This is a genomic window from Pseudoalteromonas sp. SG45-2 (genome assembly GCF_014164115.1).
Lineage (GTDB): Bacteria > Pseudomonadota > Gammaproteobacteria > Enterobacterales > Alteromonadaceae > Pseudoalteromonas > Pseudoalteromonas distincta.
Window position 1 is genome coordinate 1 of the sequence record NZ_JACJEO010000009.1, and the last position, 115,343, is coordinate 115,343.

The following is a 115,343-nucleotide window of genomic DNA, read 5'->3' on the forward strand; positions in this document are numbered from 1 at the left end:
GAATCGAGCGGTTTATTAAAATAATGACTGAGTTTTAGTAAATGTTCACAGTAGCTTTTACATGTACTTTGTGAATAACCAAGATAGGCTATTTCAGTTTTGACTTGTTCAATGAGTGTATTCATGACTTACCTCCAAATATGGGATAACCCCAAGGTAAGTGTGGCTCAAATGGTCAGAATAGGATCTCCGCGTAGCGGCTTAGTTCAACAATTTAATAGTGCGCTCGTCGCGCATATTTCTACCGACACCACGCTCATTTATCTACTTTATATAGTTTTAGCAAATTACCTAAGGTATTACTATCACTAAGTTTTCTAAAGTTTTTAGGTGAAGTTAATAATCCAATTTGCGCGCAGCGCGCATTTTCATGAATATATGCGCAAAAAGCAGTTTGACCAATCAATTAACTACTATATTTAGCCAATCTCAATAACTGGTTTTCGCTCATAACCGCCTTAGAACATTTGCATTGCGACATTTATCTTGGCCGCTAACACCGCTCTATTAATATGAGGTACAACAATAAACCGCTATCCATACAGTAATAAACCAAAAAAGATAAAGTATAGAATTTTAGTTGGGAATCTCTGTTTAATTAGTTTAAGCCTAAAAACAAAATTCTGTCCCCTATGAAAAGAACCCAAATAAGGAACGGAAGCACCATCGCTACAAGCACTGCCACATATGGCTCTTCATTCCAGATGTGTGATAAAACATTCCAAAGTTGGATGAGAAAGAACAAAAAGATCCTCTTTGATCAAACTACTCAATAATTGTACTAAATAATGCAATTAGTCATAAATCTGTAACTTTGATCCGCGATAATCTCTATCCGATAAATGAATAGACTCAAGAAGATTAAGTAAGATGAGTACACCCTTAGTGCAACTAACATTTGCACTGCAATCATTTGATGATTCTATGTCTGCGGCGATGAGCCACGCTATGGAATATGAAAAGCTATCGCTAAAAGCCAATGCTGCGCATAACATTACGCTGCAGTGTGTGTTGCCTGATGGCGCAAATGAGAGCGATGTTATTTCACTAAGTGCAACGCAGCCCAGTGCGCGTGGGGCGCAGTATTTTACTGAAAAAACGCTGAGCAATGCAGACCTTGAATCTGGTACTGTAAATCTTACTTTAAGTAACATTACACAAAGCCAGTGTTTTGTAGTGCAAATGATGCTGCACGGAAAAAACACGACCTTAAAAGAAAGCCAGCAACTCGATGTGTACATTAAAGCATTTGAGCAAGGCTATATTCCTGAGCAAATAAAAACTGAACATACCAAGTCACAGGGCGTTCGTAGCTACTTTGCAAGTATGGGCTCTACGTTTTTATCGCTGTTTTAATGCAAACTGCACTTAAATTACGCGACACTACTTATAAGTTGTTAGGGCGTGTTGAACTTTGGTGGGTGAATTTACAGCAGTATGTTTGGTTTTTAGGCAAGGCAGAGCCTATGTAGTGTGGTTACTCCCCATAAATAGGCGATAACGCAGCATAAATACCAAACATGCACTGCCCTTTGGGTCCTTTCTAGGGACGATTAACTCTTTGTTGCCTACATGGATGTAGGTAAGGGGCGTGAGCAGGACGCGGAAGCTTTGCTCGGTTTTTACTTAGCCCACTAGGTTACAAACCTCGCGCCGCGATTAAATCGCCTCTAGATTGAACAAATTTCAATCCACAAAGACCAACACGCCCTAGTCTGCAAAACTTACTTTACCCATAGTAACTCCCGCAATACCTTGTGCGGTGTTACTTAGGTGTTGCTGCTCTCCGGCTAGGCATTCGTTTGCTAAAATAGCAAATAACACAGCCTCTTTTGCATCAGGGTTAATACCTAAATCGTCGGTATTTTTAAAAGCCTTAATACGTGGGCAAAGCGTTGTAAGTTGCGCCATTAGTAATGGGTTATGAATACCCCCACCACTTGCATACACCACACAATTTTGTGCGCGCTCTGCACACTCGTTTAATGCATTTGCTATAGCGGTTGCTGTAAAGGTATTTAAGGTGGCCATTACATCTTCATGGCTTAAGTGCTGTGTATTTGTAAGCTGCTGTGCGGTGTTTAAATACGCTAAGTTAAATACCTCAGGCCCTGTGGTTTTAGGCATTGGGAGTTTAAAAAATGCGTTATTACACAATGCATTTAATAATGGTGTATTTACCTTGCCTGCTTTAGCTATTTTTGCGCCATCGTCATAATGCATATCTTTAAAATGTTGCTGTACGTAGGCATCCATAATGGTATTACCGGGGCCAATGTCGGAGCTAAACACACGGTTTGCATCACCATTTTTGGGTAAAAACGTTAAGTTAGCTATGCCGCCCATATTTAGCAAAATCCGACTCTCCACAGCGCTCGAAAAATACAAATAATCGCCATACACAGCAAGCGGTGCGCCCTCGCCTCCTGCGGCTATGTGTTTTTGCCTAAAATCACCAATGGTAGTAATACCCGTAGTAACGGCTATTTGGTCGCTATCGCCAATTTGTAAGGTGCCATTAGTAAAGCTTTTGTGATTATGCTGCGACTGCGGGCAGTGGTAAATGGTTTGCCCGTGACTTGCTATTACATCAATACTTGCCGGGTCTATTTGCCAAGTATGTAAGCACTGGTTAACCATATCGCCGTGGAGTTTACCTACCCACGGGTGCAGTAAAGTTACAAGCTCTAAATCGCACTCTCGTTTGGCAAATACCTGCTTTATTTTAGTTTTATAATCGTCGTTGTAGTCAACGGTGGTAAAATTTAAAACCTCAATGTGAGTATTTAAGCCCGCGCCCGTTATTTTACACAGTGCAACATCAAGCCCATCCAACGAGGTGCCGCTCATTAAACCAATAATTAAACGGCTTGGTTTTAGGGCGCTGTTATAAAGCGCTTTAATGTGAGGGTGCATAATGGCATCTAAAATAGGTGTAATATTTTGCTTATATTAGAGGACTTTAAAACAAAGTAATAGCCGTAAAGCGTTTAATTTAGGTTCTGATTGATTAACTCTTAAATGATTGTTAAGTTAGTGTGCATACTAAAAATTTATGAAAAAATATGATCACCCTCAGAGAGTTTAAAGCCCAAGACGCGCCTTTTATTATTAACACCTTAAATGATGAACAGGTAACGCGTTATTTATCGTCAAAAATTCCGTTTCCGTATACGCAAGCCGATGCAAACTGGTGGATAAGCCAAGGCTCAAAAAACGGCATTATTAAGGCCATTGTTGTAAATGGGCAATTTGCGGGCTGTATTGGTATAACTCCCGGCGAATTTGAATACAAACGCAGTGGCGAAATTGGTTATTGGCTTAATAAAGCCTATTGGGGGCAAGGTATTATTACTCGCGCTATTGAACTTATATGCAATGAAGCGTTTGCAAGCTCACACTTAAACAGAATTTTTGGTGCCGTGTTTGCTGGTAATACCGGCTCTATGAAAGCACTTACTAAGAGCGGCTTTGAGCAAGAGGCTGTGCTTAAACAGGCCATTTATAAAAACGGGGTACTTTACAACAATCATATATTTAGTAAGCTCAAAGCAGACTAATTACTCTAATTAAATCTGCGCAAAGGTTGAATTATCAACCACCCGCCCAAAACTCCTTTATTAAGGTACGCATTGTACATATTCATACTGCTTAGCCGCGCATTATTGTTTAGCTGAACACGATTTTTAAAACGTAAACATTCGGTAAGTAGTTTATTTATATTAATAGGAGATCTTATATGTCTACGACTAGTCGCCAACTTACTCTTGAATCACGCCCTAATGGCGCTCCAAAAGATGAAAACTTTAAATTAAAAACGGTAGAGCTTCCTGCATTAAAAGACGGCGAAGTTTTACTACGTACTATTTACCTATCGCTAGACCCGTACATGCGAGGTCGTATGAGCGATGCTAAGTCGTATGCTGACCCTGTTAATATTGGCGATGTAATGGTTGGCGCAACAGTGTGCCAAGTAGAAGAGTCTAAAAACGATAAGTTTAACGAAGGCGAATGGGTACTTGCCTACACAGGTTGGCAAGACTACGCCATTACCGACGGCGAAGGCTTAATGCAGTTAGGTAAAGAGCCTGCAAACCCTTCATACGCATTAGGTATTATGGGTATGCCTGGCTTTACTGCTTACATGGGTTTACTTGATATTGGCCAGCCTAAAGAAGGCGAAACCGTAGTTGTTGCAGCAGCAACAGGCCCTGTAGGCGCAACGGTTGGTCAAATAGCTAAAATTAAAGGCTGTAAAGTAGTGGGTGTTGCTGGTGGTAGCGAAAAATGTGCACACGCCGTTGAAAAACTAGGGTTTGATGCCTGTATTGATCACAAAGCTGATGACTTTGCAGAGCAGTTAGAAAAAGCCTGTGATAAAGGCATTGATGTTTACTACGAAAATGTGGGCGGTAAAGTATTCGACGCCGTACTACCATTATTAAATACCGCAGCGCGCGTACCATTGTGTGGTTTAGTATCGCAATATAACGCAACTAGCTTGCCAGAAGGCCCAGACCGTTTAGGTATGCTAATGGGTCAATTGCTTACTAAGCGTATTAAAATGCAAGGCTTTATCATTTTTGATGATTACGGCGACCGTTACGACGAGTTTGCACAAGACATGCAAAAATGGCTACAAGACGGAAAAATTCAATACCGTGAGCACATGGTAGAAGGCATCGAAAATACAGTAGACGCGTTCAACGATATGATATGCGGTAAAAACTTTGGTAAAACTGTGGTTAAAATTAATAACCCACTTTAATTTTATACGGCTTGTAAGGCAAAGCCCTTACAAGCCAAAAAAGGACTGACATGATTAAACTACACCATTTAAATAAATCCCGTTCTAAACGTATAATTTGGCTTTTAGAAGAACTAGATGTTGACTACGAAATTGTGGCTTATCAGCGTAATAAAGACACATTCCTAGCACCTGACGAATTAAAGCATATTCATCAACTTGGTAAGTCACCGGTAATTGAAGATGGCGGTTTAATTATTGCTGAATCAGGCGCTATTACCGACTACCTTATTACTAAATACGGCAACGGTAAATTTGCACCAAAAGTAGATACCGCTGAATATGTTGACTACCAGCAATGGCTGCACTTTGCAGAAAGCTCAGCAATTTTACCGCTTTTACTTAAAATGTTTGTACTAAAAGACGGCGCTAAAACGCAGTTTTTAGAAGGCTATGCCGACGCTGAAACAGCTAAAGTAATTAGCTACTTTAACGACCGCCTAGAAGGTAAACGTTATTTAGTGGGCGATACCCTAACGGGCGCTGACTTTATGATGTCGTTTATTGTTGAAATAGTTAAAAACTCAGGTCAATTAGCGCACTTTAAAAACCTTGTTAAATACGACGAGCAATTACAAAGCCATGAGAAGTTTCATACAGCTAATGAGCTAGAAGCAAAGTACGACTAAACCTTTATATAATATTTTATATAACACTAGGGGCATTTAGCCCCTTTTTTAATGCCTGTAAAATATGACCCGCCAAAGTTACGCTTGTAAACTAAATTAACAATCACCTACCTTATTGCTAATAAAACTTTAATTAATAAGGCATAATGCTGCTATTGTTTAATTATTTTCACTAATAATACAAGCTGCTCTTGCGCGTATTGACTCACACTTGGGATCAACCATGACCATAAACATGCGTTTAACGACCGGCTTTGGCGTAATTTTATCAATGATGATTATTTTAACCATTATTGGAATTTCGCGCGTTAGCCTTATTAATAATAATATTACCCACATGACCGACGTAAATTCGGTAAAGCAACGTTACGCAATTAACTTTAGAGGCAGCGTACACGACAGAGCAATAGCCGTGCGCGACGTAGTGCTAATTACCGAGCAAAGCAGTTTAAGTACCGTGTTAAATAACATACAAGAGCTAAACGCATTTTACCAAACGTCAAGCCGCGCTATGGCTAAGCTAATGGGTGATATGAATAGTGAAGAGCGCGCTTTAATTAATAAAATAAATCAAATAGAGCAGCGCACTCAGCCTTTCATTCAAGGTGTAATAAACGCTAAAAATGCAGGAAACCTAAACGAAGCTGAACGCATTTTATTAACCGATGCGCGCCCTGCGTTTACCCAGTGGCTAAGTGTTATAAACCAATTTATAAACCTGCAAGAGCAAGCAAATCAAACCACCACTATTGATACTCTCGATATTGCCAGTTCATTTGAAATTTGGATGATTTCGCTCACCGCGCTTGCAATTTTAATAGGTGCAAGCGTAGCGTATGTTATTAGCCAACTGATCAGAAAGTCAGTAGGTGGCGAACCACAAGAAGCCGCCGAAGTAATTGCCCTTATTGCCCAAGGCGATTTAAGAGGTGATGTACAGTCGTGTTGCCCAAATAGCATGATGGCTTCTGTAGGGGTTATGCAATCTAAATTAAAAGCCATTGTAGATAGCATTATTAACTCATCTGAAGAGCTTTCTACTCACTCTGCAAGCGTAGCGTCTGGCTCGCAGCAAGCACTTAGTGCCGCTGACGCACAAGTAACCTATACAAACTCGGCAGTAAGCAGCCTAGAAGAAATGAGCCGCAGTATTAATGCAGTTGCAGGCTCTGTTAAACAAACCGAAGATAACTCAAAAGTAACTGCACAACTATCGCAGCAAGGTAGTATTGCAGTGCAAAAAGTAGCGGCCGAAATTGAGCAAATTTCTGTAACCGTAAAAGCCACAGTTACCCAAGTAAACGTGCTGCAAGAACATGTAAAACACATTGGCGATATTTTAAGTGTGATTCGCAGTATTTCTGATCAAACAAACTTGCTTGCACTAAATGCGGCAATAGAAGCTGCAAGAGCAGGCGAAACAGGCCGAGGTTTTGCTGTTGTTGCTGACGAGGTAAGGCAACTTGCCCAGCGTACTGGTGATGCAACAGGCGATATTGAAAAGATGATTTTGCAAGTACAAGAAAACACGCAAGCGTCGGTAACAGCTATGGAAACCACAGTACCACAAGTAGAAAATGGCCTAACGCTTACCCATGAGGCAAACGAGTTACTGCATCAAATACAGCAACAAGCTAACGACTCATTAAGTAACGTGCTTGAAATTGTTGAATCAACATCAAACCAAGTAGCCACCGTGGCGCAAATTAGTACCGGCGTAGAAGAAATTGCCAGTATGTCTAAAGAAACCAGCATGTCGCTTAACAGTAACGCACAAGAAGCCGTTGCATTAGCTGACCTTTCAAACACGCTTAAAAAGTATATTAGCTATTTTAAAGTTTAATTTTTTATAGTAAGTAAACAACAAAGGGGCTTTTAAGCCCCTTTGTTGTTTATGTGCTTTAATAATAGCGGACTATATACCCGCTAAATCGCGCTCGGTAATACACTCGTCTGAGGCCATTTCAAACTCGCGGCAAACTAATGGGCGGTTTTCGTAAATAGAGCACATAAGCGTATTGCGGTCGAGTGCTTGGCACCAACCGTCGTCAGCGCGTTTCATTACTTCGCTGCCCCATTTATCGTATTCAATGTAGTTAAAAGGCACGCCGGTGTCGGTTACTATGCGCACTTCTAATTGGCAACAACAGGCTTGGCAGTTAGCACACGTAACAGGCTCTGGGGTAGTAGAAATATTTTCAACAGGAATAACAATATGAGGCATAGTGGCTTACTTTTTTGAATAAGCCACTAGGATACAGTAACTAATTTAACGCGCTAGTAGTTTTGCTTTTATATCGCTGTAACGCATTTGCTCGCACAGTGCAAAACCACTCAATTGGCGCACTTTATTACGCGCAAATAATGGCACACTCATCCCCGCTAAAAAGCGGCATTGGGTTTCAATACCCACATTATGATTACCTTTGTCTGCCATATGGGCTAAAAACTCATCTACCTTTTGATAAATAAGTTGCTCGTCAATATATGCAGGCTCTATAGAGTATTCAAGCTTAACCGCATGGCCTCTGCATACACTACAATGCCCACATTGCTGTGGTGCATTTTGATCGTCAAAATAGCGCGCTAAGTTATAGCTTAAACAACTTTGTAGCTCAAAAAAGCGTACCAGTGCAGCAATACGTTTAATTTCGGCTTGTTCTTTATCACTAAAGTAGTCATGTAGTTGTTGGGCAAGTTCTGGGTTATTTATAACCTCGCTATGCACTTTGTATACTTGGGTAATACGTTTGGTTTCGAGCGTTATTAGGTTTTTTTCGGCTAGGTAATCAAGGGCTGCCACTACGCGTTTTCGATCAACCTGCGCGGCTTGCGTAAGGGAGTCAAAATTTAGCGTGCCCCATATTTTTTTAAAATCGGTATGGCTAAATATTTGTGTTAAAAATGCTTGGCGTTGCTCGTCAAACTGGCTTAGTAGCTCGTTTTTATCGACCAAAAATTTATATTTAAAATCAGCGTAGTAGGCATATTGCGGCGTTATAGCGCCTTGCATTTCAAGCTGTACAAGTAAGGTTTTAAGTGCCAGTTGTCTAATATTACTTTCGCTTGATAAGCTGTATTCTTGCATTTCCCATTGCTGGTGGCTTTGGCGAATATCGTTAATTACGTATTCAATACCGCTAAGCTCAGGGGTGTCGCCATATACAAAGTTTTCAACCGTATTTAGCCCATCTAAATTGGCAAGGGTGTAGCAGTTTGATGGATTGCCATCGCGCCCTGCTCGGCCAATTTCTTGGCTGTAGTTTTCAATCGATTTTGGTAAATCGTAATGTATAACAAAACGAATATCTGACTTATCAACCCCCATACCAAAGGCTATGGTTGCCACCACTACGTTAATTTTACCCGCCATAAAGTCATCTTGAATTTGCCAGCGTAGCGTATCTTCAAGCCCCGCATGATACGCCACCGCGTGCACACCTTGTGCACTTAGCACATTAGCAACTTGCTCGGCGCTTTGCTGTAGCGTTACATACACAATACCAGGGCCATTTTGCGCGCGCACAATGTTGGTAAGCTCGGTGTTTTTATCGGCGGTTTTAACGCTCAGCACGCTTAAATCTAAATTGGCGCGATAAAAGCCCGTTTGCACAATACACTCAGGCGATATAGCAAATCGCTCTGCCATATCGCGTTTAACTTTTTTAGTCGCCGTTGCCGTAAGCAGCAATACTAAAGGAATATTAAGCTCTTCGCGGTAACGCGGTAGTTTAAGGTAGTCGGGTCTAAAGTTATGGCCCCATTCAGATATACAGTGCGCTTCGTCTACCACTAACATCGAAAGCGCCACTTGGCTTATAAACTCTCTAAAACGCTCGTTTTTAAAGCGCTCAACCGACACCATTAGTACTTTAATTTTACCACTTCGCACATCATTCATTACGGTGCTGCTTTGCATTTGATCTTGGCTCGAATCAAGGCTTGCCGCGTAAATACCTTTGCTATTTAAAAAGCTAATTTGATCTTTCATCAATGCTAGTAAAGGCGAAACAACTAACGTTAAATTTGGTAAATGCAACGCAGTTAATTGATAGCACAACGATTTACCCGAACCGGTCGGAAATATAGCCAACGACGATTGACCATTTAAAAGCTGCTCTATAGTTTGTTGTTGCCCTGTTCTAAATTGGCTAAAACCAAAGTGCTGCTCAAGTGATTGAATTAATGGCGTGGTCATAAATGTCCTTTTGATGGCTAAACAATAGTCATGCTTATAAAATTGCGGTGTAGATAAAATATTTGCATGTATACCCAAACCATCTCAAGATGAGAGTTTCAGTTGGAGTTAAAAGCGATTTAGGCAAGGCATTGATTGCAAATAATAGTGGTTCTATTGTTAAAATCAATAACGCAGTATAAATCGCTTTTAAACCAACCCATTGGGCGTTTCACAGGCACTTACTCTCATCGTTGTTACTTCTTAAAAGGGGGCTGCCATTCTTGCAAAGTAACGCCTTGATATTAAGCCCCTGTGAAACGCTGAATTCTGCATATTGAGACGGTTTGGGTATAAGTATACAACAAATAACATTATTTATTGCTGACATCACCTTTATTTAAGCGCAAACTAAAGCACTATAAAATGAGTAGTAACTACTTGTTGCCAAAATAATTTATTGATACCCAAGTCATCTTAAAAAACTAATAAAAAATACAGATCACTTGGGTATATTATTTTTAAGGGCAACGTTATGAATATTACTACACCTAAAATCGTCGTTATTGGCGGTGGTGCTGGCGGATTAGAACTCGCAACGCAATTAGGCCATAAATTAGGAAAGAAAAAACAAGCTGAAATTCTACTAATAGACAAAAACCGTACCCACATATGGAAGCCGTTACTGCACGAAGTAGCGACAGGCTCTATTGACCCCGATTTAGATGGCGTTGTGTATTCAGCCCATGCTGCAAAACACCACTATAACTTTCAACTTGGTACTTTTTGCAATATAGATCAAAGCAATAAAACAGTTACCCTTGCACCACTTTTAGACGAGCTAGGCCACACAATTTTACCCGAGCGCACCGTGCGCTACGACCACCTCGTAATTGCCATAGGCAGCGTAAGTAACGACTTTAATACCCCAGGTATAAAAGATCACTGCTACTTTTTAGACTCAAACCAACAAGCAGAGCGCTTTCAGCATTCATTACTCGACAGCTTTACACGCCTTCACCAAGACGACAACCAACAGCAATCACTTAATATTGCCATTGTAGGCGGCGGTGCTACCGGTGTTGAGCTCTCAGCTGAGCTTTATCATGTGTCTGAACTATTAAAGCTTTATGGCTTAACAAATATGTCGTCTAAGCGTTTGCATATACATTTAATAGAGGCCGGACCACGTATTTTACCAGCATTACCAGAGCGTATTGCCGTAAGTGCAAAACGTGAGCTATTAAAACTTGGCGTAAACGTGCGCGAGCAAACACAAGTAAAAGAAGGCACCGCACAAGGCTTTATCACCAAAGATGAAGAACACATTGATGCCGATATTATGGTGTGGGCAGCAGGCGTAAAAGCACCTGATTTTATAAAAGACTTAGGTATTTTTGAGCTGACGCGCAGCAACCAAATTCAAGTAAACGAGTTTTTACAAAGCACCGTAGACGAAAGCATTTTTGTATTAGGCGATTGCTGCGCATTTACCCAAGCCGACGGCAAGCAAGTACCACCACGCGCACAATCGGCGCATCAAATGGCGTTATGCGTCGAAAAAAACCTCATCGCAACGCTAAAACAGCAACCTCTACGCGGCTTTAAATACAGCGACCATGGCTCGTTGGTTAACTTATCGAGTTACAGCACCGTGGGTAACTTAATGGGTAACCTAACCAGCAATACCTTTTTTATTGAAGGTAAAATTGCCCGCTTTATGTATATATCTTTATACCGTATGCACCAACGCGCCATACACGGTAGCGCAAAAACCTTTGCATTATGGATAAGCGAAAAAGTGCTGCGTGTAGTGCGCCCTAAAATGAAGTTGCACTAATAAATTAAGTACGCTCACAAAACCACAAAAAAGCTTTAAGAGTTAATAAGTATTATCTCTTAAAGCTTTTTTTGCACTTTGCGTACCTAAAGTAGTACGATGTGAGAATATTTTAATAACATCAAAGGATTGGCGGTTATGAAAAAGCTACTTCTCGGACTTATAATTATAGCGGCTTTGGCAGTATATCTATTTAAAACCCAGCCTAACACAGCCGATGTAGAGCAGCCCAACGTGGCTGCACCAAATGCCACTGAGCCTAACTTAGTTAATAAAAAGCAGCCTGCAGAAGGCACCCCGCTTCGAATAGTCACAGATCTAAAAAAAGATATTCGCCTTTGCAGAGATCAATCACAGCAACAACATATAAAAATAAATAATTTAAACCAATCGCTTGTTTCATTTTTTGTGAGTGAGCTTAAAAAAGGGACGTCGGTCCCTACGATTTTAAAGTATGCAAACCTATCAGAAATCAATAAGCGTCAATACATTGCCTTTTTAAGAGATGCCATAGTTACTGAGCAAAAACAGCAGCTTAATATTACTAGCTCTTTAAACGAATTAGCTAATTGGCAAGGCATTGAGGCAATTAAAGGCTTCACCAATGATAAAGTAAAAGAAATGATTCAACAGCTTGGAGATAATAAGCATAGCCCTCCAGGACTTACTCTGAGTGTACCCCTTGATGAAAATGTACAAAAAGAAACACTTTATGCTTTATTAAACAACTCAGATACATTTACCACTTATTCTAAAACGTTTATTAAACTTGAAGGCAGTGAGGTTATTTCCCCGGCTACATTGTTTGTGCTTAATGCAAATAAATTTACGCCAAAAGAGTTTGAGCAGGCAATTTCATCTAACCAATTTACAGTAAATGAAGTAGCTACTGCGATTAAAAACAACATTCCTAATGAGTATATTTTTGCGCTGATGAAGCAGGTGCCGGCACTGGATGCTATGCCGCTGTACGAAGAAAATTCTGTTTTATATAACATGGCTGATATTGCCGTAAGCCAGTTTAATTTACCGCTTGTAAAAGCACTGCAGCAACTAGGCGTAACACCAACCAATCAGCCAGGCTTATTTACGGGTTTAGACGTTGCAATAGTAAGCCTGCCTAAAAGTGGTAACTTAACGCCAGCCCCTTTAGATGCAAAGCATACTCAAATGTTAAACTACCTTACAGAGCAGGGCTATAAAGCTCATAGCGGCAATGCTAATGACGACCTAAATGGCAAAGGCGTTTCTTTTGTAAGTGATTTTATTTACCAGCAAGGCGCCTATATTAATGAGCAGGAAAACCCTGAGCAATATGCTTACTTTAACCCTATTGGTAAAATAGACAACGCCACATTGCCCCAAGTGAGTGAGCCCGATAATTCTGATGTTGCACGTTTTTTAGTAGATTTGAAGCAACAAAAGAAAGATCTAGATAATAAAAGACAAAACTGTGAACTATTACAGCAGCAGTTAAGCGCTACTGAACAATTACACTCTACTATGCGAGCATATAATACGGTGCTAGAGGTAAAAAAAGAGCAAGGTAATAACTTCGAATATGTTTTACAAGAACAAGACCCCGTATTAGTTAATTACTGGTGGAGTATACTAAGCAATCAGCTTTCAAACGATAGAAGTCATAGCGCGTTCAGCCAATATTTGTCTAAAAAAGATTACCAAAAAGCTTATGAGTACAGCCTTAGTACACCATTAACTCAAACAGAAACCGATACACTTTTTACATTCCTACTATTAGAGCCTCATGACTTTATAACGATCTGGCAAAGCCGAGTTGAACCTAAGCCACCGAGTGATTTAGCAAGATTAAGTCGTTTTCCGCTTGAGCAATGGCAAAAGCTTAAACAAGCTGGTTTTGATTTTTCGATTACCGATACGTATGGGCGCGACGTTTATGTACAAGCCGCATCGTCTTCTGTCGAGGCAGTCCAATTTCTAATTGATAATAAAATACCCGCTGATTCAGAAAAATTAGGCGTAGATATACTCGACTTAGCGCTAGAACAAAGCTACACCAAAGGGGAGTTAAGCCCAATGATTCCTTTAGCCTTACAGCTTGTTGAAAAAATTGAACCGAATCACCTTTCTCGCGCAGCACGATTAAAAACGTTTTATCCTGAGGTTTACGAGCAATTAATTAAGTTAAACCCCGCATTAAAACCCGCAGAGGGCACGCAGCTAAATCACTATACTTTTAATAGCCTATAACCCGCACTTTTAATACGCCAACAAATTAGTTGGCGTATTTGTTACTAACCTAAATATTGTCTTTAATATTTAACATTGTCTGTGTAGAGTATTTAAAACAACTAAGGAAATTGGGTTATGACGGGTAAAACGCTAATTTTTAATTTTGACGGCACAGGAAACGAGCCCCGTGATGCAGAGCAATTTAGCTCAGAGCATTTTAAAGAAGACTCTAATATTACCAACATTCTAAAATTGCATTTACTGCTTGGCGGTAAATTAGAAGACTCCCCCATTACTCCTTTTGCTAACCAACTCAGTTTTTATTATCAAGGTATTGGCACTAAAGGCAGCCGCCTTAAACGCATTTTAAACCAAACCCTTGCACCTCGTGGTGACGACGTAGCCAGTATTTTAAATCAAGCATTAAGCGACTTTAAAGCTCACTACCTAATAGGCGATGCCATACTGCTAACGGGTTTTAGCCGAGGCGGTGCACTTGCTAGGCGTTTTGCTAAAATCCTAGAGCCTTTAATTGCTGATAATGTTTACGTATGTGTGTTTGATACTGTCGCCTCTATTGGCTTATCAAAAGTAAGTAAAGCCACACGTGGCGCAGAGCACGTTATTTTTGAAAACCACACCATTGCCAACAACATTACTCACGCGCTGCACTGCGTAGCCCTTGATGAAAAACGCCGCGCCTTTGAACCCACACTCATGAACCATCAAAGCAATATCACTGAATTATGGTTTGCAGGTGCGCATTCAGACATTGGCGGCGGTTACTACCGCGATGGCCTAGCCGATATTTGCTTGCGCTACGCACTTGAGTGGTTAATAGAGCAACCGCTTAATATTTCGTTACTCACTAGCCACGATATAGATTACGAAAGCCTACTTCCCGATAGCAACTTAGTAGCACAAGATGACGTAACCGTAACGCCCGATCCGCTCGCATTAAGTCATCAACAAAATTACTTTTGGTTTAACCCATTTTTTAAATTAGTAGATAGGCAGTGCTATGTATTAATTGATGACGAAGCCAGCAATCTTAAGCCTTTAGTGCACTACAGCGTAGCCGAACGCATTAATAAGCTAACCAGTTATCGCCCAGAATCGCTTAAAAAACTGCATTACAAAATTAGCTATAACGACAACACCACACTTAGCTTTATTGGTTTAAGCCAACATATAGAACTGGCTAATCAAAACATGAATGTGCTGAGCATTAACCAAAGCCAAGATGTAATGGTATTTGCCTCAGAGCAATACAACGCAACCGGCCTTATGCTAGAGCAAGGCGCTACGTACCGCTTTACCCCATACCCAAATCAATATTGGTTTGACGATGGCATAAAGTGCACGCCATTAGGCTGGAACCGCGATAACGTACAACTTGGCGTAAAAGAAATCCCCATGGCTGTGCTTGAACCATTTAGACGATTTCCTCGTGCACAATGGTTTTCACTTATTGGTGCTATAAATAAAAACGACGACCACCTTTTTGAAATAGCCAACGGCGCCGATATTAAAATGGATAAATCTGGCGAGTTTTGCCCATTTGCAAACGACTTAAGCCGCTTTTACGGCGCTAATGCCGGAAAAATAAAAGTAAAAGTAACGCGGTTGGAATAAGAGGAAACCGAGGCTTTTAAATTGTAGGTGCGATTTTACATCGCACTTAGCTCTTTAGTAACGGCTCATAACTCCCAATCAACACTGCAAAGCCCGCCTAAACACCTGTAGGCGCAAAGCTTGCTCGCGCGAAAAGCGAAGCTTTTAAATTAAATAAAACAAATATCAGTTTTAATGTTCACTATAAAACTGACAGGTTATTATTACTGTTTTTATCAATGGTTACTTTTCGTGGCAAATGAAGTTATACAAAAAATAATTGAGTATTTACATCAAAACACCGACATTGATGTAGTTTGGCTATATGGCTCCCACGCAAAAGGGACAGCCCAGCCCCATAGTGACATTGACTTAGCCATAGCATTTAAAAACTTTGATCTGGAATCGTTCGATAAGCGCCTTAGGCCAAAAGAGCTTGAGCTTGAAATAAGTAATGCACTTAATCTTAACGAACAACTTATTTCGATTGTTGATATAAATATTATTCCAAGTTATTTAGCTTTCAACGTTATTGAATATGGAAAAATAATTATAAGCAATAATAGTGTTAGAGCGATGAAAGAGCAGCAGCGTATATATAGCCAGTTCGAATTTGAAACCATAGCGAGTAAACATGACTGATACCGGAATTACACTTTATTTAAGTGAAGTAACACGCCATGTTGACGAATATATGCAAGAACTCGACGAACTCAGTCAAATCGATTCACTTAATAGTAGAGACTACCGAGCTGCAGAGCGATTACTACAGTTAATGACCGCGGTGTGTATTGGTTTATCAAAGCATTGGCTAAAGCAGCACAAAAGTAGTACCAGTAGCAACGCCTATCAAACATTTAGCGAACTTACTCATTTAGGCTTTTTGAGCGAGGCAGAACTACTGTCATGGCGTAAAATTATAGGCTTACGAAATGCTCTTGTTCACGATTACTTAAATATTGATCAAAGTATCGTAAAAACAATCATTAAAAAGCAACACTACATAACTATGCACGCATTTAGTATTAAAGCGATTACAGAGCTAAACAAAGATTCATAGATAAAACCTCACCTACAATAATTAAACCACTGCACTGAACAAAACCGTAGGTGCGATTTTACATCGCGCTTTGGCTTTATAAAAACACCATGCGAGGTATAAAACCTCACCTACAACAATTCAAACACCTATTCACCTCACACAATGAGGCGAATAATATGTGTAATTGCCTCATTAGGCAATTTTGTAACGTGTACTACGCCCACCTGCGGCGGTTTTTGTTAAAAATCCAAGCGTTTGCAAGTCCGATAAATGGCGTGTTGCGGTTGCACGGCTAACCTTAGCTACCTTTTGATACTGACTCGCGCTAATACCCTGTTCAAATTGGCCATCAAGTAACTTATTAAGCACTTTTACTTGCTGCTCACCTAGCTTTGTTTGATCTTTACTTGCCCAGTAATTGGTTTTAAAAATTGTTTGCTCAATATTATTAAGCGTATGGTGTATCGCATTATTAAGCGTACATAAAAACCACTTAATCCACTTTGTAATACAAAGATCTCCACGTTGAGTGGCTTCAAGCACCTCGTAGTAGCTTTTTCTGTCTTCTAAAATAGCCACCGACATAGCGTAAAACCGAATTGACTCAGCATGTTCTTGCGCTAATGCCAGGTCGGTTATAAGGCGTGTAATACGCCCATTACCATCCTCAAGTGGATGTATTGTTACAAACCATAAGTGTGCGATAGCTGCCCGAATAAAAGGATCTATTTGAGGTTCGTTTTGCGTTTTGTTAAACCAGTTAAAAAATAGCGAAAGCTCTTTATTTACTCGCTCTTTAGGAGGCGCCGTAAAATGTAATACCGGTTTATCTAAGCGCCCCGACACCACTTGCATTGGCTCGTCACCACGCAATTGCCCGCCCTCAATTTTAGTAAATAAGCTTTGCTCACCTGCAAACAATAAGCGATGCCAATTAAGCACTCGCTCTAAATTAAGCGGTGAGTCTGTGTTATTTATTGCATCAAGCATAATCTCTGCGAGATTATCGCTTTGCACTGTTGTTGGGTAAGGTTGCTCATTAATATTGAGCTTTTTAGCAAGAGAAGAGCGAACCGAAAATGCATTAAGCTTTTCACCCTCAATCGCACTGGAGTGAATAATATTTGCAAGTAAGGTATCAAGGGCTTGCTGCTTTTGTTGAGCACTTTGCACGCCCATACGCCCTACTAATAAACCTTGATTATATGAAAGATCCCTTAGTAAAGGAGCAAGCGCTGCAGCATCCCACGTAAAGTTTGGCCAGTTTTGCTGTTGCCATATCCACATAGTCTTTACTCCTAAAGGTAATTAGCTTCAGTCTATGTTATTTATTTGCCTCATGCAATGAGGCGAATAGAAGAATTAATTGCCTCATTACTTTTAAGCGTTGAACGGAACAATAATTCATTTTTCAATGGTAAAAACAATCCATTTATAAGCGAGGTATAAAACCTCACCTACATTAATGTAAACACCACTCTTAACAAAAGCGTAGGTGCGATTTTATATCGCGCTTTGGCTTTTAAATAAGGCCAAGCTAAACACCTGTAGGCGCTCAGCTTGCTCGCGCGAAAAGCGAAGCTTTTAAATTGTAGGTGGGAGTTTCTCTCGCGTTTTTTGAACTTAAGCAGTATTGTTATTCGGTACTTCAATGATATTCTAAGCAAATACATGATTGAAAGGACGCCTCATGATTCTAAAAGATAAAACCCTCATCAACAGCAACTCATCTAAAATACAAGCAGGTCAAAAGCAAGAGCTCGACGTTGCCTTTTATTTACGCCGCGCCTTTAAAGATCATAGTCAGGTATTTGTGTTTAACGATGTAAAATTTAAACACAATGGCGAAACCGCACAAATAGACCACCTAATAGCATACACCTATGGCTTTATTCTTATCGAATCTAAAAGCATTACAGGCGAAGTAACGATTAATGAACATCAAGAATGGAGTCGCAGTTATCGCGGCAACTGGCAAGGTATGCCATCGCCAATAAAACAGGTTGAATTACAACTAGAGCTATTAAAAAGCCTAATGCGCGACAATGCACCAAAGCTACTCACTAAATTATTTGGCAAGCTGCAACAGGGTTTTGGTGGCAGAGAGTGGCATAGTATTTGTGCCATATCGAGCAACGCCATTATCAACCGGAAAAACACACCAAAAGCAATTGAAGACCGATTAGTTAAATCAGAATTTATAACTGATAAATTACTCGAAATAATGAAGCTTCCTGCGTCTAAACCTAATCCGCTTCATCTTTTTACAACGAACGTTCGACCGTGGTTCAGTGAAGAAACACTGGATAGAATTTGCCAGTTTATTTTAGAGCAAAATATATCACCTATCTTACAAGAGCCTTCATATGTATCTGCAAAGATAAGCGAATCAGAATCTGTTTACGATGATACTTTAATAGCGACCAAGCAAACCATTACTGAACAAGTAAAACCTAAAACTGATCTAATCAAAGAGATAACATTAGCTTGTAAGCAATGTAATAGTTCGAGTAATTTACAGCCTCTTTCCGGACGTTATGGTTACTTTGTGAAATGCGGCAATTGCAGTGTAAACACACCAATGAAATCACCATGCCCTGAGTGCTCAAGCATCAATACTAAAACAAGCAAACGTAAAGAAAATTACTCTTTAGTATGCAAAGATTGTGAGATAAGTACGCCTATTAAGCTTTAGCACTTGTAGGTGTGATTTTACATCGCGCTTTCTCTTTAGTAACTGGCTCATTACCTCAATCAACGCTACAAAACCCACCTAAACACCTGTAGGCGCTCAGCCTGCTCGCGCGAAAAGCGAAGCTTTTAAAATAATTTACTTAATATCGCATTGGCGATGGCAACCAAGGGGCGGTTTTCTTCAAATAAGCTCTGCTGCTAATAATTCATCCCTGAAGTCGGGTTTCTGTCAGCATCCATGCTTCCACTTCCTCAAGCTGCAAAGCTACGCTTTGGTCATTCGTCACCCACGGCGCCCCTCAATTTCACTTATCTTTAAACACTAAATTAATATGAACGTAAACGCGATGAACGCACAACTTTCACATCCCTGTACGCTGCCCAGTTCGGGTATCCCTACCCTCTCGTTCAAAACTAGGTTTTTCACCCATTTGCAAGCATCGCTTTCCTCGCATTGCCTAAAGGGATTTAGGTACTTGGAATATGTCGGGAACAAAATTCCGCCATGCTAGGTAATTACTCATTAATTATGTGTTTGCAGGTGAAGTTGCAGGGGAAAACGTCCTGGCAGCGGCCTTAAAGTTTGCTGTAGGCGCTCAGCTTGCTCGCGCGAAAAGCGAAGCTTTTAAACTTTTACCTTATTTAAAATATATGCGCTTTTAAAGGCTTTTTTAACCTCTGAGAATATTCACGATTAAGATTAGGAAATTGCTTATACATCATCGTTTTTAATTGCTTTTCAGATAGCTTATTACAGAGGGATTCTTGCTCAGCAAGCATTATATTCTTAAGTAACGATCGCCCTGCTTGCGTATCCATTAAAAAGTAAATTGTAGCCCAACTGCTTGCATACAACTTACTGATATCACCTTTTTTCCACGAGTCATCCAAACCCACTAACGAATCAATTAAAAATACACTTTTAGTAATATTGTTATTTTTCGTCCATGAACTATTCGGCTCAACAATAGCTGTTTGCATATTATTTTGAGTAAGCTCAAAGTATTCAGCAAATCCCTCATTAAACCATCTCGGGGTATAGCCTAAGACTGCTTTATTAATGGCGTGCACTGCCTCATGTACGGCAGTTCGCATTGCACTGCGTGCATTATCATAATGAATAAAAGCAGAATTACTCGCGTGAAAATACATACCCGCAGTGTTTGTCGGGTCAGCACTGCGTTGCTTAATTGCGGCCTCATAAGCGCGGCGCGTAGGCAATACCGTTAAATTAAGCTTTACCTTTTTAAGTGCATGCACGCCAATAATCTGTCCATATACTTTAAATACAGTATTAAGTTTTATGCGTAACTCTTGGTTAAATGACGAAGGTAAATTAGGCGTATTTAAAGTGAGGTCAAAGTAATCTAACGGTTCAATAAAACCAGTATCGTAAGTTGCTACTGCAAAGTCCGGTTTTTTATCACTAAAATGCGGCACACCGTCACTGTCTGTCCACGTAAATATATCGCCACTTCGTTTATATTTAACCTTACCCAACGACACATCCACGCAGCGCGTATTGTTAGCTTGCGATAAATGATTATCGGCAGATACTGATACATTTTGTAAAGTTGCCGTGCTTACATTTTTGAGCTGTTTAGTTGCTAACGCTTCAGTAGTTACCTGCGACGATAAACTATTATAAATTCGTTTAACCTCGCCTATAGGATCGTGATAATTAAATACCCGCCCAGTAAAATGATTAGCAATGAGCGCCGATGCAATTAGCAGCACAAAAAATACAAACACCACACGTAATTTTGTTTTGAACATATTTATGGGCGCCCTTGCCACTGTGCTTCAAATAACTCTTTTTGCTTACCCCGATACTCGCTACACCATACAAAGTCGGCCGACTCCATCCCTTTTTTACGGCAACGTTTCGGCAATTTATAAAATTTTGACCAAGCATCAAGCTTAGCGGCATCTTTATAGCTATCGCTATGCAAAGACATGTTTGATACTTTTTGATTGAGTAACCAATTGCTATTAGGCGTACGAGTTGGGGTAGAAGAAGTAGCCTGATAAGCGCTACCACTCTTTTTAGGCTTACTGCAGTGATTAGCAAGTAAGGTAAATAGCGTTTTATCGCGTGCAGTTAAACGCTCACCTTCCTTATTACTATAGCCACTTCTAAATTGAGAGCGAATAGCTTCGCGCTGCTTTTTAATGCTATCGCATTGGGCTTGTGTGTAAACCTCACCAGCTTGAGGAAAAGTTGTAAATACGCTAATAAATACCAGTAAAATCCATTTAATCATTATTCATTCCCTGAATTAAAGCTTTAAAATAGTGTACCTATAAATGTGAAAAAACACATCAACATTACTAATCCAAAAAGCAAAAATTAAAGCTGTGGGTAGGAGTTCACCTTGTGTCTTGGCTTTTAAAAAGCACCCGCGAGGTATAAAACCTCACCTACAGTAATTAAACCACCACATTCAACAAAACCGTAGGTGCGATTTTACATCGCGCTTTCTCTTTAGTAACTAGCTCATTACCCCAATCAACAAGCAAAGCTCACCTAAACATCTGTAGGCGCTCAGCTTGCTCGCGCGAAAAGCGAAGCTTTTAAAATAATTTACTTATATCGCGTTGGCGATGGCAACCAAGGGGCGGATACCGCCGACCGCCCCTTGGAACCCCACGGCACCCCTCAATTTCACTTATCCTTAAACAAATAATTAATATGAACGTAAACGCGATGAACGCACATCCATGTGCAAGCATCGCTTTCCTCGAATCCATGCGAGGTAATTACTCATTAATTATGTGTTTGCAGGTGAAGTTGAAGGGGATAATTTCTTAGCATCATCATTTGATTACTCTCTCGGCTAATACTTAACTCACACGTTTGTACTTAATTACTAGTAACTTAGTCGATTAATACTTGTAGCTGTACCGCATTTAAGTAAACTAACCACTCGCAAACAGGGAGTGGTTTTAATGCAGCAAATTGGTATTTACGAGCAGTTAATTACGCAAGTAATTAAGCAAAACTTAAATCGTGATCAATTTTATGTGGGCGAGCGCCAGCTTGAAACGGCCGAAGCCGCAACATGGCTTTCACGCTTTTTAAGTAAACTTGTAACGCATGCAATCGATGCCATTCCCAACTCGAACGAGCGCCTACAAGAACAAATTAGCCTAGCTAACAGCCTTGTACTTTGGCTTAAAGATCATATTCGCGATGACGAGCTAATTAACGAAAACCTTATCGACAGCCAAGGCCGAATACTTACCGCGCTGTTTAATACCCAAAACCCTATTGCGGCCAACCTTAAAGATTACTCAAGCGATATATTCCCACTTACAGGCCTTACGCAAAGCGAATTATTTAGCGGTGCTAATGCAGGTATATCACTCGAAACCGAGCTAAAGCGCGAGATTAAATCGTCCGACACTATTTACTGGCTGGTCTCATTTATAAAATGGACGGGGCTGCGCATTTTTAAAAATGAACTTGAAGCGTTTACTAAAAGCGGTAATAAACTCAAAGTTATTACTACTTCGTACATGGGCGCAACGGATGCTAAAGCCGTTGAGTTTTTAGCAAACCTACCAAATACCGAAGTAAAGCTAAGTTATAACAATCAGCAAGAACGTCTACACGCTAAGTCATATTTATTTATGCGCAATACGGGTTTTCATACAGGCTATATTGGCTCGTCTAACTTATCGCATTCGGCGCTTACCAGCGGCCTAGAATGGAACTTAAAAATTACCGCACAGGAAATCCCGCACATAATAGCTAAAACCAAAAGTACGTTTGAAACCTACTGGGAATCAAAAGACTTCGAGCTATTTACAGGCGCTGTTGAGTGTAAGGAAAGGCTCATTAATTCACTTAACGAGCAACGCGGTGTTGGGCAATCAAGCAGTCAGTTTTATTTTGATATAACACCAAAAACGCATCAGCTCGCTATTTTAGAAAAGCTAAGTGCTGAGCGCAGCGTACATAATCGTTTTAAAAACTTGGTAGTTGCCGCAACCGGCACAGGTAAAACCATCATATCGGCGTTCGACTTTAAAACTGTTTACGATAAAAACCCAAACGCACACTTTTTGTTTGTCGCCCACCGTGAAGAAATATTAAAGCAAGCGCAAAGCGCTTACCGTGGCGTGCTTAAAAATAACGACTTTGGCGAGCTGTGGGTAGGTAACTACAAGCCACAACGCTACAACCAATTATTTGCGTCAATACAAACATTAAACAGCCAAATTGAATCGCTCAATTTAACCCACGATTACTATGACTACATAGTAATAGACGAAGTACATCACGTAAGCGCTGCCAGTTATCGCACTATTTTAAGTTACTTTACACCCACAATATTACTTGGCTTAACCGCTACACCAGAGCGACAAGATGGCGCAAATATACTCGATGACTTTTGCGGGGTAATAGCCGCTGAAATTCGCTTACCAGAGGCTATAAATCAACGCCATTTATGCCCATTTCAATACTTTGGACTAGATGACGATACCGACCTAAGCCAAATAACATGGCGAGGCGGCCGTTACGATATAAGCGAACTAAGTAACCTTTATACAGGTGAAAACAGCCGCGCTAACAAAATTATATCGAGCCTTGCTGATATCGTAACCAATGTTCACGCTATTAAAGCACTCGCGTTTTGTGTAAGCCAAAAACACGCTGAATTCATGGCCTCTAAATTTAACTTAGCAGGCATAAACGCCGATGTACTCACCAGCAAAAACACTAATGAGCGCGCGACCAAACAGCAAGCACTACGCCAAGGCGAAATACAAATACTTTGCGTGGTTGATATTTTTAACGAAGGGGTCGATATCCCAGAGGTCGATACCTTACTATTTTTACGCCCAACTGAAAGCCTAACGCTGTTTTTACAGCAACTCGGCCGTGGTTTGCGCCTACCCGACAACAGCCAAAAGCAATGCTGTACCGTGCTCGACTTTGTAGGTAATGCTCGCCCAGAATACGACTTTGCCAGTAAATTCCGCGCGCTTATTGGTAAAAGCAACCAACCAATAAAAACTGAGATTGAAAACAACTTCCCACATTTACCATTGGGTTGTCGTATTGAACTGCAAGAGCACACGCAGCAAACAATATTAAAAAATATTCAGCAAGCCATAAACACAAAGCGCCGTTTACAACAGCTGATAAATAGCTACTCGCAACATACCAATGACGCGCTAACGCTCAGTAATTTTTTACGCATAAACCCACAAGTCATGCTTGAAGATATTTACAAACCTAAAGCCGGTAGACTCGGCGGCTGGCATTGGTTAAAAGGCGATGAAATACTCGCAGAGCAAACCGACATTTACACCGCATATTACCACGCTATCAACACCCAATTACTCGGCTGCGACTCGCTCAGTTATCTATGCTTTTTACGTGATTTATGTAATAACGATTTTAGCTTTACGCCAACAGCGCAAAACCAACAGTACGCGCTTATGGCGCATTACAACTTTTGGGATAGTACAGGCACAAGTTTAGGATTCAAATCACTCGAACAAAGCTTACAAGCACTTAAACACAAAGAGCTACAGCACGAGCTTACACAAGTAATTACGCTATTAATAAACCGCATTCACCAGCAAGAAAGCGATTTAGCGTGCTTACCTAATCATGCAATAAAATTACACAGCCGCTACACCCGCCAACAAATACTCGCCGCGTTTGGGGCACACTCGTTTGATAAAAAATCGACCGCCCGCGAAGGCGTTTTAGAATTTAAAAACCAAAACCTAGAGCTGTTATTTGTAACACTTAATAAGTGCGAAAAAACCTACTCGCCCACCACGCTTTATCACGACTACGCAATCAGCCCTACTTTGTTTCATTGGCAAACACAAAACAGCGCCCGCCCAGAACACGGCCGCGGCCTAAGTTATATTCAGCATCAAAAAACAGGCAAAACTATCCTGTTATTTGTACGCGAACAAGGCAAAGATCAAAACGGCCGAACTATGGGATTTGTAAACTACGGCGAAGTAAAATACCAAAGCCACAACGGCAGCCAGCCAATGAATATAACGTGGAAGTTAACCAACCCCATGCCAAGTGAAATGTGGCATGAAGCTGGGAAGTTAGCGGTTGGGTGATAAACATGCAAGAGTAACTACTTTCCTAAAATAGACCATAAGGAAAACAGGGGCTTATTAACCGTTAGATGGCAAGCCATTAATAGTATTAGTCACACTCTACCAAATGATAACCTTGGATTATTATTTTTATAAGTAGTAATCTGATTCGAATTTTGTAAAAACTCTTTTATAAATTGGCATGCCCAATTCATCTTTTTCATCTGTTTTTTCAATACCATTAAAAAAGCTTGGAGCAAAAACACCATGTTCTCCTGTCCACATTTTTTCCAAATAATGAATCCACTGTGGAGTATCGTTACCGTTAACTTCAATACGAGATTTAGAATTTAGATAAGTTGATATTTTTTTCTTTGGTAGCCATGTATTTAAATATTCAGAGATAAATATTTTATCTCCAACACTTTTAGACTTAGCTAATGACACAATATTTGCATCAAATGTAGATGATTCGTTCAAATATAGATCTGAGGCGTTACAACAAGAGCTTCCACAAGAGTGAATCAGGAGATCATTATCACCGAAACCAAACGTCATACCCATCCTCTTAGCTTCTTTACCCATAGAAATTAAATGGCCACTACGGTAGCTTAAAGGCAAGATATATTCTCGCCCTAATTTATTTGCTCCTAGTTCCCTGTAAGTTTTTATAGGATCTCCATTCAACAATTTAACTAAAGAAGCTCCAAATTTTTTATTTGCATCAATAGGTACTTTTAAATATTCTGCCGATATGTGCTTTACGCCAACTTTCATTGCTTCGTTTAACATAAAAATAGCGTGTTTTTCATGAAAAGGGATTATTGGTTGAAATCTAAGTGAAACGGGTATGTCTATTCTTGATAGTTTATCCGCAGAGGTTAATATTTTATTATATTCTGGACAACCTTTGTCAATTTTCGCTCTTTGATCTTCAGAAATAACAGTAGTAGAAAATCTAACATAAATATTCGATTTTTTTACTATATCTAAATATTTTGGAGTAGATATCAAATCACTTTTTGTAGATACAATTACAGGATAATTATATTCACTTAAAATTTGTAGATATTTATATGTTATCTCTTTTTTCTTTTCTATCAAAGAGAAAGGATCTGACATCCCTCCTAATTGTATAGGAATCCTTCTAGAAATAAATTCGTCTAAAGCAGAAGATATTATTCCAGAGTGCACTCTTTTCATCCTATCAGCTAACGCTTTAGGACTTCCTATTTGTAAGGAGGCGTTTCTTCCATGGCCTTGTCTAGTACTAGCAAAACAATATGAGCATGAATACTGGCAGTTATTATATGGATCTAACCTTAAAGGGGTCGCACAAAACGGTAGTTGACTCGTTAAACCCGCATAATACTTATAACTAGAACTCAATGAAATTCCCTTATATAGTCCTAATTTAATAGGTAACTAGCACCCTTAATTAAATGCTGGACTAATGCAAGTAAAAATAAAGCTAAGCTAATTAATAATAATACAAAAATACACCAACGTGATTTTATATTGCTTTCAGTGTATCGAGCGAACACTTCATAAAATACGCCTCTTTGGATTAGCTCATTTTCACTGGCGTCTTTTTCAGTAAAAGGTACCCCAAATTCATATGGTGCGCCCTTATGTAAAAAATAAAACACTGTCTGCTCATGTAATTTCTGAGGCTCTTCCAACTCATTACTGCTAGCACAACGATCTAGTTTTTTTATAAATTTTTTTTCTAGCATTACTTTTACAAATTTTCCCTGCTGTGAACGAGTAATTTTACCCCACATCCTTTGAGTCTCCCAAGCTAACCATCTTGGGTCATGTGATCGAGCATAATAATCATTATAGGAATTATATTTTGTTATAAATGATGGGCATCTCACATAATACCAAAGTAAGGCCACCACAAATGAGACACTTGATAGCCATAAGAGCTGCCAATGAAAAGGTAAGCTTAGATTGATAACTACATTTTGATTACCTATAAAAATCGTAACTTTATCTGGGATATCTAATGCCATATTTGCAAAAATAGGGACGATGCTAAACCACATTACCAAATACCTAAAAAAAGCAACTTGAAAAAAAACTTTATAATTTTCCCAGCGCCAATTCTCATCAAAATATCGTTTAATCACTTTCAATTTCTCTAGTTAATAATTGGTATTATCTATTTAAATCTAACATATGCTTTAGACAAATATATTAGATTAGTTTAAATAAAATTTTTAAATTATTATTTCACCTTGGTTAATATTAAGCACATTTTTTCAAAAAACTCTCTAAAAGACGTTTATAGTATTACATGTATATCAGCAACATATATCCTATTACGTCTTTGTATCAGATTATCAGTATGAAGTAATCTTTTTATCAAATTATCCTACTATACCAGTAATACCTTTTAGGAAGTTCATTCACACATGTCAATTACTTCTAGTTTTTGAAATTACTGAGAAACACAACATATAATTAGGTAGGTAAATACCTAAGTGTTTTATGCTAAGTATCTATCAAACCTGCGCTATCATTAATTAAAACTACTCCTGTAAATAACTTTTAAACAAAAGTTAGTTTTCAGTTCATTATAAAACTCAAAACTCGAGTTTTGTATGACCCCAATTAAGCGCGACGTAAAATCGTGACTACATTCATAAACACCAACCTACCAACACACTCCAATTCCCCGTGATCACACCTGAAACTGTGTTAATGATGAGTAATTTACAGCATGGATGCTGTACAAAGCGTGGCTCGGCCATGGATGGCCTATCTAAGCTGGTTACGTTCACATCATTAACGTAAGTTGAAGATACAGTGTGATCCTCGGGTGCGCCGGGGGATTCCAAAGGGCGGTCGGCGGCAGCCGCCCTTTGGTTGCCATCGCCAACGCGATAAAACCTCGAATAGAGGTTATTAAGCTCCTAAAGTTCTCACGCAAAATAGCTATCCAAAAAGCTTCGCTTTTAACGCCAGCAAGCTGCGCGTCTTGTATCTACACGTTAAAGCGCGGCGGCAACTACTCTGCAACCACTTGTTTAAACCGTGCGAACGTTCGCATATTTTCATCTGCAATCATTGCTTCGTAATCGGGGTTTTGGGCGATTAGCTCATATTGCCCATTGGGTAATTTATTAATTTTTCGCAGTAAATACTGGCCATCTCCGCCTATATCATCTCGCTCTATTGCGACAATTTGGCCGCGTAACGATCCGGCTTTATCAGAGGTTATAAGCTCAAGTAGCAGTAAATCATCATCGTAAATTGGGTTTTTACCGCCGTTCATAGAGTTACCCGAAGCGCGTGCTAAAAAATGCACGTTTGGATCAAGCTTACCTGCACCAAATGGTGCATCCATCAACTCCATATCGCTTTCATCTCCTGTTTTAAAATGCCCGCAGGCAATTTTAATATTTGGGAAATACGGCAACTTGATTACTTCATTTACAGTTTTTAATTGGCTTGTAAATAGTTCCTCATCATTACTGATTTGTGTAGGAACGATATTCACGGCGGTGTTATCAACTGGCTCTTCAAATTGTAGTAATGCTTTAAAGTGATGGTTCTGAAGCTTAAAACCTATTTTTTGGTAATAATCTTTACCGTCTTGAATATATTGCTGCTCGATTTCGCCAAGTGCGTTTTTATCTAGCTTTTCCCACAGTACTGAGTCAAACGAAATAATGTTGAGATCTTTTGCGTGATAAATAAAACGTTTACGCTCGAACTTTTCAAACGGGTTCGCTAATAAACTACGAGTTAAATAAGCAGTATCGTTTAAGCGCTCTTTATCATTAAGCGGGTTATTGTCTTTTTCTGCTTGTCCGAACTCTTGTTGTAACTGCTTGTAAAAATTTTGATATCGCAACACAAGTTTTGAAAGCTCGGCTTCACCTTGTTCATTACATTCACTTATAAACGCTAGTAAGAAAGCAATTTTATACGAAAAAGAATAATCTCGACTTTGTAAAAATTCAAAAAAATCATCTCGCCTTGAATCTTCTGTACGCTCTTTAATATTTTTATCTATTTTGATTTGCTTTAATTGTGATTCACTAAAATAGTTTAATGTGTGTTTACCAAATGGGTGTGTTTTTGCTGGGGTAATATCTCCTTTTTTAACCCAACTTTTTACCGTGCCAGTTGAAATAAACAACTCGCGAGCAAGCTGCTCTTCATTTAATAAACCGCCGAATTCATGTTCAAAAGTAAATATGTCTATTTTTTCAATACGGCGTTCACCTTCGTATAAACGATCTAATTCAATCGCTTCGTTTTCAGGTGTTGGTACTTCTGTTTTTATTATATTTTCAAATGGCTTGTAAGTAGAAAAGTTAAATAAGCCGTGTACCGACATTGGCTGCAATGCTGCGCCATAGCTGTCTACAACATCGATTACAATAAGCGCTTCTTTGTCTCTATAATTTCGCGTCCCACGCCCTAACTGCTGGGTATAAAGCACTTTAGACATTGTCGGTCTTGCCATAACTAAAATTTCAGTTTGTGGAGCATCCCACCCTTCGTTTAGTAGGTCGCAAGCACATAAAAAGCGTATGTTTCCTTTTTGATATTCTTCAAGCCCTTTGCGATCTGAACCATGTACTGCTTGCGCGCTAACTCCGTGTTTATTAAATAACTGCGCCATTCTTTGGGCATGTTTAATATCAGTACAAAACACAACACCTTGCTTTAATAATTGCCCCTCAATTAAAGGTTCTGCAAAATATTTATTGATCAAATCTACAATTAATTGATCGCGCGAGGGTATAAGTACGGTTTTATTTAAATCAGCCTTTACATAATCTTTACCGTTAAAGCGCACTTGCGATAAGTCTATATTTGACTCAAGTCGGTATGCTCTTATTTGCGGAGCAAGTCCTTTTTTAATTGCTTGTTCTAAAGTTAAATCAACTTTATAGCGACCAAATATGTCTTGCAGCTTTTGGGCATCGGGCCTCTCGTCTGTAGCAGTGAGCCCTAATAACGTTTTAGGTTTAAAGTATTCAATTACTTTTCTTAATCCTGTTGCAACTGCATGGTGAGCTTCATCTATCAGAATATAATCAAAAGATTGTGATTGTATGGTGCTGTAATGGCGCATCATATAAGCGCTGGTTTGCACTACAACATCAAGCGTTGAGTCTGTTAATAACTCACCCACTTTTAATAAGGGATGTCTTAAATTTAATCGCTCTTTTAATTGCTTTTTTAAAGCAGTGCTAGGTACTACTGCCAATGCTTTTTTACATATACCCGCATCTATTTGATTTTTTAAATCTTCTATAAATACTTCTGTTTTACCTGTACCAGTGGGTAGGACAACTAAAAAGGTGCTTTTACCTTTTATGCGTTGATTTGAAATACTATCTACAGCTTGATCTTGATGTTCTAAAAGCTGAAATGATAAATCACGCTGTGCTAAATATTTAGGTGCGGCACTAAAGTTTTTAGGATCACCAAAATAATCACGCATTTGATCACTAAACTTGTAATGGTCGCTCATACCTCTGCTTGACCATCGAAAAACTAAATAGCCATCGTAAACTAATGAGTTTTGCTTAAATAATTGCGAACGATATTTTTTTAAACCAATTATAAGCGGGTGATGATAACGCTCTCCATTAAGCTCTATAGCTATATTACTTTGGTTTTTAACATCGTTACTTCTTGTTAGAACAAAGTCTATATAGCGAATGTGCCCTGCACTATCAATGTATTTACTTTCAGCTTCAAGTGCGTGTAAATATTGAGCGCCAAAGACGTCTTCAAATAAGCAGGTGAAATTATATTCAGGTGGTGTTGGATCAGTGTGGGTTTCGTTGCGATCAGCTCCAAATTTTTTTATTTTATCTGATTGTTGTTCTTCTGAGCCAAGAAAAACATCAAGATCGTTTTTAAATTGCGCTCGTGTCTCAATTGATAAGGAAGTATGTGAATCATAAACAAAACGATATAAACCTTGGTACTTATGCATCAGTTGATTTTGATAACTAGTGTAATCAACGTATTGATAGTTGGGTAACTCTAGGTGAAAAAGAGTTGTATCAATAAATACAGCAGGACTATCATTTTTCGTATACAGCCTACCTACTGTGTTTTGGTCATTTAGCTTATAACCATACTCCAAAAGCACTTGGTCACAATATTCGAACTGATTTCTAATACTCATATTCATTACAGTTATTAGCCTTTACTGATAGCGCGTTGCATTAACGCATTTAACCACACTTCACTTTCGCGCTCAGGCCGTTGATCGACTGTTTGCCATTGTTTTATTATTTTAAGCTCGGTGTATTGATCAATTAATGCAGTTAAAGCATTTTCGTTTAAATCGGTAAATTCACGGCCATTATGCACACGTTCTGTATCGCCATATTTAAACGATACATACAAAACACCATTGGGTTTAAGCGCACGTTGTAGGTTTAAAAACACCTGCGGTAACTCAGCTTTTGGAACGTGTAATAAACTAGCGCAGCACCAAATACCGTCGTATTGATTTACACTATTTAGCTCTTGGAATGTTTTAACCGCTACAGGTTGTTGTAAGTAACTGCTTGCCAACTCTGCCAGCTCTGGGCTTGCATCAAATGCACTTACAGTAAAACCCTGCGCTTTAAAAAATGCAGCATCGCGAGCGCTGCCACAACCAGCATCTAAAACACTACCGTGTTGTGCAACGTGCGGTAAAAACTCAGCATAAAGCGCCGACATATCAACGTTAAGTGTTGAGTCGCTAAAAGCTTTGGCATTTTGGTTGTAATAAGTAAGTGTGGTGTTTGACACGAGACTCACCGCTCCTTGGCTAATCGTTTAACAGCTAAGACACTGTTAATACTGCATTCATTATTTGTTTAATCTACAGGAACAAGCGCATTAAATATAGGCTTAATAAGTAGAAATTTTTAAATTAATACGCCGTTGTTATTAAGCACTGATGCTGAGTGACACACGCTGTATAAAATATAAAATACAACCACCTTTCTATAAACACCTGCATACCAGGCATTCTCATAATTACGGATGGTTTTTACATCTTTACACAATCCCGCGCCGCTAAAATACAAAAGCTGGTTTATACTGTTGTAATAATAAGCAAAAATAATAACTATGAGGCGCAATGAATAAATTAATTACCGTATTTTTATGTTTGCTGTTTACGGCTCCATTTAATGTATTTGCTTGTGAAAGAACCTTTAGCGTAGCATCGCACGATGCTTTTTGGCCGCCTTATGTAATGGGCATTAACGGTAAGCTGCAAGGCTTGGAGGTTGATGCGCTTAACATTATATTTGCTGACTCCCCTTTTTGTTTTGAAGTTAAGTTACTGCCAAATTCTAAGCGGGCTTTTATTGAGCTTAAATACGGCCGTATTGATTTAGGATGGGCTGCAAGTTATACAGACGAGCGCGCTAAATATGTGCACTTTAGTGATAACTACCGAACTGAGGTTATGCGCTTATACGAAAACAAAAATAATCAGCATAGCGTTAAAAACCTCGAAGACATTTTTAAACAAGGCTTTATTGTTGGCGCTAACTTTGGAAGCTATTACGGCGAGGAGTTTGAGCAATATAAAACTAAATACAAAAAGCAGATTGAATACACCAGTGCAACCAGTAAACGCTTTGAAATGCTTAATAAACAACGTATTGATTTTGCTATTGAAGACGAGTTAGTGGGGGCTTATTTTGCCAAAAAAGGCTCAAATATCAAATTAGTAACCAATATTGAGCATGTAAATAAAGACGATATTTATTTAATGTTTAGCAAACAAACGGTGTCGGTTACTGAGCTTGCGGTAATTAATGAATATATAAACAAAAATAAAACAGCACTTAAAGCGTTGTTTGAACACTAATTTAAGGAGTGTAATGAAAACTTTATTTTTAGCATTTACTACACTGCTATTTACTCACTTTAATGCCCTTGCGTGTTCAAAAACATTAGTAATGGGCACTAACGAAACTAATTGGCCGCCTTATCTTGTAAAACAAGGTGATACATTTTTAGGCACAGAAGTGGATGCTGTAAACGCTATTTTTAAAGATTCAAAATTTTGTATTAAATGGACTTATTTTCCGAGTTTTTCGCGTGTTCAAGCTGAGCTTAAAAATGGCCGAGTAGATATGACCTACGCGGCAAGTTACACAAAAAAACGCGCACAATATGCGCACTTTAGTTTGCCCTACCGCGAAGAAGTTATGCATCTTTATAAACATAAAGACTCGCCTGATGTAACCAGCTTAGCTGATCTTTTTAGTCAAGATTTTACAGCAGGTATTAACCGAGGAAGCTTTTTTGGTGATGAGCTTGAACAACTCAAAACCAAATATTCAAAACAGGTCGTACTTACTGCTCAAGCAAATAATCGATTTAGCATGTTAGATAAAAAACGAATCGACTATGTTATTGAAGACTCCATGGTTGCGCAGTACTTTGTGAAAAAACACTCCTCAATTTCGCAGGTAAAAACTATTACACCGATTAACGTTAACAATGTGCATTTTATGCTAAGCAAGGAGTCGCTAACACTTGATGACGTGGCGACTGTTAATCAGTTAATTACCAAAAACGAGGCGGCTATAAAGTCAATTTACCAACCTATGCATTAAAACATAGCTAATAACTTAGCTATTTGGCGCCCCCTCTTTAATATTGCTTGGCATTAGTAATTATTTACATTGTGGCTGTAAGTACATTCAACACTACATACGTTAAAAATAGTGACCTAAAACCGAGAATTGCCGTTATTTTTACTTGGTTATAAATTAGCTGCCTTTTATCTTTCATTCGTTGTGGCTGATCTGTATAATTCGCCAGCTAATTTACCCTATTGTCTGGTTCTTGTTTGTGGCGTTTTGCTGCAGCGTACTCCTGTCAGTACTAATCTAGGATTACCTTTTTTGATCTCCACCGCAAATATTACGATGCAGTTTGGCGCAGAGCCGTTGTTTGAAAACATTTCAGCTAAATTTGGTAACGGTAACCGTTACGGTTTAATTGGCGCTAACGGCTGCGGCAAGTCGACTTTCATGAAAATTTTAAGCGGTGCGCTTGTTCCAAGTGCGGGTAATGTATCTATTACTCCTGGGTTAAAAGTAGGTAACCTAAGCCAAGACCAGTTTGCTTTTGAGCAATACAGCGTTGTAGACGCGGTAATTATGGGCGACGTGGAGCTTTGGAAAGTAAAGCAAGAACGCGAACGTATTTACTCTTTACCAGAAATGAGCGAAGAAGACGGTATGAAAGTTGCCGATCTTGAAAGTGTATTTGCTGAAATGGACGGTTACACGGCAGAAAGCCGCGCTGAAGAGATTTTGCTTGAAGCGGGTATCGATAAAGAATTTCATTACGGTTTAATGGCAAACGTTGCCCCAGGTTGGAAACTACGTGTGCTTTTAGCACAGGCGTTATTTGCAAACCCTGACATTTTGCTACTTGATGAGCCTACCAATAACTTGGATATTCATACAATTACGTGGCTTGCTAACGAGCTTAACAAACGTAAATGTACGATGATTATTATTTCGCATGACCGTCACTTTTTAAACTCGGTATGTACGCACATGGCCGATATTGATTACGGTGAGCTGCGTATTTACCCTGGTAACTATGAGAAATTTTTAGAAGCTGCGGGCTTACAACGCGAGCAACTTTTAGCTGAAAATGCTAAAAAGAGCGCTGAAATTGACGAGCTACAAGACTTTGTTAACCGTTTTGGTGCTAACGCTTCAAAAGCTAAGCAAGCAAGTTCGCGCGCTAAAAAAATGGATAAAATTAAGCTTGATGAAGTTAAATCTTCAAGCCGTATGAGCCCATCGCTTTCGTTTGACGAAGGTAAAAAAATGTATCGTCAGGCGCTTGAAGTTAATAAGCTTGGCCATGGTTTTGATGGCGAAACGTTATTTAGCGGCGGCGACTTTTTACTTGAAGCTGGCGCTAAGCTTGCTGTAATTGGCGAAAATGGTGTGGGTAAAACTACATTTTTACGCTGTTTAGTAGACGAGCTTAAAAGTAACGAAGGCGAAATTAAATGGTCTGAAAATGCGAGCTTTGGTTATTGCCCGCAAGACAGCACTAAAGATTTTGATAACGATTTGACGTTGTTTGATTGGATGTCGCAATGGCGTACGGCTAAGCACAACGATTTAATGGTTCGTGGCATGTTAGGCCGCTTGTTGTTTACAGCAGACGATTCAAACAAAAAAGCGCGTAACTGTTCTGGTGGTGAAAAAAACCGCCTGTTATTTGGTAAGTTAATGATGCAAGACGTTAACGTGCTTGTTATGGACGAACCAACTAACCACATGGATATGGAAGCCATTGAAGCGCTTAATAACGCGTTAAAAGATTTCCAAGGTACGCTTATTTTTGTAAGCCATGACCGTGAGTTTGTTTCGTCATTAGCTACACGTATCATTGATATTAAAGATAAAAAAGTAATCGACTTCCAAGGTACGTTTGACGAATACCTAGCAAGTTGTGAAGAGAAAAAAGCGTAAACTCTTTTTTTATTGCTTATAAAAACGGTGCTAAATTTAGCGCCGTTTTTTTATGTGTGGAATTTGAGTTTAACTATAAAATTAATTAATAAAGGCTTAAATAAATAATTCACTAAGAGGTTAAGAGACGCTACGCTTTTAGAGTCAGTGATAAAATACTCGTTTTCTGGCTTGGCTCTTCTCATTTACTCCTCTTTGGCTTCTCCTAGTGCAATAGTTTTTCAAGTAAATAGTTCACTAATGGTGATATAAGACGCAGCGCTTTTAAAGTAGGTGATAAAATACTCGTTTTCTGGCTTAGCTCTTCTCATTTACTCCTCTTTGCCTTCTCCTAGTGCAATAGTTTTTCAAGTAAATAGTTCACTAATGGTGATATAAGACGCAGCGCTTTTAAAGTAAGTGATAAAATAAAAAACACTGTTTTTTTGACTTTATTTTTCTTAGTTACTGCAGCATCGCTTTCTCTTATGCAATTAATGGCTGTTATCGCAGAGCTAATTATTCACATTATTTTATTGGTAATTACTGCACACATCACTGCTTTAAATCTAGTCATATTATCCTGTAAGTCTTTGTCACTTAATGCTAATGTTGATGGAGTGAATTATTTAAAACTTTAATAGCTAAACCAAGAGGTAACTATGTCTAATTGGGTTGAAGCAACAGTAAAAAATGTCACGTGGTGGAGCGAAACACTCTTTAGCTTAACCGTTAATGCAAACGTAGAGCCGTTTAAAGCTGGTCAATTTACAAAGCTTTCTATAATGGATGGCGACAAACGTATTGCTCGGGCTTATTCATATGTGAATGCCCCTGAAAACCCCGATCTCGAGTTTTATCTTATTAACGTAATTGACGGTTTGCTTTCTCCTCGTTTAGCTACCTTACAACCTGGCGACACAGTATTAATAGAACAACACGCAACCGGCTTTTTTACCCTTGATGAAATACCACAAAGTGATCAACTTTGGATGTTAGGGACTGGCACTGCCATAGGGCCTTTTTTATCGATATTACAACAGCCCGATGTATGGAAAAAATACAAAACTATAAATTTAGTGCATGGCGTACGTTTTAATAACGACTTAAGCTATCAGGCACTTATTAACGAGCTATTAAGAGTGTACCCAGCACAACTTAACTATATTCCGGTTGTAAGTAGAGAGGAGCCATTACAAGGCTTAAGTGGGCGAATTACTAACGCAATTGAGAGCAACCGCTTGTTTGAATATGTAAAGTTAGACCCAAAGCCCAGTAACGCACAATTTATGATTTGCGGAAATCCACAAATGGTAAAAGACACAACCGCGCTACTTCTCGATAAAAATTTTACGCGTAACCGCCGTAAAAACCCCGGCAATATCACGGTAGAGCAGTACTGGTAGGCTTCAGTAGTGGTATTAACTACCCGATAACGTTAAAATTTGCTATGTTGCACCCTTATACTAATTTTATCAAAAATATGATCATTCTATTGCATTAAATAACTCACTAACTGCGTTAAAGGTTATTCATATAGAACAACTATATGTCACAATTTTCGCGTTGTTATTGCGCTATTTTTTAACGCTATAATAGATCGCCTATTTAATGTAATTGGTATTACACGTATTTAGTGTTCATTTTAGGAAAGTTATGAAACCGTTATCTATTATTTTAGCCTCATTAGTCACTACCGTTGCGCTAATTACTTATGCCGCAGAGCAAAGCGAGCCTGAGCAAAAAGAGCCGCAAGTTGAAGCTCAAACAAGCGTTGAAAAGCCAAAAGTTGAAAATGAGCAATCAGTAACTCAAACCAACACTGGCGACAAAGTAAATACGCTTGAATACAAAGCGCCAGAGCTTAAAAAGCCAACAATTGATGCGACTAAACCAGACGATTCAAAAGTATTAGGTAACGAGCAAATTAAACCTGCTGAAAAGCCTAAAAATAAAATAGAAAAAGCAGTGGCTGTAGCCGAAGCTGAAAAAGCAGTAACGCAAGCAAAAGAAGCACTTACAGTTAAGCAGCAAACTAAAGCTAAACAATCGCGCGAATCACTTGCTGTGGTAGAGCAGCTAGTTAAAGCATATAACGCACGTAACATTGAAGAGTTTCTTCGTGTATATGCCGAAGATGTTGAGTTTTATATTTTCCCTAATGAGCTATTATTTAAAGGTAAAGAAAAACTAATAGAACGTTATGGGCTAATGTTTAAAAAGTTAAAGTGTATTCACTCATCACCCATTAAGCGCATAGTGCACGGTGATATTGTGATTGATCACGAACTTTCAGAAACTTGTTCAACTGACGAAAACGTAGTTGATAAACGCTCAGAACTTATTTCGAGTTATCAAATTAAAGATGGGAAAATAGTACGCGTACTGTTTTTTAGATAAAGGCTTTAAATGCAAATAAATGACGACAAAAAAATTCGCTTAATGTATCGCATTGAGCCAGGTTGCCTTGGACCTAAGGGTGCTGAGCATGTTGAAGATTTTTGTCGTTTTGCCAACAAGCATATTAAATCCCCCTTTTATGGCCAATTTGTATTTTTACCACGTTACGATAAAACCATAGACGAGCGACAATATAGCGTTAACAGCCGTAATTTATCACTTGCTCAGGCTCGGGCTTACTTAAAGCACTTTGATATTAATATTGAAGAATTTGAAGAACAGCTCGACGAGCTTCTCACCAAAGCGATTGATTTATATTTTAAACGATAGTATTGAATTGCTGTTGCTTAGGTATTGTCTCCCCTCAAAAGTACACTTTAATTATTATTAAAAGTATAAGTAATTTCTTTCACAAAGATAAGGTAATCAGTAATAACTGAGAAAAACCAGATCGGCCAATATGTATCACTTACTCTAAAAGCGCAGCGCCTCTTAACCTCTTTGTGGATAATTAGCCCTTTTAAAGCTTTTATTTGCACAATGAGAAGTAAAAGAGGAGTAAATGAGAGCCAAAAACAAAAACAGTATTGTTATGTTTTATCACTACTCTAAAAGCGCAGCGCCTCTTAACCTCTTTGTGAATAATTCGCCCTTTAAAGGCTTTTATTTGCACAATGAGAAGTAAAAGGGGAGTAAATGAGAAAAGCCAAAACCAGTATTTTTATGTTTTATCACTACTCTAAAAGCGCAGCGCCTCTTAACCTCTTTGTGAATAATTCGCCCTTTAAAAGCTTTAATTGCACAATGAGAAATAAAAGAGGAGTAAATGAGAAAAGCCAAAACCAGTATTTTTATGTTTTATAACTACTCTAAAAGCGCAGCGCCTCTTAACCTCTTTGTGAATAATTCGCCCTTTAAAAGCTTTTATTTGCACAATGAGAAGTAAAAGAGGGGGAAATGAGAAAAGCCAAAACCTGTATTTTTATGTTTTATCACTCACTCTAAAAGCGCAGCGCCTCTTAACCTCTTTGTGAATAATTCGCCCTTTAAAAGCTTTTATTTGCACAATGAGAAGTAAAAGAGGAGTAAATGAGAAAGCCAAAAACAAAAACAGTATTTTTATGTTTTATAACTACTCTAAAAGCGCAGCGCCTCTTAACCTCTTTGTGAATAATTCGCCCTTTAAAAGCTTTTATTTGCACAATGAGAAGTAAAAGGGGGAGTAAATGAGATAGTCAAAAACAAAAACCAGTATTTTATGTTTTATCACTACTCTAAAAGCGCAGCGCCACTTAACCTCTTTGTGAATAATTAGCTCTTTAAAAGCTTTTATTTGCACAATGAGAAGTAAAAGGGGAAGCCAAAAACCCCGAAACAAAAACAGTATTGTTATGTTTTATCACCCACTCTAAAAGCGCAGCGCCTCTTAACCTCTTTGTGAATTAATTAACTAAATATTTTAAACCCTTAAAAACAAAAAAGCGGTGTTAATTTTAACACCGCTTAATGCGTAATATATTTAGCTTTAGTAAGCTTGGGCTACAACATAGGTTTTATAACATCAAACACAGCTTCTATATGGTCGTCTCTGTCGTTTAGTGCCGCTATGTAACGGTATTTTTCGCCGCCTGCGTTTTCGAATATTTCACGGTTTTCACCTTCTAGCTCTTCAAGTGTTTCTAGGCAGTCGGCGCTAAAAGCAGGACTTATAATAGCTACATCGGTAATACCTTCATCAGGTAAGGCTGCAAGGGTTGCGTCGGTATAAGGCTTTAACCACTCTGCTTTACCAAATCGACTTTGAAAAGTACTAATTACTTTGTCTTTATCAAGACCTAGTTTTTCGACAACTAAACGCGTGGTTTGTAAACATAGGCAATGGTACGGATCGCCGCGATCTAAAAACAATTTAGGCATACCGTGATACGAAAAAACAATTTTTTGTGGCATACCATTCGCTTCTAAATCCTCACTAATACTATTAGCAAGCGACTCAATGTAACGGGTGTTTTTATGATAGCCATTTATAAAATGAAGTTCTGGCACCCAGCGCCATTTACGCAGTACGCTCGATACAGCATCAAACGTAGAACCCGTAGTTGGGCTAGAATATTGCGGGTACATTGGTAAAATAATTATACGCGTTAAGCCTTTATCACGAAGCTCTTCAAGGCCTGCCTCTATTGAAGGGTTGCCATAACGCATTGCCATTACTACTTCAGTATTGGTATAACCTTGCTCTTTTAATAAAGTATTTAACTTTACACTTTGCTGGCGAGTAATGTGGGTAAGTGGTGAGCCGTTTTCGGTCCATATACTCTCGTATAATTTAGCCGAACGTTTTGGGCGTACGCGTAAAATAATGCCATGTAAAATTATCATCCATACCAAGCGTGGTATTTCTACAATGCGTGGATCTGATAAAAATTCGCGTAAATATGTACGAAGCGCAGCCGCTGTTGGTGCATCAGGGCTGCCTAAGTTAGTTAGCAGTATTCCCGTTTTTTGGTTAAAACGCCCATCATGGGGGTTGTCAGTAACCGCAGAAAATCGCGACACAGAGTGCTCCTTCAAGCAAATTCAATAATCTATTTTATGCACATTGTAACGAAAAAAACTGCGATTTAGATCAATCATTTAGCAGTTTTCACCATTATTCTAAACGGGGTTGGTTTTTTCGATTCTAGCTGTTGGAGTTTTTCTATCGATTTACTGCCAAATACATGACCTTTGGGCAGCAACATTATGCCCGTATGGCTGTGTAGAGCATGGCCCAGTACCATTTGCTCTTTGAGTTCATGGGCGTTACAAATTAGCACTGATCCTGCTGAACTTTTTTGTTCATGTAGTTTTGCATGGCTTGCTTCAAGTGCACGTACAATTTTAGGATGATAAAACGATCCACTATAAAGTTTTACACTTTCGAGTGCGTCATCGTGGCGCTGCTTTTCATCACTTGCATTGCTTTGCTCAAATGCGTCCCAATAGTCGCGCGCTAAACCTAGCACCATAGCGCCTATCGGTATGTCGTTTCCGGCAAGGCCTTTGGGCATTCCGTTTCCGTTAAAGCGCTCAAACTGATAATAAATAGCATCCGACAAGTCATGTAAATGTATTGCTGGCATTAACATTAATTGTGCAGTACTTGGATGAGTATAAAAGGTTTTGCGTTGTTGCTCGTTTAAGCGGTTAACTGGTTTTTTATAAAGATCAGGATCCATAGCAAGCAAGCCTATTTGCGCCAAGTAACCAGCCATAGGGGCAAGATCAATGCTTTTTTGCGACAAGTTTAAATAAAGTGCTATTTGTGTACAGGTATTAGCAATATTTTGTGCTTTGTTACCATCTAGGTAAGGGTTTGCGTTAACAAAATTATATAGCAGCTCTACGGTCGATTTATGCTCTTGTTTTTCGCGCTCGTTGGCGTCTTCAAGCTTTTTTAAAACCTGTTTGATTTGTAAGGTGCGTTTTTCTACTCGTTGTTCAAGCGAGTTATTAAGCTCTAGCAACTCTTGGTTTTGCGCTTTAACTTGTGCCTCTAATTTTTGATTTTGTTTTTTTAGTGCAAATTTTTCTAGGCTATCTCTAATGCTACGAAGTAATAAATCGTTTTGCCAAGGCTTTTGAATATAACCATTTATTTGGCCCTGATTAACAGCCGCTAAGGTGGTTTGTATGTCGGCGTAGCCGGTTAATAAAATGCGTTGGGTGTCGGGTGCCAGCGCACGCGCTTTTTCTAAAAACTCGGCACCGTTCATTACCGGCATACGCATATCGCTAATAATTAAACCAAATTCATGATTTTTAAAAAGTGTTAATGCGTTTTGCGGGTTATCGCAAACAATAACCGACAGGCCATTTACTTCAAGTAGCCGTGTTAACGTGCGTAGTACTATTTCATCATCATCAATGCAAAGTACATCAACCTGATTTATTGGTGTGCTTGGTGTTACTTGAGTCATTGAGTCGCCTTTAAATTACTTCTGGTTAAATAATAGCTTAAAAAAATACTCTATGGTGTGTTTGTGCCTACCTTTTATATTAAGTGGTATTTACATAATGGAGTTATTAGCAATAAGTAGATAATTACTTATGCATAATATTAGGCCTTGGCTGCACTAAAGTTGCAAATTTGCATACAGACGACTAAACGTTAAGTATAAAGTTATCTATATGGATGAAGGGAATGGATGGATCAGATGGTAATTTTGAACGTGCTTTTTTAAACGAACAAAAGCTGCGCTTAGCTGCAGAGCAATTACTCAAAGATAAAAGTAGCGTTTTAGTTGCCATAAATAATGAACTACAAAAAAAAGTAGCCGACTTAGAACACCAACAAATGCTGTTTGTGCAAACAGAAAAAATGGCGACTTTAGGTACACTTAGTGCAGGCGTTGCCCACGAAATAAATACCCCGCTTGCCTATGCAATGAGTAACGTAGAGAGCCTACAAAACGCAAGCCCTTTACTGGTAGCGCTGCTGAAACTTAACGAACAATATTTAAATAACGAAATTAAAGAGAGCCGTTTTAAACACGAAATCGACATACTCAATTTACAGTATCCGTACGCGTGGATTTATATCAATTTGCAGGGGCAAATTAACGACAGCGTTGAAGGACTTAAACGTATAAAACAAATAGTGCATGACTTATTAAACTTTGCCCACCCCACCTCTTCTCAAGATAAACAATTAGCCGATGTAACAACGGGTGCTAATAATGCTTTAAGGTTATTGAGTAGCAAACTTAAATTATGCGAAATAAAAACGCGGTTTGAACCCCTACCACTCATTTGGTGCAATTTATCGTCAATTAATCAAATTTTTGTAAATCTTTTAATGAATGCTTGGCAAGCTTGCGAGTTAGATTTAGAAAAAGGCTGCATTATTGAAGTCAATATTTTTGAACTCAACACAAATATTTGTATTGAAATAAAAGATAACGGTTGTGGCATGAATGAAGACACAATAGCGCATATGTTTGACCCTTTTTACACAACAAAAGAAGTCGGAAAAGGCACCGGTATGGGTATGACACTTGTATACGCTATGGTGAGCGATCACGGTGGAAAAATAGAAGTTAACAGTATATTAGGCACAGGTACGACCATTCGCTGCCTATTACCTTTAAAAGTGTAAAATAACGAACAAAACCACATTGTAAATAAAGTGTTAAACATTCTGTTTTTTGATGTTTAATCCCTTCTTAGCACGTATTTTAACCGATTTGATGTGGTTTTTTCTTATCTTGAAGTTTATTTGCATACTTAGACCAAATATTTAGTTTTTTTCATTTCTTTTTGTTTGCATATGTTGCTAGGATGTTTGCAACAGGTTGTGAGCATCATAACCACACACATATTATTAAGAATACAAAAAACAGGGTCGTCACTATGTCAACATACCGTTTAAACACACTTGCTGTAGCCGTTGCTTTCGCGTTTAGCGCACCAAGCATTGTTAACGCTGAAGAAGCACCAGTGCAAGCTGCTAAAAACATAGAGCAAATATCTGTATTAGGATCGCGTGTATCTAACCGTACCTCTACAGAGTCTTCTTCTCCTATTGATTTAATTGACGCGGATGATTTAACTAAAGGTGGTTTTACCGAATTAGGCCAAAGCCTTCAAGCGACAGCGCCTTCATTTAACTTTTCGCGTACACAAGTATCAGACGGTTCAGATTTATTTAGACCCGCAACACTTCGTGGCTTACAACCAGATCAAACCCTTGTATTAGTAAATGGTAAACGTCGTCATAACCAATCAATTTTTGGCCTTAACGGTACAGTAGGCGCAGGCGCTGCGGGTACTGATATGAATGCCATTCCGCTAACGGCGCTTAAAGGTGTTGAAGTGTTACGCGACGGCGCTGCAGCGCAGTATGGCTCTGATGCTATTGCAGGTGTTATTAACTTATCTCTTAATAACTCAACCGGTATTACAACGGGTTTTGTACAATACGGCGGCACAAGTGAAGGTGACGGCGACACTATTTCAGCAGGTTTAAACCGTGGTTTTGAATTAGGTAACGAAGGCGGCTTCATTAACCTATCGCTTGAGTACCGTGATGCCGACGGCACTAATCGTGCAGAGCGCGATACGGGTGGTTCGCTTAATGTTGAACCAGGTACGCTAAGTGAAGATGTACGCTGGGGCCAAGGTAACTCAGAAAGTGAATTTACGTCGTTATTTTACAACATGGCATTACCAATGGGCGACGGCGAGCTTTACTCGTTTGGTGGCTACTCTGAGCGCACGGCGCTGGGTAATGGTTTTTACCGTAATTTTAACGAAGCCTCTAAAAACGTAACCCAAGTATATAGTGATGGTTTTTTACCGCGCATATATAACGAAGCACAAGATATTTCAGTAGCACTTGGGTTTAAAGGCGATATAAACACAGATTGGACTTACGATGTATCGGCTGTTTATGGTGAAAACCAATACGATTTTACATCACGCAATACATTAAATGCTTCTTACGCGGCTGAGTATTTATTTAACAACCCAAGTGCAAGCGATGCCGATATTGCAGCAAATTCAGGCCCTACTGGCGGTTACTCAGGTGGTTTTAGATTCGATCAAACAACGGTTAACCTTGATGTAAACGGTATTGTAGATATTGGCCGTAGTGAGCCTTTATATGTAACAGTAGGCGCCGAATACCGTAAAGAAAACTACGAAATAATGCCTGGCGATGAAGCATCATACGCGTGTGGGTTAGCAAATATGGATACCTCGTACCCATCAGTAAACGATCCGGATCAATTTGCACAGTGTGGTTTTCAAGCTTATAACGGCCTTCGCCCTGAAGCGGCTAACGATAGCGACCGTAACAGCTACGCAGTTTATGTAGACGTAGAAACTATGATCACCGACGCATGGAACGTAAGTGGTGCGCTACGCTATGAAGATTTCTCAGATGCTGGGGATGATTTAATTGGTAAATTAGCAACACGTTATGAATTTTCAGATGACTTTGCAGTACGTGGTGCACTGTCTACTGGTTTTAGAGCGCCATCACTTCAACAAAGTGGTTATACAGCTTTTACAACTAACTTAGGCTCAGACGGCACATTAACGCAGTCGTTCACAGCAAACACAGGGACCGCTTTCCCAAGTGCGCTAGGCGTAGATAGCTTAGAGCTTGAAACATCAACAAACTACAGTGCTGGTTTTGTTTACGATGTAACAAGCGAGCTTTCGTTAACGGTTGATTTTTACCGTGTAGAAATTGAAGACCGTATTACACTTGGCAGCTTACTTTCGGCTGACGATGTATCGTTTAGCTCAGAAGCGGTTGCAGCGCTACAAGCAACTGGTGCAGTGCAAGCTAACTACTTCTCAAACTCGGTTGATTCTACTACGCAAGGTGTTGATATTATTGCATCGTACCGCACTGAAGTTGAAGGCGGTAATTTAGGAGTAACCTTTGCAGGTAACCTAAACGATACTAAAATTGACAGCGTAAACGCAGAAGACGGTATTCCTGAAGCGGTTGCTTTTGATGATTTACAACGTAGCTTTTTTACCGACGGACAACCGAGCGAACGTGCAACGCTTACGTTTGACTACGAACGCGATGCCTACACATCAACCATTCGCTTTAACTACTTTGGCGAAACAGACGTAAAATACTTTGGTAACGACCATATTTCATTACCAGGTGAGCTTTCGCCTACGGGGTCATTTAAACCAACAAGTACGGTTGAGTCTGCTGTGTTAGTTGATTTAAATGTTAGTTACCAAATTAATGACATGTTTGCGCTTTCGGTAGGTGCCGATAACGTATTTGACGAAACACCAGATGAATTAGGTGATGACGAAGTACTTAATTTTATCACCAACGGCGCATTTAAATACCCAGTACGCGCATTGCCATACGGCTTTGACGGCAGAACGTACTACGCAAAAGTAAGCTTTAGTTTTTAATTTATCAAGCAAACTAAAGTAATATTAAGCGCAGTTATTAACTGCGCTTTTTTATGCTTTTTTATTATTAAAAAACTACCAAATGGATGTTAAAAATACTTGCGCGGTTGAAAATTAAGCCTACAATCTCCATCTCTTAAATAGGCCAATATAAAAGCCTCTTTATTATTTAACTTAAAATAACCATTAGTTTATAGGAAATATATGACTAAAAAATCTAAAACAAAAATCGCAAATACCAGCGCGGTAGACACAGGGCGAGGCGTTATAAACCACAATGCACTAGCGGCAATGGTCACCTCTAAATTATTTAAACCACAAGTAGTTAAAGCTAAAAAAGGCAAAGGCTCGTTTAAACGCAACAACAAGCATTCAGGACAAGAGTCCTATTTAATCGCGGCTTAATTAGCACCGATCAAATAGGGCTTTTGAATATAGTAAGCGAGGTTTTATACCTCGCTGTTACTTTAAAGCATTTAAACCCCCGTTACATGAGCGCGAAATAAATTCGCACCTACGGGTTCGGTGTTTGCACGATGTAGGTGAGGTTTTATACCTCGCTTTTACTTTTAGTTCTTTATTATTTTAACTCCCAAGCTATCCTCTAAAAGCGCAGCGCCTCTGAACCTCTTTGTGAATAACAGCCCTTAAAAATATGAATGCACAAAGAGAAGAAAAAGAGGAGTAAATGAGCAGACAAAGTCCATTTGTTTAAGTTATATGATATTTCACCACCGAGTTCACCGATGCGCTGTGCACTACACAAAGAAAACACGAGTAATGGTTAGTCACTACTCCTTGTTTTCTCCTTCACTTCTCGGTGGTGATTTAATTACTTGTTTACTAATGCATCCGACTAAATGTAAAAGCGGTGCTTTTAAACGCCAGCAAGCTGCGCGTCCACAGGTGTTTAACTCAAGTTAAAGTATGGTCTGTAGAAGAAACGTGCTCACGTTAGAAGTGTAGTTTTTAACCTTTAAAACTATTATTTTTAACTGTTTGTGATGGGTTTTCACCAAATAGTTGCGTGTAATCTTTAGCAAATTGTCCCGCATGCCAAAATCCCCAATTGGCTGCTATTACTGAAATGGGCTTATCTTGGTTTGGTTTTTTTAGTTCCCGCCTTACGTTATTTAAGCGTGTTAAACGTAAAAACCGCAAAGGGTTAATTCCTAAAATACTCTCAAAGCTATACTGAAGTGTGCGCCTACTTACAAAGGAAAGCTCGCACAGCTCGGTTATGGTTATTGGGTTTTGTGGATTTGTGGCCACGTAATCTTTTACTTTATCTACTACGGCTTTGCGGTGTTTATAACTTGGCGCAATATTTTGCTGCGTATTGTCTGCTTGTAATAAGTGTAGTGCCAACATGTTTAGCATATCTTGTTGTGATTCGGTTCTAAGTCCAAAGCCCTTGCCTACAACCATGCTATTAATTATTTGTCTTGCCGTTTGCAAAGATGAGTTGCTCACCGATAAACGAGCTGATTGTGCAGATGCCAGGTTTTTCAATGTTACGCCTTGGAGCTGCGCCATATATTCAATTGAGTTCCAATCGATTACCAAACCATAAATATTAAATTGCTCAGGGGTTATCAACTCAAAGTCGTTATCACTGGTACGGCACATAAATTGATTACTTGCCACACTTAAACCATTAATTTTACTTTGCTGTGACTGACAAGGAATGCCGAGCCAAACCGAATTAGGGGCTATGTTACATTGCTGACGAAGCGCTCGCTCAGTGTATTCTTTAAACACATGAATATTGGCGTAATCCGTTTCTTCAATACAACCATAAAAGCTGCCGTCGCTCATTTGATCGTATTTTTGCTGCCATTGAGTAAGGCTATGCGCTTGCTCGTCTATATCGTGTGTTTGCACCTTGCTCTTTAGTGGTGCGTTAAAGCTACTTTGCTGCGCCATATCGGGGATGCTCTTTTTCGTTACACTTTCATTATGCTTAAGTTAACACCGCTTTGCGTGTGTAACCAATTGAATTGGTTTAATAAAGAATCTTTTGCCAAAATTCGATAGTTACTTGGTACAAAATAAGCTGTCTTGTAACTATTCAATATTGATTTATAGCTAAAGATGCAGCAAAACCTATACCAAGGTTGATCATATTAGTTATGTGGAGTAAATCATGGGGCAAGCGTACAGTTACACTTTAGGTACACATACTTATAAATTCAAGAACTTAGCCCAGTTAATGGCTAAAGCTACACCGCAGCGTTCGGGTGATCGCTTAGCGGGCGTAATTGCACAATCAGCACAAGAACGTGCTGTGGCACAAATGACATTGGCGGATATACCTCTTAAAACATTTTTAAATGAGGTACTTATTCCCTACGAAGATGACGAAATTACACGCTTAATTATTGACGAGCACGATGCAAATGCCTTTATGGCTATTGCACATTTAACCGTAGGCGATTTTCGTAATTGGCTTTTAAGTGACTTTGCAACACCTGCTGTACTTGCAAGTATAAGGCAAGGTATTACGCCGGAAATGGCTGCTGCTGTTAGCAAAATAATGCGCAATCAAGATCTCATATTAATTGCTAAAAAGTGCCATGTTACGAGCGCTTTTAGAAATACTATTGGCCTCCCCGGGCATTTATCTACACGTTTACAACCAAATCACCCAACTGACGATATTAATGGTATTGCTGCATGCATGCTTGATGGTTTGCTATACGGTAATGGCGATGCAGTAATAGGTATAAACCCAGCAACCGATAACGTTGCCCAAGCCATTAAGTTAATGACGTTAATGGATGATGTTATTCAAAAATATGAAATACCAACCCAAAGCTGTGTACTCACCCATGTTACTAACACGATTGAATGTATAGAAGCTGGCGCACCGGTTGATTTAGTATTTCAGTCGATTGGTGGCACAGAGGCTACTAATTCAAGTTTTGGTTTTAATTTAAATACCTTAGCTGAAGCGCAAGATGCGGCTTTGAGTTTAAAGCGCGGCACTGTTGGCAATAATGTAATGTATTTTGAAACTGGGCAAGGCAGTTCGCTTTCAGCAAATGCGCATCATGAGCTTGATCAGCAAACGTGTGAAGCTCGCGCTTATGCCGTTGCTCGTAAGTTTAACCCGTTACTGGTTAATACCGTGGTGGGGTTTATTGGCCCTGAATATTTGTTTGATGGTAAAGAAATTACCCGAGCAGGACTTGAGGATCATTTTTGCGCTAAGTTACTAGGTATACCGATGGGATGCGATGTGTGTTACACCAATCATGCAGAGGCTGATCAAAACGATATGGATAACTTGCTTACGCTATTAGGTGTTGCTGGTTGCTCGTTTGTAATGGGAATACCTGGCTCTGACGATATTATGCTTAATTACCAAACTACGTCGTTTCATGATGCATTATATGTTCGCCGTGTACTTGGCTCTAGACCTGCCCCTGAGTTTGAAGCATGGCTAAGCAAAATGAAAATAATGCAAAGCACTGCCGATATTACACTTTCAGATACCTTGCCTCCCGCTTTTGCTAAACCTCTGGGTGCAATTACTGGAGGTGGCTCATGAAATCACGTTTAAAACAGAGCACTCCTTTAGATGACTCAGTAAACAAGCATAAAAATAACGGTAATGTAGTGCACAATCCTTGGAGTGATTTACGCCGTTTTACCGACGCCCGTATTGGGCTTGGGCGTGCGGGTATAAGTTTGCCAACCTCAGAAATGCTGGCTTTTCAGCTATCTCATGCACAAGCGCGCGATGCAGTGAGTTTTCCGCTTGATATTAACGAAATGACTGAGCAACTAGGCAGTATTAGCGTATTAAAAGATGTTGCCCCTCCCCTGCATTTACACAGCCAAGCTGTTGACAGGGTTACTTACCTTCAGCGACCCGATTTAGGCCGCAAGCTTGATGAAAATGGTAGGCAAATACTTCTCAGCTATATGAATAAACAAAAGCACACTACACAGGCTAAATACGATTTAGCGATTGTAGTGGTTGATGGACTCTCCTCGTTAGCGGTACAAAAAAATGCATGCCCATTTATAACAGAGCTATTAGCGCACCTTACAACAGACAAGCAATTTAAAATTGCCCCCATTACTTTGGTTGAACAAGGTCGAGTAGCAATTGGCGACGATATAGGTGAGTTGCTAAATGCGCAGGTGGTTATGGTGTTAATAGGAGAGCGCCCAGGACTTAGTTCGCCAGATAGCCTTGGCTTGTATTTAACATGGGAGCCTAAAACAGGACTTAACGATGCATGTCGTAATTGCATATCGAATATTCGCCCAGCAGGCCTACCTTATACAGAAGCGGCTAGGCGTGCGCTGTACTTATTACGTGAAGCTAAAAAACTAAAACTAACTGGGGTTAATTTAAAAGACCGTACACAAGACGATGTAATTGAGCATCAGGTTTCAACCACTAACTTTTTAATTGCTGAGTAATTTTAATTAAAAACACATGAAATAAAACAATAAAAACTAAACATCAACGGAGAAGGGTTATGTCTACTAATAATACAGAGTACCTTGCTAAAAGACAGTTAAAACGAGGTACTGCGGGGTGGTTATTACTCGCAGGTTTGGGTGTGTCGTATGTAATATCGGGTGACTTTGCAGGTTGGAACTTTGGTATTGCCGAAGCGGGTTGGGGTGGCTTTGCCATTGCTGCAGTGTTAATGGCAGTTATGTATTTAGCGCTGGTATTGTCGCTTGCTGAAATGTCAGCTGCAATACCTGCAGCAGGTGGTGGTTATAGTTTTGCGCGCCAAGCTATGGGGCCTGCGGGAGGCTATTTAACCGGGCTTGCGGTATTAATTGAATACGCCTTAGCACCCGCTGCTATTGTTATTTTTATAGGCTCTGCAGTTGAAGCCCTTACCGGATTTAATGGACCATGGGTATATGCATTATTTTACTTACTATTTGTGGGAATTCATTTAGCAGGCGTAGGAGAAGCACTTAAAGTAATGATGGTAATAAGTGGTTTAGCAGTATTAGCTATTATTGCAACGGCTTTTGTTTTAATTACAAATTTTGATGCATCACGCTTATTTGACGTCCCCGTAACCGATGCAGTGGGAGCCAGTGAGTTTTTACCTTTAGGTTGGTACGGGGTTTGGGCTGCATTACCGTTTGCCATGTGGTTATTTTTAGCGGTTGAAGGTGTACCGCTTGCTGCAGAAGAGGCAAAAGATCCCGCTAAAGATGTGCCAAAAGGCATTATTGGTGCAATGATCTTTTTGTTATTTACTGCTTTTTTAGTTGTTGTTTTAGTGCCTGGCGCTGGCGGTGCTGCTGCAATGGGCGCAAGTGCTGTACCTTTGGTTGATGCATTAAATGCATCGGGTAGTGAGGCCTTAGCAACTGTAGTAAATATATTAGGGCTTGCGGGTTTAGTTGCTTCGTTTTTCTCTATTATTTATGGTTATAGTCGCTTAGTGTTTGCTTTATCTAGAGCCGGATATTTATCGCGTTCGTTGTCGATTACAACTAATCGCAAAGTGCCAGCACGTGCGTTGATTGTACCTGCCATATTTGGTTTTTTAGTATCACTTAGTGGTGAGGGTGATTTAATACTTGCAATGGCTGTAGTAGGTGCAACGGTATCGTATGCATTAATGGCGCTGAGCCATATTTTACTACGCGTTAAACAACCTGATTTACCTCGCCCGTATAAAACCCCTGGTGGTGTAGTAACTTCAAGTATTGCTTTAGTGCTTTCGCTTATAGCATTAACGGGTGTGTATGCGTTCGACCCTCGTGCATTTTTATACACTATAATGCTGTTTATTGTGGGCGCCGTATATTACTTTGGCTACAGCTCAAAACACTTAGTTGCTAAAAGCGCTGATGAAGAGTTTGCAATGTTGGCAGATGCAGAATCTGATTTAGAGATGGCTAAGTAAATATTAATAGTTATTATAAGTGAGGCTAATCCTCACTTATATTTTTATACAAGCAATACGGTGTAAAAATAGTGCATGCATGTAAATATCAAGTCCCTTATCTACTTTATTAATATCATTTAAAGCTAAAACTTTATGCTGCCGCGTAGCGCTTTGTTTTGCCCATGCTTGGTTTTTTTGTCCATGCGCTTTCGCTGTGAATTACGGCTGGGCTTGGTGGCTCGACGCGCTTTATTAACTACCGTAGCACTAAGGATTAAATCCTTTAAACGCTTAAGGGCATCTTCTCTGTTTAGCTCTTGGGTACGGTGGCTTTGCGCTTTAATGATTAAGACGCCGTCTTTGGTAATTCTTGTATCATTTAATGCAAGTAAGCGTTCTTTGTAGAAGTCAGGTAATTTAGAGCGGTTAATGTCAAAACGTAAATGAATTGCACTTGCTACTTTATTAACATTTTGACCACCGGCACCTTGCGAACGAATAGCTGTGAGCTCTAGTTCCCATTCATCGATAGTGACAGTATTTGAAATTGTTAACATTGTGTTCAGCTCTATTTGTCAAAAATACATTATATCATCAGTACATTAGCTTGTGGTGAATCAACTAAATTCTTAGAACTTAAATAAATTCTCATAAATTGTACTATAAATCAGCCAATATTTTATTTTGTGTTGGCAAGTGTTGCTTATTAGCTTCTAATTGGCACTACTTTAATACTAGGAAATGCTCAATGAAAAAAATACTTGTATCACTTAGCTTATTAGCGATGAGTTTCTCAAGCCTTGCAGAGGATATTAACGAAGGTCAACTTCAAAGCTATATGAAAGCACTGCCAGCTGTGACTAGCTGGGCAAGCAGCCAAGAGTCGTTAAAAGACTTAGATTTAGCAAGTATGCTAGGTGGTTCTGCAGATCAAAGTGTTGGCGAACAAAGCTCTTTAGCTAACAGTGCATTAAGCATGATTAAAGAACAAGACCTATACAAAAGCTTTGCGAGTGTTACAAACCGTTACGGTTTTACGCCAGAGCAGCTAGTAACTGTAGGTTCTGAAGTATCAATGGCTTATATCGAAAATCTTAAGTCGGGCCTTTCGGCTGATAACCAAGAAACTGCTAATAAAGTAATGGGCGGTTTTCAAAGTATGAAAAGTGCTAAAGATAAAGGCGCTAGCTCATTAATGGGTTCGTTTGGTAAATCGTCAAGCGCAGCTGAGGAGTCTACAGAATCTTTAGTAAGCGAAAACAACCTTGAACTTGTGAGCGAATATATGCCACAACTACAAAAGCTTTTTGCACTTTTATAAGTTTTATTGCTTTAAAAAAAGCGGGCTTATCTAGCCGTGAAATTAAAACGCATAAAAAACGGGGGAGTATTCAATACTCCCCCGTTTTTATTTAGCGTACAGATTATTTAAGATCGAACCTGTCTGCGTTCATTACTTTTACCCATGCATTTACAAAGTCATGTACAAAACGTTCTTTATTATCGTCTTGTGCATAAAACTCACTTAGGGCACGTAAAATAGAGTTTGAACCAAACACTAAATCTACGCGTGTGGCAGTCCATTTAATGGTGCCTGTTTTGCGCTCAACAATATTATATATACCTGGCTCTAGTGGCTTCCAGTTGTTAGCCATGTCGGTTAGGTTTACAAAAAAGTCGGTAGATAGCGTGCCTACATTATCAGTAAATACACCATGCTTAGTGCCTGCGTAGTTTGTGCCTAGTACACGCATGCCGCCCATAAGTGCAGTCATTTCTGGTGCTGTTAAGCCCATTAATTGGCTGCGCTCTAACAATAGCTCTTCTGAGGATACGCTAAAGTCATTTTTAAGGTAGTTTCTAAATCCATCATGAACAGGCTCAAGCGGATCGAACGATTTTGCATCAGTCATTTCGTCTGTTGCGTCCCCTCGTCCTGGTGCAAATGGTACTGTTACATTAACACCGGCTTGTTTTGCAGCTTGCTCTACAGCCGCTGTGCCACCTAATACGATTAAATCAGCCATGCTTACTGGCTTAGATAAACCCGCTTGTACTTTTTCAAGGGCACTAAGTACACTTGCTAAACGCGCAGGTTCGTTACCTTGCCAATCTTTTTGTGGTGCTAAACGAATACGTGCGCCATTTGCGCCACCGCGTTTATCAGAACCACGATACGTACGTGCACTATCCCACGCTGTATTTATTAAATCACTTGCACTTACACCGCAATCAAGTAGCTGTGCTTTTAAGCTTGTGATTTCATCGTCTGATAATGTGTAATCAACTGCAGGAATAGGATCTTGCCAAATTAGGTCTTCGCTTGGTACGTCTTTACCTAAGTAACATGCTTTAGGACCTAAATCGCGGTGAGTTAGCTTAAACCATGCGCGTGCAAATACATCAGAGAAGTATTCAAAGTCGTTATAAAAACGCTCAATAATTTTACGGTACGCAGGGTCCACTTTCATGGCCATATCGGCATCGGTCATCATTGGGTTTAAACGAATTGATGGGTCTTCTACGTCTACTGGTTTGTCTTCTTCTTTAATATTTACAGGTTCCCACTGATGAGCGCCAGCTGGGCTTTTTGTTAATTCCCATTCGTAATTTAAAAGTAAGTGGCAGTATCCGTTATCCCATGTAGTTGGGTGTGTGGTCCATGCGCCTTCAAGGCCAGAAGTTACAGTATGACGACCAAAGCCGCCTTCTTTGGTGCTGTTCCAACCTAAACCTTGCTCGTGTACGTCTGCTGCTTCTGGCTCTGGACCTAAGTGCTCTGCTTTACCATTACCGTGAGTTTTACCTACTGTATGGCCGCCCACTGTTAGCGCTGCGGTTTCTTCATCGTCCATCGCCATGCGAGCAAATGTTTCACGTACGTGATCTGCCGTTTTTTGTGGATCGGGTATACCATTAACACCTTCAGGGTTAACGTAAATTAGGCCCATTTGTACTGCGGCTAATGGGTTTTCCATGGTGTCTGGTTTTTCTACATTGTCGTAGCGTTCATCACTTGGTGCTAACCATTCTTTTTCTGCACCCCAGTAAATATCTTTTTCTGGATGCCAAATGTCTTCACGGCCGCCCGCAAAACCATAAATTTTAAGACCCATTGATTCGTATGCCATATTACCAGCAAGAATAAATAAATCGGCCCATGAGAGTTTGTTACCGTATTTTTTCTTAAGTGGCCATAAAAGTCTGCGTGCTTTATCTAAGCTTGCGTTATCTGGCCATGAATTTAAAGGCGAGAAACGTTGATTACCGGTACTTGCGCCACCACGACCATCAGATAAACGGTACGTACCCGCTGAGTGCCATGCCATACGAATCATTAAACCACCGTAATGGCCCCAATCGGCAGGCCACCAATCTTGGCTGTCGGTCATAAAGGTTTTTAAGTCGGCTTTTACTTCGTCTAAATCTAGAGATTTAAATTCTTCTGCGTAGTTAAAATTAGTGCCGTATGGATTTGATTTAGTATCGTGTTGATGAAGAATGTCTAAGTTGAGTGTGTTTGGCCACCAATCGGTGTTTACTTTAGAAACAACTGAATTACTACCGTGCATAACAGGGCATTTACCCGCTGTTGGCTTGCTCATTGTGAAATCCTTAAAATAGAAAAGTAAAATACTTAAACAATCAGTATTATTGCTTATGTGTTTATAACTTTTTAAAAAGTAACGGTTATTTTTATTTAATAGGCTTACTTTTTACTCAGCGTGCCTACCTAAGTGCTTACGTATCCTTAATATAGGCGTATAAATTATGCTACGCCAGCCTCAACATACTATTTAAAACGATTGCTCCAATTTATATTTTTGATTGCCCTTACGTTAATGATGTATTTAACAATAGGCTTAAAGTCGCGTTTAAAATAATAGTAAAAAAGTCAGATGGCGCTCATATAAAGCATTACGCAAAATAAAAATTTAAATATCGGTGAATTAACCTTAATCTTTTTACTAGACCTGTGATCGAATTGAAAAATTTCGGCGTATTGGTATGTGAAGGGTTTGAAAGTGGCTTTAGTTTACTAAAGCGCACATTGGAATACCCCCCTTCACCATGAAATTGTAGTTAGATAGTTATAATGATAAAGGTGCATTACTTAAGCCCAATGCACCTTTACTTTATAAACCGAATACTTTGAGTATTCTTATATTTTTAACTAGTTGAATTAAATTAAGTATTTGTTCATAAAGATTCAGTTAGTATGAAGTTGTTCTCCTGTGAATCCCTACGACATATTGTTGTTTTAAGCAGTTTTTGCCAGCTCACCTTGAGCTGGTTTTTTTTTGCCTATTTTTACTCAAATTACCTGAGCATGGGTAATATGCTCACGCTTTACCCTATTATTGCTAAGCTCACTAGGCTAAATAAATTTTACAACTATTGCTCCTATCTAAATTAGGTCAATTTTAATCCACAAAGAACAACACGCCCTAGTGCCATTAAGCCCTGCATGTTAAAGTTATTACAGTAATTAATTTAATTAGGCGTACCAATGCGTTATTACCTATCTGTACTTTTTGTTTGTTTAAATTTGTTTTCAGGCATAGTGAACTCTGCTGAAAAGCAACCAGCTTCACCTACAGCACAACAAGAGCAACAAGCTCTTCAACAACTCAAAGAGCCTATGTATAAGCCGCTAATGGAGCGCTACATATTAGATGAGCTAAAAGCAGTTAGGCAAGATCAGCAAAAGCTTCGTGAAGATGTAACTAAGCAGGTTACTCATGCGCAGCTTGATACTGCCGATCGCGCATTAACGTACACTACAGACACCATTAATAATGTGTTTTTTATAATTACCGCTACGGCGTCGATTTTAGTTTTAGTGGGTTGGAACTCGTTGCGCGATGTTAAAAACAAAGTAGAAGATATTGTAAATACGCGTGTGAGTGTAATTACAGACGAGTATGAAGACCGATTAAAAATTCTTGAAGAAAAACTACGCGTTCGCTCAGAAGAAATACTCAGCAACCAAGAGCGCATATCGGTGACTAACGAAGTTCATTCGTTGTGGATGCGCGCAAACCTAGAAAGTGATTTTGCAAATAAAATTGAAATTTTTGACGAAATACTCAATCGCAAACCTGAAGATGTGGAAGCCATTGCTTATAAAGCCGATGCACTACTAGAAATTAATGAAACAGCACAAGCCATTGAGCTGTGTAATCAAGCTATTGATATAGATAGTGACTATGGTTATGCCTATTGGCAACGAGCATGTGCTTATGCACTAACACATAAGCATGCTGATGCCTTAGCCGATATTAAAATGGCACTTGAATACTCTCCAAACTTACGTAATGAATTATTACATGAGAGCGCATTTGCAAGCCTGCATGACAACGACAGCTTTAATACGATAGTGGCTGGTGAAGTTGTTTAAGCACTCAGAATTTGGCCTGTATGATTAGGCGCAACACCATAAAAAAGGGCCTTGGCCCTTTTTTTGTTTTTAAAGGTAAAGTTTGTTGTGTAATTAGAAGCTTAACTGCGCTCTACAAACTCAGCTCTAGCGTAGAGCTAAGATCAAAAGTGATTAATTCACAAAGAGGTTTAGAGACGCTGCGCTTTTAGAGAAGAGCTTAGAAGTTAAAATAATAAAAACAATCAGAAACTGTGCTTCTAACATGAGCAACAAGTCATACTCTAAACTTGGTATAAACACAGCTATTCGCGCAGGTTACAAGCTTTTAAAGCAACGCTTGTACTTTTATAATGCCGAGTCAGCATTGGTTTTGCTCTTCTCATTTGCTCCTCCTTTTCTTCTCTGCGTGCATATTGTTTTTTAGGGCTGTTATACACAAATAGGTTTAGAGATGCTGCGCTTTTAGAGTAGTTAGCTTAAGTGCTTCTCGCGCGAGCAAGCTCTGCGCCTACGTGGAAAACTTACACTCAGCAGTTTAATTTACCTGTAGACGCGCTGCTTGCAGGCGTTTAAAAACGCAGTTTTTAGATGGTTGAATTAATACCAACCCGAAATAATACTTAATCATTTTTAGGGGCTAAACGTGTCGCTACCTGCGTTAAAAAATTCTCATTTAGAACAACTAAATAGCGAATTTTTTGCCTAGCTATCAACACGTTTTTCCATCCTCAAAATAGATCACTTAATTAAGCGAATTGGTATAAGTAATTAGAAGCTGCTATCAGTTTTCTTCAGGCATAAAAAAAGCCGCATAAAATGCGGCTTTGGAGGTTAGTCTCACTTCACTTTGGGCGTGTCTCCAAAACTTAGTGAATACGTTACCAAGGAACTGTTATGTATTATTTAAGCTATTGACTCTAATGCAATTTTAACCATTTCGTTAAACGTGCTTTGACGCTCATCAGCAGGTGTTGCTTCACCGGTGATTACGTGGTCACTTACTGTAAATAATGCCATTGCGTTTGCGCCGTATTCAGCTGCAACGCCATATAAACCGGCTGTTTCCATATCTACTGCTAGCATGCCTAACTTGTCTAAGTCTTTGTAGAACGAGTCGTCTGCTTGGTAGAAAGTGTCGGTTGTAAATACGTTACCTACTTTTGCTTCTATTCCTAGCTCTTTAGCGGCGTTTACACCGTTTAAAAGTAGGTCAAAGTTAGCAATAGCAGCAAAATCGTAGCCACGAACACGTGCACGGTTTACGTTTGAATCTGTGCTTGCACCTTGTGCAAAAATTACGTCACGGATTTTGATATCTGTGCCAATACCACCACACGTACCAATACGTATAATATTTTTAACGCCAAAGCTTACAATTAGCTCACGTGCATAAATAGACATTGATGGAATGCCCATGCCTGAACCCATGATGCTTACTGGCTTACCTTTGTAAGTACCAGTGAAACCGTACATGTTACGAACACCTGTAACTTGTACTGCATCATCTAAAAAGTTTTCAGCAATATATTGCGCACGTAGCGGATCGCCTGGCATTAATACTGTTTCGGCGAAATCACCAACGTTTGCACTGATATGCGGAGTACTCATTAATTGTTTTCCTTCTTATTTGGCGTTGTTAGCTCATTTAAAAAACTGTCGCCGTAATCAAGCGCAGATAAGTTAAACCACTGTGCCAGTGTTTGACCGATATCTGCAAAGCTGTTGCGTTCACCTAGAGGTGTGTTACTCATACCTGGTTTATATGCAATAACCGGTACGTATTCGCGAGTGTGCTCAGAACCTGGAAAGGTTGGGTCACAACCGTGATCTGCAGTGATCATTAATATATCATCTGCGTTTAACTGTTTTAGTATAGTTGGTAAATAGTCATCAAATTCTTTTAATGCTTTTGCATAACCTACTGGGTTACGGCGATGACCAAATTTTTCATCAAAATCAACTAGGTTAGTAAAGATTAAGCTATGATCTGGTGCGCTTTTCATTACTTCGCTGGTTTTTTCTAGCAAGTTCATAAGCCCAGGTGCTTTATGCTTTTGGGTTATGCCCTGATGCGCGTAAATATCTGAAATTTTACCAATACTAATTACTTCGCCGCCGTCTTTTGCTAACACATCTAGCAATGTTGGTGCTGGCGGAAGCACTGAATAGTCGCGACGATTACCCGTTCGAGCAAAGTCTTGGCTATTTGAACCCAAAAATGGCCGCGCAATCACTCGTCCTATATTCATTTCATCAAGTAGCGCCCGTGCGATTTCGCAAACTTGATAAAGCTTCTCTAGGCCGAATGACTCTTCATGCGCGGCTATTTGAAACACGCTATCAGCTGAGGTGTAACAGATTGGTTTACCTGTTTTTACGTGCTCTTCACCTAGCTGTTCTAAAATGGTTGTTCCCGATGCATGGCAGTTGCCTAAAATGCCAGGAATACCAGTACGAGCTATAAACTCGTCTATAAATTCTTGTGGGAAACTTGGCTGTGTTTTTGGGAAATATCCCCAATCAAATAACACAGGTACTCCTGCCATTTCCCAATGACCTGATGGCGTGTCTTTTCCGCTAGATAATTCTTTAGCGTAACCCCATGCCCCTTGAGAAGCTTGGCGGTCTGAAATTAAACACGGTTCTCCACCGGCAGCTTCACATGCATCCACTAACCCAAGTTTTGATAGGTTAGGAAGCGATAATGCAGCGCCTGTTTCGTCGTAATATGCTTTTAGTAAGTGAGCGAATGTATTAGCCCCAAGATCGCCGAATTTATCTGCATCTGGTGCTGCACCGATTCCTAGGCTATCTGCCATTAAGATAATTGCTCTTGCCATTTTGACCTCACTTTGATTCTAGGTGGTTACTTTATCCGCTGATCGATTTTTCCGTACAGGACAAAAGTCCTGTTTCATAAAACCTAAACATTATAAATTTGCATTCTTAAGCGAAGCAAAAGAGATTAATCGTGTCTTTTTTGCTATTGTGATCTACCAACAATATATCCTTCTGTGTGGGTGAGAACTTTAGTGACACGAACTACTATTATAGCTATTGCAGGCGCGTCTGCGTCGGGCAAATCTCTTTTTAGCCAAACTATATACAATGAATTGGTTAATGAGCTTGAACCAGGCGCTATCGCCATTATTGAAGAAGATGCTTACTACAAGGATCAGTCGCATTTACCGATGGCGCATCGTACGCAAACGAATTACGACCATCCTGATGCATTTGAACATGCGTTAATGCTTGAGCATTTAACACAGCTTCGTAGTGGAAATTCAGTTGAAGTACCAACGTATGATTATGCACAGCATACACGTAGCGAGAAAACTCGCCGAGTGCCTGCTGCTAAAATACTCATTGTTGAAGGTATTTTATTATTGAGTGACAAAGCGCTTAATAAAGAATTTGATATTAAGGTGTTTATAGATACGCCTTTAGATATTTGCTTAATGCGTCGTATGCAACGTGATATGGAGCAACGAGGCAGAACATTACAATCTGTTGTTGAGCAGTATCAAGCAACTGTTAGACCGATGTTTTATCAATTTATTGAGCCTTCTAAGCATAACGCAGATTTAGTTGTGACTCGAGGCGGTATGAACCGCGTTGCGATTGATATAATAAAAAGTAAGATAAAATATTTACTACAAGAATAACAACGGGAAACATTTGTATGACAACATTTATGAGCTTAGTGGGCATGTGTGTGCTACTAAGCATTGCCTTTGCGGCATCAACTAATCGCAAGGCAATTAATTTAAGAACCGTTGGTATAGCATTTGCGATGCAAGTTGTTATTGGCGGTTTTGTCCTGTTTTTTGAAGCAGGAAAAAATGTGTTAACGAGCATGTCAGCAGCCGTATCGTCGGTTATTGGTTATGCAAACGACGGTATTGGGTTTTTGTTTGGCCCACTTGCCTCACAAGACACATTAGGTTTTATTTTTGCGATTCAAGTTTTGCCCGTTATCGTGTTTTTCTCAGCACTTGTTGCTGTGTTGTATCACCTTGGCATTATGGATTGGATAATTAGGATTTTAGGCGGCGGTTTACAAAAATTATTGAAAACCTCTCGCACAGAATCGCTTTCAGCGACAGCAAATATTTTTGTTGGCCAAACTGAAGCACCGCTAATAGTTAAGCCATTTATAGCAACAATGACTAAATCGGAATTGTTTGCAGTGATGGTAGGTGGCTTAGCCACTGTGGCAGGCTCTGTAATGGCCGGTTACGTTATTATTGGCGTAGATCTTAAGTATTTAATAGCAGCGAGCTTTATGGCTGCTCCAGGTGGTTTTTTAATGGCCAAGATGATTGTGCCAGAAACTGAAACGCCTAAAGATAACTTAGCTGATTTAGATTTAGATGACGAAGATAAGCCTGTAAATGTAATTGATGCAGCTGCATCAGGTGCAGCAAACGGTATGCATTTAGCACTTAATGTAGGTGCAATGTTACTTGCTTTTGTAGCGCTAATTGCACTACTAAACGGTTTATTAGGTGGTATTGGTGGGTGGTTTGATTACCCAACATTAACGCTTCAAGAAATATTAGGTTATGTATTTGCTCCTGTAGCATGGTTACTAGGTGTGCCATGGGATGAAGCAATTATAGCCGGCAGCTTTATTGGTCAAAAGATAGTAGTGAACGAGTTTGTTGCTTACTTAGACTTTATAAATTATCGCGATACGTTAAGCGCGCACACACAAGCAATTGTTACTTTTGCTCTATGTGGCTTTGCTAACTTATCATCGATAGCCATTTTACTAGGTGGGTTAGGCGGTATGGCGCCTAGTCGGCGGAAGGATATCGCACGCTTAGGGCTCAGAGCAGTGTTAGCAGGATCTATGGCTAACCTTATGAGCGCAGCAATTGCTGGGTTTTTCCTCTCGCTAGCTTAGAAACTTATTGAGATGAACACCGGTGTTGCAAAACAAGAGGATAGCGCTTTAAGGGGTTAAAGCTCTATCTGACTTGAACGATACTTCACCAAGGGCCGCAAGGCCCTTTTATCGTTTTAGGCCTTCCACATTTATACACTCCCCCACCTTCAAGCTATTTAACCTTATTTATGGTTATATATAACTCAAATAAACCAATATCTTAGTAACAAATTCACATAAATATTTTTTGTGTTTTTCGTATTTTCAGCCACACTTATATTACTTAAGCTAACCGACTAACGACCCGCTATTGTGAAATATATTCTTTATTCTCTTTTTTTAATTTGCTCTGTGTATGTTCAAGCAAAAGAACCCATCCTTGTTGTTACAGAGTTAGCACCGCCAAACCAGGTGTTGATTGATGGTGAGGTAGCAGGTGAAGGTACTCAATTTATTAGAGATATATTTGCTGAGGCTGATCTAACACCTAACATTCAAATGTACCCTTGGGCACGTGCTTATAAAATTGCAGATGAGCTTAAAAATACCTTTATATACAGCCTTGCACGCACTGTAGAGCGAGAAGACAAATTTTATTGGATAGGACCTGTCGGACGTTTTGAACTAGGCTTTATTGGCCTATCAGAGCGAGATGATCTTATTATAAACACTACTGAACAAGCTAAAGTGTACAAAATTGCTATGCAGCGCAATGATTTTTCAACACAAACCCTCGCAAAACTGGGGTTTGAAGTTGTTTTAACCTCTGATATTCAAAAGTCATACTCTTTACTACTCGCTAAAAAAGTAGATTTAATTGTAGACGATCCTTTATATATGCAGCAGATGAGTGATTATCTAAAGCTCAAACCAGCACACTTAAAGTTTATTTATAAAATAGATGAGCTGACAATTGATGCTTATTTAGCTGCGAATAAAAAAACAGATATGCATTTAATAGAATCACTGCAAGCTGCATTTTTAAAAATAAAGCAAAAGAAAGGGCTGCCTTACAAGTACTAACATTAGCGCTTATAACGTTTTTTATAAGCCGAAAAGTTATCCTTCTTTTTAAGCTTTTCAAACTCCCTATTAAAACGCTCTACAATGTAATTGGGTACTGATTTATTAAACGCGATGTAGTTACCTGCTATCTCAGGTAATGGTAATTCCTGCAGCCTAACGACATCGTCTTCACTATACCCAAAAGGCGAAAGTTGATAACCAATGGTGTATTCAGAGCCTAAAATCAAATCTATTTTACTATTTAAAAACAAGTGCATATATTGCTTTTCATCACCTATGGACAAAAGGTTTTTACCTGCTTCAAACCCTACTTTTTTAATTATGGATTCGTAAATATCCCCTCTTACGATAGCAAGTGAAAACTGCTTTGCTTCATTTAAGCTATTCATTTTTAACTGAGTATTTTTTTTAAGTTTATAAAAAAATGTTTCACTGGATGCCAAAGGCCCTACCCAATTAAAAATAGGCGTTCTTTGAGATGTTTTAGCGATAGAGATAATACCTGAATGCTTATCTTTTTGGGCTAGGCTGTAAGCACGTTTCCAAGGAAGTATTTTAAATTCACAGGTAATATCTGACGCAATGCATACATCTTTTACAATATCGAGATTTATGCCAACAAGTTGACCCGCTTTGTTTTCAAAATTGTATGGCGAAAAGTGCTCAGTGTAGACCGTGAGCTTGAAATCTTCAGCCTGTGCGTAATGACTAATAAATATAAAAACAAGTATAAGGAAGGATTTAATGATAACGATACCTACTGATGAACTTACATTAATAATAGGTGCAGCTTAGGTTGAGTCAAATTTCAGACACAAAAAAAGCGCCTTAAGCGCTTTTTTTCATTTTACTTAAAAAGTAAAATTATACAGCTGTGATGTTATCAGCTTGTGGACCTTTTTGACCTTGTGAAAGAGTGAACTCTACACGTTGGCCTTCAGCTAAAGTTTTGAAACCTTCGCTTTTGATTGCTGAGAAATGTGCGAAAACGTCTGGGCCATTTTCTTGCTCGATGAAACCAAAACCTTTAGACTCGTTGAACCACTTAACTGTACCTGATACGATGTTAGACATTGTAATATCCTGATATAAAATAAAAAATATGCTCATAAGAGCGGGTGTAGCAAAAAATGAGATGGTACTTTAAAAACTTCAGGACGGTACTACAAGTATTACTTATACAACATCGAAATGGAGATTTATAGCTTACATGCTTTCTTTCTAGCTGCAGCCCACTATATAGATTTTTTAAAATATGTCAAGTACCTATCTATAATCAGAGTGATAAACAACCAAAACCGCTTTCCTTGGTTATTAAAATTCAAATTCTAATGCGAGCCTAAAACTATGATTTTTTTCTGATTGGCTTATCTCAGTGATAAAACCCGCTTCCCATTTTAACTGCTTTTGTCCATCAAAACGCTGCAAACCTATAAACCCAGGCCCTATGCCAACAAAGTCTTCTCCTACGTACACCTCAATAGATGGCTGAAAAGCAGAACGATATCGATAGCGATATTGCGCTCTAAACTCGCTTTCCCATTCATTTTGTATATCCTGCCCCCACTCGTAAACCAAAAAAGCATTCATAGTTAAGCTTGTTTTGCCAAACTCTTTTTCGATCACAAAACCCGAAGTTGCTTCATACACATCTTCATTATGTTTTTTTTCAAGCTCAAATAATGCCCCCCAATCAGCCCATAATTTACCTTGCTCAATTAATTGCCAGCGTAGTTCAAGCTCATAAGCTTCTAAACCAAAGTCGCCGTTGTCATCTCGCTCACCAACTAAATAACCTTCTAGTGCCATTGTATCGTTAATAGCACCGCCACCACCCAAACGCTGCGCTAGTATGTTGCCACTATCTGTTTGGTGCGACACTAACCGCCATTCAAACTCTCGCTCAAAAGGTAAAACATAGGGGTGATATACCTTATCAACAACAATTCCATCGGCCTTTGCTGGGATTGAAAGTACCAACAAACAAAAAACGGTAAAGCTAAGCGCTAAATATAGGTTGAGTGCTTTCATACACGTTCCTTAGATATTGAAGCCGAAATAACATAACAAAGTGATAAAAATATCACGCTACTAGTACTATATATAAGTACACTCATTAGATCAGGGGTAGCCTCGTAACCAACAAGAGCACGCAGTACGCGCCCGAGCTCAGAGTTTTCGCTTAATACATCGCGTAAATCCCACACGGTTGCGGTGTTGGTAATTAAGTCTATTTGGCTTGCCAAATCCAGTGCAACTAATAACTTAGCCGCGCTGTTAAAAGCAAGCAAAGTAAAAAGCGGATACATACCAAAGCGGTGCTTAATTGCATTCATTAAAAAGTACAGCAATACGCTAAAACTTAAACAAATTCCAACACCTAATAAAGTGCCAATAAATAAGCTTTGCCCTGCATCATTACTTTGCCAAAAACTGGTGAGGTAAATAATATAGTGGCTTAAATACAATGTTATTGTGCTTATAACAGCAATATAAAAAGCCGCTGATTTTTGTTTTATTGCAAATACTAATACGGCTATAAATATAGTAATACATAGCCCTATTTGTGAGTACTCTAGCCCTTGATGTTCAAACCACTGGCTCACCCATGATGCACTCTGCATGTACATAAACGACATGAGCGCGCCAATTAGTAAAGCAGATCCTATTTTTAAAGCGCTTTGTTTTTTAACCACTTGTAGTAGCACTAATAAAATAGCCACAGGTAGCAATTGATTAAGACTCATGACTAAACTAGTTATTAGCATGCTGCGCCTCCTCATCACCAACTATTACAACGCCCCTTGCTGTATTGGGCGAAAACTCACCAAAAAATTCGTAATACCCTTTACTAAGCGGCCCTATATAAATAATGCTTTTACGGTTTGGGTAGAGTACTTTTTCTCTGTTTAGATCAAAGCTATCAAACTCTTCTGGTGTGCTATCTTGGTTTTCTATCAATAGTTTTACTTTTTTATTCGCGGGAATGGTAATTTGCGAGGGATAAAACAAATGATCTTTTAAAATAATAAGGTACTCTTTACTCGCCGCATTGAACGACAAAAATAGCAAACAACAAAGGCACCGATTAAATAAACGTTTAGTCACTTTTCACTCCTGTAAAAGTAACCTTAACGGTTAGTCCGCCTAAAGGGCTATTCGCTAAATGAATAGTTGCGCCATAAATAGCAATTATGTGTTGAACAATCGCCATACCTAAACCGGCACCTCGCTCGCCTGATGGATGCTGATCGCCACCTACGCGATAAAAACGATTGAATATTCGCTCTTTTTGCTCTTCAGTCATACCCGCACCAGAATCATCAATTTGCCAACTAAAGCCGTTATTACTTGATACTAATTTAATTATAATTTGACCATTTTTGGGTGTGTACTTTATGGCGTTGCTAAGTAAATTAGCGATGAGTGTGGTTAATGTAAACTCATCACCATCAATAATAAAGTCATCGCCTTCAAGACTAATGGTTTGGTTTTTTTCATCTATTTTGTCGTATTGCTCCGATACGACTTGCTGAGTAATCGTTAGCAATGATTGTTCGCTAAATTGCCTCTGCCATTGTTCAGGCTGAGTGCGTCCTAAAATTAGCATTTGCTCAACAATATTACTTAAGCGATTAATGCCTTGTGACATTGCTTGGAGTTCTTGATGGTCTTGCAGATTACTTTGTTTATTAGCCAAATTATGTACATTAATTTTTAAACTACTAAGTGGAGTACGTAATTCGTGAGCTGCATCTGAGGCAAAAAAGCGCTCCCGTAAGTAGGCTGTTTCTACGCGTTTAAATAAGTCGTTTAAACGATTAATAACAGGTTTAATTTCTTCGTCAGTTACTTGCCAGTTAATTGGCGTAAAGTCGTTAGCTTGGCGAGACGCCAACTGCTTAGATAATCGAGTAAGAGGGGCTAATGCGTATTTAACAAAAAAGCTAATAAAAATAGCAAGCAGAGGGACTGCCCATAGCATAGGTAACATTGCAGATAAAATAACGGCTTCAGCTAATTCAAAACGCTTTGCCATAGGTTCAGCAACGATGATTTTACGGGTGTTTTTACTCATCACAAATACCCGCATACGCTGCCCTGCTACATTGGCCGTTTGAAAGCCCTCGCTAAAACTAATTTGGTTATTCGTTAAACTCGATGAGCCACTAAGTAAATTATTATTTTGCCAAATTTGATACAACAACTGAGCGCTATTATTACTTACTTGTACTGCATCTGTGCTTAGTGCCAATGGTTGCTCAATTAAAACGCCAGCTACTATTTTAAGTTCATCATCAAGCAAACTTTCGCCGTGGTGCATACTTTTTTGATAGCCTTTTACTAATGCTAAAAAGCAAGTTAGCACCATCATTGAAAGTAAAATTAAGGTCAGACGTTTACGAATAGACATTTTCAACCTCGAAAAACAAATACACTCTAACGCTTACCAACCACGTAGCCAATGCCACGTAAGGTTTTAATAAAATCACTAGGGAATTTTTTACGAAGATGATGAATATGCACCTCTATGGCATTAGAGCCAACTTCTTCACCCCATTGGTAAAGTTTGTTTTCGAGTTGTTGTTTTGATTGTACCCTTCCCTGATTTTCCATTAGCGCTTTTAAAAGCATGTATTCTTTTCGAGGTAGTGTAAGTGACTGCCCACTTAGTTTAACTGTATGAGCAGAAGTATCCATTACTACATCACCACAGCGTAATAAGCTTGATTGTGTTTGATTAATACGCCGACTTGCTACACGTAATCGAGCAAATAGCTCAGCGGGGTCAAACGGCTTTGCAAGGTAATCATCTGCCCCCATATCGAGCCCTTGGACTTTGTCATCAATACTGCCGCGAGCAGTTAAAATAACCACCGGTATTACTTTTTTTTGCGCTTTAATATGCTTTAAAACTTGCGAGCCGTCGCCATCAGGCAATCCTAAATCGAGAATAACAAGCTCAATCTCACCACTAGAAAGGCACTCTAAGGCGTGCTTTACTGTGCCACTGTGCTCTACGCTGTAGCTCTCTTGGCGCAAAGAGCGAATAAGCCCTTGCGCCACTAAATGATCGTCCTCAACGAGTAATAAATGCATTATCTGTTTATCTTTTTAATTTTTTATCTACTTTTGCCAATAGCTGACTTATTGCTTGTTGACGATATTTATCTGCTTTTGCCCGAGTATCACGAATCCCAGCAGCTTGTGCTACGAGTAGTCGTGCTTTAGCTTGTTTATAATCGCCTTCGTCATACAAGTATTCACCGTATAAGTAATTAGTATCAATGCCTTCGAGATTAAAAGCGAGCGCTTGTTTAAATAATTTTTCAGCTTTGTCGTCATCACCAAAACCAATTGGCCAACCAGGTACTTTGCTATAAAGCGTTGCAAGGCTTGCGTAAGCTGAGCCATTTAATGCAGTGCCATCAATCGAGAGTGCATTTTCGAGTGACGCTTTTGCTTCTTTTGCTAAACCAAGTGCGCCCAAGCCCCCTTTTGCGCCAGCAAAGCTGGCTAACACAATGCCATTCCAAATATGTGTTTGCGCTGAGCTTGGATAGTTTTTAACAAATAATGCGCTTTGCTCACTTAGTTGCGTAAACGCGTCTATTTGCGCATCGCCTTCAAGTTCGTAATTAGCAATTGCCCACTTTTGTTGAATATCGGTTAAGTCTTGCGCTTCATCTGCGTTTACTGCAGTTGCAAATACAGAGGTTAGTATTAAATAAAATGCGAGTGTAAATTTATACATAATTTTGCCCTTGTGTGTTTGTTAACTTAAAAAACGTTTAATTTTAGGAAGTTGCTTTGCAATAGCGTTATCAACAACGCTTGGGAATACGCCATTTATGCGTGCAAATAATTTTTCAGGAAAACCAATAAAGCGCCTTGTTTGGTTTGAACTTATAAGAGCTAATAACTCTTGAGCAACTAATTCTGGCGAGTCCATTTTATTGCCGAGCTCTTTATTCATTGCCCGCGCTTTACTGCTATTAATAGATGTATCTGTTGCTCTTGGTGCTAAATAGGTCACTTTAATGCCTGAGCCGTTAAGCTCACGAGAGAGCGCTTCTGTAAAGCCACGTAAACCGAATTTACTGGCGCAATAAAGCGTTTGAAACGGGTAGCCAATACTGCCAAACGATGATCCCACGTTAACAATAGTGCCTTTGGTATACGCTAACTGCCCTAAAAATAGCTGGCATAATTTAATAGGCACCGACAAATTAGTAATGAGCATATTATCTATTTGCTCATTACTTGTGTGCTCAAGGCTTTGCATTGTATTTATACCTGCGTTATTAATAAGTAATTTAACGCCGCCGAGTTGCTTGGCTTTTATTGCTAGGTTAATACGTGTTGTATCGTCGGTTAAATCGCCCGTAAATATTTCACTGTCTGGGCATGCACGGCTCAGTTTTTCAAGGGCTTGGGTATTTCGCCCTACAAGTAGTAACTTCCACCCTTTTGCATATAGGGCTTTAGCAATCGCTTGCCCTATTCCGCCTGTTGCACCAGTGAGCACACACAAAGAACTACTCATACCAATTTGCCTTGTACACTTGCTTTAAAAAATGGTTCGTCATCGAGTCCACGAAATATATCGCCGTATAAACGATAAAAGCGCTTTGCACCATGAATTATGGCTTGTTGATCCGTCTCGTCTGTTATTTGATTCATTAGGTTTTCAAAAAACTTTACATGCTCTATATCAAGCGCGCCGTGAGAGGTTAAATAACTAAATGCTTTTTTAGGTAAGCCCACAGCATTTGCAATGTTTGAAGCCGCGCCATCAGCAAGCGCTATAGAAGTGCCTTCAAGCACATGCACCATGCCAAAAAAGCTCAACGGATTTTTACGTGCAATGGAGTCGTACGCATACGACACCATCATTTCGGTAGCAAATTGCGGCTGACTACACCGTACTGTTTCTTTGTCAAAACCACATGCTGCAATGTCATTAAGTACCCACTCTTGATGACCAATCTCTTCTTCAATATATTCTGCGACGGCTTCGTGCAGCCATTCTTGATCGTCGGTTAATCGTGCACCAACCGACATCATTAATGGCACGGTGTGCTTAACATGGTGATACGCTTGCGCTAAAAACGAGGCGTATTCTTCAAGTGATGCTTCGCCTTTAAAAACACGCTGAATAATAGGCGCTGTAAGCAGATAGTTTTGCTCTTGTTTAGTTTGCTCTTTAAGGGTGTTAAAAAAATCACTCATTAATTACTTCTCCAAGTCGGTAAAATTGATCAAATACAGCATGGTACTGCTTACTTATGGCATCTCGTTTTGGGCGATTATTTGTTGTTAATAATCCTTGTTGCACACTGAATGGGGCAGCTAAACGATGCCACTTTTGAATTCGAGCATAGTCGGGTAGTTGTTTATTAATTTCGTTAACGTATTGAGCTAACGCTGGGTTACTTAGCTTTGTATCGGCGTAAATAATGGCACTGAGAAAAGGTCGCCCCTCACCAAACACAACCGCTTGTAAAATACCGCTTTGACTGAGTAATAGTGATTCAGGCCACTCGGCACTGATATTGCGCCCCATACTGGTAATAATTAGATTTTTTAATCGGCCTTTAATAAATAAGGTATTTTGATGCTGTTCGACCAAGTCGCCAGTTGCATACCACTGGTTTTTGTCGTGAGGTTGATGGTTTAAGTAACCTAAAAACAAATCGCCTTTTATAAAAAGCTGACCATTTTCAATTTTGGTTTGAATATGAGGTAACACAGAGCCGGCACTGTGGATGTTATCGTTTGTGGGTGTATTTAAACTAACGACAGATGCCGCCTCAGAAAGTCCATAACCTTGGTAAACCGGTAAGTTTAAGCTACGCGCTTTAACTATTAGCATTTCGCTGACACGCGCACCACCTACGGCAATAAACTGTAACGAACTAGGCGGTTGCCAACCATCTTCTGCAAAAGTAACTAAGCATGCTAATAGTTCAGGCACTAAAATAAGCGTATTTGGCTTAACTTTATCAATCGCAGCAATAAGCTGTGCGGGCTGTTTTAATGCAGTACCAACAAAGCCTAATTCATTTAACGGCATTAAATGCACTGTACCGCCACTTTTTAAAGGGGCATACACACCGGCTATATTTTCAAGCAATACAGCAAGTGGTAATAAACACAAATGAACAGGCTTTTTAATGTTAATTTTATCGCACAGAGATTGTGCTACCTGCATTTGACTCTTTGCAGATAAACACACGCCCTTTGGTTGCCCGGTTGATCCTGACGTAAATGTTACTTTTTGAGTTTCTGGAAAATAACTGCCGGGGTTAGCTACAACGATTTCGTAAATATATAATGTGTAACACTCAAATAAAGTAATTGATGCAGCCGGCTCCCCAAATAAAGGGTTTAGTGTGTCGCTCATAAATACATTAGCGCCACATTGAGCTAGTACATATTGAGTTTGTTGTTCACTAAAAAAGTGAGCAATTGGCACAGCCACTTTATTAGAAACTGCAGCAGCGGCATCAATAACAAGCCAAGCTGGCGTATTATCGAGCTTATAAGCGATACATTTGCCGTTAAAGCTATGTAGTATTTTTACTACTTTTTGTATTTGCTGGTTAAACTCATCCCCGTTAATTTCAAGTGTTTGTTCTTTATTATAAGCAATAATTAATGGCGATATTGCATGGGTATTATAGTAATTCATACGTTCACCAACGCATTTACCAAAGAATTGATATTTGAGTGGTTTTGCTGCATCAAACTATAAAGCATTGGGGTATTTAATACTTGTTGGTGAGCTTGCTCTAAACTCACAACGCATACGGTAGGCTGATTAGCGTAGTAACTTCCCCAACTTAGCGGATGCTCCACAACAAAACTGTTTGCCACAGCAATTTCAGTGCAGTTAACGCCTAATAAGCGCAGCAGTGCACGTACTTTTTTAGTGGCGCAAAATACTAAATGTTTTGCTCCTACACTTTTCAGGGCTTCATTAACAACAATAAAATGCCCAAGCGTTGCTTTGCGATGTGTAGAGCATAGATTGCCAAGCTCAAATACTTTATTACGCTGAGTGTTCTCAGGTAAAAAATGCTCAATGGGCTGTGCTAAGTATTGCTCTATAAATAGAGGAGCTGTTGCTTGCCTTAAACCCAATGTGCATTGCCCTTCGTTTGTCGTATATTGGCAAAGTAATGGCATAAAAGAGGTAAGCGTGGCGTTGTAAGCGACTAAAAACCCTTCTTTAACTGTGTTTTCTAACGCACTTCTATGCTCATCATTAATGCGAGCACTAACAAAGCGTGAGTTATTTTGAATATAAACGGGTGATGAAGGTAGGTGTGCTAATTGCATAAACATCGCTCATATAAAGTGTATGTTTGTAACTTAGCGAGCGAAACTTAAAGAAAACTTAAGAAACCTTAATTTAAATAAAAAAGCGCCTTAATTATTAAATTAAGACGCTTTAGGATGAAAACCGTTTAAAAGCTTAATAAGCTAAGCTATTAAAAATTATAAGCTATCGACATTTTAAATTGCGTAGGCGCCCCCGGATAAACCCACAAAGCGTTGTAACTACTTTGAGCATAGTCTTCATTAAAAATGTTATTAATACTCACATTTAATTCTGTTTTATTTGTTAGATTTAATTGACCAAACAGGCCGACCAATTGGTAACTTGGTAGTCTAAAGCTCAAATCTGCGGCATCACCTAGGCGGCTGTTGGTATATTGGTAACTTGCACCAAATTCAAGCTCTTTACCCATTAATGCTGTTTGATGGCTAAGTGTAAGGTTTAGATTGTTTTTTGGTACATTTACCAGTGGGCTGCCTTTTTCTATTGGCACGCCCCAATCGGCATTAATAATGTCGTTTGCTGTGGTGGCATCTATATAGGCGTACGATAAGTTAAATGCTGTTGCATCGGTAATATAGGTATTTAAATCAAGCTCAAACCCTTTGCTATCAGCTTTACCAATGGGAGCCGAAAAACCAACGTTTACTGGATCTGCCACTAACATATTACTTTTAGAAGCATCAAAAAGTGCCACAGTACCGTTTACACCTAAGTATTCAAACTTAGCACCAACTTCAAACGAGTCGCTGTACTCAAAGCCAAACGGGGCGCCGTTTGCATCAGTACCGCTCAGTGGTAAAAAGCCTTCAGAGTAACTGCTGTAAAAGGTTATTGTATTATTTAGTTCGTACACTACGCCAACGCGTGGGCTTATTTGGCTCTCAGAACTGGTTGAAAATACACCGCTGTTGGTTTCTAAAATATCTTGGTCTACGCTATCAAATCTAAGGCCAAGTAAAAGTTTAAACTTATCAGTGATATCCATTTGATCTTGAATGTAAATACCGTAAGCGTTTTGCTCTTCATCATTTTCATAAAGTAGCGAAACAGCAGGACGTTCACCAGAATAATCAGGCTCAAAAATATCAATAGTATAAGTGCCATTACCGCCACGATAACGAGAAAGCGCCGTGTGCAAATCGTATTTATATGCATCAATACCTATTAATAAATGATGCGAAATGCCGGCTGTATCTAAACTTCCACTAACTTCAAACTTTACACTTAAATCTTCTACTTCGTAGTCGCGATAGCGCTGCTGGCGGGTAAGTGTGCGGCCATCGTCAAATAACGATTGGCGTGACGGTGCAAGTTCTGCATCTGACGAAAAACCCGTTAAGCTAGAGTCTCGATAATTTGCACCTACAACGAGTGACCATTCCTCGTTAATATCGTGATTTAACGTAATTTGGTGGCCTCGAGAGTAAACCTGCGTATCTCCATCGTTTGGGTTACCTAAATAGCGCGAGCTTGGTAGGGTGTCAAAATCGTTATCGAGTACAACAATACCACGGTCGAATAGCTGAGCTAAATCTACGTATTCAAACTCATAAGTTACACTGGTCGATGCGTTTATTTGATGATATATAGACGGCGTAATCACCTTTTTATTGGTGTATACCTCATCGCGGTAGCTGTCACTATCTTGCCATGCGCCATTTATTCTAAACGCGGTGGTATCGTTAATGCCGCTGGTGTAATCGCCTTCAACGCGATTAAAACTGTCGCTGCCTAAGCTTAGTTTTAGCTCACCTTGTGAATCAAACTGTGGCTTTTTAGTTACAATATTTACAGTCCCGCCTGGCTCTGATCGCCCATAAAGTGCTGAACCTGGGCCTTTTAGTACTTCAATGTAATCAATGTTAGATACATCACGCGGGCCGCTAAAACCACGCCCACCGCTAAAGCCATTAACTAAATAGCCCGATGGCATATTTTCGTTACCCGAAAGGCCACGAATAGAAAAGCTATCCCACAATGCACCGCTATTGTTTTTACGTGAAATACTAGCTGAAAAATCAAGCGCATCTTGTAGTTGAGTAATTCCTTTTTTATTAAGCTCAGCACTATTAATACTAACTATAGATTGTGGCATTTGCTTTTGAGGAATATCACCGCGATAAGCTTGTTTATAAGTGACAGATATTTTTTCGATTTCTTCTTTTTGATCTTGCGCAATACTGGGCGCACTAATTCCTAGGCAGGCTAAATAAATTAAAGAGTACTTCATGTGATTGATTAACTAAGCAAGTGTTATAGTATAACAAAATTGTAGCATGTGTTACTTTATAACAAAACTTCTTTTTAAAAAATCACTGAGCGATTAATTAATGCACTAGCGACTGCCGTGTCATCACGTTAGTATAGTGTTCTACTTAAGTTACATAACGATAATTACATGAGCATAAAAACAAACGCGTTAATTTACTTTTTAGCTTTTTGCAGCGGTTTTTGCATTATGGGGATTGAACTTTTAGGAGGGAGAATTCTCGCCCCTTTTTTTGGTAGTAGCGTACATATTTGGGGCAGTATAATTACAGTATTTATGCTTAGTTTATCTTTTGGGTATTTACTTGGCGGTAAACTCAGCACTAAAAATGCATCACTTACCAAATATGGTTTAATATTTTTAATAGCCAGCATTATGGTGGTGCCTATTACATTATTTTCGCAGCCAATAATGGAATTTATATTTACCCATATTGAAGATAGCCGCTACGGCTCGCTCTTAGCGTCAACTGCTTTATTTTTTATACCTACCGTTATTTTAGGCATGATCTCGCCCTACTCTGTCCGCTTACTGGTAACCGATAGCGATAAAAGCGGCCAAGTCGCTGGGCGTTTATACTTTGTAAGTACGCTTGGCAGTGCACTGGGTACTATAATTACCTCGTTTTACTTTGTACTCGCGTTTGACGTAAATACAATTATTAGCGCCTTTGCTCTAACGCTTGGGTCACTGGGTTTAGTCGCGATTGTAATTAATACCTTGGCTAATAATAAGGAGCTTGCTCATGCTTAAATATCTACTACTGCCGTTAATTGCATTTTCGGGTTTTGCGTGCAGTAAAGTTATCCACGAAGAGCGCTCGCTTTATCGCAATATTATTGTTGAAGAAACGAGCGACTTACGTTGCCTTAAATTTAATACTAAAAGTAGCCAAACAAGCCAAAGCTGTATGTATAAAAACAATCCCGACAAACTTGTTTTTAATTACACTAAACTTACTTTTGCGAGCCTTTTAGTAGCCGATAATCCTAAAAATGTACTTATTATAGGATTAGGAGGCGGTACGCTTTCTAACGTTATTCATGAGCTATACCCCACTGCAAAAATTCATAATGTTGAAATAGATCCCGCAGTAACTAAAGTTGCACGCGATTACTTTAACTTTATAGAAAACGATTTAGTGACATCAAGCGTGCAAGATGGCCGTATTTTTATAAAACGTGCCGCAATTAAAAAACAAAAGTACGATTGGATTATTTTGGATGCATTTAACGGCGACTATATTCCGGAGCATTTGCTTACTAAAGAGTTTTTTGAAGAAGTACAAAGCGTATTAGCCGAAGGCGGTGTTATAGCTGCAAATACGTTTTCAAGTAGTAAACTTTATCAGCATGAGTCGGCAACTTACCACGCTGTATTTGGCGACTTTATAAATGTAAGTCGCGAAAATCGTAGTAATCGTATTATTTTAGCGGGACTTAAATCAATGCCGAGCGAAGCGCAAATTAACACGCGTGTAAATGCTCTCGCCCCTAAATTAGTAAAATACGGTATAGACATAAAAGCGATTAGCCAATTTATGCAATTTACTAAAAACGACCAAGATTGGCCCGCACATACAAAAGTACTTACCGATCAATACTCCCCTGCTAATTTACTTAACTTTTAAACTCCTGCTAAACCTCACCATTTCTACAAGTGAGGTTTAGCAAATATTTTACCATTTCCCACTCTTTCATATATTTACTTAGCAAGCTAAGTAATGATAAAATAGTTAGCTTGCTAACTATGTTGGGATGGCTATGCCTACACACAAACCTTTTCACGAAACACTCGATTTAACTGTTATCGGTAATATGGGCCGAGTTCATCGCTTATGCCGCGAAGCGGTAACCATTGCAGTTGAGCCTTTAGGGCTTACTCAATCGCGCTGGACTGCACTAATGCATATTAGTATGCGTGGTGAGGGACTAACACAACTTGAGCTTGCTAATAGCTTAGGGATAGAAATGCCTTCATTGACTCGTACGCTTAAGCAATTAGAGGAGCAATCGTTAATTGTTCGCCGTGTAGACAAACATGATAAGCGCAGTAAAAGACTCTATTTTACTGAGCAAAGTGATGCCATTTTACATTCATTGCAAGAGACTATTTCCGATATAAAAAATCAGTTATACAGCGGTTTATCTGTTGAGCAACTAGATGCGATTGCATTTGGTTTGATCAAAATAGAGCAAAACGCCCTTAAATGTATTCAAGTTAATAAGTAAGGCTAAAAATGACACCGGATCAAAAGTTTGCACGCTATGTAAGGTTTTCTCTCATAGGGTTTATCTTAGTATTTATTTACTATTTAGTGGCCGATATGGTTTTGCCTGTGACACCACAAGCACGTGTTTATCACCCTGTTGTGCAAATATCACCGCAAATTAGTGGCCGAGTCACTAGTGTGCAAGTTAGTAATAACCAATCAGTTAAAGCAGGCGATATATTATTTAGTATCGATGAAGGCCCATATAATTTAGCTAAAGAACAAGCTCAACTCGCCCTTGATGATGCCAAATTACAAAATAAACGCCTTGATACCAATGTTAAAGCGCTTGAGGCACAAATAAGTGCTGCAAACGCTAAACAGCATGAGCAAAAACTATTAAAAAGCAGAGGCGAAAAGCTCTATAAGCAAAAGTCTATATCGGAGCAAGAACTTGAAAGCATTCGTGCTAATTTTGAAGCGAGTAAAGCAAATGTTGCAGCCCTTGAAGCGCAGTTAGCTGAAGCGGTTTTAGCTAGAGGTGACTCAGGGAACAAAAACTTAGCCATGCGCCACGCTGCTAACCAGTTAGCGCAAGCTGAGCTAAATTTATCCTACACAAAAGTGCGCGCATTAAGTGACGGCGTAGTTGCTAACTTACAATTATTAAACGGCGCATACGCAGTTGCAGGCAGCCCGTTATTAGCTATTGTTGCTAAAAAGGCAGATTTAGTTGCCGACTTTAGAGAAAAGTCACTCACAAATATGAAGCAAGGCACCCAAGCGCGCGTAGTATTTGATAGCCGTCCAGGTGAAGTTTACGACGCAATACTTGAAACATTTGAAGCAGGCGTTAGCAGTGGTCAACTTAGTGCTAATGGTTTACTAAGTACAACAGAAACCAGTAATCGTTGGGTGCGTGATGCACAGCGTCAACGCATTCACTTAAAGCTCATTAATCATCAAGACTTAATAGCAAACATGCCAAGCGGGTCACGTGCAACAGTACAATTATTACCAGAATCAACAATTGGGCAATGGTTTGGCTCTGCACAAATCAGGTTTATTAGCTGGTTACACTACATTTATTAATGGAGGCTTTATGACTCAAATTGTTAGCCAAGGCCCACAATTAGACTCCAATGGCCTTCGCCAAGCACTGCGCATTGCAGGTGGGTGTACCCTTGGCTTTACTATTAGTGAATTAATGAACTGGCCCAATGGTATATTTTTTACCGTTTATCCTATGTTGATATTGGGCATGGTACCTACGTTAAGTCGTGGGCTTATAAATCAATTTATAGCATCTGCTGCATTTAGCGCACTTATAGTGCTGATAATGCAGGGATTATTTTCTCACTTACCAGTCGTTATGACATTGTTAGTGTTTGGTGTTTTCTGCTTTTTATTTCATAAAATGAGTAGCGGTAGTGCCTTTTTATTTGGCGCTTTAGGCGTGATCAGTCTTTCTATTCAGCTACATTTTTCCAGCTATGTTGATCAAGGAAGCAGTATTTATCCGTTAATCTTAACTAATGGTTTGGCTATATTTTTAACCGTTATTATTGGAGCATTAATGCATGGCCTATTTCCTGATGTAACCGCAAGGCCTGGGCGAGTAATGCCAGCTAAAGCAAAAGAAAGTATTCGCCATGAGGTATTGTTATGCTCAACCGTGGCTACGCTCTCTTTTGTTGTTTTTCAGGTTCTTGATTTACAAGACTCAATATCTGCGCAGGCAGCTTCTGTGCTTATTTTATTTTCGTTGTGCTGGAAAGCCGCAGGTATGGCCGGTTGGCAGCGAGCAATTGGAACGCTTATAGGCTGTAATGCAGCGTTACTATCGCAACTATTTTTGTATAGTCACTCTGATTTTTTACTTTTTCCGATGGCTATTTTATGGATACTTTCGTTTGTTTTTGCGCGCTTTCATATTTTAGGCGGAGGCATACCTGGCATTGGTTTTGGTGTGTTGACTACATTTGGTATTTTGTTTGGAAATTCACTCGGGCCAGGCCAAGATCTTGTTTATAGTGCAATGTACCGGTTTAGTTCGGTATCTGTGGCTATAATCTTAAGCTTATGTGTTGTGTATGTTATGCACCACATACTTAATCGGTTTAGCGTAACTCGCCATCATACTTATGATTAGATAAACCCTGTTATGTAAAACTAAAGGCTGCAATTGCAGCCTTTTTAATAAGCTTGGTTAAACTATTTTAATCATCTATATGAGCAATAATTTCGCTTTACATATTCACAGTTTTTAGTCTTTCCTGGTGATAATAAGCGTTAGCACACCGGCTATAATCCCCCAAAAAGCAGACCCCACTGAAAGCAATGTTAAGTTAGATGCAGTTACTAAAAAAGTGACTATTGCGGCCTCAGTATATTCAGTACGACTAAGGGCTTGCTGCAAACTATTAGCAATGGTGCCAAATAGCGCAATGCCCGCCAAAGCTAAAATAAGAGCCTGCGGTAAACTTGCCACCAAGCCAACTAATGTAGCTGCGCACAGCGCCATTAAAATATAAAATACGCCAGCCGCTATACTCGCCCAATAACGTTTATCATGATTTTTATCCGCCTCATCACTCATACATATAGCTGCGGTAATAGCGGCTAAATTAATAGAGTAGGCTCCAAAAGGAGCGCTAAGCATATTTACAAAGCCAGTAACATTAAGAGATGCAGATATAGGCGCTTTATATTTATGTGCTTTTAAAACCGCAATACCCGGTAAATTTTGCGAAGTCATGGTAACTATATAAAGTGGTAAACCTATACTAATACATGCTTGCAAGTGGAAAGCGGGTTCAATATAAGCAAATTCGCTCATTTTCCAGTGCAGTGCGCTGATATCAATATGACCCATTTGCCAAGCGAGTAATACACCTATAATAAGCACGCTTAACATAGCAAAGCGGGCAAAAAAGCGTTTACCAATAAAGTACATAACAACCATTAAGCCAATTACTAAAGGCATGTCGTTCATAAAATTAAACACATCGATACCAAAGGTAACAAGCACGCCGGCCAACATGGCGCATGCAAGCTCACTTGGAATACGGTTCATTATTTTTTCAAACCAGCCCGTAACCCCCGACAAAAACACGAGCAATGCACTGAGCATAAACGCGCCAATAGCCTCATTTAAGTTATACCCTTGGGCACTTGAAATAAGTAATGCAGCTCCCGTGGTAGACCACGCAATTAAAACAGGTACTTTGTAATAGTACGATAAACCAATTGACGTTGTGCCCATCACTAAACCGAGTATTAAAATCCAACTAGCTACTAAATCGGGCGTACCACCAAGGGTTATCACTACCTGATAAATTAATGCAATAGAACTCGAAAAACCAATAATTACAGCCACAAGTCCTGCTGTAATTCGGTTAAGCAACTGATCAGACACCTTCATAAATTCCTCGTAATGCATTTATGCAGCTCACAACATACGTGCCCAATAATTACATTGCAATTAGCGATTGGTTTACAAAAGGTGAAATAAATTCACTTTTTATTTTTCATTGTAATTAACGTCAAAAAGTCACTTTTAACCATTGTATTTAACTAAACAAACAAGTACCTACAACTGCGCCAAAGCCCGCGTAAACACTACTAAAAACCAATACTAAAAAGAGCAAAAAACACACCAAAAATAAATATCCTTATATTTTATAAGGAATTATAAAATTAAGAAATAATTCTTTTCGGTTACATTTATTATCTTGATCTAATCCATTTAATAATATAAAACGTAACAAATAGTTAACCAAAAACACTAAAAGAGAAACAAATGAAGAGATCTGTCGTCTTACTAATTGCTATACCATTATCGGCATTTGCAGTTTATGGGCTATTTTTTAATGCAGATGAAACGGGCGAACCTATCGCGCCTGTTGCTATTGATTTTGTTCCTATTGATTTACAAAAAACGCGCAATACGCATCCCCCTGCACCTATTGATATGAGTAAAGATCCAATTACTGTTAAACCCATTGCTGCCCCTGACAACAATTTAGCGTTTGAAGAATTTGATGCCGTAAATCGCCTATCAGACAAAGCAAAGCAAGTGCTTATAAATGCAAAAGTTTTACCGACTGACTTACATAACGAGGCCTATATTGAGTTTGATTTAAATTCTTTACAGGCGTTAGAAACTGGCGAAAACTTTGATTTAGCTATTCCGCAAACAGCCGAAACATTCACCGCAGAAGTGACTAATGTGGTTGAGTCTGAAAATGGCGATAAGAGCATATTTGGTAAAATAGTGGGTGTTGACGGTCGCATGCATAATACCGTTTTAACGGTAGGTAAAGATGCCGTATATGGCCAATTTACTGCACCTTCTGGCAACTATGTATTCGAAAGTAAAGGTAAGTACGGATGGATTGCAGCAAAACGCGATTTATATAAAAGCCACATAGAGCATGAAGTAACCGCACCAAAACCCAAATCAGATAAAAGCATCGATATATTTGCACCAAAAATTGATGGCTAACCAAAAAATATAAAAAGCAATTAAAGCCGCACTATAAGGCAGCTTTAGTGTGTCTGCTTTTTATGATCTCAACCAAATTAAAAACAGTTCCAACCACAACAAGAGTAAGGAAATACAATAATGAAAAAAGTAATCACAACAACAGCACTGGCTGCGGCATTATGTGCAGCAAGTGTTGCACAAGCAGAAACAATCGATATCGGTATTTTATATACCGACCAATCAGCTGCCGCAACTAGTAATATTGACACTAAAATAAATCAACTAATTGCTTTTAGTAATCAGGTATATAGCCAAAATGGCGTTGATATAACACTACGCTTAGCTGGCAAACAAAACTTAGGTGACTACGCAGTAACGCCGTCTGAGGATTGGTTAGATTCGGTTACAAATAGCAGCTACGTAGATGGTTTACGCAGCGATTGGAAAGCCGACATGATTGCCGTATTAGGTACTGGCCAAAGTGCTGGCAATGGGCTTATTTCATGTGGTTTAGCGTGGGTTGGCCAAGGCACTAATGGCAATCTATATAGCTCAATGAGCAGCCGTATGTACTCAATCACTGCAATTGATTGTGGTGCAACTACATTTGTACACGAACTTGGTCATAACCAAGGTTTAGCGCATTCACGTAAACAAGGTGACACATCTGGCGGTGTATATGTAGATGGCATGGGTCATGGCGTACAAAATGAGTTTGCAAGTATTATGGCTTACCCGCACGTTTACGGTAGTGCAACTCAGTACGATTACTTCTCTAACCCTAACTGGAGTGTAAACGGTATTGCATTTGGTATTACAAACCAAGCGTATGCAATTCGCACGGTTACTGCTACAAAAACAAGTATTGCTAACTTTAAATAAGTAGCGCATTAAAAAGTGGGCTAAATAGCCCACTTTAAAGTTTTAATATGTTCTTCCCTGCAGAGCGCTTACGCGCTCTTATAGATTAAGCTAATGCACAACCACTTTTTGCTTAATTGCTGGCATTAATGTTTTACCATTGCCATCTACTTTGTTTAACAATTTAAGCCCCATCACTTTTGCAAGTACTGGGTAGATATCAAGGTTACTCACTTCTTTAAGGCTTATACCTTGTTTAAATGCAGGGCCTACAGCAATAAATGATGCTGCCATATCCTCGGTATATGCATAACCGTGAGTCCCTAAATAGGTTGGTTTTTTACCATTGGTAAATACCGCTGGCGCTGTAGTTTGCACCACAATATCGCCTACGCGAGTGCCTTTATTGTAATGGTACGCTGCTAACTGCTCGTCAGTTAATACTATATAACGACCGTTTGCTGCTTTTTGTAAACGAGCTTTATAGCCGGCTATATCCGCATTTATTGCATCGGGTTGAGTGTATATGAGTAAACGTGGACCGGTGTTTTTAACTAAAAAGTTTTCATCTTGAGGCAGTGTGGTTACATCAATACTTTTATCTGGATCTATACTCGCCATACCATGATCCGAGACAATAACTAAGTTTACCTCTTGCTCTAATTTACTTAAGCGAGTTTGTAATTGCCCCATTAATTCATCAAGCTGTTTAACTGCATCTCGCGTTTGTGGTGCGTCTGGTCCAAACTCATGGCCCATGCTATCAACTAGCGAAAAGTAACTCGCAATAAAACGCGGGCGCTGTGCTTTTGGTAAACTTAACCACTGAATAATTTGATCAACACGGCTTTGGTAATCGCTGTATTTAGAATAGTGATAAAAGTAATCTGGTGTCATGCCGTTAAATAATGCATCTGACTCAGGCCAAAAATAAGTAGCCGATTTAAGTCCCTGCATTTTTGCTAAATTCCAAAGCGGAATCCCCTTCACCCAAGTGCTATCGCCCAATGCTTTGCCCATGCTGTAACAGTCGTTTTTACGCGCTTTATCACAAAAGCTATTATCAACAATGCCATGGTTTACCGGCAATAAGCCCGTAATAATAGAAATATGGTTAGGAAATGTTTTTGTCGGATAAACAGGTATTAGTTTTTGTGCGCGAACACCGCGCTCGGCCATTGCTTTTAAATTTGGCGCACCGTGTTTTTCAATATAATCCCAACGCAGGCCATCAATTGATACAAGCACCACAGTTTGCTCTTTTGCAGCAAATGCGCTGTTCATTCCTAACATTAGGCAAATTGATACTGCCTTTAAAATCCACTGTTTCATTATAAACACCTATAAATGCACAACAATTACTTAAAAAATTATTTTAAAGCAAGTTGTTACTTTATGATACAAACTGATAGATTAAACCCTGTATATTAAAGACAAATGACTATGTGCTAAAAACTATGCCAGTCATCAATTGTAAAAAGGATAAGTATAAAGATGACCATAGATTTTAGTAAAAAAATAACGCCAGCACGAATGTACCGCACAACCTCCAACTTACAAATGGCGCTAGAAAGCGACCGTGGCCGTATTATTAACAGTGCCGCTATTCGCAGGCTGCAGCAAAAAACCCAAGTGTTTCCGCTTGAGCGTAACGCAGCTGTTCGTTCGCGCTTAACTCACTCGCTTGAGGTACAACAGGTTGGTCGTTTTATAGTGCAACGTATTTTTGCAAATTTAAGCTACCAACAACAAAAAGATTACGGCTTAACCGACCTAGAACGCCCCCTGGAAAGCTTAGTAGAAATGGCCTGCCTAATGCACGATATAGGCAACCCACCGTTTGGACATTTTGGCGAAGCTGCAATAAACCACTGGTTTAATAACAACCTAGCAAGCGTAACACCCGAGCGCTGCAAAGAGCCCAATACCGGTATAGGTGTTGTTTTTAAACACCTTGCGCTTGATATTTGTAACTTTGAAGGCAACGCTCAAGGCATACGTATAATTCATTCGTTGCAAACGCTTAATTTAACTTACAGCCAAAGTGCTGGTATTTTAAAATACACTCGACCTGCAGGGCTTGATACAAAAGATATACCGCAAAATAAAAACTACTTAATGAAGAAAGTGGGTTACTACTACAGCGAAAAAAACTTTGTTGAAGCGCTACAAAAAGAGCTCACTATTGAGCCATATTGCCGCCATCCAGCAAGTTATATAATGGAAGCCGCCGACGACATTTCGTATTGCCTAGCCGATATAGAGGATGCTGTTGAAAAAGGGATCATAAGCACCGAATTCTTATGTACACAGCTTAAAAGTCATTATAAAAAGGCACTCATAAACCTAACAATAGACGACACAGAGCACCAAACTTTTGTAGATAAAGCAGTTGACTACGCACATGAACGCGCCAAAGCACAACCGTATAATTTTAACAGCGAATTTTTTATATACCTGCGCGTAGCACTTTTACATCCGCTAGTTGGACATGCTGCAAAACGCTTTATTGAGAACATAGAACCTATTTATCATGGCGATTTTAACCAAGCACTTTTAGAAGATAGAAGTCATCTACACGCTGTAACCAAAATGCTAAAGCAAGTTGCACTTGAGCATGTTTTTTCAAATAAAGAAGTCGAAAAATTAGAGCTGCAAGGTTATAGAATAATTAATGGTTTGCTCGATTGCTATAAACCATTACTGCTACTAAACAAGGATGACTTTAAGCGTGCACTAAATGGCGATTCACGTTTATTAATAGAGTCGCGACTTGTTAAAAAGCTCTCTAAAAAGCACTTAAACAGTTACCAACACGCAATAGATGCGATACAAGAAGAGCCCGATCACTTTGCGGCGTATGAATTTTATTATCGCTGTAGATTAATTCAAGATTATATAAGCGGTATGACCGACCAATTTGCTTACGATGAATATCGCAGCCTTATGGTTATTGATTAGTCGTATTACTCTGGATAATTTTTAATTTTGCGCTTAAAATCAAACTATTAATATTTAAGCGCGCATAACTTCATGATATCAAAACTAATTAGATTTACCCTTTGCTTTGCCTTATTTTATAGTGCGCAAAGTGCTGCATACAACGAAGCTATGTGCATTTTAATTAAACAAGAAATGCAGCAAAATAGTAATAATAAAGCGAGTCAAAAATACCGTAAAGCTGCGCGTGATTACAAAAATAACTGTAATAAGCCAAAAGAAATTCAAGCACAACCTAAGCCCCAAATAATAGAGCCTGAGCCGACTATTATTACTCAGCCACAACCTAAAATTGTTGAACCTGCCCCTGTAATACAACTCACTGAAGAAGCTGTTAAAAATAGCATCAACGAGCAAACACTTAATTTAACTGATGATCAAAAACAACAAATTAACGATCAGCTAAATACCAATAGTAACGAAATAGTAATTGATGCAGAGCCAACAACAGCAGTACCCGAGCAAGTAGTTACAGAGCAAAAAAACGAAGCCGCAATAGAGCAAGTAAAACCGGCGACGCCAGAGCAAAACGTTCAACCTACGCCTGAAAAGTCTGTACCTGTAAAACCAGCACCGGTGTTAACTAAACCAGCGCCAGTTATTGCGCCGCAACCTATAGCACAAAGCCCAAGCTCGTTACTTTTACCCACTTTAATACTTGTTATAGTGGTACTTATTGGCGCTATGATAGTCGTGCGCCTGCGCCGTGCAAAACAAAGTAAAGTGATGGCAGAACCGACTATAGCGGCTCCACCTGAAGTTAAATCAGAAAAAATTGCTACGCCAGCTAAACCTGAAACTACAAAAGAGCCAGAGATTGAGCCTGTCGTCATCAACGAAGTAACTCAAAATAATAAATCAGTTGAGAGCAGCGTAGAGGCAAATGAAGAGCCTTTAGAGCCTACGAACACTACACAAAATGCTGATATTGAACATACACCACCGCAAATTTCAGATGAGCAAAACAACGTAGCTACACAAGTGCAAACAAGCGAAATTGAGCCTACACCGCTTAACTCAATTGATACTTTAGAGCAAACAAGTACCGCTACGTTTAACGAAGTAAAGCAAAAACCTGAGCCTAATACAGCCGAGTTTGAAGCAGCAGCAAAAACAACCTTAGAGCGTATTAAAAATGCCAGCAGCTTTAATGAGCCAGAAGTACGCGACTTTGATCCAGATGCAAAGCCTGTAAAAAAACAACGTAAGCACCATACAGCGCAAGTAACGGAGCCTGCGCCAATAGAAGCCGAACACAACACTGTAGAGCCGGTTATTAGTACTCCTGAGCCAGTAACAGCGAGTGAGCCGGTTGTAGATTTACACGCACCAGAGCAAATAGCTGACGCTCAATCGACTACATATACAACAGAGCAAGACTTTAAAGAACCAGAGGTACGTACATTTAACCCAGATGCACCATTACCTGGTGAAAAGCCGATGCCTAAAAAACAAAGCGCAACACCTGAGCAAGCACAAACAACACCGCCAGTTGATGAGCCACAAAGTGAGCCTAAAAAAGCAGACAGTAACAATCCATTTGCTAACTTATCGTTAGACTCAAGCTGGGATCCTGACTCAACTGAAAAACCCAAAATAGAAGAGAAAAAACGCGCGCCTAAATCGCAAGCATTAATAGATGCAGAAGAACGCGCTAAAAACATGCAAACCAAATAGTAAGTTTTAAAGTAGCGCCTCATATTTGAGGCGCTGTTTTAGTAACTAAATAATTAACTGCTTTTTTACCGTATTACTTACACTCTTATCCCATCCTAAAATGCGCTTTAGTAATTAGGAGCTTCGCTCCTTGCGCGAGCAAGTTCAGCGCCTGGCGCAATATTCAAGCTTGAGAGTGTTTTATAAGCTTACAACTTGTTGGCGCGATGAGTGCAGAGCATACATTTAACTGGTGGTATTTTTAGACTTGAGTTTAAGGCTACGTTATCCGCAGCCATAAATTAAAGTAACTTGGTCAACATGCCCTAATTAAAAGTCCTAGTTAACAGCCCTAGCGGTACGTTTATTTTTAAGCTTTAACCCGCCAATTAATAGCAGTGGTCCTATAAACATGGCAAGGCCATACACGCCACCGGTAACTGCGTATTCTGGTTTATTTAAAAAGCTAATAGCGATTAAAATAGCTAACGATGCATTTTGAATTCCAACCTCAATTGAAAGCGTCAGCGAATCAGTTAAATTTAATTTTGAACACTTAGCAATTAACCAACCAACAACCATTGAACCAATATTAAGCGCTATGCACGCCCAAAATACGTTGTTAAATGAGCTAACTAATAAATCGCGCTCTTTTATTACTAGTGCGGCAATCATCATAAGCATAAAAAACAACGAGAAGCGTCTAAAAAACGGCTCTGCTTTAATGGCAAAATCACTTTTAAAGTGACGCAACCAAATGCCTATAGCAACTGGCACTAAGGTAATAAAAAATAGCCCTAATGAAGTAGTTAAAATAGAAAAAGTAGCATCGTCTGCTGGGGCAAACTGACTCATAGCAAAGCCAATAATAAACGGTGTGGTTATTATACTAATTGCGGTAGAGGCAGCTGTTAAACTTACCGAAAGCGCTAAATTAGCTTTAGCAAGCTGGCTTACTACATTTGACATAGTACCGCCGGGGCAAGCAGCTAATATCATTAAACCAATAGCGATAGGCGTTGGTAGGTTTAGTAAATAACACAGCCCTAATGCTAATAAAGGCATTGCTACAAGTTGGCCTATTAAAGCCATGACAATGCCAAGCGGGCTTTTAAATAAACGAGTAAAATCGGTTGTTGTGAGCCCAAGACCCATACCAAACATAATAAGTGCAAGGGCGAGTGGAAGTATTACTTCAGTTAATATAGATGCATTCAAATTAGACAGCCTCGTTTGTTATTGTTTTTAATTAGAGTGTTAATTTTTAAGTTAACTGTAACGCCCCTTTACAATAACTAGAAGTATTACTTATTTAAAATAGCAGCCACGTGCTTATCCAGTTCTGGAAGTACATCTTGTTCAAACCATGGGTTCTTTTTAAGCCATATATTATTACGCGGACTCGGATGTGGAAGCACTAAATAATTTGGCCAATACTCACGCCACGATTTTACTAACTCCGTAAGTGGCATTTTTTTAGTCTCTGGTAAATGATACGCCTGCGCGTATTTACCAAGCACTATTGTCAGCTCAATATTTGGTAGTGCAGCCAATAATTGCTCGCGCCATGCAGGCGCACATTCTTTTCTCGGTGGTAAATCACCCGACTTCCCCCTACCCGGGTAGCAAAAGCCCATAGGTAAAATGGCTATATTATTAGCGTCGTAAAATTCATCACGTGTTAGCCCAAGCCATTCTCGCAGGCGGTTTCCGCTTGCATCGTTAAACGGCACACCTGTTTCGTGAACTTTGATTCCAGGTGCTTGCCCTGCAATTAAAATACGTGCGTTTGGGTTAAATTGTATAACAGGACGAGCCCCTAAAGGTAAATGAGGTTCACAGATCACGCATTTACTAACTTGCTCTATTAATTGGTGACTATTCATGTTTATTTGGCCTTAAATGCTTAATATTTATCCTAAATGGCCATTTAGGATAAATGAGTTGGTAAAAAATCGGTTTATTTTAATTAAAACGAGCGTTAGTTAGTAAAATCGTGATCTTTAAGCTCATTCGCGCTACAAGCCTTGTAAAACCTAGCGTTGCTCGGCCCATACAGCAAATTCATTGCCGCTCGGCTCTGCAAAATGAAACCGGCAACCACCCGGAAATTCAAAAATAGGTTTTAATATTGTGCCACCATGGAGTTGTACTTTTTTATACGTAGCGTGAATGTCGTTACTATAAAAAACCAATAGCGCAGCACCGTTTTGAGTTAGCGATTTAAGCGGCGCATTAAAAAAGCCACCATCAAGCCCTTGGCCACTAAACGCCGTGTATTCTGGGCCGTAGTCAGTAAACTGCCAATTAAATACACGACTAAAAAAGGCCTTAGTTGCGGGTAAGTCGCATGCAGGAAACTCCACGTAATTTAGTTTTTCGTGATCGCTCATCGTTATTCACTCTTTATTTTTACTCAGTTTATTAACCTTAAGCTTTACATAGAGCCTGTGCAATATCATTAAATAATATCAGATCAGTATTTTACTAAGTAATTAAGTACGCATAACTGACTTAAAAATCAAATGCCACAAATGAGAATAACTATCTTTTGTATTTGTAACATATATAATAGCGCCTTTGTTTTATCCTCAGCTTTAAATAAAGGGATTAATTAACTATGCAGGCACCTTTACACAGTGCGCCATTCGATAAGGTTAACGTAATTGCGCATATAGTAAAAAGCGTAAGCAGTTATCGAGTTTTGGTATTTTTACGTTTTTTTATTGCCATAATTGGTGGCTATGCTTTTACCTCTGCAAGCACTGCGTTATTAAGCCTTGTGTTGCCAATAGCTAAACAAGACGCTGTGCTGTTTAGTGTTTCAATCAGCATTTTAATTTATGCCGTTGTATTTATTTATGCTTTTAGCGTTAAATCATTAAAAACAGTGTGGATCAGTATTTTACTAAGTATAGGAGCGTTCATAGGATTGCTTGCATTACTGAAGGGTTGGGTATGAAAGACAGCTTTTTCAGATCGATGACTTGGTTGCACACTTGGGTAGGGTTACTCGTTTGTTGGTTATTATATTTAATATTTTTTGCAGGAACACTTAGCTTTTTTAGAGACGAAATAACGTTGTGGAATCAACCAGCCATTCATAATGTGCAAGCCCAAACACAGCGTATAGAAGCGCAAAAACAACAAATAATTACAGGGTTCGATTACTTAGCTAACCATGGAGCTCACTCATCAAGCTGGCGTATTACATTACCCGAGCCACGCATTCCTTATTTAATTTATGGTTATGCAAAACCAAAAGAGCCAGGTCAGCGCCGCAGTAAGTTTGAAAACACACAGCTAAACCCTAATACCATGCAAGAGCTTGAGCTCTTTGTAGATACTAAAGGCGGTAACTTTTTTTACCGGCTGCACTATGATTTACATTACATGGATGCAATAACCGCACGCTGGATTGTGTGCTTTGCTAGCTTTTTTATGCTGATTGCCATTATATCGGGGGTGGTTATTCATAAGCGTATTTTTAAAGATATGTTTAGCTTTAGGCGTAACAAAGGTAGCCGTACATGGTTAGATGCCCATAACTTAAGCTCTGTGCTTGCCCTTCCTTTTCATTTAATGATTACTTACACGGGTATAATTACACTTATATTTATGTTGTTTCCCTACCCTGCGCAAACGTCTTACGATAACGGCATGCGTGGCTTTTTTAACGATGTAACCCCTCGCAACACCATGACCGATAAAGCCCAAGGCGAATCGTCAATGGTGCCGATTCAAAGCATTTTGGATCAGGTTTATACTAAGTGGCCTCATGCAGATATTACTCGCGTACAAGTTAACCAACCAAATATGGCAGCTTCAACAATTACCGTATTGGTAAGCGCAGGTAAAACACTGCGTGACCAAGCACCACGCTTAATATTTAGTGGTGCTACAGGGCAAATGGTCGCTAAAACTGATGACGAGCTAACTAGCAGCAAAGCGCTTTACGAATCACTTAATTCAATGCATACAGGGCGTTTAGCTACGTGGTTACTGCGTTGGTTATACGTATTAGGCGGTATTGCAGGCTGTGTAATGATTGGCTCTGGCTGTATTATGTGGGCTAAGCGAATTCGCGAGCGAACTAAAAATAACGTTAAACCTTCGTTTGGTTTAAAACTAGTTGAGGGGTTAAACCTAGCCACTATTATGGGACTTCCACTGGCAACGTGTGCATTTTTTATTGCTAACAGACTACTTAGCCCAACTACCGCAGAGCGCGCCGATAAAGAAATACTCGCGTTCTTTTTAACATGGCTAGCGGTTGCTCTTTTAGCACTTATAAAGCGCGACACACTGCAATGGCGAGTTGTGGCAGCTATAAATGCTGTTGCATGTTTAAGCGTACCGGTTATTAATGCACTTACAACTAACGGTAATCTAGTTAGCTATTTGATGCACAAACAGTGGGCTTTATTTACTTTTGATGCACTGTTTTTGTTATTTAGTATATTGTTTTTTATACAAACCGAAAAATTACGTACTGCTAAAAACAACTCAAAAATAACCAGCCCTAGTCAATCTAATAACTTTAAAGGGCAAAAACCATGATTGATTTACTTGGGTTTAGCCTATGCCTGCTCAGTTTTAACTGTTTTGCGCTAGCTAAGTATAATCATTTTAAAGATGTATTTAAAAAACGCCCTACAGAATCCCAACGTAAAAAGCTGCTATTAATTGCTTGGATCAGTATTTTACTAAGTTTGGTGCTTTGTATAGTTACTCAAGATGGATATGGTGCATTACTATTTTGCGGATTTATGAGCCTAAGTGTCTTAATTATAATGGTTTTTTATAATTTTTTAGTAGGCTACGTGAAGTGGTTTAGTGTTTTAAATAGCGTGTTAGTTGTACTAAGTGGGTTGTTTTTAGCATTAAACTAGCCTTAGTTAGTAAAAACGTGATCCGTTACTTTCCCATAGATTAGGCAAAAAAAATGGCAAGCTATATAGCTTGCCAACAATAGGGGATATTCAGTGTTTCCAATACTTGCTGTCTCACGGCAAGTACACACAATATAACCATAATATATTTAAGTTACTTTACAGTTAAATTACTCTTTTATTACTACTTTAAAAACGTATATAACTAACTGTAAACCCCCTTTACATAGTCTCTTGGTTTACCCAAATTATTTCATCGGTAGCAAAGCCCAACTCTTTAGCTTTAGTTAAAAAGTGTTCTTTAAGCTCTTTGCTAACCGTTGGTGTACGCGACAAAAACCACAAGTAATCTTTGTTGTAACTGGTTATAAATGCATATTGATAATCGGGTTGGTCAAGTTCAAAAATCACGTAAGCGCCATAAAATGGACCAAAAAACGAGACTTTAAAATGCCCTGTGTCGGTGCCCTCAACAAACTTGGCTAAGCCTTCGGCGTCATCCCATTTTTTATCATCCGTTAAATACCCTTTGTTAAGGACCTTTACTGTGCCGTCGTCGTTAATTGAATAAGTCGCGGTAACTTGCTCCATCCCTTCTTCGAATGAGTGATTGAGCCGCGCTATTTCAAACCATTTGCCTTTATATTTTTGTATATCAAAGTTTTTAACGGGTGTTATTCCCTCAGGAGGGCTGGTGCAGGCACTAAGAAAAAATAACCCTGTAATAAGTAAACCGTATTTAATAGCCTTCATGTAAGCTCCTTTTTTAATTACATAAATCGTACGTATTATCTAAATATAGATGGATATAAAGTTTGCTAGCCGATTAAAAAAATTTGCTATAGGATCGTATTAATTCTAAAGCAATAAAAATGACCATAGCATGAAAATTTGGGTAGATGCAGACGCGTGTCCTGTTGTTATAAAAGAAATACTTTTTAGAGCTGCAGAGCGTATGAAAATCGAGACTATTTTAGTAGCGAATCACGCAATGCGTATTCCGCCGTCAAAATACATAAGCCGCGTTCAAGTATCGTCGGGATTTGATGTAGCCGACGACGAAATAGTAAAACGTGTTGAAAAAGGCGATTTAGTTATTACAGGCGATATTCCGCTAGCAAGTGAAGTAATTGATAACGGCGGGCAAGCACTCAACCCACGTGGCGAGCTTTATACCACCGAGAATATCCGCTCAATACTTAACGTGCGCGACTTTATGGATACCATGCGCTCAAGCGGCGTAGAAATGAGTGGTGGGCCGCCGCCACTTAGCCAAACCGATCGCCAAAACTTTGCAAATAACCTCGACCGTATTTTAGCGCAAAACAAGGCTAACTAACTTGAATACCCAATTAGTTGGCTTAGGTGATACGCAATTTAGCGTGGCGGTATACGTAGCAAAAGCGCCGCCAATGCCGTTTTTTGAAACACTTGAATGCCTAGAACCGGTTATAAATGAGCAAATAAATACCATAAACCAGTACTGTGGTAATGGTTGGCGCAAAGTGTTTAACGTTTACGCCAAAGTGCTATTTTCCCTGCCAAGTGAGCATTATTCATTTGCTAAACAAGCCCCTACTTGGCAACAATATCGCGATGAGTATTTACTGCAAAAAAATAGTAAAACCGCCCTGCTATTTAGCGCGCCTGACACTACTATTACTTGCGCAGATAAAGCTACTAGCAATCAAAATCAGCTACACATAATTGCTGGGCGTACGCACGCTAAAAACTTATTACAACAAGGTAAGTTGCATGCACAATTTGATTGGCTCGACGACGAGTTTGCAATAGACACCAGTAACAACATTATTGTGTGCCCGTATTTTGATTACAGGCAATTAAGTAATATAAAAATTGCGAGATTAAGCGAGCTAGTCGCGCAGCTAAAAGGCACTAAATAACACATTGTAAGGAACGACCATGGCCGGAATTTTAGAGTTAAACGAATTATTAAAATCAATGCAGCCTGTGCTTAAACAAGGTGAATACATATTTTGCTGTTTGGCAGGGAAATTGGCTGATTATGTTCACTTAGAGCCACTTGCCACTTACGTTGAAGAGGAAGGCCTAACCCTTATTTTAAAAGCTGAAACCGCCGGTAAAGCAGGTATTACTTACGAGGGTAAATATAATTTAATTACTCTTAATGTACATTCAAGCTTAGAGGCCGTTGGGCTAACAGCTGCGGTATCTGCAAAGCTAACTGAGCATGGCATTAGCGCTAATGTGGTAGCTGCGTTTTATCACGACCATATTTTTGTACAAACAGACAAAGCACAAGCTGCAATGAAAGCACTTGGAGAGATTGGTTAGGATTGCTGGCACAGTAATGATCTGAGTGATGTGGATATTAGAGCGTCGGGTGGCGCTTAACTTATCCGACCTACGCTTAGAGAAACTTCGGGGTGTAGAGAGGGTTATATAAAAACACCGAGTTTGTTCACTCGGTGTTTTTATTGGTGCTAAATAGCGGGTGCTTGTTTAGCTTGTGAAACTTAAACTACATATCCGCTAAAACCTAGGGCTTTAAAATACAGCTTCGGAATGCCAAATTTGCACTCATTTAGCAATTCGCTAAAGCGCATTCTATCAAGCGGGTAAAACTCATTTTCTAAGTCGTGCCCTGTTTGTGTTTTACCTGTTTCGGTTAAACCCAATTGCGCGCACGTTGTGAGCTGGGCTTCGCGCTCAAATGAAGTTTCGGGGCGCATTAAATCTGCAATAAAAAGGTTTGCGTCTTTTTTAAGACTTCCTTTAATTGCTTTTAATAACTCTTTTTTATCGCCGTTATCTTCTAAAAAATGCATTACTAATAAACATAAAACGGCATCGGCTTTAACCGATAACTTATCAACTGGGCCATTATGTACATCTACGCGGCTTGTTATGCCTTGTTCATCAAATTGCTGCTGTGCGATAGCAAGCATATCGGCTGATGTATCTTGCGCAGTAAATTGCCATGTAGGGTTTAGTGCAGCCAGTGCAAGTACTTCTTTGCCTGTGCCTGCCCCTACTACCAAAATATGCGCATTGTCGCTTAGCGTTGCTTGTAGTTGCGCATTAGTGAGCTGATGTAATAATTCATAACCAGGCACTAAACGGGTTATGCGGCTATCGTATTGTGTTGCTTGCTCGCCTGTAAACGTTGGCATTGTATCTCCTTGTTTTCAGTAATGTTGCTTATAAAACTTCAACTGTGGAATATCCACCTGGCTTTTTGGCTACATGCACTTGAGTGGCTACACGCTCGCTCATTTGTGTTACGTGCGATATAACGCCTACTTTTCTGCCTTGTGCTTGCAAAGAATCCAAAGCGTCCATTGCAATGCTTAGGGTTTCGCTGTCTAACGTACCAAACCCTTCGTCAATAAACAAAGAATTGATTTGTACTTTGTTAGACGAAAGCGATGCTAAACCAAGTGCAAGCGCTAGCGATACTAAAAATGACTCACCGCCCGAGAGCGTATTAACAGAGCGTTGCTCGTCGGCCATGTCGCGGTCGATAATTGCAATGTCGAGCGTTTGCGCTATTGCGGTTAATTCGTAGCGTTTGTTGAGTGTTTTTAAATGGCTGTTGGCATAGTGCAGTAATATTTTTAACGTTTGTGTTTGTGCTAAGTTACGCATGGTTTTACCCGTTGCATCGCCCAATACTTTATTAAGCAAGTGCCACTGCTCTACCTGTGTTTTAAGCGTAGTTAACTCAGCTTGTTTGCCTTCAAGCGCCTTTGCGTTTTGGTTGTGTTGCTCAATAGCGGTATTAGTTGCTAGTAATGAATTTTGCAGCTGCGTTTGTTGCTCATTTAAGCTGCTTAATTGCGTACTTAAAGCCTCTGCACTTTGTGTTGGCTTATCGCTACTGTTGTGTTTTCCAAGCGTAAGTTGCTGCTGTTTTAATGCGGCATTTGCATCTGTTAACGCTTGAGTTAACTGCTCGTGTTGATTTAAATGTGCTTTAATAGTATCGCTACTGAGCGTTAGTAAAATTTTGACCTGTTCGTGCGTTACATCGTTGTATTGCGCTTTAAAGTCAGTAAACCACTGGTTATAACGTGCCTCAAGTGTTGCTAGTTCTTGGCTGTTTTCATGTAAGCGTTGCTCCACATTTTTAAGCGTTATAGCGTGCTCATCTCGTTGTTTTATAGCGTCGTCATAGGCTTTATGACTCGCTTGAACCTGCGATTGCATTTGCTCTTGCGCACTTGTAAGTTTTGCTTGGTAGTCGTCTGCGCTTATTTGCTCGTTATTAAATAAAGCTAAGCGCTCACTTTGCACAGTGCTTAGTAAATTTTTAGCTTTAACAAGCTCTTCATTAAGTGCTTTTAACGATTGCTCGCTTTTACTAACAAGCGGTGTGAGCTGCTTTATTTGCTCATTAGCTGTGTCTTGACGTTTTTGGCTTTGCTCAAGTTGCGTTTGAGTTTGCTGATACTGCGAAACCTGCACGCTCAGCTCGGTAAGTTCAAGCGTATTGGCTTGTAGTTGCTGCCAAAAATCACTGTTTTCAAATTGGCTATTAAGCGTTGTACCCAGCTCGTTAATTTGCGCGCTTAGTTCGCTATGCTTACTCGTTAACTGGTTTTGCTGGTGTGTAAGCTCAAGGTGTTTATTACTCAGTTGCTGCTGTACTTGCTGCTCTGCTTTAAGTGCTGCTTGTAGCTCATTTACTTTAGTTTGCAGTGTACGTTGACGTTTTTGTTGCTCAAAGTATTGCGCTTTTTGCTGCGTTAGTTGCTTATAAGTTACTTCAAGCTGATCAGGCGTTAAGTCGTTAAGCTCACTACGTGCGCCTAGCATGGTATTTCTAATGTCGAGCTGTTTGGTTTTTGCCGTTTGAATTACTTGCTCAAGTTGTCCGTGTTCAGCAGTTAATACAGCATGTTGAGTTTGATGCTTATGCAGCTCACTTTGTGCATGGTCAAATTGCTTTTTAGCGGTATTAAAAGCATTTTCAAAATCGGTAATTAAGTTATTTAATTGCTGATTTTGGTTTACCGCATACGGGTGCTCAGTGGCGCCGCACACTAAACAAGGCTCATTAGGGCGAAGCTCAGTGCGTAAATGCTCTACGTTTTCGCTGGCTCTTAAGCGCGCTTGGTTAAGTGCGTACTCGCTGCCTTTAAGTGCTTGCTCGCTGGTTATTAAATGCTGATTAAGTAAAACATGGACTTGCTGGCTTTCATTTAGCTGCTGATTGAGCACTTGCTGGCGTTGAGTGCTTTGTTTTAGGTCCGCATTAAATTGCTTATAGCGCTCTCGCTGCTCTTTTAAGTAATCAATACTTTTTAGCTGCGCGTCGCAGTGCTCTGCATTAAATTCATTAAGCTGAGTGTTTAAAACCTGCAAAGCTGACTGCTCGCTCGTAAGTAACGCCTCGCACTCCTGCACTTTATTACTTTGTGTATTTAAATGCTTGCTCTGACCTGCAAGCTCGGTATTAAGAGTTTGGCTTTGTGCAAGGTTTGCAGTTAATTGCTGTTGTGCATTTAAGTAGGTATTAAAGCTTTGCTGATAGTAGCTCCAGTCTTTTGCTAAAACGTGCAGCTGTGCATGCTCACTAAGCCATTGCTGGCTTTTAGTTGAGTCGGTATTAGCGAGTTCTAGCTCGTTATTGCTTTGTTTAAGCTGCTGATTGAGCTCATCAAGTTGAGTTTGCTCTTTGATTATTTGCGACTCTGCGCCTTTTACAGCTTGAGTTTGCAAAGCAATGCTGCTGTCGAGCTCTCTCGCTTTTGCTATAACGGGCGCTGCATTTTGTTTTTGCCCATTGGCGTTATTAAGTAGCTCAGTATGCTTAGCAAGCGCGGTGTTACGCTCGTTAATTACCGCTAAATGATCAACACTTTTAAGCGATGCTATTTGCTGATCTAACGCCGTATTTTGATCGGTTAATTGAGTAAAACGGCTGCGGTTATCTTTTATTTCAAGCGTTTGTTTAGCTTGTTTTGCTTGCTCGCTTTGAACAACGATACTTTCAAGCGCTGAGCTTGCTTGTTGCTGGGTTTGCTGTGCCTGCAGTAAATTTTGCTCAAGCACTGTAGCTTGCTGATACCAGTTAAGTGCTTTTTCGGTTTTGGTCAGCTCTTTTTTAGTGTGTTCGGTTTGCGCTTTTAAATCGGTTAACTTGGTTTGTTGTAACTCGAGTTCTTCTGGTGTTAATAAGGTATAGCTTTCAAGGCCTGCTTTAAGCGCTTCAAGCTTTGCCACTTGCTCTTTATGGCGCTCAAAAATACGCACGCCAATACGGCTAAATTTATCGGTGCCTGTTAAGCACTCTAAAAGTTGCGCTCGCTCATCGCCAGTGGCTTTTAAAAATGCAGCAAACTCATGTTGCGCTAAAAGTACGGCACGGGAGAACTGCTCAAAGTTAAGCCCTATTTTACTCTCGACTTCTTTTATTGTGTGGCTTTTGTCAGCTATAAGGGTTTCGTCTGGCAGGGTTACTAAAGTGTGCTCTGCTACTTTAAGTTTGCCTGTTACTTTTTTATGGGTCCGTGCAATTGTATAGCGCGCACGATAAAGCTGTTTATCTTGTCCTAAAAAGTCGACCTCGGCGTAGCCTTCCCATGTACCTCTGCGTAGCAAGTTTCGCGCATCATTAAGCTTAATGCTGTCGCCGTTAAACTCAATTAAGTTACCTTTATCGCCGCGCAGCCTCGCTGTTTTTGTATAAAGGGCTAAACAAATGGCATCTAAAAAGGTACTTTTACCAGCGCCGGTATCGCCTGTTATTGCAAATAAGCCTGCATCTTTTAATGGGGCTTGAGTAAAGTCTATTTCAGCATCAACTATTGAGGCTAAATTATGAATACGAACTGCGGTTATTTTCATAGTTGTTCTTGCTCCGTAAGCTCGTTTATCACATCACTTAAAAGTGCTTTTAGCTCATCGGGTACGCTTTGCCCTGCCATATCTTTATCGTTTGCAAATGCTTGTTCTAATAAGTTAAGCGGGTTGAGCATTTCAACTTCGCTTAAATCTTCAAATACGGTGTTATCGTCATTTTGAGTCGATTGCTCACGTACACGTTCAATACCACAAAATTTAATATGCTTGCCTTCAAGTGCTTGTTCTATTTGTTCTCTGAAGGTGGTGTCGGTATCGCTTGATTTAAGCTTTACACGTAAATAAGGCGCTATTGTATTTTGTGCAGTGTCGAGCGCTTTAATTTGCTCGCATAGTTCGCTTAATGGCACACACTCCCCTTTTGGTAAAACAATTACATCGGCAGAGCGCGGAATGTAAAGGGGGTTTACAGTTGTACTAATATGTTGTTTTTCATCAATAATAAACTCAACAACATTTACTTGGTGCGTGTAGTTACGTTCTGAAAACGACATAGGTATAGGTGTGCCGCTGTAGCGAATAATATCGCTTTTAGCGACTTGTTGCGCTTTGTGTAAGTGCCCAAGGGCAACATAGTTGGCTTGTTTACCAAATACATTGGCTGAAATAGACTCCTCACCACCTATTACTAAGTTACGCTCAGAATCACTTGAGATATCCCCGCCTTTTGCGTGTAAATGCCCCATAACTATTAGTGGTGAGTTTTGCTCGTTTATATTAGTAGCTTGCTCTAGTGCAAGTTCATAAGCTTTTGCAACGCCTTGAGCGTAACTAGGGCCGTTTTCAGTTTGGCTAAGTAAACTTACATCGCTTGCACGTAAAAATGGCATAGCGACGATTACAGCGCGTTTACCATTGGTATCTATGGTAATAACAGTTTCATCGGGTGTCGCGACATCAAAGCGCCCTACTACGTGTGTATCAAATTGCGCTAGTAATGGCTGAGCTGCCAAAATACGATTTGCAGAGTCGTGGTTACCCGCAATAATTACTACGTGTAATTGTGGAGATGCCTTTTTGGCGTCTTTAATAAATTGGTAAAGCTGATTTTCGGCGCTAGCGCTTGGAGTCGCGGTATGATAAATATCGCCAGCCACTAAAAGTAAGTCTATTTGTTGTTCAACAAGAGTGGCTAATAACCATGTAAAAAAGGCTTGATGCTCAACACGGCGGTCGTGTTCGTAGAATTGTTGGCCAAGGTGCCAATCTGAGGTGTGGAGGACTTTCATGTCGCGCTCTTAATTAAACCGTAAGAGCGCCAATATACCCAAGGCAGTTAAAGATGCAAGCCTAAGCCGTGTATTACCTTAGGTTAAACTGTACCAAGCTGAAAAAACAACCGGTAATGCTAAAAGTGCCATTAATAATGGAATTTTTAACGTTTTAGTTTGTTTTGCGTGTAGCGCCTTTAATGCATTAGTTTCGTTGCACGCTGCTACTTTATCGATATAAAAATAACCCGAATCGAGATACTGCTTACAGTTATTCTCACTTGCTGGAATCGCAATTAGTTCTTGTTGTTTTTTTAGGATGTAAAAATCCATAAGCCCACCGCATTTCTTGCTAGTAATCGATATTAATTTGAGGATAAATGTGACGAATTTATTTGCCTCAAATAAAAAGGTTGGCGATTTTAAATATAAACTGCATTAAAGATCAACCTAAAATTGCACTATTTATCATTTATCGTAAAAATAGCGAACATTAAGGAAGTTCGGCAATATTTGAGCCAATAATTCAGCTGTTTTCACTGTATTTTTGTTCAGTAGAGTGGGCTTTTAGCTCATTTTACTTGTTGGAAATTTGAGACACTTATACATAGGATTATTGGTTTACCTGATAATGTTAAAGCAATACTTTTTTAGCAACGTAGGTAAAATTAATGTGCTTTTACCAAGCTCTAAAACTTGTATTTAACAGCTCAAAACCATTATTAAAACCCACTTTTGTAAAGCCCCTTTACAGTTTTTATTTATTCGTATTTTGTTACAAAATAATTGTACTTTTCAATCTAATAAACTAAGTGAACATCACCCTAAAAATACGGTACTTGGTCGCTAATTTATTGAAGCTAACTGGTATATTTGTCAAAGTATGCTCACAAAATTATATTAGGACTAACAATGAAAAAAATAGGTCTTACGCTAAGTGCTTTTGTATTGCCTTTGGCAATATCTAGTGCGGTTATGGCGTCTTCGGTTGAGCAAACAAAAGGTTCTTTTGTTGATAAATTTCGTCAATTAGACGAAGCGCTTCCTACACCCAACGTTTATCGTAGTGCCGCTGGCGAACCAGGTGAAAAATACTGGCAGCAACGTGTAAACTACGATATTGATGTAAAGCTAGATGAAAAAAAGCACCGTATTACCGGTAGCCAAAGCATTGAATATAAAAATAACTCTCCGCATACACTTAAATATTTATGGTTACAGTTAGATCAAAATATTTTTAAAAGTGATTCTATTGCCGAAACAACTAAAACGTTTAAAAGCACTTTAGAAAGCCTACCAGCTCAAAAGCCTGCTAAATTAAGTTTAGGTGACTTACGCCGTCAGCAATTTATGAGCGACAACGAACTGGGTTATACAATCAGTGGCGTAAAGGATGACGATGGTAAAGAGCTACGCGTAACTGTAGTTGATACTTTAATGCGCATTGATTTAAAAGAGCCATTAAAACCAGGTAAAGAAGTAGAATTTAGCATGAACTTTGCCTTCAACATTGTTGAAGAAGATGCTGTAGGTGCACGTTCTGGTTACGAGCACTTTGAAGAAGATGGCAACGACATATTCTTAATTGCTCAGTGGTTCCCTCGCTTAGCGGCTTATACCGATTACGAAGCATGGACAAACAAGCCATTTTTAGGCTCTGGTGAGTTTACGCTTGAGTTTGGTGATTACGATGTTGAGATTACTGTTCCTGCGGATCACATTGTATCGGCAACAGGTAAGCTTGATAACGCGAGTAAAGTACTTACAAGTACTCAGCGCAAACGTTTAAAGCAAGCTGAAACATCTAAGCGCCCTGTGTTTATTGTTAACGCAGAAGAAGCGCTAGAAAACGAAAAAGAAGGCACCGACAAAACTAAAACGTGGCACTTTAAAGCGCAGAATGTTCGTGACTTTGCTTGGGCGTCGTCTCGTAAGTTTATGTGGGATGCAAAAGGTTATCAACAAGGTGGTGACGTTCAGCCTTTAGTTATGGCAATGTCGTTCTTCCCTAAAGAAGGTGGTGACTTATGGAAAAAGTACTCAACTGAAGCGGTAGTGCACACAATGGAAGTGTACTCTAAGTATTCTTTTGATTACCCGTACCCAACTGCACAGTCGGTTAATGGCCCAGTTGGTGGTATGGAATACCCAATGATCACCTTTAACGGTCCGCGTACTAAGTTACAAGATGACGGTACTCGTACTTATTCTCAGGCTGAAAAGCGCTTTTTACTTGGCGTAGTTATTCATGAAGTGGGTCATATTTACTTTCCGATGATTGTGAACTCAGATGAGCGCCAATGGACGTGGATGGATGAAGGCTTAAACAGCTTTTTAGATGGTGTTGCTGGTCGTGAATGGGATCCTACTATTCCTTGGGGTGTTGAGCCTCGCGATATAGTGAGCTACATGAAGTCAGAAGTCCAAGTACCAATTATGACTCAGTCAGACAGCGTATTACGTTTAGGCCCTAATGCTTATACTAAACCTGCCGCAGCCCTTAATATTTTACGTGAAGTAATTTTAGGCCGTGACTTATTCGACTTTGCATTTAAAGAGTATGCTCAGCGCTGGAAATACAAGCGCCCTACCCCAGCTGATTTTTTCCGCACAATGGAAGAAGCCTCTGGTGTTGATTTAGATTGGTTTTGGCGTGGCTGGTTTTACACCACAGACCATGTTGATATCTCTTTAGATAAAGTATATCAACTACGTTTAGACACTAAAAACCCTGATATTGATTACAGCCGTTTACGTGATATTGAAGCAGACAAGCCTACGTCATTATTTGTTGAGCGTAACCGCGCCGAAGGTAAAAAAACATGGGTTGAGCAAAACCCTGATGTTACCGATTTTTATGACGAAAATGACCGCTTTACTGTAACCAATAAAGAACGTAACTCGTACAACAAGTTTTTAAAAGGCTTAGAGCCGTGGGAGCGTAAAACGCTTGAACGTGCTTTAGAAGAAGATAAAAACTACTACGTTATGGAATTTTCAAACCTTGGTGGTTTGGTAATGCCTATATTACTTGAGCTAACATATGAAGATGGCACTAAAGAAGAGCGCTATATTCCTGCTGAAATTTGGCGTCGTAATTATAAAAATGTTCAAAAGCTAATTGTTACCGATAAAAACAAACCGCTTGTATCAGTTACTGTAGATCCTAATTGGGAAACTGCGGATGTAGATATTGAAAATAATAACTACCCTCGTCGTATTATTCCTTCACGTATTGAAGTGTTTAAAAAGGAAAAGAGTAAAGCTAAAGTAAGTCGCGATATCATGCAAGATATTAAAACTGAGCTTAAAACTGATGAGAAGAAAGACGAAAAAGATAACGGTGAGGAGCCGCAATAATGCGCTTTTTGCTTATTATTGTTTGCCTTTTAGTTGCTGCACCGAGTATGGCGCATCAACTAAAATCGTCAGTTACAACCGTGCTTTTTAATAAACGAACGCATAATGTTGAGTTAATGCATCGCTTTTATTTACATGATACCGAACACGCCGTAGGAACATTATTTGAAGGCAAAATTGATATTATTAGTAATAAAGCCGATCAGCAACGTTTTGCTAAGTATGTTGAATCGCATGTTGCTCTACAAACGTTAAGTGGTGAACCTTTACCACTTAACTTTGTGGGAGCACAAGTTGATGGTAAGTTTTTTTGGGTTTACCAAGAAGCACCAATTCCTGAAAACATTGAAGGAATTAAAATGAGCAATGGCGCGCTTCGTGATTTATGGCCATCTCAGGTAAATATGGTAAACGTTGAGGGCAAAGGCAAAATTAAAACTTTAAACTTTGCTCAAGATGATACTTGGCTCGAAGCCCGCTTTGAGCAAAATTAACAGTTAAAACTTCCCCAACCGACGCGCACAGCAGTTTATGTGCGCGTTTTCTTCATACGTTTAAACTGCGTTCATGTTTGATCTGTTATTTGTAAATTTACGTAAAATTTGTGAGTTCAATTTGTATATTTACCTTTTTTTGCGCATGCTACAACTACCAATTATATTTACTGTATTATCAATAGATTGATAGCAGTGCAAATAAATAATTTAAATATAGTTAGTTTCATTTATCCCTTTAGCTATAACTGGCTTGGGCATAAGCAGTAGAGAATTTTATGTTTAAATTTTATTTAGTAATAACTAAATTCAGGGAATGATATGACTACTCAGGTTGAGGCTATTTTTGGAGTGATTTTTGATTTAGATGGAACATTGGTTTCATCAGAATTAGATTTTGCATTAATAAAGGCCCAAATAGGTTGCCCTTGCGAGCAAGACTTACTTGATTACATTGCTCAGTTGCCCTCACCGTATATGCGTGAAGAGGCAATGAATATAGTTCACCAACACGAATTAATAGATGCACAACATGCCAGTATATTACCTGGTGTGAGTGAAGCTATTCATGCTTTAAAGTCTAAAAATATTCCGATGGCGATTGTTACTCGCAATTTTGATAAAGCAGCGGCAATGAAATTACAAAATAATCCACTCCCTATCAGCACAGTTTTAACGCGAAGCGATGCCCCAGCAAAGCCAGATCCCAGCGCTTTAAATGCCATTGCTACACTTTGGAACATTAACGCCAGAAATTTACTTTATGTAGGCGATTACCTTTACGACATTCAAGCTGCGCACAATGCAAATATGCGCGCGTGTTTATACGCTCCAGAGTCAACGCCTGCTTATGCCGATCAGGCAGATTACGTTTTACATGACTTTGTTGAATTAGTGACATTAGTTGAGAGTTATTCTGAAAAAATAGAGTTATGTTAAATAGCATGCCATTTGATTTATTCTGAAATGAGTATGTAGTTATAAAAGTTTTTATTAATCAAGTTTTGCCCATTGCGGAGCTAGCCCAATACGTTTTGAATTGGTAAAATACCGCAAAACGTAACGTATTCATTAGGGGCACAAAATGGGCAGAGCATTTGTAGTTCGTCAAAGTTCTATGATCAAAACAGCCAATGCAAAAACAAAAGTAAACTCAAAGTACGGCAAAGAGATTTACGTTGCAGCAAAAAATGGTGATCCCGATCCCGAAGTAAACCAAACACTTCGCCGTCTAATCGAAAAAGCTAAAAAAGACCAAGTTCCCGCACACGTTATTGAAAAAGCAATTGAAAAAGCAGCCGGTGGCGCAGGAGAAGATTACTCTGTTGCCCGTTATGAAGGCTATGGCCCTGGTAACTGCATGGTTATTGTTGACTGTTTAACTGACAATCCGAACCGTACTATCAAAGATGTACGTTTACCATTTACTAAAACAGACTCAAAAATTGGTACTCCTGGCTGTGTAGCGCATATGTTTGATCATTATGCGGTACTTGGCTTTGCAGGCGATGACGATGAAGTCGTATTAGAAGCATTAATGATGGCTGATGTTGATGTAAGCGATGTTGAAGCCGAGGATGGTAAAATATCAGTATTTGCACCGCCAACAGAATACTTTAAAGCTAAAACTGCCCTTGAAGACGCATTTGAAGGCATTAACTTTGAAGTAGACGAAATTACGTTTATTCCTCAAGTTAATATTGAAATTGAAGACGAAGAAGTTGTTGCTAACTTTGATAAGTTTATAAATATGCTTGAAGATTGTGACGATGTACAAAATATTTATCACAATGCCATTGTAAAAAATTAAACGTAAACGGTTAAAAGCTTTAAAAAGCGTGTTTTGTGTATGCAAAACACGCTTTTTTACGTTTGAATAAATGTTAGATATTCATGTGTATTATCTATATACCTTTAAAATGCCTTAAAAGTGCTGTTATTCTAATGTTAGGCGATAAAAAACCAGCTTAAAAGCTGGTTTAGTACTTAATTTTAACTTTGATTAAGCAGTTAAAGCGTATTCGACTTTTGTGACTTATATTTTATACGGTAGCTATGTAGTAGTGGTTCAGTGTAACCACTAGGTTGCGTTACGCCCTCTAAAACTAATGCAGTAGCGGCTTGATAGGCAATGCTGTTATTAAGGGTTTCTTCGCTTGTTGCCATAGGTGTATACGCAGTGTCATGCTCGTTTTGTCCATCAACCACTTTGGCCATTTTAGCCATTGTTGATTTTATTTGCGCTTGTGAGCACACGCCATTTAGCAACCAATTAGCCATATGCTGGCTTGAAATACGCAGTGTGGCTCTGTCTTCCATTAAACCTATATGGTTAATGTCAGGTACTTTTGAGCAGCCTACGCCTTGATCAATCCAACGTACAACGTAACCTAAAATACCTTGTGCGTTATTTTCTAGCTCACTTTGAATATCTTCTTTTGAAAGCGTTTTAGGGTCTGCCATTAGCGGCGGTGTAAGCAGGTCATTAAGGCTCGCAATAGTACGTTTAGCTATACTTTGCTGCTCAGTAAATACGTTTATATCGTGATAATGCATTGCATGCAGGGTAGCGGCTGTAGGGGAGGGCACCCATGCAGTATTAGCGCCTGATTTAGGGTGAGCTTGTTTTTGCTCCATCATTAATGCCATTTTATCTGGCATTGGCCACATGCCTTTACCTATTTGTGCTTTATGACTTAAGCCACAAGCAAGGCCAATATCGACGTTGCGATCCTCATAAGCTTGTATCCATGGTTGCTGCTTAATCTGTGCTTTTGGAAGCACAACGCCCGCTTGCATAGAGGTATGAATTTCATCGCCGGTACGGTCTAAAAATCCAGTATTTATAAATACAACACGCTCTTTGGCTGCACAAATACAGGCTTTTAGGTTTACAGAAGTGCGGCGTTCTTCATCCATAATACCCATTTTAAGCGTGTTTTTAGGTAAGCTTAGCGCTTCCTCTACTAAGCTAAATAAAGTGTTAGTAAATGCCACCTCTTCTGGGCCATGCATTTTGGGTTTTACTATATTAATACTTTGCGCGCTTGAATTTTTGATACCTGTTTTTTTATTTAGGTCGTGCAGGGCAGCAGTGGCTGTAAACATCGCATCCATAATGCCTTCAAACACCGGTTGATTAAACACATCGGTAATAGCAGGGTTCGTCATTAAATGGCCAACGTTTCTTACAAACATCATGCTACGGCCTTTTAAAGTAACGGTGCCGCCATCAAGTGCGGTATATGTTTTATCACTTTGCAGGGTACGCTCAACAGTTTTATCGCCTTTTTTAAACGATTCAACTAAGTTACCTTGCATCAACCCAAGCCAATTTTTATAAACTTGTACTTTATCTTCTGCATCTACCGCAGCTACTGAATCTTCACAATCCATAATGGTGGTAAGAGCGGCCTCTAGCACTACATCTTTTAAACCAGCCTTATCAGCTTGGCCAATAATGTGGTGGTGATCGATATGTAGCTCTATGTGTAAGTCATTGTTTTTTAATAACACTACAGTTGGGTTTTGTGCTTCTCCTTGATAGCCAATAAGCTGAGATGGGTTAGCTAATGTGGTTTGAGAGCTGTCACGCAAGGTAATTAAAAGTGCGCCATCTACTACTGAGTAATTCGTGCTTTCTATATGCGAGCCATTGGTCAGCGGCAATGCTTTATCTAAAAACTGGCGAGCGTAGGCCATTACCTTAAAACCACGAACAGGGTTGTAGGTATTGCCTTTTTCAGCCCCGTCATCTTCGCTTAACACATCAGTACCATATAAGGCGTCGTATAACGAGCCCCAGCGAGCGTTAGCGGCATTAAGTGCAAAGCGTGCATTACTTACAGGCACAACTAACTGAGGGCCTGCTGTAAGGGCCACTTCGGGCTCTACATTTTGGGTTTCAATTTCGAAGTTGGCAGGCTCTTTTACTAAGTAACCAATATCTTGCAAAAAGGCTTGGTATTTAGCGCTATCCCAGGTTTTATTAGCAAGATGGTAGTCGTCTATTTGCTGTTGAAGCAGCTCTCGCTTTTCAAGCAGTGCCTTATTAATAGGGGTAAGTGTTTGAACGATATGTGCAAAACTTTGCCAAAATTGTGACTCACTTAAGTGAGTGCCTGGTAGCAATTGATTTTTAACGAAATCAGCGAGTTGTGTATCTACGCTGAGTCCTGAATGTGTGAGAGTGTGGGACATAGTTGCCTTCCTTTAAACGGTCGCGATGTTGTTGTGTGCTTGTGCGTAAGGCAACAATAACTCAAAAAGGCAATGTTGAGTGCTTTTTAGCTATTCACAAAATGTATAGCCACAATAACAACTATAAATTTACTAAATCTAGAAAAGGAGCCTAATGTTGAATTAAGCGCTACGGAACACACTCCTAGCCACTCTCACAACATTAAAATAATTTACACACTCGTTCGAAGGATTTTATTATGACAACATATCAACGCGAAACAGACACACTCTCTACTCTTTGCCAAACACAAGGCAGCGCATGGAAAGCTATTAACCCTGAATACGCAAGCCGTATGCGTTTACAAAACCGTTTTCGTACAGGGATTGAAATTGCGCAATACACAGCAGACGTAATGCGTGAAGATATGGCTGCATATGACGCCGACACAAGCCAGTACACGCAATCTTTAGGCTGTTGGCATGGCTTTACTGCCCAACAAATGATGATGGCTATTAAGCGCCATCAAAAAACAACTAAACGCAGCTATGTATACTTAAGTGGCTGGATGGTTGCAGCGCTCCGCTCTGCATTTGGTCCGCTGCCAGATCAAAGCATGCATGAAAAAACATCGGTACCTGCGCTAATTGAAGAAATTTACACGTTTTTAAAGCAAGCTGATGCACGTGAACTAGACCACTTGTTTAACGACCTAGATGAAGCAAAAGCGAACGGCGGCGATGTTCAAGCTGTTATTGATAAAATAGACAACTTTGAAACCCATGTTGTGCCAATTATTGCTGATATTGACGCAGGTTTTGGTAACGAAGAAGCAACTTACTTACTGGCTAAAAAAATGATTGAAGCCGGTGCGTGTGCCATTCAAATAGAAAATCAAGTATCTGACGCCAAACAATGTGGTCACCAAGCGGGTAAAGTGACCGTTCCACACGAAGATTTTTTAGCAAAAATTAACGCAGTACGTTACGCCTTTTTAGAGCTAGGTATTGATAACGGTATTATTGTGGCACGTACAGATTCATTGGGTGCCAGCCTTACGCAAAAGGTACCTGTGTCGCAAACACCAGGAGACTTAGCAAGCCAATACAATGCATTTTTAGAAACCACGCCCATTAACGGTGTTGATGACTTAAATGAAGGCGACACGGCAATGAAAATTAATGGCCAGTTATGTAAACCAACTCGCCTAGATAACGGTTTATACCAGTTCCGCGAAGGCACTGAAAAAGACCGCGTAGTATTAGACTGTATTACTAGCTTGCAGTCGGGCGCTGATTTACTGTGGATTGAAACAGAAAAACCACATGTTAAACAAATTGCAGAACTGGTGAATCGTGTAAAAGAACACGTGCCAAATGCAAAACTGGTATACAACAACTCGCCTTCGTTTAACTGGACGCTTAAGTTTCGTGAGCAAGTGTATCAAGAGTGGGAAGAAGCAGGCCGTGACCTTAGTGCTTACCCAAGCCTTGGCGATAATAAAGGCCTTATGGCACCAGAAATGGATGCAACAGAGCTTGCACAATCAGCCGATTTACTAGTGCAAAACTTCCAGCGCGATGGCGCACGTGAAGCAGGTATTTTCCATCACTTAATTACTCTGCCTACGTACCATACGGCTGCGCTAAGCACTGATATTTTATCAGAAGGTTACTTTGGCGATATGGGTATGCTGGCTTACGTGCGTGATGTACAACGCCAAGAAATTCGCCGCGAGCAAGCTTCTGTTAAGCACCAAGACCTAGCAGGGTCTAACATGGGCGATACACACAAAGAATACTTCTCTGGTGATAACGCGCTAAAAGCCGGTGGTGAAGACAACACCATGAACCAGTTTTAATTCCTAACTAGATAGTGTTACTCAAGGGCCGATAGGCCCTTTTTTATTGTTTTAATTAAAGTTAGAACATTGAAGCATAATTACAGATCAGACTTTAACTAGGGCGTGTTGATCTTTGTGGATTGAAATTTGTTCAAACTAGGGGCGATTAAATCGCGGCGCGAGGTTTGTAACCTAGTGGGCTAAGTAAAAACCGAGCAACAAAGAGTTTATCGTCCCTAGAAAGAACCCAAAGGGCAGCGCATGTTTGGTATTTATGCTACGTTATCGCCTATTCATGGGGAATAACCACACTACATAAGCTCCGCCTTGCCTAAAAACCAAACATACTGCTGCAAATTAACCCACCAAAGTTCAACACGCCCTTGCCAAATCATGTTGGATCACTATTTAACTACCTGAGTGAATTTACAGATCAGAGTTTAACTAACCTTTCATAAAACGGCATATTTGGGGTGATTTTGCTGTAAAAAGCGTTTACAACAACTTTAAAAGGCTGATAAGTGACTGATTTTTGCTTAAATAGGCAAACGAAGATAATTTATAAACCGATTTTTTACTAACTTCTCGTTGCTATAAAACAAAATTTTACTAACTGAGAGGTTATAAACAGTGACTCAAACCGATTTTTTACCAACTCAAGTTACAAAAAATGCTATAAACCGAAATTTTACTAACTGAAGTTTTAGCTAAGTCCGATATTTAACTGTCACAGAAGTGTAAAGGGGGTTTACAGTTTGAATACTACGGCGATAAATACAAAAGCCACTTATTTAAAGTGGCTTTTATTTGAGCTATAAATGTTATACAAATTTTAGGTTATTTAGTGTGTTTATCAAACCACCATTGAATATAAGCAACTTTGGTCATTAAGTTTGATGGGCGAGCTGTAATACCATGCGATGCATCAGGAATTCGCACCATTGCAGTATCAACACCTTGTAACTTTAATGCCTGATAAAACTGTTCAGTTTCTGAAATTGGTGTACGGTAGTCAGATTCCCCAGTGAGCAACATAGTAGGAGTTTTAACGTTTCCAACATAGCTAATAGGCGAGCGTTTCATGTAATGCTCAATGTGATCCCATGGTTTCCCTGGAAACCAGTAATCAGCAAAAAACGGGTAAAAATCGGCAGTTAGTACAAAGCTGATCCAATTAATAACCGGTTTGGCAACTACAGCCGCAGCAAAACGATCGGTATGACCCACAATCCAAGCTGTTAGCACGCCGCCGCCAGAACCACCGGTCACAAACAATTTAGACTCGTCAATAAAGCCTTTCGCTATTAGCGCATCAACGCCCGTCATTAAGTCGTCAAAATCGTTACTAGGGTAATTATGATGAATAGTTTGTGCAAACTCTTTACCATAGGAATCACTACCACGTGGGTTCATGTATAAAACGACATTACCTTTGGCTGCAAAAAGTTGAATTTCAGCGCTAAAGTGCGGGCCATAATTAGCGACAGGGCCGCCGTGAATTTCTAGTATTAGCGGGTATTTTTTGCTGCTATCAAATTCTGGTGGGTAAGCAACCCAACCTTGAATAGGTAACTCATCGTGACTTGATTTAACCCAAATTTCTTCCACTTTAGCCAAAGCTTTGTCGCCCAGTGCATCTGCATTAAGGGTAGTTAAACGCTGCGCTTTACCGCGTTTAATTGTTGCTATATCAGCAGGGCGCTGAGTATCGGCAAGGGTAAAGGCTACTTCGCCATCTTCGCTTACATCAAAGTCGCCACCAGAATAAGGGCGCCCAAAGGCAACGCTGCCAATTTGGGTTGTTATTATTTTACGCTTGCCACTGCGTGGTTGATAGGCGAGGGCGGTTTGACCTTTATCGGCGTAACTAAAGTACACACCTTTTGAATTGGCACTCCATTTTATTTGACCTACGCTTCTATCAAAATTTGGCGTTAAGCTAGTTGTGTTACCTGTTTTTAAATCACGAATGTAAAGTTGAGCATTTTCGTAGTTAGTGCGTTTATCATCGTAACCTGTGTACGCTAAGTAACGACCATCGGGCGATACTTTAGGCTGCTCATCAGGACCATTTCGATCAGTAATTTCAGTTATATTTTGCGAGGCCAAATCGAGTTTATAAATTTCACTATTTGTGGGTTTTAGTTGGTTGTTTGTGTGCCTGTTCGCAGAAAAATAAAGTGATTTACCGTCTTTACTAAAACTTACATCGCCCGCGTTATCAAATTCATCATCAGTGAGTTGTTTAGCATTACCTCCGTTAGCATCTATGGAAAATAATTGGCTAAAACCTTTTTGTGTGTAACCGCCACCATCTGAACGGTAATACACATCATCAATAAATTTGGCGGGCTTTGCCCAGGTTGCGCCTTTTGGTTTACCTGGTAAGCTCACTGGCGCTGAATTAGCGCTTGGGACAAACATGCTAAATATTAATTGGTTAGAATCAGGGCTCCATGTAATCGAACGTGGACTACTCGTTAAGTTACTAATTTTTGCCATAGCACCTGTTTTAAGCCATTTAATATATATTTGGCTGCTGCCATCGCGGGTTGATATAAACGCAAGGCGTTGACCATCAGGAGAGAGTACTGGCGAATAATCCATATGTACGCCAGAGGTTAGCGGCTGCATTTGTTTGGTTTTGTAATCAACAGACCAAATATTACCCACTTTGCGATCTGTTTTTATATCCATTCGGTTACGCACAAAATAAACAGTTTTACCGTCTTCGGTTATATCTATTTGATTAGCATATTCTAAATTAAACACGTCTTGCAGTTGTAGTGTATTTGTTTCAGCGTAGGCTAAATTGCTACAACCTAAAATGAGGCTAAGTGTTAAAAGCTTTTTCATTTTTATCCCTGTTGTTACTTTTTTTAATTTGCTAAGTAGTTATATGTTAGGGATTATTAAATTAACAGTAGGATGCGATGAAGCTCTTATTTAAATCTATGAGTTAAAGCTGTAAAGGGGGTTTACAGCTTCTATTTGTGGTTGTGTAAAAGTGTTTAGTTAGCTGAGTTACACAGGGCTTTTATGTCTTTTATAAGCGCTATGCCATCAGCGTTGTCGCCATGTACGCATAAGCTATGGGCGTTGAGCGTTAGTTTTTTTCCAGTTTGTGTTGTCACGCTGCCATCGGATAAAAGCTGAGTTACTTGTTTTAGTAATGCAGCTTTGTTGTGAACGCTACCCTCAAGTGTTCGTGACACTAAATGCCCGTCGTCGGTGTACTGCCTATCGGCAAATGCCTCAAGTATTAGATCAACTCCTGAATCTTTAGCTATTTGAATGTGCTTATTGGCATTTTTAGTCGCTAAAATCATTAGCTTTAAATCTATTGGGTAGCTGGCGATTGCATTTATAACGGTTTGTAATATTTGATCATTTGCCATCATGTCGTTATAAAGTGCGCCGTGGGGTTTTACATAGCTAAGTGTTAAACCTTGTACTTTTGCCATCCCCTCAATAACGGCTATTTGATAGTGCAGGCAATTTGTAAGCTCTTTTTCGCTAAGTACCATTGAGCGTCTACCAAAGCCCTGCTTGTCTGGGTAGCTTGGGTGAGCACCAATTTGTACGTTATGTTGTTTGGCAAGTACAAGAGTGTTTGCCATTACGTCGGCATCACCTGCATGGAACCCACACGCAATATTAGCCATATCAATATGTGGCATAACGTCATCGTCTAGCCCCATTTTCCATGCGCCAAAGCTTTCGCCTAAATCACAATTGAGCTTCATATTAGTGCGCCTTTTGCGGTTTTATTGTGACAGGTAATACGCCGTTAGCAGTTGCTTCGCCTAGTAACACTTTTGCAAGTGCGGTAAAAGCAGGACCAGATACAATATCGTTTTTATCTATATCAATATTATATGCGTAGGATGCAAGTACAGCATTTGCATAATTACCAAATTTAGCAATGTCGTAAGGGGCTCTTAGGCTTATAAAAACAGTGCTTTTGTTTTTCTCTTTTGCCATATTTAATAATGACTCAAGTGCTTTTGGCTGCTCCGCATTATTAAGTGCAAAATTTGAATCATCTTTTAAATCATCCATACCGCCAATTTCGACCGCACTTTGATTAGGTGTTGCATTACCGGCGATAACTACATCAGCAGCGTGTATTTGTGTTTTAGCTTGTGCCGGATTAAACCCTTGTAAACTACTACAACTATAGTTAAGTTTTTGCTGGCTGATAGCTTCAATCGCTTGCTGCATTGCCATACATTTACGCGTGTCGGGCATAATAATATGAACATTACTTCCTGCTTTTAAATTAAGCGGCAAAGTACTGTTATTATTTTTAACCTGCGTTATTGCCTCTACAGCAAGCTGCGCTTCTATTTCTCGATGTGCTGCACTGCCAATTGTTTGCTTTGCATTTATGAGCGCGGTAATAGGGTCAAAATTAGTGCTTAATCTAAATTTATTTTTAAGCGTAATTATTCGCTGTGCAGATTGTGCTATTTCTTGCTCATCAAGTTGTTTTGATTTAACCGCTGCAATAAGCTCTTTAATAAGGTCATCGAGTTTGTTTAAGTCATCGGGTGTTCTAATTTCAACGGGCATTAGGGCAATGTCAGCCCCAGCTGAAAATGTATTTATTACCGCTTGAGTTGGTGTAAAAAAGTTACTAATACCAGCCATATCAAGCGCATCAGTTACTACAACTCCTTGGTAATTAAGCTCGCCACGTAAAATATCAGTAATGATTGCGCGCGACATTGTTGCTGGTTTTACCATAGTTTTGCCATTAACACTTATAAACGTTGTGCTATCAAGCGCTGGGTATTGAATATGCGCCGTCATTATCATACCTGGGTTTTGCTTGGCGATAATGTGTTTAAACGGTGCTAGGTCTTGCTCGTAAATAACTTCTTTTGCATGGTTTACTTTAGGCAAGCCTGTATGGCTATCTACGTTTGTATCGCCGTGACCCGGAAAGTGCTTTAACGAGGTAATCACGCCATTGCTTTCAAATCCTGCAACCTGTGCGGCGCCCAATTTACTCACTAATGCTGGGTTTTCACCAAACGAACGAACGTTAATAACAGGGTTATCGGGGTTCATGTTTACATCAACCGTGGGCGCGTAGTTTACATTTATACCCAGCGAATTTAGCTCTTTAGCTATTACTGTTGCTGTTGCTGTCGCAAAGCTTGTACCGTGTTTTTTGTAGGTTGCGCCAATCGACATATTACCGGTAAATGAGGTGGCAACATCGCGTGGTAAACGCGCTACACGTCCGCCTTCTTGATCTATTGATATAAATAGCGGCAGCTTACTACTGGATTTACTTGCAGCTGTTTGCAATTGGCTATTAAGCGTAATTGTTTGCTCTATCGATTGAGTGTTTTCAGAAAATAAAATTACCCCACCAATATCGTATTTTGCAATAGCGGTAGCGAGCTCATTAGGTAACTCGGTCATTGGAGTTCGGCATTTATTACTTACTCCTTGCTGGCAGAAGTAACGAAAGTCAAGTATTAGCTTTTGCCCAAGTTTTTGTTCAAGAGAAAGCACGGGTTTAGCAAGCGAGGATTGTAATGGCATTAAGCACCCAGATAAAAAAACGATAG

93 protein-coding genes are annotated in these 115,343 nt (G+C 39.5%); 49 read left to right on the forward strand and 44 right to left on the reverse strand.

The window, feature by feature from the left end; genetic code table 11:
• The first annotated feature begins 870 nt into the window (after nt 1-870).
• Complete coding sequence (locus H5116_RS08110; protein ID WP_010554987.1) at nt 871-1,356, forward strand: hypothetical protein; 486 nt, start codon at nt 871-873, stop codon at nt 1,354-1,356.
• Nucleotides 1,357-1,710: 354 nt separating this feature from the next.
• Here the strand turns inward: H5116_RS08110 and H5116_RS08115 are convergent, their stop codons facing one another.
• Nucleotides 1,711-2,916, reverse strand: coding sequence for an anhydro-N-acetylmuramic acid kinase (locus H5116_RS08115; RefSeq protein WP_024597794.1), 1,206 nt, complete (start codon nt 2,914-2,916; stop codon nt 1,711-1,713).
• A 149-nt stretch (nt 2,917-3,065) separates the two neighbouring features.
• On the opposite strand from H5116_RS08115, the gene H5116_RS08120 reads away from it, so the two are divergent.
• The 4 genes from H5116_RS08120 (at nt 3,066) to H5116_RS08135 (ending at nt 7,279) form a co-directional block, all read left to right on the forward strand.
• Nucleotides 3,066-3,560, forward strand: coding sequence for a GNAT family N-acetyltransferase (locus H5116_RS08120; protein WP_182693829.1), 495 nt, complete (start codon nt 3,066-3,068; stop codon nt 3,558-3,560).
• Nucleotides 3,561-3,739: 179 nt separating this feature from the next.
• Nucleotides 3,740-4,768 carry an NADP-dependent oxidoreductase gene (locus H5116_RS08125; protein ID WP_182693830.1) on the forward strand — a complete coding sequence of 343 codons (1,029 nt, stop codon included), beginning with the start codon at nt 3,740-3,742 and terminating at the stop codon, nt 4,766-4,768.
• Nucleotides 4,769-4,818: 50 nt separating this feature from the next.
• Nucleotides 4,819-5,436, forward strand: a complete 618-nt coding sequence (locus tag H5116_RS08130; RefSeq protein WP_024597791.1) for a glutathione S-transferase family protein — start codon at nt 4,819-4,821, stop codon at nt 5,434-5,436.
• Nucleotides 5,437-5,659: 223 nt separating this feature from the next.
• Complete coding sequence (locus H5116_RS08135; RefSeq protein WP_182695256.1) at nt 5,660-7,279, forward strand: methyl-accepting chemotaxis protein; 1,620 nt, start codon at nt 5,660-5,662, stop codon at nt 7,277-7,279.
• A gap of 72 nt (nt 7,280-7,351) precedes the next feature.
• On the opposite strand, the gene H5116_RS08140 is transcribed toward H5116_RS08135, so the two are convergent.
• Nucleotides 7,352-7,660: a YkgJ family cysteine cluster protein gene (locus H5116_RS08140; protein ID WP_002962790.1), complete on the reverse strand. Its 309-nt coding sequence runs from the start codon at nt 7,658-7,660 to the stop codon at nt 7,352-7,354.
• A 45-nt stretch (nt 7,661-7,705) separates the two neighbouring features.
• Nucleotides 7,706-9,634, reverse strand: coding sequence for an ATP-dependent DNA helicase RecQ (locus tag H5116_RS08145; protein ID WP_182715904.1), 1,929 nt, complete (start codon nt 9,632-9,634; stop codon nt 7,706-7,708).
• 514 nt (nt 9,635-10,148) lie between these two features.
• On the opposite strand from H5116_RS08145, the gene H5116_RS08150 reads away from it, so the two are divergent.
• The 5 genes from H5116_RS08150 (at nt 10,149) to hepT (ending at nt 16,338) form a co-directional block, all read left to right on the forward strand.
• On the forward strand, nt 10,149-11,453 hold the full coding sequence (locus H5116_RS08150) for an NAD(P)/FAD-dependent oxidoreductase (protein ID WP_182711912.1): 1,305 nt from the start codon (nt 10,149-10,151) through the stop codon (nt 11,451-11,453).
• Nucleotides 11,454-11,591: 138 nt separating this feature from the next.
• Nucleotides 11,592-13,682 carry a cupric reductase gene (locus tag H5116_RS08155; protein WP_182715905.1) on the forward strand — a complete coding sequence of 697 codons (2,091 nt, stop codon included), beginning with the start codon at nt 11,592-11,594 and terminating at the stop codon, nt 13,680-13,682.
• A gap of 117 nt (nt 13,683-13,799) precedes the next feature.
• Nucleotides 13,800-15,299 (forward strand): DUF2235 domain-containing protein, encoded by a 1,500-nt coding sequence (locus tag H5116_RS08160; protein ID WP_182715906.1) that lies wholly within the window; start codon nt 13,800-13,802, stop codon nt 15,297-15,299.
• A 231-nt stretch (nt 15,300-15,530) separates the two neighbouring features.
• Nucleotides 15,531-15,920 carry a type VII toxin-antitoxin system MntA family adenylyltransferase antitoxin gene (gene mntA, locus H5116_RS08165; RefSeq protein WP_002962075.1) on the forward strand — a complete coding sequence of 130 codons (390 nt, stop codon included), beginning with the start codon at nt 15,531-15,533 and terminating at the stop codon, nt 15,918-15,920.
• Nucleotides 15,913-16,338 carry a type VII toxin-antitoxin system HepT family RNase toxin gene (gene hepT / locus H5116_RS08170; RefSeq protein WP_182715907.1) on the forward strand — a complete coding sequence of 142 codons (426 nt, stop codon included), beginning with the start codon at nt 15,913-15,915 and terminating at the stop codon, nt 16,336-16,338. Before mntA ends, hepT begins: the two co-directional genes overlap by 8 nt.
• A gap of 174 nt (nt 16,339-16,512) precedes the next feature.
• Here hepT and H5116_RS08175 read toward each other — a convergent pair whose 3' ends face one another.
• Nucleotides 16,513-17,607 carry a Fic family protein gene (locus H5116_RS08175; protein ID WP_182715908.1) on the reverse strand — a complete coding sequence of 365 codons (1,095 nt, stop codon included), beginning with the start codon at nt 17,605-17,607 and terminating at the stop codon, nt 16,513-16,515.
• A gap of 403 nt (nt 17,608-18,010) precedes the next feature.
• Between H5116_RS08175 and H5116_RS08180 the strand changes: the two genes are divergently transcribed.
• The gene (locus H5116_RS08180) at nt 18,011-19,015 is read left to right on the forward strand and encodes a nuclease-related domain-containing protein (RefSeq protein ID WP_182715909.1); all 1,005 of its coding nucleotides are present in this window, start codon (nt 18,011-18,013) and stop codon (nt 19,013-19,015) included.
• Nucleotides 19,016-19,656: 641 nt separating this feature from the next.
• Here the strand turns inward: H5116_RS08180 and H5116_RS08185 are convergent.
• The gene (locus H5116_RS08185) at nt 19,657-20,790 is read right to left on the reverse strand and encodes a DUF1570 domain-containing protein (RefSeq protein WP_182715910.1); all 1,134 of its coding nucleotides are present in this window, start codon (nt 20,788-20,790) and stop codon (nt 19,657-19,659) included.
• A 2-nt stretch (nt 20,791-20,792) separates the two neighbouring features.
• Entirely contained in the window at nt 20,793-21,278 is a 486-nt protein-coding gene (locus H5116_RS08190) for a hypothetical protein (protein WP_182715911.1), read from the reverse strand.
• 685 nt (nt 21,279-21,963) lie between these two features.
• On the opposite strand from H5116_RS08190, the gene H5116_RS08195 reads away from it, so the two are divergent.
• Entirely contained in the window at nt 21,964-25,116 is a 3,153-nt protein-coding gene (locus H5116_RS08195; protein WP_182715912.1) for a DUF3427 domain-containing protein, read from the forward strand.
• Nucleotides 25,117-25,245: 129 nt separating this feature from the next.
• Here the strand turns inward: H5116_RS08195 and H5116_RS08200 are convergent, their stop codons facing one another.
• From H5116_RS08200 to H5116_RS08215, 4 genes are all read right to left on the reverse strand, one after another.
• The gene (locus H5116_RS08200) at nt 25,246-26,289 is read right to left on the reverse strand and encodes a hypothetical protein (RefSeq protein WP_182715913.1); all 1,044 of its coding nucleotides are present in this window, start codon (nt 26,287-26,289) and stop codon (nt 25,246-25,248) included.
• A 215-nt stretch (nt 26,290-26,504) separates the two neighbouring features.
• Complete coding sequence (locus tag H5116_RS08205; protein WP_182715914.1) at nt 26,505-27,230, reverse strand: hypothetical protein; 726 nt, start codon at nt 27,228-27,230, stop codon at nt 26,505-26,507.
• 881 nt (nt 27,231-28,111) lie between these two features.
• Nucleotides 28,112-31,267 carry a DEAD/DEAH box helicase gene (locus H5116_RS08210; RefSeq protein WP_182715915.1) on the reverse strand — a complete coding sequence of 1,052 codons (3,156 nt, stop codon included), beginning with the start codon at nt 31,265-31,267 and terminating at the stop codon, nt 28,112-28,114.
• Nucleotides 31,268-31,275: 8 nt separating this feature from the next.
• Complete coding sequence (locus tag H5116_RS08215) at nt 31,276-31,878, reverse strand: bifunctional 2-polyprenyl-6-hydroxyphenol methylase/3-demethylubiquinol 3-O-methyltransferase UbiG (protein WP_182715916.1); 603 nt, start codon at nt 31,876-31,878, stop codon at nt 31,276-31,278.
• Nucleotides 31,879-32,212: 334 nt separating this feature from the next.
• Here H5116_RS08215 and H5116_RS08220 point away from each other — a divergent pair, with 334 nt between their 5' ends.
• The 6 genes from H5116_RS08220 (at nt 32,213) to H5116_RS08245 (ending at nt 38,306) form a co-directional block, all read left to right on the forward strand.
• A complete protein-coding gene (locus H5116_RS08220; protein ID WP_182715917.1) occupies nt 32,213-32,953 on the forward strand; it encodes an ABC transporter substrate-binding protein in 741 nt (246 codons plus the stop codon).
• 13 nt (nt 32,954-32,966) lie between these two features.
• Nucleotides 32,967-33,707, forward strand: coding sequence for an ABC transporter substrate-binding protein (locus H5116_RS08225; RefSeq protein ID WP_182715918.1), 741 nt, complete (start codon nt 32,967-32,969; stop codon nt 33,705-33,707).
• Nucleotides 33,708-33,998: 291 nt separating this feature from the next.
• Nucleotides 33,999-35,597: an ABC-F family ATPase gene (locus H5116_RS08230; protein ID WP_076914907.1), complete on the forward strand. Its 1,599-nt coding sequence runs from the start codon at nt 33,999-34,001 to the stop codon at nt 35,595-35,597.
• A 641-nt stretch (nt 35,598-36,238) separates the two neighbouring features.
• On the forward strand, nt 36,239-36,982 hold the full coding sequence (locus H5116_RS08235; RefSeq protein ID WP_039488796.1) for a ferredoxin--NADP reductase: 744 nt from the start codon (nt 36,239-36,241) through the stop codon (nt 36,980-36,982).
• A gap of 250 nt (nt 36,983-37,232) precedes the next feature.
• The gene (locus H5116_RS08240; RefSeq protein WP_182715919.1) at nt 37,233-37,976 is read left to right on the forward strand and encodes a nuclear transport factor 2 family protein; all 744 of its coding nucleotides are present in this window, start codon (nt 37,233-37,235) and stop codon (nt 37,974-37,976) included.
• A 9-nt stretch (nt 37,977-37,985) separates the two neighbouring features.
• A complete protein-coding gene (locus tag H5116_RS08245) occupies nt 37,986-38,306 on the forward strand; it encodes a hypothetical protein (protein ID WP_076924937.1) in 321 nt (106 codons plus the stop codon).
• 1,209 nt (nt 38,307-39,515) lie between these two features.
• Here the strand turns inward: H5116_RS08245 and hemH are convergent.
• Both hemH and H5116_RS08255 read right to left on the reverse strand, forming a co-directional pair.
• Nucleotides 39,516-40,535 (reverse strand): ferrochelatase, encoded by a 1,020-nt coding sequence (gene hemH / locus H5116_RS08250; RefSeq protein WP_024597461.1) that lies wholly within the window; start codon nt 40,533-40,535, stop codon nt 39,516-39,518.
• Between the two features lie 74 nt (nt 40,536-40,609).
• Nucleotides 40,610-41,938 (reverse strand): HD domain-containing phosphohydrolase, encoded by a 1,329-nt coding sequence (locus tag H5116_RS08255; protein WP_154904182.1) that lies wholly within the window; start codon nt 41,936-41,938, stop codon nt 40,610-40,612.
• Between the two features lie 224 nt (nt 41,939-42,162).
• On the opposite strand from H5116_RS08255, the gene H5116_RS08260 reads away from it, so the two are divergent.
• From H5116_RS08260 to arfA, 3 genes are all read left to right on the forward strand, one after another.
• The gene (locus H5116_RS08260) at nt 42,163-43,116 is read left to right on the forward strand and encodes a sensor histidine kinase (protein ID WP_182715920.1); all 954 of its coding nucleotides are present in this window, start codon (nt 42,163-42,165) and stop codon (nt 43,114-43,116) included.
• 254 nt (nt 43,117-43,370) lie between these two features.
• Nucleotides 43,371-45,911 (forward strand): TonB-dependent siderophore receptor, encoded by a 2,541-nt coding sequence (locus H5116_RS08265; RefSeq protein ID WP_182715921.1) that lies wholly within the window; start codon nt 43,371-43,373, stop codon nt 45,909-45,911.
• A gap of 204 nt (nt 45,912-46,115) precedes the next feature.
• Complete coding sequence (arfA, locus tag H5116_RS08270; RefSeq protein WP_182715922.1) at nt 46,116-46,316, forward strand: ribosome alternative rescue factor ArfA; 201 nt, start codon at nt 46,116-46,118, stop codon at nt 46,314-46,316.
• A 564-nt stretch (nt 46,317-46,880) separates the two neighbouring features.
• On the opposite strand, the gene H5116_RS08275 is transcribed toward arfA, so the two are convergent.
• A complete protein-coding gene (locus H5116_RS08275; protein WP_182693224.1) occupies nt 46,881-47,837 on the reverse strand; it encodes a helix-turn-helix domain-containing protein in 957 nt (318 codons plus the stop codon).
• Nucleotides 47,838-48,057: 220 nt separating this feature from the next.
• On the opposite strand from H5116_RS08275, the gene H5116_RS08280 reads away from it, so the two are divergent.
• Genes H5116_RS08280 through eat form a run of 3 tightly spaced genes read left to right on the forward strand, consistent with a single transcriptional unit; the run spans nt 48,058 to nt 51,811 of the window.
• Nucleotides 48,058-49,464, forward strand: coding sequence for an ethanolamine ammonia-lyase subunit EutB (locus H5116_RS08280; protein ID WP_182715923.1), 1,407 nt, complete (start codon nt 48,058-48,060; stop codon nt 49,462-49,464).
• A complete protein-coding gene (eutC, locus tag H5116_RS08285) occupies nt 49,461-50,348 on the forward strand; it encodes an ethanolamine ammonia-lyase subunit EutC (RefSeq protein WP_024594887.1) in 888 nt (295 codons plus the stop codon). Before H5116_RS08280 ends, eutC begins: the two co-directional genes overlap by 4 nt.
• Nucleotides 50,349-50,407: 59 nt before the next feature.
• Nucleotides 50,408-51,811 carry an ethanolamine permease gene (eat, locus tag H5116_RS08290; protein WP_182695278.1) on the forward strand — a complete coding sequence of 468 codons (1,404 nt, stop codon included), beginning with the start codon at nt 50,408-50,410 and terminating at the stop codon, nt 51,809-51,811.
• 125 nt (nt 51,812-51,936) lie between these two features.
• Here the strand turns inward: eat and arfB are convergent, their stop codons facing one another.
• Complete coding sequence (gene arfB / locus H5116_RS08295) at nt 51,937-52,350, reverse strand: alternative ribosome rescue aminoacyl-tRNA hydrolase ArfB (protein WP_002959105.1); 414 nt, start codon at nt 52,348-52,350, stop codon at nt 51,937-51,939.
• Between the two features lie 191 nt (nt 52,351-52,541).
• Between arfB and H5116_RS08300 the strand changes: the two genes are divergently transcribed.
• Nucleotides 52,542-53,114, forward strand: coding sequence for a hypothetical protein (locus tag H5116_RS08300; RefSeq protein ID WP_002959106.1), 573 nt, complete (start codon nt 52,542-52,544; stop codon nt 53,112-53,114).
• Nucleotides 53,115-53,217: 103 nt separating this feature from the next.
• Here H5116_RS08300 and katG read toward each other — a convergent pair whose 3' ends face one another.
• Nucleotides 53,218-55,398 carry a catalase/peroxidase HPI gene (katG, locus tag H5116_RS08305; RefSeq protein WP_182715924.1) on the reverse strand — a complete coding sequence of 727 codons (2,181 nt, stop codon included), beginning with the start codon at nt 55,396-55,398 and terminating at the stop codon, nt 53,218-53,220.
• Between the two features lie 905 nt (nt 55,399-56,303).
• Here katG and H5116_RS08310 point away from each other — a divergent pair.
• The gene (locus tag H5116_RS08310) at nt 56,304-57,194 is read left to right on the forward strand and encodes a TPR end-of-group domain-containing protein (RefSeq protein ID WP_024596284.1); all 891 of its coding nucleotides are present in this window, start codon (nt 56,304-56,306) and stop codon (nt 57,192-57,194) included.
• Between the two features lie 885 nt (nt 57,195-58,079).
• On the opposite strand, the gene deoD is transcribed toward H5116_RS08310, so the two are convergent.
• Nucleotides 58,080-58,784 (reverse strand): purine-nucleoside phosphorylase, encoded by a 705-nt coding sequence (gene deoD / locus H5116_RS08315; protein ID WP_024596283.1) that lies wholly within the window; start codon nt 58,782-58,784, stop codon nt 58,080-58,082.
• Entirely contained in the window at nt 58,784-60,016 is a 1,233-nt protein-coding gene (locus H5116_RS08320; protein ID WP_024596282.1) for a phosphopentomutase, read from the reverse strand. Before H5116_RS08320 ends, deoD begins: the two co-directional genes overlap by 1 nt.
• A 192-nt stretch (nt 60,017-60,208) precedes the next feature.
• Here H5116_RS08320 and udk point away from each other — a divergent pair, with 192 nt between their 5' ends.
• From udk to H5116_RS08335, 3 genes are all read left to right on the forward strand, one after another.
• Nucleotides 60,209-60,841: a uridine kinase gene (gene udk, locus H5116_RS08325; RefSeq protein ID WP_024596281.1), complete on the forward strand. Its 633-nt coding sequence runs from the start codon at nt 60,209-60,211 to the stop codon at nt 60,839-60,841.
• 17 nt (nt 60,842-60,858) lie between these two features.
• On the forward strand, nt 60,859-62,085 hold the full coding sequence (locus tag H5116_RS08330) for a NupC/NupG family nucleoside CNT transporter (protein WP_039488805.1): 1,227 nt from the start codon (nt 60,859-60,861) through the stop codon (nt 62,083-62,085).
• A 294-nt stretch (nt 62,086-62,379) separates the two neighbouring features.
• Complete coding sequence (locus H5116_RS08335; protein WP_182715925.1) at nt 62,380-63,090, forward strand: ABC transporter substrate-binding protein; 711 nt, start codon at nt 62,380-62,382, stop codon at nt 63,088-63,090.
• Between the two features lie 2 nt (nt 63,091-63,092).
• Here H5116_RS08335 and H5116_RS08340 read toward each other — a convergent pair whose 3' ends face one another.
• The 13 genes from H5116_RS08340 to H5116_RS08400 form a co-directional block, all read right to left on the reverse strand.
• Complete coding sequence (locus H5116_RS08340) at nt 63,093-63,875, reverse strand: transporter substrate-binding domain-containing protein (RefSeq protein ID WP_310735988.1); 783 nt, start codon at nt 63,873-63,875, stop codon at nt 63,093-63,095.
• A gap of 82 nt (nt 63,876-63,957) precedes the next feature.
• The gene (locus tag H5116_RS08345) at nt 63,958-64,167 is read right to left on the reverse strand and encodes a cold-shock protein (RefSeq protein ID WP_002959120.1); all 210 of its coding nucleotides are present in this window, start codon (nt 64,165-64,167) and stop codon (nt 63,958-63,960) included.
• 240 nt (nt 64,168-64,407) lie between these two features.
• On the reverse strand, nt 64,408-65,124 hold the full coding sequence (locus H5116_RS08350) for a hypothetical protein (RefSeq protein ID WP_182692991.1): 717 nt from the start codon (nt 65,122-65,124) through the stop codon (nt 64,408-64,410).
• Complete coding sequence (locus H5116_RS08355; protein WP_138490155.1) at nt 65,121-65,861, reverse strand: iron transporter; 741 nt, start codon at nt 65,859-65,861, stop codon at nt 65,121-65,123. Before H5116_RS08355 ends, H5116_RS08350 begins: the two co-directional genes overlap by 4 nt.
• Nucleotides 65,848-66,201, reverse strand: a complete 354-nt coding sequence (locus H5116_RS08360) for a cupredoxin domain-containing protein (protein WP_138490154.1) — start codon at nt 66,199-66,201, stop codon at nt 65,848-65,850. Before H5116_RS08360 ends, H5116_RS08355 begins: the two co-directional genes overlap by 14 nt.
• The gene (locus tag H5116_RS08365) at nt 66,194-67,507 is read right to left on the reverse strand and encodes an ATP-binding protein (protein ID WP_182715926.1); all 1,314 of its coding nucleotides are present in this window, start codon (nt 67,505-67,507) and stop codon (nt 66,194-66,196) included. Before H5116_RS08365 ends, H5116_RS08360 begins: the two co-directional genes overlap by 8 nt.
• A 26-nt stretch (nt 67,508-67,533) precedes the next feature.
• Nucleotides 67,534-68,193, reverse strand: coding sequence for a response regulator transcription factor (locus tag H5116_RS08370; protein ID WP_182715927.1), 660 nt, complete (start codon nt 68,191-68,193; stop codon nt 67,534-67,536).
• Nucleotides 68,194-68,200: 7 nt separating this feature from the next.
• Nucleotides 68,201-68,848: a hypothetical protein gene (locus H5116_RS08375; protein WP_182715928.1), complete on the reverse strand. Its 648-nt coding sequence runs from the start codon at nt 68,846-68,848 to the stop codon at nt 68,201-68,203.
• 21 nt (nt 68,849-68,869) lie between these two features.
• Complete coding sequence (locus tag H5116_RS08380) at nt 68,870-69,640, reverse strand: SDR family oxidoreductase (protein ID WP_002959137.1); 771 nt, start codon at nt 69,638-69,640, stop codon at nt 68,870-68,872.
• The gene (locus tag H5116_RS08385; protein ID WP_182715929.1) at nt 69,637-70,326 is read right to left on the reverse strand and encodes a TenA family transcriptional regulator; all 690 of its coding nucleotides are present in this window, start codon (nt 70,324-70,326) and stop codon (nt 69,637-69,639) included. Before H5116_RS08385 ends, H5116_RS08380 begins: the two co-directional genes overlap by 4 nt.
• Nucleotides 70,319-71,788 (reverse strand): AMP-binding protein, encoded by a 1,470-nt coding sequence (locus H5116_RS08390; RefSeq protein ID WP_182715930.1) that lies wholly within the window; start codon nt 71,786-71,788, stop codon nt 70,319-70,321. The genes H5116_RS08385 and H5116_RS08390 overlap by 8 nt, the downstream gene beginning before the upstream one ends.
• Complete coding sequence (locus H5116_RS08395) at nt 71,785-72,438, reverse strand: thermostable hemolysin (protein WP_182715931.1); 654 nt, start codon at nt 72,436-72,438, stop codon at nt 71,785-71,787. The genes H5116_RS08390 and H5116_RS08395 overlap by 4 nt, the downstream gene beginning before the upstream one ends.
• Before the next feature lie 152 nt (nt 72,439-72,590).
• Nucleotides 72,591-74,672, reverse strand: coding sequence for a TonB-dependent siderophore receptor (locus H5116_RS08400; RefSeq protein ID WP_182715932.1), 2,082 nt, complete (start codon nt 74,670-74,672; stop codon nt 72,591-72,593).
• Nucleotides 74,673-74,840: 168 nt separating this feature from the next.
• Between H5116_RS08400 and H5116_RS08405 the strand changes: the two genes are divergently transcribed.
• From H5116_RS08405 to H5116_RS08425, 5 genes are all read left to right on the forward strand, one after another.
• Nucleotides 74,841-75,464: a fused MFS/spermidine synthase gene (locus H5116_RS08405; protein ID WP_039488814.1), complete on the forward strand. Its 624-nt coding sequence runs from the start codon at nt 74,841-74,843 to the stop codon at nt 75,462-75,464.
• Nucleotides 75,457-76,341 carry a spermidine synthase gene (locus H5116_RS08410; protein WP_182715933.1) on the forward strand — a complete coding sequence of 295 codons (885 nt, stop codon included), beginning with the start codon at nt 75,457-75,459 and terminating at the stop codon, nt 76,339-76,341. Before H5116_RS08405 ends, H5116_RS08410 begins: the two co-directional genes overlap by 8 nt.
• A 133-nt stretch (nt 76,342-76,474) precedes the next feature.
• Nucleotides 76,475-76,942 (forward strand): MarR family transcriptional regulator, encoded by a 468-nt coding sequence (locus tag H5116_RS08415; RefSeq protein WP_024595849.1) that lies wholly within the window; start codon nt 76,475-76,477, stop codon nt 76,940-76,942.
• Nucleotides 76,943-76,950: 8 nt separating this feature from the next.
• Nucleotides 76,951-78,015, forward strand: a complete 1,065-nt coding sequence (locus H5116_RS08420; RefSeq protein WP_165723799.1) for an HlyD family secretion protein — start codon at nt 76,951-76,953, stop codon at nt 78,013-78,015.
• A 10-nt stretch (nt 78,016-78,025) separates the two neighbouring features.
• Nucleotides 78,026-79,075 carry a DUF2955 domain-containing protein gene (locus H5116_RS08425; RefSeq protein WP_024595851.1) on the forward strand — a complete coding sequence of 350 codons (1,050 nt, stop codon included), beginning with the start codon at nt 78,026-78,028 and terminating at the stop codon, nt 79,073-79,075.
• A 114-nt stretch (nt 79,076-79,189) separates the two neighbouring features.
• On the opposite strand, the gene H5116_RS08430 is transcribed toward H5116_RS08425, so the two are convergent.
• On the reverse strand, nt 79,190-80,347 hold the full coding sequence (locus tag H5116_RS08430) for a benzoate/H(+) symporter BenE family transporter (RefSeq protein ID WP_182715934.1): 1,158 nt from the start codon (nt 80,345-80,347) through the stop codon (nt 79,190-79,192).
• Nucleotides 80,348-80,725: 378 nt separating this feature from the next.
• Here H5116_RS08430 and H5116_RS08435 point away from each other — a divergent pair, with 378 nt between their 5' ends.
• On the forward strand, nt 80,726-81,430 hold the full coding sequence (locus H5116_RS08435) for a hypothetical protein (protein WP_182715935.1): 705 nt from the start codon (nt 80,726-80,728) through the stop codon (nt 81,428-81,430).
• Nucleotides 81,431-81,550: 120 nt separating this feature from the next.
• Nucleotides 81,551-82,294 (forward strand): zinc-dependent metalloprotease family protein, encoded by a 744-nt coding sequence (locus H5116_RS08440; RefSeq protein WP_002959157.1) that lies wholly within the window; start codon nt 81,551-81,553, stop codon nt 82,292-82,294.
• Between the two features lie 90 nt (nt 82,295-82,384).
• Here H5116_RS08440 and H5116_RS08445 read toward each other — a convergent pair whose 3' ends face one another.
• Nucleotides 82,385-83,605, reverse strand: a complete 1,221-nt coding sequence (locus tag H5116_RS08445) for an alkaline phosphatase family protein (protein ID WP_182715936.1) — start codon at nt 83,603-83,605, stop codon at nt 82,385-82,387.
• 162 nt (nt 83,606-83,767) lie between these two features.
• Between H5116_RS08445 and dgt the strand changes: the two genes are divergently transcribed.
• Nucleotides 83,768-85,234, forward strand: a complete 1,467-nt coding sequence (gene dgt / locus H5116_RS08450) for a dGTPase (protein ID WP_182715937.1) — start codon at nt 83,768-83,770, stop codon at nt 85,232-85,234.
• Nucleotides 85,235-85,306: 72 nt separating this feature from the next.
• Nucleotides 85,307-86,950, forward strand: a complete 1,644-nt coding sequence (locus tag H5116_RS08455) for a cell surface protein (RefSeq protein ID WP_182715938.1) — start codon at nt 85,307-85,309, stop codon at nt 86,948-86,950.
• 318 nt (nt 86,951-87,268) lie between these two features.
• Here H5116_RS08455 and H5116_RS08460 read toward each other — a convergent pair whose 3' ends face one another.
• The 3 genes from H5116_RS08460 to H5116_RS08470 all read right to left on the reverse strand — a co-directional run bounded on the left by H5116_RS08460 (nt 87,269) and on the right by H5116_RS08470 (nt 89,322).
• Nucleotides 87,269-88,147 (reverse strand): bile acid:sodium symporter family protein, encoded by an 879-nt coding sequence (locus H5116_RS08460; RefSeq protein ID WP_182715939.1) that lies wholly within the window; start codon nt 88,145-88,147, stop codon nt 87,269-87,271.
• Nucleotides 88,148-88,233: 86 nt separating this feature from the next.
• Nucleotides 88,234-88,815 carry a uracil-DNA glycosylase family protein gene (locus H5116_RS08465; protein ID WP_138490136.1) on the reverse strand — a complete coding sequence of 194 codons (582 nt, stop codon included), beginning with the start codon at nt 88,813-88,815 and terminating at the stop codon, nt 88,234-88,236.
• A gap of 150 nt (nt 88,816-88,965) precedes the next feature.
• Entirely contained in the window at nt 88,966-89,322 is a 357-nt protein-coding gene (locus H5116_RS08470; protein ID WP_182715940.1) for a VOC family protein, read from the reverse strand.
• Between the two features lie 227 nt (nt 89,323-89,549).
• On the opposite strand from H5116_RS08470, the gene H5116_RS08475 reads away from it, so the two are divergent.
• From H5116_RS08475 to H5116_RS08485, 3 genes are read left to right on the forward strand one after another with little or no spacing between them, the layout of a single operon-like run.
• Nucleotides 89,550-89,891, forward strand: a complete 342-nt coding sequence (locus H5116_RS08475; RefSeq protein ID WP_182715941.1) for a hypothetical protein — start codon at nt 89,550-89,552, stop codon at nt 89,889-89,891.
• The gene (locus H5116_RS08480) at nt 89,888-91,489 is read left to right on the forward strand and encodes a PepSY domain-containing protein (RefSeq protein WP_182715942.1); all 1,602 of its coding nucleotides are present in this window, start codon (nt 89,888-89,890) and stop codon (nt 91,487-91,489) included. Before H5116_RS08475 ends, H5116_RS08480 begins: the two co-directional genes overlap by 4 nt.
• Nucleotides 91,486-91,821 carry a DUF3325 domain-containing protein gene (locus tag H5116_RS08485; RefSeq protein ID WP_182715943.1) on the forward strand — a complete coding sequence of 112 codons (336 nt, stop codon included), beginning with the start codon at nt 91,486-91,488 and terminating at the stop codon, nt 91,819-91,821. The genes H5116_RS08480 and H5116_RS08485 overlap by 4 nt, the downstream gene beginning before the upstream one ends.
• Before the next feature lie 222 nt (nt 91,822-92,043).
• On the opposite strand, the gene H5116_RS08490 is transcribed toward H5116_RS08485, so the two are convergent.
• On the reverse strand, nt 92,044-92,574 hold the full coding sequence (locus H5116_RS08490) for a lipocalin family protein (RefSeq protein ID WP_024605217.1): 531 nt from the start codon (nt 92,572-92,574) through the stop codon (nt 92,044-92,046).
• 130 nt (nt 92,575-92,704) lie between these two features.
• On the opposite strand from H5116_RS08490, the gene H5116_RS08495 reads away from it, so the two are divergent.
• From H5116_RS08495 to H5116_RS08505, 3 genes are read left to right on the forward strand one after another with little or no spacing between them, the layout of a single operon-like run.
• A complete protein-coding gene (locus H5116_RS08495; RefSeq protein WP_002959175.1) occupies nt 92,705-93,160 on the forward strand; it encodes a YaiI/YqxD family protein in 456 nt (151 codons plus the stop codon).
• A gap of 1 nt (nt 93,161) precedes the next feature.
• Complete coding sequence (locus H5116_RS08500; protein WP_182715944.1) at nt 93,162-93,725, forward strand: DUF6942 family protein; 564 nt, start codon at nt 93,162-93,164, stop codon at nt 93,723-93,725.
• Between the two features lie 19 nt (nt 93,726-93,744).
• Nucleotides 93,745-94,137: an ACT domain-containing protein gene (locus H5116_RS08505; protein ID WP_182715945.1), complete on the forward strand. Its 393-nt coding sequence runs from the start codon at nt 93,745-93,747 to the stop codon at nt 94,135-94,137.
• Between the two features lie 182 nt (nt 94,138-94,319).
• On the opposite strand, the gene H5116_RS08510 is transcribed toward H5116_RS08505, so the two are convergent.
• From H5116_RS08510 to H5116_RS08525, 4 genes are all read right to left on the reverse strand, one after another.
• Nucleotides 94,320-94,976: a class I SAM-dependent methyltransferase gene (locus H5116_RS08510; RefSeq protein WP_024596051.1), complete on the reverse strand. Its 657-nt coding sequence runs from the start codon at nt 94,974-94,976 to the stop codon at nt 94,320-94,322.
• A gap of 28 nt (nt 94,977-95,004) precedes the next feature.
• Nucleotides 95,005-98,655 (reverse strand): AAA family ATPase, encoded by a 3,651-nt coding sequence (locus tag H5116_RS08515; RefSeq protein WP_182715946.1) that lies wholly within the window; start codon nt 98,653-98,655, stop codon nt 95,005-95,007.
• Nucleotides 98,652-99,899 carry an exonuclease SbcCD subunit D C-terminal domain-containing protein gene (locus H5116_RS08520; RefSeq protein WP_182715947.1) on the reverse strand — a complete coding sequence of 416 codons (1,248 nt, stop codon included), beginning with the start codon at nt 99,897-99,899 and terminating at the stop codon, nt 98,652-98,654. The genes H5116_RS08515 and H5116_RS08520 overlap by 4 nt, the downstream gene beginning before the upstream one ends.
• A gap of 78 nt (nt 99,900-99,977) precedes the next feature.
• Nucleotides 99,978-100,214, reverse strand: coding sequence for a hypothetical protein (locus H5116_RS08525; protein ID WP_002959190.1), 237 nt, complete (start codon nt 100,212-100,214; stop codon nt 99,978-99,980).
• 579 nt (nt 100,215-100,793) lie between these two features.
• Here H5116_RS08525 and H5116_RS08530 point away from each other — a divergent pair.
• The 4 genes from H5116_RS08530 (at nt 100,794) to H5116_RS08545 (ending at nt 105,545) form a co-directional block, all read left to right on the forward strand.
• On the forward strand, nt 100,794-103,241 hold the full coding sequence (locus H5116_RS08530) for a M1 family metallopeptidase (protein ID WP_182715948.1): 2,448 nt from the start codon (nt 100,794-100,796) through the stop codon (nt 103,239-103,241).
• Nucleotides 103,241-103,735: a DUF6702 family protein gene (locus H5116_RS08535; protein ID WP_165723789.1), complete on the forward strand. Its 495-nt coding sequence runs from the start codon at nt 103,241-103,243 to the stop codon at nt 103,733-103,735. Before H5116_RS08530 ends, H5116_RS08535 begins: the two co-directional genes overlap by 1 nt.
• Before the next feature lie 321 nt (nt 103,736-104,056).
• Nucleotides 104,057-104,674, forward strand: a complete 618-nt coding sequence (locus H5116_RS08540; RefSeq protein ID WP_182694230.1) for an HAD family hydrolase — start codon at nt 104,057-104,059, stop codon at nt 104,672-104,674.
• Nucleotides 104,675-104,819: 145 nt separating this feature from the next.
• Nucleotides 104,820-105,545: a YebC/PmpR family DNA-binding transcriptional regulator gene (locus H5116_RS08545; RefSeq protein ID WP_182715949.1), complete on the forward strand. Its 726-nt coding sequence runs from the start codon at nt 104,820-104,822 to the stop codon at nt 105,543-105,545.
• Between the two features lie 200 nt (nt 105,546-105,745).
• Here the strand turns inward: H5116_RS08545 and H5116_RS08550 are convergent, their stop codons facing one another.
• Entirely contained in the window at nt 105,746-107,935 is a 2,190-nt protein-coding gene (locus H5116_RS08550; RefSeq protein WP_182715950.1) for a malate synthase G, read from the reverse strand.
• A 239-nt stretch (nt 107,936-108,174) separates the two neighbouring features.
• Between H5116_RS08550 and H5116_RS08555 the strand changes: the two genes are divergently transcribed.
• A complete protein-coding gene (locus tag H5116_RS08555) occupies nt 108,175-109,776 on the forward strand; it encodes an isocitrate lyase (RefSeq protein WP_182715951.1) in 1,602 nt (533 codons plus the stop codon).
• An 819-nt stretch (nt 109,777-110,595) separates the two neighbouring features.
• Here H5116_RS08555 and H5116_RS08560 read toward each other — a convergent pair.
• The 3 genes from H5116_RS08560 to H5116_RS08570 form a co-directional block, all read right to left on the reverse strand.
• Nucleotides 110,596-112,614 (reverse strand): S9 family peptidase, encoded by a 2,019-nt coding sequence (locus H5116_RS08560; protein WP_182715952.1) that lies wholly within the window; start codon nt 112,612-112,614, stop codon nt 110,596-110,598.
• A gap of 155 nt (nt 112,615-112,769) precedes the next feature.
• Entirely contained in the window at nt 112,770-113,504 is a 735-nt protein-coding gene (locus H5116_RS08565) for a 5-oxoprolinase subunit PxpA (RefSeq protein WP_182715953.1), read from the reverse strand.
• Nucleotide 113,505: 1 nt separating this feature from the next.
• Entirely contained in the window at nt 113,506-115,317 is a 1,812-nt protein-coding gene (locus H5116_RS08570) for a glycoside hydrolase family 3 protein (protein WP_182715954.1), read from the reverse strand.
• Nucleotides 115,318-115,343: the final 26 nt, after the last annotated feature.

Excerpts from the sequence above, each read along its gene's own strand:
- H5116_RS08375 (WP_182715928.1), bottom strand. The coding sequence starts at position 68,848 with ATGTATAAATTTACACTCGCATTTTATTTAATACTAACCTCTGTATTT.
- katG (WP_182715924.1), bottom strand. The coding sequence starts at position 55,398 with ATGAGCAAGCCAACAGCGGGTAAATGCCCTGTTATGCACGGTAGTAAT.
- H5116_RS08330 (WP_039488805.1), top strand. The coding sequence starts at position 60,859 with ATGACAACATTTATGAGCTTAGTGGGCATGTGTGTGCTACTAAGCATT.
- H5116_RS08430 (WP_182715934.1), bottom strand. The coding sequence starts at position 80,347 with ATGAAGGTGTCTGATCAGTTGCTTAACCGAATTACAGCAGGACTTGTG.
- H5116_RS08545 (WP_182715949.1), top strand. The coding sequence starts at position 104,820 with ATGGGCAGAGCATTTGTAGTTCGTCAAAGTTCTATGATCAAAACAGCC.
- H5116_RS08415 (WP_024595849.1), top strand. The coding sequence starts at position 76,475 with ATGCCTACACACAAACCTTTTCACGAAACACTCGATTTAACTGTTATC.
- H5116_RS08115 (WP_024597794.1), bottom strand. The coding sequence starts at position 2,916 with ATGCACCCTCACATTAAAGCGCTTTATAACAGCGCCCTAAAACCAAGC.
- H5116_RS08455 (WP_182715938.1), top strand. The coding sequence starts at position 85,307 with ATGATATCAAAACTAATTAGATTTACCCTTTGCTTTGCCTTATTTTAT.
- H5116_RS08175 (WP_182715908.1), bottom strand. The coding sequence starts at position 17,607 with ATGTGGATATGGCAACAGCAAAACTGGCCAAACTTTACGTGGGATGCT.
- eutC (WP_024594887.1), top strand. The coding sequence starts at position 49,461 with ATGAAATCACGTTTAAAACAGAGCACTCCTTTAGATGACTCAGTAAAC.
- H5116_RS08255 (WP_154904182.1), bottom strand. The coding sequence starts at position 41,938 with ATGACTCAAGTAACACCAAGCACACCAATAAATCAGGTTGATGTACTT.
- H5116_RS08240 (WP_182715919.1), top strand. The coding sequence starts at position 37,233 with ATGAAACCGTTATCTATTATTTTAGCCTCATTAGTCACTACCGTTGCG.
- H5116_RS08265 (WP_182715921.1), top strand. The coding sequence starts at position 43,371 with ATGTCAACATACCGTTTAAACACACTTGCTGTAGCCGTTGCTTTCGCG.
- H5116_RS08130 (WP_024597791.1), top strand. The coding sequence starts at position 4,819 with ATGATTAAACTACACCATTTAAATAAATCCCGTTCTAAACGTATAATT.
- H5116_RS08525 (WP_002959190.1), bottom strand. The coding sequence starts at position 100,214 with ATGGATTTTTACATCCTAAAAAAACAACAAGAACTAATTGCGATTCCA.
- H5116_RS08490 (WP_024605217.1), bottom strand. The coding sequence starts at position 92,574 with ATGAAGGCTATTAAATACGGTTTACTTATTACAGGGTTATTTTTTCTT.
- H5116_RS08155 (WP_182715905.1), top strand. The coding sequence starts at position 11,592 with ATGAAAAAGCTACTTCTCGGACTTATAATTATAGCGGCTTTGGCAGTA.
- H5116_RS08220 (WP_182715917.1), top strand. The coding sequence starts at position 32,213 with ATGAATAAATTAATTACCGTATTTTTATGTTTGCTGTTTACGGCTCCA.
- H5116_RS08135 (WP_182695256.1), top strand. The coding sequence starts at position 5,660 with ATGACCATAAACATGCGTTTAACGACCGGCTTTGGCGTAATTTTATCA.
- H5116_RS08515 (WP_182715946.1), bottom strand. The coding sequence starts at position 98,655 with ATGAAAATAACCGCAGTTCGTATTCATAATTTAGCCTCAATAGTTGAT.
- H5116_RS08485 (WP_182715943.1), top strand. The coding sequence starts at position 91,486 with ATGATTGATTTACTTGGGTTTAGCCTATGCCTGCTCAGTTTTAACTGT.
- H5116_RS08125 (WP_182693830.1), top strand. The coding sequence starts at position 3,740 with ATGTCTACGACTAGTCGCCAACTTACTCTTGAATCACGCCCTAATGGC.
- H5116_RS08570 (WP_182715954.1), bottom strand. The coding sequence starts at position 115,317 with ATGCCATTACAATCCTCGCTTGCTAAACCCGTGCTTTCTCTTGAACAA.
- H5116_RS08310 (WP_024596284.1), top strand. The coding sequence starts at position 56,304 with ATGCGTTATTACCTATCTGTACTTTTTGTTTGTTTAAATTTGTTTTCA.
- H5116_RS08435 (WP_182715935.1), top strand. The coding sequence starts at position 80,726 with ATGAAGAGATCTGTCGTCTTACTAATTGCTATACCATTATCGGCATTT.
- H5116_RS08540 (WP_182694230.1), top strand. The coding sequence starts at position 104,057 with ATGACTACTCAGGTTGAGGCTATTTTTGGAGTGATTTTTGATTTAGAT.
- H5116_RS08280 (WP_182715923.1), top strand. The coding sequence starts at position 48,058 with ATGGGGCAAGCGTACAGTTACACTTTAGGTACACATACTTATAAATTC.
- H5116_RS08560 (WP_182715952.1), bottom strand. The coding sequence starts at position 112,614 with ATGAAAAAGCTTTTAACACTTAGCCTCATTTTAGGTTGTAGCAATTTA.
- H5116_RS08210 (WP_182715915.1), bottom strand. The coding sequence starts at position 31,267 with ATGAATATGAGTATTAGAAATCAGTTCGAATATTGTGACCAAGTGCTT.
- H5116_RS08495 (WP_002959175.1), top strand. The coding sequence starts at position 92,705 with ATGAAAATTTGGGTAGATGCAGACGCGTGTCCTGTTGTTATAAAAGAA.
- H5116_RS08365 (WP_182715926.1), bottom strand. The coding sequence starts at position 67,507 with ATGTCTATTCGTAAACGTCTGACCTTAATTTTACTTTCAATGATGGTG.
- H5116_RS08420 (WP_165723799.1), top strand. The coding sequence starts at position 76,951 with ATGACACCGGATCAAAAGTTTGCACGCTATGTAAGGTTTTCTCTCATA.
- H5116_RS08370 (WP_182715927.1), bottom strand. The coding sequence starts at position 68,193 with ATGCATTTATTACTCGTTGAGGACGATCATTTAGTGGCGCAAGGGCTT.
- H5116_RS08300 (WP_002959106.1), top strand. The coding sequence starts at position 52,542 with ATGAAAAAAATACTTGTATCACTTAGCTTATTAGCGATGAGTTTCTCA.
- H5116_RS08145 (WP_182715904.1), bottom strand. The coding sequence starts at position 9,634 with ATGACCACGCCATTAATTCAATCACTTGAGCAGCACTTTGGTTTTAGC.
- H5116_RS08385 (WP_182715929.1), bottom strand. The coding sequence starts at position 70,326 with ATGAGTGATTTTTTTAACACCCTTAAAGAGCAAACTAAACAAGAGCAA.
- H5116_RS08190 (WP_182715911.1), bottom strand. The coding sequence starts at position 21,278 with ATGATTAAATGGATTTTACTGGTATTTATTAGCGTATTTACAACTTTT.
- H5116_RS08185 (WP_182715910.1), bottom strand. The coding sequence starts at position 20,790 with ATGTTCAAAACAAAATTACGTGTGGTGTTTGTATTTTTTGTGCTGCTA.
- H5116_RS08440 (WP_002959157.1), top strand. The coding sequence starts at position 81,551 with ATGAAAAAAGTAATCACAACAACAGCACTGGCTGCGGCATTATGTGCA.
- H5116_RS08350 (WP_182692991.1), bottom strand. The coding sequence starts at position 65,124 with ATGAAAGCACTCAACCTATATTTAGCGCTTAGCTTTACCGTTTTTTGT.
- H5116_RS08195 (WP_182715912.1), top strand. The coding sequence starts at position 21,964 with ATGCAGCAAATTGGTATTTACGAGCAGTTAATTACGCAAGTAATTAAG.
- H5116_RS08470 (WP_182715940.1), bottom strand. The coding sequence starts at position 89,322 with ATGAGCGATCACGAAAAACTAAATTACGTGGAGTTTCCTGCATGCGAC.
- H5116_RS08520 (WP_182715947.1), bottom strand. The coding sequence starts at position 99,899 with ATGAAAGTCCTCCACACCTCAGATTGGCACCTTGGCCAACAATTCTAC.
- H5116_RS08140 (WP_002962790.1), bottom strand. The coding sequence starts at position 7,660 with ATGCCTCATATTGTTATTCCTGTTGAAAATATTTCTACTACCCCAGAG.
- H5116_RS08225 (WP_182715918.1), top strand. The coding sequence starts at position 32,967 with ATGAAAACTTTATTTTTAGCATTTACTACACTGCTATTTACTCACTTT.
- H5116_RS08445 (WP_182715936.1), bottom strand. The coding sequence starts at position 83,605 with ATGAAACAGTGGATTTTAAAGGCAGTATCAATTTGCCTAATGTTAGGA.
- dgt (WP_182715937.1), top strand. The coding sequence starts at position 83,768 with ATGACCATAGATTTTAGTAAAAAAATAACGCCAGCACGAATGTACCGC.
- eat (WP_182695278.1), top strand. The coding sequence starts at position 50,408 with ATGTCTACTAATAATACAGAGTACCTTGCTAAAAGACAGTTAAAACGA.
- H5116_RS08355 (WP_138490155.1), bottom strand. The coding sequence starts at position 65,861 with ATGCTAATAACTAGTTTAGTCATGAGTCTTAATCAATTGCTACCTGTG.
- H5116_RS08390 (WP_182715930.1), bottom strand. The coding sequence starts at position 71,788 with ATGAATTACTATAATACCCATGCAATATCGCCATTAATTATTGCTTAT.
- H5116_RS08510 (WP_024596051.1), bottom strand. The coding sequence starts at position 94,976 with ATGCCAACGTTTACAGGCGAGCAAGCAACACAATACGATAGCCGCATA.
- H5116_RS08475 (WP_182715941.1), top strand. The coding sequence starts at position 89,550 with ATGCAGGCACCTTTACACAGTGCGCCATTCGATAAGGTTAACGTAATT.
- H5116_RS08380 (WP_002959137.1), bottom strand. The coding sequence starts at position 69,640 with ATGAGTAGTTCTTTGTGTGTGCTCACTGGTGCAACAGGCGGAATAGGG.
- H5116_RS08505 (WP_182715945.1), top strand. The coding sequence starts at position 93,745 with ATGGCCGGAATTTTAGAGTTAAACGAATTATTAAAATCAATGCAGCCT.
- H5116_RS08465 (WP_138490136.1), bottom strand. The coding sequence starts at position 88,815 with ATGAATAGTCACCAATTAATAGAGCAAGTTAGTAAATGCGTGATCTGT.
- H5116_RS08345 (WP_002959120.1), bottom strand. The coding sequence starts at position 64,167 with ATGTCTAACATCGTATCAGGTACAGTTAAGTGGTTCAACGAGTCTAAA.
- H5116_RS08400 (WP_182715932.1), bottom strand. The coding sequence starts at position 74,672 with ATGAAGTACTCTTTAATTTATTTAGCCTGCCTAGGAATTAGTGCGCCC.
- H5116_RS08150 (WP_182711912.1), top strand. The coding sequence starts at position 10,149 with ATGAATATTACTACACCTAAAATCGTCGTTATTGGCGGTGGTGCTGGC.
- H5116_RS08565 (WP_182715953.1), bottom strand. The coding sequence starts at position 113,504 with ATGAAGCTCAATTGTGATTTAGGCGAAAGCTTTGGCGCATGGAAAATG.
- H5116_RS08480 (WP_182715942.1), top strand. The coding sequence starts at position 89,888 with ATGAAAGACAGCTTTTTCAGATCGATGACTTGGTTGCACACTTGGGTA.
- arfB (WP_002959105.1), bottom strand. The coding sequence starts at position 52,350 with ATGTTAACAATTTCAAATACTGTCACTATCGATGAATGGGAACTAGAG.
- H5116_RS08405 (WP_039488814.1), top strand. The coding sequence starts at position 74,841 with ATGAGCATAAAAACAAACGCGTTAATTTACTTTTTAGCTTTTTGCAGC.
- H5116_RS08530 (WP_182715948.1), top strand. The coding sequence starts at position 100,794 with ATGAAAAAAATAGGTCTTACGCTAAGTGCTTTTGTATTGCCTTTGGCA.
- H5116_RS08245 (WP_076924937.1), top strand. The coding sequence starts at position 37,986 with ATGCAAATAAATGACGACAAAAAAATTCGCTTAATGTATCGCATTGAG.
- H5116_RS08555 (WP_182715951.1), top strand. The coding sequence starts at position 108,175 with ATGACAACATATCAACGCGAAACAGACACACTCTCTACTCTTTGCCAA.
- arfA (WP_182715922.1), top strand. The coding sequence starts at position 46,116 with ATGACTAAAAAATCTAAAACAAAAATCGCAAATACCAGCGCGGTAGAC.
- H5116_RS08535 (WP_165723789.1), top strand. The coding sequence starts at position 103,241 with ATGCGCTTTTTGCTTATTATTGTTTGCCTTTTAGTTGCTGCACCGAGT.
- H5116_RS08395 (WP_182715931.1), bottom strand. The coding sequence starts at position 72,438 with ATGCAATTAGCACACCTACCTTCATCACCCGTTTATATTCAAAATAAC.
- H5116_RS08110 (WP_010554987.1), top strand. The coding sequence starts at position 871 with ATGAGTACACCCTTAGTGCAACTAACATTTGCACTGCAATCATTTGAT.
- H5116_RS08235 (WP_039488796.1), top strand. The coding sequence starts at position 36,239 with ATGTCTAATTGGGTTGAAGCAACAGTAAAAAATGTCACGTGGTGGAGC.
- H5116_RS08550 (WP_182715950.1), bottom strand. The coding sequence starts at position 107,935 with ATGTCCCACACTCTCACACATTCAGGACTCAGCGTAGATACACAACTC.
- H5116_RS08425 (WP_024595851.1), top strand. The coding sequence starts at position 78,026 with ATGACTCAAATTGTTAGCCAAGGCCCACAATTAGACTCCAATGGCCTT.
- H5116_RS08260 (WP_182715920.1), top strand. The coding sequence starts at position 42,163 with ATGGATGGATCAGATGGTAATTTTGAACGTGCTTTTTTAAACGAACAA.
- H5116_RS08160 (WP_182715906.1), top strand. The coding sequence starts at position 13,800 with ATGACGGGTAAAACGCTAATTTTTAATTTTGACGGCACAGGAAACGAG.
- H5116_RS08410 (WP_182715933.1), top strand. The coding sequence starts at position 75,457 with ATGCTTAAATATCTACTACTGCCGTTAATTGCATTTTCGGGTTTTGCG.
- H5116_RS08275 (WP_182693224.1), bottom strand. The coding sequence starts at position 47,837 with ATGGCGCAGCAAAGTAGCTTTAACGCACCACTAAAGAGCAAGGTGCAA.
- H5116_RS08120 (WP_182693829.1), top strand. The coding sequence starts at position 3,066 with ATGATCACCCTCAGAGAGTTTAAAGCCCAAGACGCGCCTTTTATTATT.
- deoD (WP_024596283.1), bottom strand. The coding sequence starts at position 58,784 with ATGAGTACTCCGCATATCAGTGCAAACGTTGGTGATTTCGCCGAAACA.
- H5116_RS08320 (WP_024596282.1), bottom strand. The coding sequence starts at position 60,016 with ATGGCAAGAGCAATTATCTTAATGGCAGATAGCCTAGGAATCGGTGCA.
- H5116_RS08180 (WP_182715909.1), top strand. The coding sequence starts at position 18,011 with ATGATTCTAAAAGATAAAACCCTCATCAACAGCAACTCATCTAAAATA.
- hepT (WP_182715907.1), top strand. The coding sequence starts at position 15,913 with ATGACTGATACCGGAATTACACTTTATTTAAGTGAAGTAACACGCCAT.